The organism is Cytobacillus sp. SAFR-174, assembly GCF_051964675.1.
Classification (GTDB): domain Bacteria; phylum Bacillota; class Bacilli; order Bacillales; family Cytobacillaceae; genus Cytobacillus.
The window spans coordinates 1-101,233 of sequence record NZ_JBQCMZ010000018.1; the positions used below are offsets into that span (position 1 = coordinate 1).

Genomic DNA, 101,233 nt, shown 5'->3' on the forward strand with positions numbered 1-101,233 from the left:
TGAATTGGATTATGTTTGGAAAGCATTTTAATCACCTCAAGCATTGTATTACTTCTATTGTAAAACAAAAAAGACTGCAGACAAGCACGATTTTAATCGAGTTTGTCGACAGTCTGAATTAAGCTGCCTTAGCGGGCAGCTTAATTTTTTATTTTTTCATTAATCGGCAGATCCAATCGTAATAGATCCTCGTATGTTTCCCTTTTAACAACCAGCTTAGCCTCTCCATTTTCAATAAAAACTACAGGCGGCCTTGGGATTCGATTATAATTATTTGCCATGGAATAACCGTATGCGCCTGTACAGAAAACAGCCAGGAGGTCTCGATCCCCTGCTTTTGGAAGAGGCAAATCCCAAATAAGCATATCGCCTGATTCACAGCATTTTCCGGCAATTGATACTGTCTCTTCCGGCTTATCCAACACCCGGTTTGCCAATACCGCTTCATACTTAGCCTGATAAAGGGCCGGCCTGATATTGTCACTCATGCCGCCATCCACAGCGAGATAATTTCTTACATTTGGAACCTCTTTGCGTGACCCAGTCTGGTATAAAGTTGTTCCGGCATCTCCCACTAGGGAACGCCCCGGCTCAATCCAAATTTCCGGCATCTTCATGGAAAAATGCTTAGCCTGTTTTTTAACTTCCCCGATAATTTCTTCAACATATTTAGATGCATGAATCGGATCATCTTCTTCTGTATAGCGGATTCCAAAACCTCCGCCTAAGTTAAGCACTTTAGGTTCATATGCATGTTTTTCTTTCCATTCTGCCATCTTCTCAAAAATTTTCTTGGCAGCCAAAATGAAGCCTGTTGTATCGAAAATCTGAGAGCCGATATGACAGTGCAGTCCAAGCGTTTCAATCCAGCTTGAATTCAGAGCTATTTGCAGAGCCTTTTCAGCCTGGCCATTCTGCAGGTCAAATCCAAACTTTGAATCTTCCTGGCCGGTTAAGATATAGTCATGGGTATGTGCCTCGATTCCTGGCGTGACCCTCAGTAAAATTTTTGTTTTAACTGCAAGAGATTCACAGATTTCCTCTAATAATTCCAGCTCATAAAAATTATCGACAACAATACAGCCGACATGATTCTTTAGAGCCATCTCAAGTTCTTCTCTGCTCTTATTGTTCCCGTGAAAATGGATTCTTTCAGATGGAAAATCTGCAGCAAGAGCAGTGTATAACTCTCCGCCTGATACCACATCCAATGAAAGTCCTTCTTCATCTACAAGCTGAACCATTGCCACTGTTGAGAAAGCTTTGCTCGCATATGCAACTTGTGCTTCTATTCCAAGCTTCTCGAAAGTTTCCTTAAAGCCCCTGGCTCTTTCTCTTATTAGTGCCACATCATATACGTATAAAGGTGTTCCAAATTGACTGGCGAGTTCGACAGTATCCATACCGCCAATTTCAAGATGCCCTTTGTCATTTGCCTTCATGGTGCCGTGAAAAAACATGGTTCCCCCTCTTCCTTTTCCTCAGGTGTCTTGCCCCCGAGACTGAACAATTTATGAAAGAAATAGACAGCACCCCAAGAGACTGTCTATTCTGTTTCCTTTAATCCTTTATTTAATTAAAAAAACTTTACCATATTTCGTGTATCTTAGCAATCGGCATTACGCGTATTTCTTATTTTACAGGCTGCTTGTAACGATTTTTAGTCTGCACAATACTTGGCCTGATCTTTGAACCGGGCATGGAACGGCGAATCAGGATTTGGGTTAAAGCCACCGGGCTGAATGGAATAAACGGCCAAAGATATGGTGTGTTCAATGATTTGATGCTTGCAAGCAGAAGAATCGTCAATGTAAGCCCTACCACCAAGCCTGGTGTATGGAAAATCGCAACAGCTATAAGAAGGCCAAGCCTTACAATTTTATTGGCAATACTCAATTCATAGCTTGGCGTTGCAAATGTTCCAATTGCTGCAAGTGCTACATACAAGATGACCTCCGGGACAAACAAACCGACATCAATGGCAATTTGCCCAATAAGTACTGCTGCTATCAAACCCATTGCGGTTGAAAGCGGAGTTGGCGTATGAATGGCGGCGATCCTTAGAAATTCAATCCCGACATCGGCGAGAAACAGCTGGACAATGACAGGAACATTCGTTTCTTCGTTAGGGCCCACAAACGCAATTCTTTCAGGCAGGAGTGAAGGCTCCAAAACGAACAAAAACCAAAGCGGAAGCAGTACAATCGATGCCAATAAGCCTAAGAAACGAATCCAGCGGACAAATGTGCCGACTGCCGGCGATTGCCTGTATTCTTCTGCATGCTGCAAATGATGAAAATAGGTTGTAGGTGTAATAATGACACTTGGTGAAGTATCAACAAATATAATGACATGCCCTTCAAGCAAATGGGCCGCTGCCACATCTGCTCTTTCCGTATACCGCACCAGCGGGAATGGATTGTATCCCTGCTTTAAAAGAAATTCCTCGACTGTTTTGTCAGCCATTGTAATGCCATCTATTTCAATCGCTTTAATTTCTTTTCTAATTAAATCAACTAAATCCTTATTCGCCACATCTTTTATGAAACCAATTGCGACATCTGTCTTGGATCTTTCACCAACACGCATGATTTCAAAGCGAAGCCGTTCATCTCTAATCCTTCTGCGGGTCAGGGCTGTGTTAATTATTATATTCTCTACATAGCCATCTCTTGAGCCGCGGACAACTTTTTCAGTATCCGGTTCCTGCGGGGTTCTTCCGGGATAGCTTCTGACATCGATGACAAGTCCCTCTCCCTCACCCTCGCCGACAACGACAATCAGGCCTGATAGTACTTGATCAACCAATTCATCCATTGTTTTAATGTGCTCAATGGATTGATGTCTCAGCCTGTTTTCAATGATTTTAAATAGGTTAGAGGAAAGTTTTTCACTGTCATTGATCCCCACCAGACCCTCAATGATGGCAATGATATAACTCGTATCGGTTAGTCCATTAATATAATAGAAATGAACATCCTTCCTTAAGATCGTTAGCTTTCTGACACCCAGATCGAAGCTTTCTCCCAGGCCAACTCTATTTTTCATGTACTTTTCAATTTCATGGACGGACTCATATATAGGTATCTTTTCATCCTTCGTCTTGTTTCGTGTCATAATAGCCGCTCCTTTCCAATATAAGCTCTACTGCCTTTTTAGTAATTGGCGAACCTAATTCATAATGATCTTTTTTAGACATCTTTCCGATATCGCCAATTCCCACGATTATCGGCACATCCAGCTGATCAAGACAATAAACGGTATCACCATTAATTCTGCCAATTTCCATTTCGGGTACTCCGAACTTATCAACTCCATATGGAGTCAATTCCCCGTTGTTATCGATACATACATCTACTTTTGTCCACTCGGCCTGTCTTGTTTTTGAGGCAACTGCTATGACTCCCAGAACATCGATATCTTTATGGCATGCAACATACTTCAGCGCATTCTCTCCGGCTCCCTCCCCGATAAACCCGCTGTCATCAAACATAACCAATACGGGGTCATGGGAGACTTTTTTAATCAGCTTGACGATTTGCTGACCGTTTAAAACAGAAGGGTTTCCATGCGACAAAGATAGGCATCTTCCTCCGATTTCCTTCGCAACATGCTCCACTGTCTTTCTTGCAAAATCGTCGCCATCAGTTATAAGAATGACGTGCCTCCGTTCATCCATAGCAGTTTTTCCTTTCCGAATCCTCATTTTTCTTAAATATGCCCAGCCGGTTTCTTATTTATTTACAAAATAAATCCATTGAAACAGTGATCCGAACACCTTTCCAAATACAAATGCCATCAATAAAATCACAATCTTTCCATCTACTCCGATTCTCTTCGCAAGGATTGGAAAAACATTCAGCACTTCAGTTAAAGCTGCTGCCAGCATGCCAATAAATATGCCCGAAGCAAGCCCAATGGGTATCAGTAACAGGGCTGTCAGGTGAAAAACCGGATTCCATAAAGTTGCCAGTGCACCAGCCAAAGCTCCCATTACAACTGCAGCTTCATAATAATGGATCATCTTCATCGTTTTGCTCAGCTGGGTAAGCCTTGGGATAATGCCCAAAACAGCCAGGAATGCAACAAAACCTGAACCAACAGCGAGCCCGCCGGCAAATCCTATGATCATTACCAGGACAACATTAATGGTCATCAAGATACTTCATACTCTCCTTGTTTTCTTTCAATGCAACATAGTTATCAAGATCAAGCTGATAATTGAACATTTCTACTTCCAGCGGGCTTGGTTCCTCGTTCAGCCGCTTCTTAAAAACATGGTTAAAGAAAATGATCATGCCAAGCCCCAGGCCAATCGAATAGGGAATTTGAAAAATGAGAGGCCTGCTGTCCACTTCCCCGGTTATGAGAGTGTAAATTCTAAGCTGTACAGCCTGCATGCTCACGTCTTCATGAAAATTCATAATAGCGAGGGCAGCACCTATGAACAGAAGCAGCCAAACCAGCAGAAATAGAGGAAAAGATACTTTACGTTTCTTTGTAACAACCTCGACTATCGCTTGAGCCGGCCCGATCGACTGGACTTCAATGTTTGAAAATAACTGGGTTATGGTCCTAATTACCTTCATAACATCAATTACCACAATATTCCGGTCCTGCTCGCTTACTTGATAAAGCGGAAGTGCACAAAGCTTTTCGTAAATGTCATCGTCGGCAATGACCTGTGCAATATCTTTCAGCAGTATTCTCTGATTGGGCCGTATTTGCAGCCGATGCCGCAAGCGGATATAAACTGTTTTTTCCAATATGCTCACTTCCCACACAAGTGATATCCTCTTCGAATTTGGTTCGCCTATTTAGAGCTTTTCGCTTTTGTGTCTATATTTAGTATGAGTTACATATATTAGCTTCATGAACTCCAATAATTGGCTGTTAGATAAAGTGAAACTTCAATCAGTGGGGGTGCTCCTTATCCCCCACTGATTGTTAGTCGCGTTCTAGTGTCGCTAAGGTCTCCGCTAGCGCTTCGATCAATCGACACTACGAACCCGATTGGTTCAACTAAGCCTCTGCCTGCGCGACGGCAAGTTTCACTGTATCTCACCAATCGGGCCTTTACGGGCAGTTTGACCCCCACTTATCCTCCTTTGATTCCTCTGAGTGTTGAAGTGGGGGTCTTACTGCCCGTTAGACTGCGATAAAAAAAATGAAAGACCGGATTGGATTTAAATATCCATCCGGTCTTTCATTTGCTGCAGTATCTTTTTTTCCAGACGCGACACCTGCACCTGGGAAATGCCAAGCCTTGCCGCTACTTCGGATTGAGTCTGATCTTTATAGTAGCGCAAGTAAACAATCAGTCTTTCCCGCTCATCCAATTCACGGATCGCTTCTTTTAATGCTATTTTATCAAACCATTTTCCTTCATTGCCATCATCAATCTGATCGAGCAGTGTAATGGGATCTCCGTCGTTTTCATACACTGTTTCATGTATAGAAGATGGGATCCTGCTTGCTTCCTGGGCAAGGATAATATCTTCAGGAGAAATTTCCAGGAACTCGGAAAGCTCTGTAACGGTTGGGATGCGGCCAAGCGTTTTTGATAACTCGTCTTTGGCTTTCCTGATTTTATTGCCCATTTCTTTTAAAGAACGGCTTACTTTTACCGTTCCATCATCCCGTATGAACCTTTGGATTTCTCCAATAATCATTGGAACCGCGTAGGTCGAAAACTTTACATCATAACTCAGATCAAACTTATCAACCGATTTCAATAAGCCGATACAGCCAATTTGGAAGAGGTCATCAGGTTCATACCCTCTATTCAAGAATCTCTGGACGACAGACCAGACAAGACGCATATTTTTTTGAACAATTCTGTCCCTTGCACCCTGATCTCCGCTTTGGCTTTGCTTTATTAGCTCCTTGACTTCATTGTCCTTTAAATAGGTTTGGCCCTTCTCTGCTTTAACCTCCACATCCATAGCAAGACTCCCTTAATTGCATAGCATTTTACTATTTGATAAATGCTTCCTTAATCGGATCTCTGTGCCTATTCCCGGCTGCGATTTGATTTCGATTTCGTCCATGAAATTTTCCATGATGGTAAAGCCCATACCTGATCTTTCCAATTCAGGTTTTGTTGTAAATAATGGCTGCCTCGCCTCTTCCACATCCATAATCCCAAGGCCCTTATCCTTAATGGTCAGATCAATGAATCCATCTTCAATCAGGACAGAAATATAGACGACCCCATTAGGATCATTTTCATAGCCGTGAATAATGGAGTTGGTTACAGCTTCAGAAACGACCGTTTTAATTTCTGTCAGTTCGTCCATTGTCGGATCAAGCTGGGCAATAAAGGCAGCCACAGTGACACGGGCGAATGATTCATTTTGGCTAAGCGCACTGAATTCGAGGTTCATCACATTTTTCATCGTTCAGGCAACCCCCAATCTTTGCAGTGCGTTTTCTTCTGTCGGTTCTAAACGGATTATCTTAAATAAACCCGACATATCAAATAGTCTCTGCACTGCTGGAGAAATCGCACAAACAACCATTTCACCATGCTTCTGTTTGATTTGTTTATAGCGGCCCAAAATCACTCCCAGCCCTGAACTGTCCATAAAAGAAAGCTGCTCAAGGTTTAATATAATATGATGGATGTCATGATCTTCAATCGCCTTTGTCGCCTGTTCACGCAGTTCATCTGCCGAATGATGGTCCAGTTCCCCGCTTAAACGAATACATAAGACATCATGCTTTACTTCCAAATTAATGTTAAGACTCACTATCTTAGCCTCCTTATCTGGTATCCGCAACTGAAAAAGCCGCTAATGCTCATGCTTTTCCTCCGGATAGGATTATCCGGAATCTTATAAAATTCCGGTATCCGCCCTTATAGTGAGTCAATTTCGATGCCTGGAGCTTCATTTCCTTCCTGGAGACAAAACTAGTGTATTTTCGCTAAAAATAATAATCATAGGGATGTTTTTCGACAAAAATAAAGTGAAACTTCAATCAGTGGGGGTTTCCTTATCCCCCACTGATTGTTAGTCGCGTTCTAGTGTCGCTAAGATCTCCGCTAGCGCTTCGATCAATCGACACTACGAGCCCGATTGGTTCAACTAAGCCTCTGCCTGCGCGTCGGCAAGTTTCACTGTATCTCACCAATCGGGCCTTTACATTATAAAGCGAGGCGACTTGCCTTGGGGTGACAAGCATAAGACGAGCAGATGGCGGGGAGTGCTTTTCTTCCCATCAGCTGATTGGCTTATGACCTCGAGCCCCTAGGAGCCGCAGCTAGATCGGGCAGTTTGACCCCCACTTATCCTCCTTTGATTCCTCTGAGTCTTGAAGTGGGTGTCTTACTGCCCGTTAGACTGCGATAAATTATTCAGTTTTTGAAAATAACCCCATGGATCGTTTAAATAATGTCCACCATGATGCTTCACTGCTGTCTTCTTTAGCAACTAAAGGGCTTTCAACTAAGACTTTTCCATCCTTTTTCAAGGTTAATGTTCCGATCTGATCACCCTTTTGGACAGGAGCTTTAATTTTTTTATTTAAAGTAATCTTCTGTTCAATTTCTTTAATACTTTCACCTTTTTTAGTTAAAAGGGAAATCGGTTCACTGGTCAGGGCTTCAACCATCTTCTTTTCGCCTTTGCTGACTTCTACTTTTCCAAGAACGTGATTTCTTTCGTACATTGGGTGGGTCTTATATTGGCTGAATGCAAAGTCGAGCATTTTAGTCACTTGAGCATTTCGTTCTTTTGAAGTCGGTGCGCCAAAAACCACGGCTATAACCCGCATTCCGTCTTTCTCGGCTGTTGCCGTCAGACAGTATTTTGCTTCAGAGGTAAAACCGGTTTTGAGGCCATCGACACCAGGATAAAAACGCACAAGGCGATTTGTATTGACCAGCCAGAATTTTTTATCTGTGTCTTCACGAAGATAGGCTTCATATGTGCCCGTAAAATCAGTTATTTTCTCATATTTAAGAAGCTCTTTGGCCATTATGGCCATATCATGTGCAGTACTGTAATGTTCCTTAGCTGACAAGCCTGTAGGGTTTTGGAATTGGGTATTTTTCAGCCCTAATTCCTTTGCCTTTTTATTCATCATTTCAACAAAAGCTTCTTCTGAACCGGCAATTCTCTCAGCCATTGCAACGGATGCATCATTGCCGGAACCAATGGCAATCCCCTGCAGCATTTGCTTGGTGGTCATTTCTTCACCCGGCTCCAGGAAGATTTGCGAACCGCCCATTGATGCCGCATATTCGCTTGTCCGGATTTTCTCATCCCATGACAGCTTTCCTTCATCTATCGCTTCCATAATTAAGAGCATGGTCATGACTTTTGTCATGCTGGCAGGCGGAAGCTGCTCACCGCTGTTTTTTTCATACAATACCGAACCGGTATCACGCTCGATAAGAATTGCGGATTTCACATTATCTGCTAAATCCGCGCTGCTTTCTCTTGCAAACCCGGAAGGAGCAAAGATTGTTGCCATTAATAATGCTATTAACATTAATGAGACGAGTCGTTTCATCACACAATACCTCCATTCTTTATAGCCTCCATTTTTTCCAGTTAAAGAAAATTTATACAGTCCAGGAAGACTAAAAAGAAATTAAACAGTCAGCCCCACGCAAAAAAAGCCGCCGGATATAACCCTCCGGCGGCTTCCTGATTCACTATTATTCAGTTATTTCTTCATGAATTAATACTGGTGCCTCCACTTTTTCTGTGGACAGTGTAATGTTTTCATAAAGCATAGTTCTTACTTCTTCTACACTTTCAAAATTGCTGCAGATGGTGACGAGAGATTCGCCCTTCTGTACACGGTCGCCGATTTTCTTTCTTAAAATCAGGCCGACAGCCAGATCAATTTCTGATTCCTTCGTTGCTCTTCCTGCTCCCAATAGCATGGCTGCAGTTCCAATTTCATCCGCAACAATCTCAGAAACATAGCCATCCTGCTTAGCTTCTAATTCAAATGTATATTTTGCCTGAGGCAGTTTCTGCGGATCATCGACAACTGACGCATCTCCGCCTTGTGAGCTTAGGAATACTTTAAATGTTTCTAAAGCTGAACCGTCCTTCATAGCATTCTCTAATTTTTCGCGCGCTTCCTTCAATGAATCCGCTTTTTTCGCAAGGAAAACCATATGGCTTCCAAGGGTCAGGCAAAGCTCAGTCAAATCTTCAGGTCCTTCGCCTCTTAATGTATCGATAGCTTCCTTTACTTCAAGGGCATTGCCGATGGCATAACCAAGCGGCTGGCTCATATCTGAGATGACAGCCATTGTGTTTCTGCCAACATTATTTCCAATGCGGACCATTGCTTTTGCTAATTCACGTGAATCGTCAAGTGTCTTCATAAATGCGCCGGCGCCTGTCTTAACATCAAGGACAATGGCGTCAGCACCTGCAGCGATTTTTTTGCTCATAATCGAGCTTGCAATCAGAGGGATACTGTCCACTGTGGCAGTTACATCGCGCAGTGCATATAACTTTTTGTCTGCAGGCGTTAAGTTCCCGCTCTGGCCAATGACTGCAATTTTATTTTGATTAACAAGCTTAATAAATTCTTCATTCTCTATTTCAACATGGAATCCTTCAACAGCCTCAAGCTTGTCGATTGTTCCGCCTGTATGTCCAAGGCCGCGCCCTGACATCTTCGCAACCGGAACACCTACTGCAGCTACAAGCGGGCCCAGTACGAGTGTTGTTGTGTCACCTACACCGCCAGTTGAATGTTTATCTACTTTAATTCCTTCTATTTTGGATAAGTCGATTTGATCACCGGATTCTACCATTGCCATAGTTAAGTTGGCTCTTTCGTTCTCTGTCATCCCCCGGAAGAAGATTGCCATTGTTAATGCACTTACCTGATAATCCGGGATTGAACCGTTCGTGTATCCTTTAATGACGAATTGAATTTCTTCTGCCGTTAACTCCAGTCCGTCTCTTTTCTTTTCAATAAGATCCACCATTCTCATCAACAAACACCACTTTCATTTATTTATGGCTTTATTCTAATCGATTGTTGTTTTGCTTAAAAAGTCAGCAGCATAACCGCCAAAATTAATAAGCTTAAGCACCAAATTCCTTAACGATTGCTTTCACATAACGAAGGAAGTCAGCTTTGACTTTTTCTGTTGTTTCGATTACTTCTTCATGGTTAAGCGGCTGGTCAAGGATGCCTGCTGCCATGTTTGAGATACAGGAGATTCCAAGGACCTTCATGCCTGAATGCTGTGCCACAATGACTTCCGGAACAGTTGACATGCCGACTGCATCTCCGCCCATTGTTCTCAGCATGCGAACTTCTGCAGGGGTTTCATATGTTGGGCCTGTATTGCCGACATATACTCCTTCCTGAATCTTCAGGTTCAGTTTTTCGGCTAGTCCTCTGGCAAGTTTTCTCAATTCTTTGGAATATGCTTCTGACATATCCGGAAAACGCGGACCCATCCGGGAATCATTAGGACCGATTAAAGGATTGCTGCCCATATTGTTGATATGGTCTGAAATTAGCATTAAATCGCCTGGAGAATAGCTTTCATTCACTCCGCCTGCCGCATTTGTAACAATGAGCTTCTCAACACCCATCTCATTCATAACTCTTACAGGGAAGGTTACCTTATCGAAGGAGTATCCTTCGTAATAATGGAACCGGCCTTGCATAGCAACCACTTCAATGCCGTTCAAGCGTCCAAATACAAGCTGTCCTGCATGACCCTCTACTGTTGATACAGGGAAATCAGGAATTTCATTGTACGGGATTTTAACCGGTTCTTCGATTTCGTCTGCCAATACACCAAGTCCTGAACCTAAAATCAGCCCAATCTTTGGCTGGCCTGTATATTTATTTTTAAGAAATTCAGCTGCATTTTGAATTTTGCTGTAATCCATTTTCAATCTCCTCATCTGCATTTGTAATGTAATTATTTCAGTTGGTTCAAAAAGCTTTTGCCATAGGCCGGCATTTTCACATTAAAGTTATCCGATATAGTCGCCCCAATATCTGCAAAGGTTTCACTGACCGGAAGCTCTTTTCCTTCTTCCATATCTTTTGAATAAACAAGAAGCGGAACGTATTCTCTCGTATGATCTGTGCCATGATGGACAGGGTCATTGCCGTGGTCTGCCGTAATTATTAATAAGTCGCCATCCTGCATTTTCTCAAATACTTCAGGCAGGCGTTCATCAAACTCTTCAAGAGCTTTTCCATACCCTTCCGGATCACGTCTATGGCCAAATAATGCATCAAAGTCCACCAGATTGACAAAGCTCAGTCCCGTAAATTCTTTATCAAACGTTTCGATCAGCTTATCCATTCCATCCATATTTGACGTTGTGCGAATGGCCTCAGTTACTCCCTCTCCATCATAAATGTCGGAGATTTTCCCAATTGCCACTACATCAAGTCCGCCATCTGCCATTTCATTCATTACTGTGCGGTCAAATGGCTTTAACGCATAATCATGTCTGTTTGATGTTCTTTGGAAATTTCCCGGCTCGCCAACGAATGGTCTGGCAATCACACGGCCTACCATATATTTTTCATCAAGTGTCAGCTCGCGTGCAATTTTACAGATTTTATACTGTTCTTCAATTGGAATGATATCTTCATGTGCCGCAATCTGCAGAACTGAATCGGCTGATGTATAAACAATCAGTGCTCCTGTTCTCATATGTTCTTCTCCCAGTTCAACCAGGATTTCTGTTCCGCTTGCAGGCTTATTCCCAATAATCTTCCTGCCGGTGCGTGATTCAAGTTCTGAAATCAATTCCTCCGGAAATCCATCAGGAAAGACTCTAAATGGAGTTTGAATATTCAACCCCATAATTTCCCAGTGACCAGTCATTGTGTCTTTTCCGTTTGATGCTTCCTGCATCTTCGTGTAAAACGCCATAGGGTTATCCGCTTTTTCGATTCCTTTGATTTCGCGGATATTACTAAGGCCAAGTTTGCCCATGTTCGGCATCTTCAGGCCATTCATTTTTTCTGCGATGTGGCCAATTGTATCGGCACCTTTGTCACCGAATTTATCGGCATCAGGCGCTTCTCCGATTCCCACTGAATCCATGACAATTAAAAAAACGCGCTTATATGTATATGCAGACATTTGAAAACCTCCTAATAATTTGAATACGGTTACAAAAATCATATTCGTATAGTACCCTTTTTAGGTTTATTTAACACTGATTCTCTTGCTGGAGCCGGGGTGTATACCGCCATTCCCGCGTTTTAAAACATAATAAGGATAGCCCTTTCATTTGTCAGAAGTCTGACATCTATATTTTACCTAATAAACAGGTAAAATGACAAGAAAAAGCTGCCTATTTTTATGGCAGCTTTATGACATTTGATTTTTTCTATTTTAAGCACGCGGATGGTATTGACTGTACACATCTTTTAGCCGTGTTTTGGTTACATGCGTATAGATTTGCGTAGTGGAAATATCGGCATGTCCAAGCATTTCCTGGACAGCCCGCAAATCTGCCCCATTTTCCAGCAGATGAGTGGCAAATGAATGCCTCAGCGTATGTGGAGTCAGCTCCTTCTCGATCCCTGCCTCCTTGGCCAGCCGCTTCAGTATTTTCCAGAATCCCTGTCTCGAAAGACGTCTGCCGTGATGATTTAAAAATAATGCTTCATCCCTATGCTTTTTAGAAACGAACTTGCCTCTTCCATCAGTTAAATACCTTTCAAGCGCTTCAGAAGCTGTTTTGCCAATAGGCACAATCCGTTCCTTGTTCCCTTTGCCAATACATCTTACAAAGCCCATCGTTAAATGAACATCACCTGAGTTCAGGCCTATCAGTTCACTTACGCGAATGCCTGTAGCATATAAAAGTTCAAGCATGGCTTTATCCCGCAGACCAAAGTGATCCTTAATTTCCGGAAGATCCAATAAAGTTTCCACTTCCTGCATGTTTAATACTTTTGGAAGCGAACGTTCCATTTGCGGTGTTTCTATATGGACAGAAGGATCATGGCCAACTGCTTTTTCGCGGAGCAGAAATTGGTGAAAGGCCCTTATGGAGGCTATATGCCGGGCCAGAGTTTTTGAGGATTTGCCCTGTTTTTTTAAAAAGCCGAGAAATTGGACAATTTGCATGCGCTGCACATTCTCAAGGCTTGCAAGCTTCTCTTCCGAATTGAGATACTTCAGATAACTTTTCAAATCTCTTTCATACGAGATAATTGTATTTTTGGCGAGGCCTTTTTCTACAAGTAAATAATGAATAAAGTCTTTTAACTGATCATCCATATGATAGCATTACTCCCCGTTTAAGTAGAAAAGAATTAACCGGTCCAGCAAGCTCCTATCTTCATCAGTTCCGCTCGCTGACACCTTAACAGCCGCTCCCCTTGGTTCGTCATAGCGGTGATAATCCTGGTATTCTTCATTTAACCACATAATACCATAATAAAAAAGGATTGTGCATCCAGTAAAAATCACAAATACTTTAATGGTCTGAAAAGCCATGCCCAGCCAGGATTTCATGGTTTGGTCCTCCATAACTTTTAATAAAAAGAAAGATATTCAGCTATCTATTATTAAAAGGTATGCCATTTTGGACAAGAATTATACCTGAATTTGAATAAATGATGTTTCTTCAGGGCACTTGCCCTTTTTGAAAACGGCTCAAAATAAAAAGCCTATCCTAATGTAGAATAAGCTTTGTCAAGAAACTATTAATTTTCATCTGCTTCGGTTTCATTTTCTGTTTGTTTATCCTGGCAGCGGTAGCAGATGCCATGGAACGTAAGGCGGTGATCTTTTATTTTAAAGTTCCAGCGGCGTTCAACCACTTCCTCAACGTCTTCAAGCAAATCTTCCTGTATTTCATCAACAGCTCCGCACTCAATACAGACTAAATGGTGGTGAAAATGGGCTGCCCCTTCCTGACGCAGGTCATAACGGGAAACTCCGTCACCGAAGTTGATTTTATCGACAATTTTTAATTCAGTCAGCAATTCAAGTGTTCTATATACAGTTGCCAAGCCTATCTCAGGCGATTTCTCTTTTACTAGGAGGTAGACATCTTCCGCACTTAAATGATCCTCTTCGTGTTCTAACAGGACGCGAACTGTTGCCTCTCGCTGTGGTGTTAGTTTATAGCTGGATGAATGCAACTGTTTTTTGATTCTTTCAATTCTGCTTTCCATACCGAAAGTCCCTCCCTCGCCACTAACATTCTCATTATAACAGAAATAAGTTCACATTCAAAATAAAATAATTATAAATAACAAACGATAATCAATTTAATATAATAATAATTACAATATTCTCTAAAACAGTTTTAAACCTCTTTATATGTACCCTATATTATAATTTTTATCCTTTTCCCGTACAGCAAAAAGGCAGAGTCAGCCGCTCTGCCTTTAGCATGATTTTTATCAGGATTGGATTGAACTTACAACAGACTTCATTAAGACAGGCGAGATAAATGCCTCTACCCCGGCTGCAGCGATTAGAAACAGAATGGCCACAGCAAAAGCAATCATATATCTTCCGAAAAGGGGCATCATGGGCTGTCCGGCTTTCTTCATAAATTGTCTTCTAATCATTTTTAAAGAGAAAGACACAGCCAGTGTTGCGGCGATTATAAAGATAGGTATGATGATCAGGTTCTGGGGAAGGACCGATACGAAGGAAAGCAAAAATCCTTCCCATCCCATTCGGTTAACGAGAAAGCCAACTGTAAAGCCAACCACCATGCCTTTCATAAATAAAAGAATCAGAATGACTGGCAGTCCAATTATGGAGATTCCCAAAATCCACATCAATCCTATAAATTTTGTATTATGGAAAAAGCTTTGTTTGAATAATTCATCCGCTGCTGCAATATGTCCATCTGATACTTGTCCAAAAAACTGAGACAGATAATAAAATAAATCTTCTTTTTGTGTAAAACTCAAGCTATTTACAACTATAGCTCCAAAAATGACACCCATCAGAAATAAAACAATAACAAATAAGTAGATTGAGGAATGTTCGCGAAAGTGGGCTGCTGCGGCGTTCTGGTACATTTTTTTCTTCATTGCTCTTCCTCCTAAGACAAAACAAATTGGATATTAAATTGTATGCCTGTCCCGGAATTGTATGACAAAGAATTGTGCTGCTCACAATTGTGAAAAAAAGGTCTTGAATACTTCATATGTTTTTTGCTATAATTTTCAAAATTATTTAAATTATCATTGGGGGCGCTGGAGAAAATGGATCCGATTTTAATAGAGTTTCCAGAAAGAATTGAAACAGAAAGACTTTATATGAGGCCCGCTTTGCCCGGAGACGGAAAAACTGTTCATGAAGCTGTGTCAGCTTCAGCTGCCGAGCTTAAAAATGGCTTCCTTTTGCACAGAATGAACAATCAGCTGATGAAGTTGAGTCAGGTATCCGCAATTCCTATGCCAAGTTTATTCAAAGGGAAGATTTCCGTATCCATATTTATAGGAAAGAAGATGATGTATTTGTCGGCTCTAGTGGCCTGCATCGCATCAATTGGGATGTCCGCAAATTCGAAATTGGCTATTGGGGAGATGTGAGGTTTCGGAAGAACGGCTATATTTCTGAAGCTGCTGCAGGCTTGACGAAGTTTGCCTTTGAGCATTTTCAAGCAAACAGAGTGGAAATCAGATGTGATCCGAGAAACATCAACAGCCGGAGAATTCCCGAAAAGCTGGGGTACACGCTTGAAGGAACCCTGATTAATGACAGTCTAAGTGCAGATGGAAAAGAGCTTAGAGATACTTGCATTTATGCTAAAGTCAGCAGAAAACAAAAATAGAGCCTCGATGGGCTCTATTTTTTATAAATCCACAATTCTGCCGTACTTGCCTCCGCCTCCTGCCTGGAGGTTCAGCTTTCCTTCACGCGCTTTTCCAATATGCATGGCTGTCTTCTCAGGAATTACTTTGCTGATTTCTGAGAAAGGAACATCATGAAGAATGGCCATTTCAGTTCCGAAATGATCCAGGAGCTTCTCGAGCATTTTCGGACCTAACCCTGGTATGAACTCAAGAGGGACCTGATGAATATAAGGCGGCCGTACAACGGGCAATCCTCCGGAAGATTTCAGTTCAGAGATCCGGTCAGCCACGCCTTTGATAAATTTGTGGTGACTGCAATTCCGGCATTTACCCTTCTCTTCATCAAAGGGGCCAAAACATTCAGAACAAACAGTCTGATGGTATTTTCCGAGCAGAGGATCCAGCCCGTAATTGGCTTTAACCCTGCATTTTTCTTTTCCGGCCAAAGCCTTGTGCAAATCAGCAAATGTAGGTGCTTCCATTTCCAGAACCTGATATTCTCTGGCGATCTTTTTTAGTGAATGGGCATCTGAATTTGTTAAGAATGTATATCTGTGAAGTTCAGCTATTTGATCAGCCATCATCGTATCTGCACTAAGCCCCAGCTCAATTGCATCAATTAAATCAGGATCAAAAACCTCTGACAGCGACCGCTCTACCCCTTTTCCGAATAGGCTTTTAAATGGGGTAAAAACATGGGCAGGAATAAAAAGCCCATCCAGTTCCTTTACTTTTTCCTGCAGCATTCTGCCTGAGGCATAAATTCTTTGAGAGCTTAATGTTATGTTCTTCAAATACCCTGTCAGCCAGGCAGAGAAATCCTTCATTGCGGATAGGGTTGGAAAGTAGCAAAGGACATGGATAGGGCCTTTGCAGGAATCATCATAAATTTCAAGCTCCGACCCGGGAATTATCGTCAAATCTCCGTATTGAAGGCCCCCGTCCTTATGCTCGGTTACAAAGCCTTTTTGGGCCAAGTCCTCGATTTCAAGGATGACTTCAGGAGAATGACAATCAATAATGCCAATGATATCAAGCCCCTTTTCATTGCGGGCATGCCTGATGATATTAGTGAAGGTAAGGGATTTAGCGCCTGTTATTTTAACTGGCTTTCCCGTAAACGTACGTCCAATATGGATATGAAGATCAGCAAAAAAGCGCCTCATGTTATTTTTTCAACGCCTCTTGAAGCTGCAGATATTGGATTGCATAAGCCGTTTTCGCATCATAAACCTTTTGCTCCCCAAGCAGGGATATGGCTTCCTCCAGGGTTACCTCCAAAAGGTTCACAAATTCATCTTCATCAGGGGATGCGGCATTTTCTTTTTTCTTAAGGCCCTTTGCTATATATAAATGTACGAGCTCATCGGCAAATCCGGGCGAAGTGTAGAATGAAATCAGCCATTCCATTTCCGTGCAGCCGTACCCCGTTTCTTCTTCCAGTTCCCTTTCTGCACACACGCTGGGTTCTTCTCCTGCTTCAAGCTTTCCGGCAGGAATTTCAGCAATAACCTTATCCAGCGCTTTTCGATATTGTTCAACCATCACTATTTTATTATCCTCTGTTACTGCCAATACAGCTACTGCTCCGGGATGTTTGATAATCTCCCGCTTCGATGTTTTGCCATTCGGCAGTTCAACATCCTCCACTTGCAGACTGATGACTTTACCAGTGAAGATTTTTTCCGTTTTAATTGTTTTTTCTTCTAGGCGGCTCATTGTTTTCAGTCACTCCTGTTCTATTCCGGTAATGATTGCTCATACATTTTATCATACTTGATGAGGGGGAGTATGGCATGAAGGTGTATGTCCATAATAGGGGGATTATTCTGGCCGGCAAAGCCTGGGAAGTCCGCGAGAAGCTAAAACAATACAGCAGGCAGTATGTCCTTGTAAAAGACTGGGTTGAATCTCAGAACATCAAAAAATGATAAGCCTCTAAATTTGAGTATGCCTCATTTGTTTATGTACAATTATAGAAAACATTCAAATGAGGTGGTTACTTGAAAAAGAGAAGACTTGGAAACTCAGACTTGTACGTAAGCGAACTGGGGCTGGGCTGCATGTCCATAGGCACCAACCCTTATAAGGCCCAGGAAATTATTGAAACGGCCCTTGAAGAAGGAATCAATTATTTTGATACAGCTGATTTATACGACTTTGGCGAAAATGAAAAGCTTGTCGGACAATCCTTAAAGAATGTCCGTGAACAGGTGATCATTGCAACCAAAGCCGGTAACCGCTGGAATAAAAATAAAGACGGCTGGAGCTGGGATCCCTCTAAACGCCATATCAAAGAAGCTGTAAAGGACAGCTTAAAAAGACTCGCTACGGACTATATTGATTTATATCAGCTTCACGGCGGCACGATTGAAGATCCGATTGATGAAACCATTGAAGCATTTGAGGAACTAAAGGAAGAAGGATACATCCGCCAATATGGCATTTCCTCCATTCGCCCCAATGTGATCCGGGAATTTGCATCAAAATCATCCATTGTTTCTGTCATGATGCAATACAGCATTTTAGACCGGCGTCCTGAAGAAGAAGCGCTGATTCTTCTGAATCAAAAAGGCATCAGTGCTGTTACTAGAGGACCGCTGGCCAAAGGGCTGCTCAGCGACAAAATGCTGGATAAAGCATCAGAATCGGTAAAAGAGAAAGGCTATATGGATTACAGCTATGCTGAATTGGAAAAAACGCTCACCAGCATCCGGGGAAAAATTTCAGACCAGCGCACCATGAACGAAATAGCATTTCAGTTCAATCTTGCGAACCCTGCTGTCGCTTCTGTTACAGCCGGGGCCAGCCGGGCTGAGCAAGTAAGAGCAAATGCAGAAGCAGCAAGAGCCATTCCTCTCAACGAAAATGAATTGGCTATCATTAAATCTATTGCAAAGCTAAATAAATATGAGCAGCATAGATGATAGAAAATCCATAATTTAAGACAAGAAAGGGGCTGACGGAAAAGTCGGCCCCTTCTTTTAATGTTATTTGTATTCTTTCCAGTTAAGATCGCTTTCTCCAAGCAGCTCTTCAAAACTTTTATTTTTTTCGCGCAGTCTTCTTTCCTCTCTTTTTCTGCGCTCTTCTTCTTCCTTCTGTTTATCTTCAGCAGCCTTTAATTCCTGCTTTTTCCCTTTCAGCTGCTCCACCAGGTCCTGGTTCAGCATGTCGCCTAACGTGACTGGTTTGTCGTCTTTCTTAGGCTGGGAATGGTGTTTTTTCTTTTTCATTTAATCCCCTCATCAACTGATTTTGCCATTTATTATAGCATATATTATTATTCATGAAGGAGCAGGCTAAATCACTTTTTATGATAAAAACTCCAGAAACTCAATTCTGTTTCCGAATGGATCATCTACAAAGAATCTCTCTCTTCCTTCTATCGGAGGTTCTTCCTTTATTGTTATTTTCTGCTCTTGAAGACTGCTTCTCAAGGCTTCCAGGTTTTCCACAATAAATCCAGGGTGGGCTTTTTTGGCAGGCAGGAAGCCCTCCTGCACCCCAATATGAATTTCCTGATTTCCGCAAATAAACCAGCAGCCTCCGCGCTTTTGAAGATTTTCAGGCTTGGGAATTTCCTTCAGGCCAAGCTGTTCACCGTAAAATTTTCTGGCTTCCTCCTCGCAGCCTTTCGGAGCTGCCAGCTGGATATGGTCAATTCCTTTAAAGGAAAAACTCATTTTTTCTCCCCTTTTCATTAGGATGAAAATAATGAAAAGCACAGCATGCAGCTGTACTTTTCAGATGTATTAGTATGCTTCTGTTACAACGTTTTCATCAACCTGCAATTGGGGTTCTGTCGAATTGATAATATCCTCAATTGTGAAGCCTTTAGCTACTTCAACAAGCTTCAAACCGGACTCGGTGACATCGATGACTGCCCGCTCAGTTATAATGCGGTCAACGACGTTTTTACCTGTTAAAGGCAGGCTGCATTCTTTAAGAATTTTTGAATCGCCATTTTTATTAGTGTGATCCATAATGACAATGATTTTATTGGCGCCATGAACCAGATCCATTGCACCGCCCATTCCCTTGATCATTTTTCCGGGAATCATCCAGTTGGCAAGATCTCCTTTTTCAGAGACTTCCATGCCCCCGAGAATGGCAATATTCACATGGCCGCCCCTGATCATTGCAAAAGATTCGGCACTATCAAAATAAGATGATCCCGCGATAGCTGTAACTGTTTCTTTTCCTGCGTTAATCAGATCCGGATCAACTTCACTTTCTGCAGGATACGGGCCAATTCCCAGTAATCCATTTTCAGATTGCAGGACCACTTCCTTATTATCAGAAATATAATTGGCAACCAATGTTGGCATACCGATTCCCAAATTCACGTAAAAGCCATTTTCAATTTCCTTTTCAGCCCGTCTGGCAATTTTTTCGCGTACTGCCGCTTTATCGTTACTCATGACACCCTCTCCTTCCGTCACTGGTATTTATTTCTTCACCGTCAGTCTTTCAATGCGCTTCTCCTGTTTCCCTTCAATCAGTGATTGAACATATATGCTCGGGGTATGAATATAATTCGGATCCAGTTCACCAATCTCATAAAGCGTCTCCACTTCTGCAATTGTCACTTTGCCGGCTGCCGCAATCATCGGATTGAAGTTTCGGGCCGTTTTATGATAAACAAGATTGCCCATCTTATCGCCCTTCCATGCCCTCACAAGGCTGAAGTCTGCTTTCAGAGCTTCTTCAAGGAGATATTCCTTGCCGTCGAACATCTTCGTCTCTTTCCCCTCTGCAATTGGGGTCCCTACTCCAGCTGGTGTGTAAAAAGCAGGAATGCCTGCTCCGCCTGCACGTATTTTCTCTGCCAATGTTCCTTGAGGAAGCAGCTCTACTTCAATTTCCCCTGAGAGAACCTGTCTTTCAAACTCTTTGTTTTCCCCAACATACGAACCAACCATTTTCTTAATCTGTTTATTTTTTAAAAGCAGTCCAAGTCCCCAATCGTCAACACCGCAGTTATTCGAGATGACTGTCAGATCCTTAACCCCTTTTTCAACTAAAGCCAGAATAAGGTTTTCCGGAATTCCGCACAGACCGAAACCGCCAACCATAAGGACAGCACCATCGTGAATTTCCTGAACCGCTTCACTGAAGGAAGTACAAATTTTCTTCACTTCAATCGCTCCTTTCATTAAAAAGTACTTATTTTTACTAACTTTTATCAAATACGGCTATGCAAGCTCCACTACTGTAGCTACCCCTTGACCTCCGCCAATGCAAAGAGTTGCAAGGCCTTTCTTTGCCTGTCTTTTTTGCATCTCATGTATAAGAGTTACAAGGATTCGTGCTCCGCTTGCGCCGATCGGATGTCCGAGTGCAATGGCCCCGCCATTAACATTCAGGATCTCCTTGTTAAACATAAGCTCCCTGTCAACTGCAAGCGACTGGGCTGCAAATGCCTCGTTTGCTTCAATCAGCTCCAATTCATCCATGGAAACAGATGCCTTTTCAAGCGCTTTTTTCACAGCAGCAACAGGGCCAATGCCCATGATGCTTGGATCCACACCAGCACTTGCATTTCCTTTAATCGTCACTAATGGTTTAAGCCCCAGTTCATCTGCTTTCTTTCTGCTCATAACCAGCAATACAGCCGCCCCGTCATTAATCCCGGACGCATTTCCGGCTGTTACGCTGCCATCTTTCTTAAACGCCGGACGCAGGCCTGCGAGCTTTTCAGCAGTTGTCCCTTTTTTCGGATACTCGTCTGTATCAAAAACGATCGGATCCCCTTTTCGCTGAGGAATTTTAACCGGAACGATCTCATCTTTGAATTTTCCTTCTTCAATTGCCTTGGCCGCCTTTTCCTGGCTGTCTGCGGCAAATTTGTCCTGTTCTTCCCTGCTCAGCTCATATTTCGAGCAAAGATTTTCAGCCGTAACTCCCATATGGTAATCATTAAAAGCACACCAGAGACCGTCTGAAATCATCGAATCTATAAGTTTTTGGTCTCCCATTTTAAAGCCATTTCTTGCATTTTTCAGTATGTAAGGCGCCTGGCTCATATTTTCCATGCCGCCTGCAATCACTGCTTCGGCATCGCCGGCCAAAATGGCCTGTGCTGCTAAATGGACCGCCTTCAGCCCTGAACCGCAAACTTTATTAATCGTCATCGCGGAAACGCTTTCAGGAAGACCCGCTTTAAGAGCTGCCTGCCTTGCTGTGTTTTGTCCCAGGCCTGCCTGCAGGACATTTCCCAGGATTACTTCATCTATTTGATCCGGTGTTACACCTGCTTTTTCAAGAGCGCCTTTAATCGCAATCGCCCCAAGCTCTGGTGCTGATACATCTTTAAGACTTCCATTGAAACTGCCGATTGCTGTCCGGACAGCGCTGACTATTACGACTTCTGTTTGTGCCATCTCTCTCATCCTTTCAAAACATCTCTTTGCTTATATTCGTTGAGGGATATCAAAATTCCTTTTATTTTGTCAAAATTTCTATTATTCTTGCAATCGAAAATACTTTCCTAATACAATAAATTTAAGGACGTCGAGAAAACGCTTACTAAAAATTAAATTATGAAACGGGAGAGGAAAACATGACGCTTGCATTTCCAGATAAAGTAACAATTATTGAAGTGGGCCCGCGGGATGGACTGCAAAATGAAAAGTCGTTTGTACCGACTGAGGTTAAGAAAGACTTTATTAGAAGTTTAAAAAATGCAGGATTAACAGAATTGGAGCTTACTTCTTTTGTGTCTCCTAAATGGGTTCCGCAAATGGGGGATGCAGCTGAAATTACGGCAGATTGCCTTGGTGCGGATACAAGGGATATCGTGCTTGCCCCGAACCGCAAAGGCATTGACAGAGTATATATGACTGATTGCCGGGCTGTAGCCGTTTTCGTCGGTGTCAGCAATACATTCAATAAAAAGAACATCAATAAAACCACTCAGGAAAGCATGGATGAACTAAAACCGATTATCGGAGAACTGAAGGAGAAAGGCTACTTTGTCCGCGCATGCATCTCTACAGCATTTTATTGTCCGTACGAAGGAGCCATCAATCCTGAAGATACAGTTGGGCTATGCCGTCAATTTACAGAGGCAGGAGCTGATGAATTAAGCGTGGCAGATACGATCGGCATGGCTGCTCCCCATGAATCATATGGGCTATTTTCCCGTTTGAAAGCAGAGTTTCCAAATACCCTTATCACTGCACACTTCCACGACACAAGAAAAATGGCCCTCACAAATATTTTTGCAGCTCTAAAGGCAGGTGTCGACCGGTTTGACACATCCGCCGGCGGACTTGGCGGATGCCCATTTGCCCCTGGCGCTGCAGGCAATGCTGCAACAGAAGATGTTGTTTATATGCTAGAGCGCATGGGAATTGAAACCAATGTTAACCTGGATCAATTAATGGAAGCTGTAAAAATTGTTCAGCCACATCTTTCCAGGCCGATTGAAAGCACCTATTTCAGACTGAATGCTCAAACAGTTCAATAGTACTATGAATAAGCCCCCTTTTTTATCGCATCTTATGAGATGAAAGCAGCTGGCGAATTCAGGTTCAGCTGCAGCCATTAAAAGGGGGATTATCCGATGAGCCAAAAACGTGATAAAGGATATAGCCAGAAGGGAAAGCCGAATTCCGATACAGTCAGCCAGACGATTGCTGCCGAGGAATTAGAAAAGGCGGTTCATCCCACTAAAAGACAAAATGCACAGCAATAAGCCGCCGGAAAGCGGCTTTTTGTTTGTGCCGGGAGTCCTTCATGAAATTCAAACATGTCCCGGCTAACATCTCTGTTTTAATTTTAGCCATAATGGTAAAATAAAGTAAAACTTCAATCAGTGGGGTTTTTCTTTTATCCCCCACTGATTGTTAGTTGAGGCCCACAGGACAAGGAAGGCTTAGTCAGCATGAGCATCGCACAACCAAATGCGACAGCTTTTGGGAGGAAGTGGGTCACAAAGACGTTGCCACAGGACAAGGAAAGCTACGGCAGCGATACATCGCACGACCGAAAGCAGCAGCTTTTGGAGGACGTGGCGTTCTTAGTCTTTGTCCTTATTTCGGGCCTTTACATTATAAAGCGAGGCGACTTGCCCTAGGAGCCGCAGCTGGATTGGGCAGTAAGACTGCGATAAAGAAAAAAGATGGAGGGATGGGTTTGAGAAGGTTTTTGCGTTATTTATTTTCCATCGTTCTCTTTCTTTCATCACTCGGCGTCTATTTTACAAATAGGCTTATGTTTATGAAAAAGAAGGAAGATGACTTTATTTTAGAAAGGGAGAAGGAGTCCGGCAGACTTGATCTTATCAAGTATGAAAGCCTCCCGAAAAGAGAAGTTCTTATTCCCTCCCCATTCGGCTATAACTTAAAAGCCGTGGCTGCTGAACCCCATAAAAACAGCCGCTATATCATTATTTCTCACGGGGTTACGGAAAATAAAATGAACTCGATTAAATATATGAACCTCTTTCTGGAACGGGGGTTTAACGCTGTAATCTATGATCATCGCCGCCACGGAGAATCCGGGGGAAAGACGACAAGTTACGGGCATTATGAAAAGTTTGACTTAAAAGCAATTGTTGATTGGCTTAAAGCTGAAAAAGGGCCTGGTATCCAGATCGGCATTCATGGTGAAAGCATGGGAGCTGCAACCATGCTCCTTTATGCGGGGATGCTTGAAGACGGTGCCGACTTTTACATTGCTGATTGTCCTTTTTCTGATTTTAAGGAGCAGCTGGCTTACCGTTTAAAAACCGAGATGAAGCTGCCCGCGAAAGTCTTTTTGCCTGTTGCTGATCTATTCCTGCGGATGCGGGAGAAATACTCCATTGCGGACGTTTCGCCTATTTCCGTTATAGAAAATATAAAGAAGCCCATCCTGTTTATCCACAGCGAAAAAGATGATTTTATTTTGCCGACCATGTCCGAAGCTTTGTATGAAAAGAAAAAAGGTCCTAAAAAACTTTACCTTGCTGCCAATGGGATCCATGCCCAATCCTTCAACGAAAACAGAGAGGATTATGAAAAAGTCATTGACGAGTTTTTGGAGCAGTATGTCAGCAGCAAAGATACTTTTTCGCAATAATAGAAGCAGCTGGCTCAATGCAAGCCAGCTGCTTTATATAGCTCTAATTTTTCTTTTTCTTTATGATTTCCTTGCCGTCTGCCGACAGCCCTCTGGCAGTATGATAGTCTCCCATTTTAAAATAATAGCGTTTGTTTTCTTTTTTTATTATAGCCGCTTCTTCAAATTTTTCTTCCTTGCCGGCCACTTCTACTTTTTTAATATCTCCGCTTTGAATTTCACCAAAAATTATTGGTAATCTGTTTTCCAGATTACCTTCCTTATCGTAATCATAGAAAGTATCTGAATAAACGGTCATATGTTCATTCTCATAATGCTCCCAATGGTTATGGCCCTCATTTTTCCAGCCCTTTTTGTCACTGCCTTTCAAATAGGCAGCTGCCATGGCCTCGATCTCATTTTGTCCATCATTCTGCTGCGTTAAATACAGCAGTATGACTCCATCTTTTACTTTTTCTTTATGTAAGATTTCTTTTACATTAAATGGAATTCCATCATCAATCGCCTGGCCCATTGTTGCTGTGCTGCACCCCGACAAAATCAGGAAAGCTGCCGCCAGAAAAAATAACTTCCACTTCATTCGAATCTCCCCCAATCAGCACTCTCTTCACCCATAATGACAAACATCTTGTTATCTAACCTTTTACTAATATATTAAAACCTTATTTTCCAGAATTTTGGAAGGGTATTTTTACCTATGCAGCCTATTAAAAAGACCGCCTTCCCACAGCGGCCGTCAGCTAATTCATTATTATTTTGTTTTATCAATAAAGCTCATTCTCGGGTTTAAATACTGATTCGGGCTTTTTAACTGATAGCAGTTTGCCTTCTCTGAAAAGTCTATCGTTAAATTTTCATCCAAAAATACTTCCTTGGATTTTTCCACATATATGCTGCCGGTGTTTGTTTTGATTTCTCTGTCATCTTCATCAAGCTCATCAACAAGCCAGAGTGCAGCCACTCCGCTTACAACACAGCCGCAGCCATCTATATCATACTTTAGTTTTATGAATCCATCTTTGCCGGCAATCCGTCCCGATAATTTTTCTGCCGCTAATTCAGTTAGTGTAATTTCCATGTTGTAAAACTACCTCCCCTTTGCATATGCTGATTTTAACACAGATAGGGATAACATGCTTCTGAAAGAGACATCTGCTATTCAGCCACCAAAATAATGTTTTTTAGAAAGGATGATTGGATATGTCCAAGGTGCAGATTAAAGTAATGGATAATGGATCGCTGCGTGTAACAGGTGATGTAGAGTTAATTGATATGGATGGCAATAAATTCGAAACAAAAAAAACCTTCTCCCTTTGCCGTTGCGGAAGATCCTTGAATATCCCATTTTGTGATGGCACTCATAAAGGAACTTTCCAGTCCTGTGTCCGTGCAGAGAAAGCTCCTGATGAAAAGCAATAATGGTGGAAACGGGGATAGCCATCCCCGTTTTTTTCATTTTTCATTTTTTGTTTTTGCGGGTGTCGCTCTTTCATCCTGTACTATCCCTTGAAGCCGTTCCCGGTCCCTGTCCGTACTGTCTTCCCCGGCCCCTGGTGCGGCGTTGGCCATTGGCAGCTGTTCAAGTTCTTTTCCGCTGGGCATCTTCATACACCTCCCTGCTGTTAAGGTGCTTCACCCGCCTTAAAACTACCCCGCTTAAATTCATCCAGTACAGTCCAGCCAGCCCTACTCTTCCGTGAACCGCGCATCCGCTATATCGTTAATGGAAATACGGTGAATTTCCCCAAACCGGTCAACAACATGAAGCTTTTGGCCAAGGTCATCCCAATAATGAATGCTCCCGATAACCAGTTCATAATTTCTGCCCCTGTAATGTGTAAGTGTAACGTTTTTTTGAAATTCCATTGCTTCCGAAAGAATTTCATTCATATATTCCATCTTCTGCTCATCCAATTCCCGCTTTTGCTCGTATGTGTCTTCCTTTGCCCAGTCTCTTAAGAGCTTTACATGTTCCGGCAGCATCATGGAAGTCCATTTAATTCTGCCCCGATCGCGAATCATAAGCTGACCCTCCTTTTACATTTTATGGCCGCCAACCAATGTCGCACGGTGTTTGGCGGTTCCTGCGCCTGTATAAGAGACGGCTCTCAGCAGAGCTCCTCTTCCAAACTTGGAGCGGATCCGGTCGACAGTATAGCCGAGCTCCCTTTTTTTCCAGCCATCCAAGTCGAACAGACTCAGCTGCATTTCGCAGTCATCCATAATATTGCCGAGGGAAATGGAAATCTGCCGTACTGTTTTCCCCTCATAATTCTCGTCAAAAAGCTCGAGGCAGACCCGATAAAGATCCATCGTAATATTGGTTGGCTGATCGACTGTCCTGGAGCGATAAAACCCCCCTCCGAATTCATCCTGGCTGTAGCCAAGGCCAAAGCTGATGGTTCTGCCGGCTTTGCGATGGCTGCGGGCCCTTCTTGCCACTTCTTCACACATCTCAAGGACCACATGCTTAATTTCCTTTTCCTCTTTGTAATCCCTCAGTAAAATCTGGCTTTTGCCGAAGCTGATCTGCCCTGCCATAATCGGCGCGCCTATTTCCGACAAATCAATCCCCCATGCATGGTGATAGAGCTGGTTGCCCATAATCCCAAACTTCTTCTCGAGTTTAGCCAGATCATAGCGGGCAAGCTGGCCGACTGTAAAAATCCCCATTCCATTCAATGTCTTTTCAACACGGCGGCCGATGCCCCACATTTCCCGTAACGGGGATATATTCCACAGCTTTGTTTTTACATCTCCATACGTCCATTGTGCAACTCCCTTTTTTTTCGCCTCAAGGTCCAGGCAGAGCTTTGACATTAGCAAATTAGGCCCTATTCCTATGGCACAGGGAAGCTGAAATTCCCGTTCAATATCATCTTTTATTTTCCAGGCAATCGTCTGGGCATCACCCCAGAGATGCACTGCGCCGTCTACTTTTATAAAGCTTTCATCGACACTGTACGTATGGATGGCTTCCTTGGGGACATATCGGTTAAACACTCTGGTGATTTCAGTGGAGATTCTTAAATAAGTCGCCATTTTCGGCTCCTCAACTCGAATGCGCGGATCTTGGGGGACCTCAAAAAGACGGGACCCTGTCTTTATTCCAAACTCTTTTTTCATTCGCGGAGAGGCCGCCAGAACAACGCTCCCCTTCCGTTCCACATTCCCGGCAATTACAAGATAGCAGTCAAGAGGATCCAGACCAAGCATGACAGCAGAACAGCTTGCATAAAAGCTCTTCATATCAACACACAAAATTTGATTGTTCGGCATTGAGCTGTAATCAACCATGACTTCGACATCCTCCTTCAAAAAAAAGCGTAAGGCGCTGCTTATCAGCTTCTATGCTGCATAGCCCCTCTAAACTCCCAAAAATATATATTACAAGAACATTCGTTCTGTATATGTATACCCATTATATTAAGCGAATATGCGTTCGGTTTCAATGGAAATTTTACGCGGTTTTTCTTAAAAGCGGTTCTTTCTCCCCGGGATAGACGCCTCATCAGCCAAAAACAAAAGAAGCTGCAGGCACTTGGCTGCAGCTTCTGAGCTTCTTATTTTTGATTGAATGCGCGTTTTCCAATTTTTTCGAACAGTCCTGGAAAAAGGGCATAGATAATGCTCCCTGCATTCATCCACCGCGGAAGGTTGATTTCCCTGACAGGCCGCAGCATGGCATTGACTACCTTGCGGGCCACGTATTCAGGCTTAAGCATAAATTTGCTGACATTTTTCACGTATGTGCCCTTTTCATCTGCAATCGTAAAGAAATTGGTTTCAATCGGTCCAGGGTTAACTGCAGTCACAAATACACTGCTGTCAGCAAGCTCCATCCGAAGGCTGTTTGTATAGCCAAGAACCGCATGCTTGGTTGCGGAATAGACACTCGATTTCGGTGTGGCCATTTTGCCGGCCTGTGAAGCGATATTAATAATATGGCCGCTCCTCTGTTTCCTCATCACTGGGAGCACCATGCTCGTGCAGGCCATTAAGCCAACAACGTTTACATCAAACATTCCCTTTATTTCTTCAACTTTTGCTTCATGCGCCTCGCGGAAAACACCGAAGCCGGCGTTATTCACAAGCACATCTATGTGACCAAACCGGGCAATGATCTCTGAAAAAACAGCCGAAACTTCGTCAGTGTCTGAAACATCAAGCTTATACACATATACATCGACTGAAAAGCGCTTCCGCAAGTCTGCCTGCAGCTCCTGCAATTTGTCAAGGCTGCGGGCAAGAAGGACAAGATTTGCTCCCCTTTCGGCACAAAGGACGGCCATTTGCGCCCCGATTCCGCCTGATGCACCGGTGATAATCACATTTTTATTTTTTAATCTGTCTGACAATCAAACCACCTCTTTTGATGCGGAATACAAGAATGCTTCATCCTCTTTATTTATATAAATCTCTCCTATTGAATGCAAATAGTCAAGCTGTGCGATTGTTTCAGAAATGGTCAGGGAAAGCTCCTTCTCATAAACCTTCGGAAAAAGGCGGCGGCACACCTCAAAAACAGTGAGCGATTCGGACTCAAGCCATGCCTTTACTTTCATTGCCCGCTCATGCTGGCGGCCAAGCCTTTCGCTTATTAACCCATTCACATTTGTAATATCCTCCCCATGTCCGGAATAAAAAAGGGATATCGGCAGCTGCCGCAGTTTTTTCAGAGACTCGTTATACTGAAGCTGCGGCTTCGGCCTTTCCGCATTGCCGGGAAGCGGCGGCTCCAGGATAGGGTTAGGTGAAATGTGTGCAAGCAAATGGTCTCCTCCAAGGAATACACCATCTTTCTCCCTGAACAAACCTATATGGCTCTGTGCATGCCCGGGGGTCTCCGTTACCGTCCAACCGTTAAGCCCTTCAGGCTGGCTGCCTTCCTTCAGTTCTCCTGTCAGGGTACGATTGCAGGAATAGCGCAAAGTCTTTTTCATTTTGTTAATAAAGGAAGCATACCTTTCAGGAATTCCAAATTCGTTAAACAGTTTTATGTAAAACTCATCATGAAATTTTAGAAATTCGTCAGTACGGGACAGCCACCTTTGGTTAAACGGGTGCCCGAACACATCAAGATTGTCCGGGAAAAAGTCAAGCAGTCCGGCATGATCGGGATGATGATGTGTGAGAACAACCTGTTCAAAATCACCGGGAGTTAAATTCAGCTCTTTAAGCTGGGATTTTAAAGCTTCCCATGCTTCATCCGTTTTAGGCCCTGCATCGACAAGAGTCAGCTTTTCCCCTTTTACTGCATATACATTAACGTCGCCGACAGGAAAAGGTGTCGGGATAACAAGCTTTGCAATACCATCCTTCCATTTTGCCATTTTACAATCCCCCTAAAATCACTATATTTAAATAAAATAAAGCTGTTTTTCTATATACTTCCTCAGGCATGCTTCCTTTAAGTAAACTGTTCAGTTATCCCCTTAAAAAATCAGCATTTGCCATACGCATATATTAACGGAATTCAATAACATAATTTAGAAATTTACATATATAAAAATAAGTGTACCGTTCTTTTTAGTAATTGTCATTATTTTCACATAATTTTTATGTAATATTGATAATTTTTCAAAAAATACTTCTTGACAACTAAGTGTGTCTTCTTGCATAATCACAATTAAAATTTGATTTTCATAAATCAAAGCTGTACTCTACAGCAGAAACATGGCGATGAATAAGATTAGTAAATGGAAAACGGCGAAAGAGAGTGAAGCTCGAGCGGCTGAAAGGCTTCACCGTCCACTTGACCATTGAACCTGCCTTATGAGCTGTTAGGAAAACCTAAACGCACCCCCGGCGTTATCGGGATCGAGATGCCTTTTCAAAAACACAGCGGCTGCGGCAGGCATGCTGCACGAAGAAAGAAAAGGCAATGAAGGTGGTACCGCGGAAGCAAAGTCTTTTCGTCCTTTACTGGATGGAAAGGCTTTTTTATTTTTAACAGCCGGTAAATAGAGCAACAATAAGGAGGAATAACAGCAAATGAAAAAATTAGCTATTGTAGGAGCAGGATCAATGGCAGAAGCGTTAATATCAGGAATCGTCGAAAGCCGGCTCATTACCGGCAGCAATATTTGGGTGACAAACAGATGCAGCAGGGAAAAGCTGCAATCCCTGCAAAAAGCCTATGGCGTTCAGGCCACTTATAATCTTAGTGAACTGTTAAGCGGGGCTGACGCTGTTATTTTAGCGATGAAGCCAAAAGATGCTCAGGAAGCCATCAATCTCATAAAGCCTTATTTACAGGAAGACATGCTGATCATTTCCGTACTCGCCGGAGTTTCGATCGAAAGCATTGAACTTTTGGCAGAAAAAAAGCTGCCAGTCGTAAGAGCAATGCCAAATACATCAGCAGCAGTCGGAAAATCAGCAAGCGCCTTATCGGCTAATGAAAGAGTGACCAAAGAACAGATGAAAGCAGTAAGAGGCATTTTTGATACAGTGGGAAAATCAGCATTTGTTGAGGAAAAACAGCTGGATGCTGTAACAGGCCTGTCAGGCAGCGGACCGGCATATATTTACTATCTTGCGGAAGCTATGGAAAAAAGCGCGGAAGAAATCGGGCTCGAAAAGGGTATGGCGAAAGAATTCATCATCCAGACACTCATCGGGGCAGCCGAAATGCTGGCCCGATCAGCCAAGGACCCCGAGCAGCTTAGGAAGGAAGTAACAAGCCCTGGCGGCACCACTGAAGCAGGTGTAAAAGTGCTTGAAGCGAACGGAGTGCAGGAAGCTTTCATTGAATGCATCAAGGAAGCGACAGCCCAATCGAGGCGGCTTGGCCAAAGCTTCAGCAGCACCGTCAAAATTTAGCTGGCAGCATCCCCTATAAAACGCCGTCTTATTGCAAACTATGAGAAAAGGATGAGAAACCTGCAAATGCTCATTATTCTATTAAGCGCAAGCCTCCTGGTATGGATTGCAGTACTAATTGATTCACTTCTGGGACTAAAAAGCCTGGATCGCCTTGAAGATACCGATACGATGACTGAAGGCCCCCTTCTTTCTGTTATTACCGCTGCAAGGAATGAGGAAGCCAAGCTTGCGGAGAGCTTAGAAACCCAGCTGCGGCAAAGCTATAAACGCATTGAATGGATATTGGTCAATGACCGTTCAGCCGACAGCACAGGAAGCATCATGGATCATATTCAGAAAAAGGATTCAAGGGTTAAGTGTATTCATATTGATTCCCTCCCAAGCAGATGGCTGGGAAAAAACCACGCTCTTTATAAAGGATATAGGGAATCATCAGGGGAATTAATTCTGTTTACAGATGCCGATGTGTTATTTAAAAAGGATGCCTTCAGCAAGGCGGTTCATTATTTCAGCAAGAATGAACTTGATCATTTAACGGCGGCACCAAGTTTGACAGGCAGGAGTTTCTGGCTCAACACGTTCATTGCTTTTTTTCTTTTTGGCTTCTCCTATTATAAACGCCCCTGGCTGGCAAACAATCCGCGTTCTAAGAGCGGGGTTGGCATTGGGGCATTTAACATGGTGTCCAGGCATTCCTATGAAGCAATCGGAACACACAAGGCAATAAAAATGCGGCCTGATGATGATTTAATGCTTGGAATGAAAATCAAACAAAACGGTCTCAGACAGAAATTTGCAACGGCGATGGACCTGATTGAAGTTGAATGGTATGAAAGTTTAATAGAAGCCTTCAAAGGATTGGAAAAGAATACTTTTGCTGGCCTTCATTACCGTATTAGCATGGTGCTATTTGCAATTGCCGGCACATTCCTTTCTCAGGTGCTTCCCTTTTTCTCCGTTTTTTCAACAGACAAAATGATTTTCAGTCTGAGCCTTGCAAACATTCTTTTTTTAGCAGCTGTTTATACAATCATTACAAAAAGAATGTCCAAATTTTCTCCGCTCCTGTTTACTGTATTTCCAATTACAGCTCTCCTGTTTATTTATTCCATAATCCGCGCCAGCATCCTAACCTTTGTACGGGGTGGCATAGTCTGGAGAGGTACATTATATAAGTTAAGCGAACTGAGGAATAAACGCTGAAAGCACACACCTTCCTGAATGCATGTTCTTTTTCATTTATGGAACTGCCTGATATACTTAATATTTAGGATAGCGAAATAAGGAGGCAAAAACTATGGAAACAAAGCTTTTTTCACCTTTTACAATTAAAGGAGTCACCTTTAAAAACAGAATTGTTATGGCACCGATGTGCATGTACTCAAGCCATAATGAAGACGGAATGGTTGAAAACTGGCACCGGACTCATTATACGAGCCGGGCTGTCGGGCAGGTGGGATTAATTATCCTGGAGGCAACCGCTGTGACTCCACAGGGCCGGATTTCTCCTCAGGATCTGGGAATATGGAATGATGATCACATCGCAGGCCTGAAGGAATTAACCGGGCTAATGAAAGAACACGGTGCTTCACCCGGGATACAGCTGGCGCATGCCGGCAGAAAAGCAACTGTTGAAGGAGAAATTCTCGCTCCATCAGCTATTGCTTTTAATGAAAAAATGAAAACACCAAAAGAAATGACAAAAGAAGAAGTATCAGAAACTGTCCAGGCATTCAAAAAAGGCGCTGAAAGAGCGAAAAAAGCCGGCTTTGAAGTAATTGAAATCCATGCGGCACACGGATATCTGATAAATGAGTTTCTCTCACCCCTAAGCAATAAACGGAATGATGAGTATGGGGGATCGGCTGAAAACCGGTATCGCTTCCTCGGTGAAGTCATTGAAGCTGTTAAAGCCGTTTGGGATGGACCTTTATTTGTCAGAGTATCAGCCCATGATTATCATGATGAAGGGTTGACCGCAAGGGATTATGCAGAAATGGGAAAATGGATGAAGGAGCAGGGAGTGGATCTAATTGACGTAAGCTCCGGAGCAGTAGTGCCGGCCAGAATACATACTTACCCGGGCTACCAGGTCAAATTCTCTGAGACCATTAAAGAAGGTGCGAATATCCAGACTGGCGCAGTCGGGCTTATTACATCCGCCCTGCAGGCTGAAGAAATCCTCCAAAACGAGCGGGCTGATTTAATCTTTATTGCCAGAGAATTGCTGAGAGACCCTTATTGGCCGCGGACAGCAGCAAAAGAACTTGGCGCAGCAATCGAACCTCCTGAGCAATATGAACGGGGATGGCTGTAACATAAAACGAGGGATGGCATCTAACAGATGCCATCCCTCGTTTTTATTATATAATCTGCAGTGAATCAAGGAATACAATGATAATAACCAGAGGAACCACATAGCGCAGAAGGAAATACCACGCAGAAAAGATTCCATTCAGCGATTTTGAACCTTGAATCAATTCACTTCTCAGCAGGTCTTTCTTCATTTTGTATGACACAAATATGGAGATCAGCAAAGCTCCAACCGGCATCAAGATGTTGCTGACAAGGAAATCAGCAGCATCAAAGATGATTTTGCCGTAAATTGAAATATCGGATAAGATGCTGAAAGATAATGCAGACGGGACCCCGACGATAAAGATTGCCAGCCCTGTCAGCCAGGCTGCACGGGTTCTGCCACTTCCATTCTTATTCGTCAGGGCAGCCACCACAATTTCAAGCATTGAAAAAGCGGAAGTTAAGGTTGCAAATAGAAACAGTGCAAGGAATAGGAGCAGGAACACCCTCCCAAACATAATCTGATCGAAAACAGATGGCAGGACAATGAACAATAAGCCAGGACCTGCAGCAGGCTCAAAGCCCAATGAGAACACAGCAGGGAAAATAGCCAGTCCAGCCAGAACTGATATAAATAAGTTCATTCCGACAACAGAAAATGCAGGCTGCATCAGATTTTCTTTTTTAGATAGATAAGAGCTGTACGTTACCATAACCGATACCCCGACACTTAGAGAGAAAAACGATTGGCCCATCGCATATAGTACGGTTTCAGAGGTTAGGTTTGAAAAATCAGGCTTTAAAAAGAACGAAACGCCTTCCATCGCATTATCCAATGTCAGGGATCGTGCAATCAAAATAATAAATAAAAGAAACAAAGCCGGCATCATAATTTTGCTGACCTGCTCGATCCCCTTCTGGATGCCTTTTGCAACCACTAAAACAGTTATGAATAAAAAGATCCCCTGTGCCGCTACAACAGATACAGAGTCTGAAACGGCTGCGCCAAATAGCTCCTCATAATTGCCTGCACCATTCATAGACCCGGTAACCCCGTATACAATGTACTTCAGAATCCACCCGCCTATTACACTATAAAAGGATAAAAGCAGAAAACACGTGAATACGCCAAGGTAGCCTATCCAGTGCCATTTAGTTCCCGGAGCAATATCCTTGTATGCCGAGATTGCCTCCTTCCCTGTACTGCGGCCAATCACAAACTCGGCCAGTAATAGCGGAAAACCAATTAAAAGGGAAAATAACAGAAATAATAAAATAAATGCCCCGCCTCCGCTTGTTCCTGTCACATACGGAAGCTTCCAGATAGCTCCAAGTCCGATTGCCGAACCGGCCGATGCTAAAATAAATCCTATCTTCGATGACCATTGCTCATTTTGCTGCATGCCTGTACCTCCAAATTTTTTTAAAAACAAAAAAGCCACATTCTTCAAAAGGGACGTGAATTCAGGTTCACGCGGTACCACCCTTTTTGAAAGCATGTGACTTTCCACTCAAAAATATAACGGATTTTACCGTCTTTTCTGCTATATGCAGGAAAGATAAGCTCCAAGATGAAATTCATTTTATCTTTGTGCCAGTTTCCACCATCCACCGGCTCTCTATAAACAGGGAGATAAAACTTACTAGAGTCTCTTCATAGCTTTTTACTATAATGTTTTAAAGTATAAGTGTGATTATAGTATGCATGCAGAAAACCGTCAATGCCAAATTTGAAAAATTCAATTTTCCCAGGCATTACTTTTCATTCCAAATCCGCTTCCATACGGTATCTTCACCATTTACTTTAATTTCGAAAACATCCGGGTTGCTCATCTTCATCAGATGCTCAAAGCCTGCATTTTCATCGAAATAACGAAGCAGCAGCGTCGATAAATTGCCATGGCTGACCAGAACGATGTGATTCTCATTAGACGCGATTAATTCATCCAGCAGGGAAGATGCCCGTTTCATTCCTGATGAATGAGATTCTCCCCCTTCAAAAATGAGTTCAAAATCGGAAAAGCTTTGCTTAAGTTTGTCCTGCCAATCATCAAAAAGAATAGAGCTCAGCACCCTTTCACCCAAACGGCTTTCCTCAATGATATCCAGATTTCTGGATTGTGCAAGAGGCCGGATTGTTTCCAGCGCCCGCACAAAAGGGCTGGAGTATATGCGATTAATTTCTTTGCCTTTAAAGAAATCAACTAATTTTAACGCCTGCCCCCTTCCATTTTCTGTCAATTCAGCAGAGAAAGGCTGGCCCTCCGCCTTTGCATGACGTACGATATAGAAAGTCTTCAATTAATTCGCCTCTCCTTTATCAAGCGGGATATGAATTTCTTTAAAGTCCTCAGCAATGACCGTATTGGGAAATATGGTCTGTGATTCTTTCACAAGCTGCTCCCAATCCTGGCGTTCATATCGTGAACTGATATGATTCAGGCAAAGTTTCCTTGCATTCGCCTCGAGCGCAACTTGAGCAGCCTGCAGGGTTGTCGAATGAAAATAATCGTATGCAAGCTTCTCTTCTCCCCCGGAGAAGGTTGCCTCATGTATTAAAAGGTCAGCACCGGCTGCTAAATCTATTGCCGCATCGCAGAATCTGGTATCACCCAGCACCGTGACGATTCTTCCCTTTTGAGCCGGCCCCAGGAAATTTTCTGCTTCGATCATACTTCCATCCTCAAGCTCAATGTTTTCACCATTCTTTATTTTCTTATATATCGGACCCGGTTTGATTCCCGCTTCAGCAAGTTTGTCCGCAAGCAATGTTCCCGGACGGTCCTTTTCTGTAATCCGGTAGCCGTATGAGGATATTCCGTGCTCGAGCATGCGGGTTTCCACCTTAAAATCTTCTTCATCAAGCACAATACCCTCAGTGATTTCAGCTACCTTTAAAGGATACTTAAGGTATGTGCCGCTGACAGATAGCGAGACTTCAATGAATTTTTTCAAACCTTTTGGCCCATATAAGGTTACCTCTGTATCACCGCCCTGAAAAGAGCGGCTTGAAAGCAGGCCGGGCAGACCATAAATATGGTCACCATGAAGATGTGTGATAAAGATTTTCTCAATTCTTCTCGGTTTAATGCTTGTATGTAAAATTTGATGCTGGGTCGCTTCGCCGCAGTCAAAAAGCCATATGCTCCCTCTTTCATCCAGGAGCTTTAAAGCCATCGAGGATACATTCCTCAGCTTAGCGGGAATTCCTGCTCCCGTTCCCAGAAAAAATATGTCCATATGTAAAATACCTCCTTCCAGCAATTTAGGGATTAAGCCTGTTTTGTCTTGCCAGTATGAATATAAACAATATACCATAGCAGCCTCTGAATTCATTCATTTAACAATTGTTTTTTGTGTTATTTGAAAGGATAGATCCTGACCGTTAGATAGAAACTATGGTATAAAGGACAAACTTAATATTTGCGAAAATAGCTGTAAACAGATACAATTTTATACTTGTACAGACGTTTTTTTGCAATGCAATATAACAGCTTCTTCTCAAGCTGAGGACGGACAAAAGTCAGTCCCGCCTTACATACAGAAATTTTGTCGAAAAGAGGTTCTAGAATCGTGAAAACAAACGAAAAACCGGCCGGATTAATAATGATATTTGGAGCAACAGGGGATTTGGCAAAAAGAAAATTGTTTCCCTCACTTTACCGCTTATACAAAAAGGGCAGGCTGTCTGATCGCTTTGCCGTAGTAGGAGTTGCCAGAAGACCGCTATCAAATGATGAGTTTCAGGCAAGTGTTAAAGCTTCTGTTGAGTCCGCTATAAAAGATAACGGAGAACTTGAAGATTTTATTTCTCACTTTTACTATCATTCGCATGACGTGACGGATTCCAGTTCCTATTTGGCATTAAAGAGCATGGCCGAAGAATTGGATACTCACTATTCCCTTGAAGGCAACCGCATTTTTTACCTTGCCATGGCACCTGAGTTTTTCGGAACCATTGCAGAGCATTTAAAAGCAGATGGCCTGACAGATGTAGATGGGTTTAAGCGTCTTGTCATTGAAAAACCATTTGGGCATGATCTTGAATCAGCGAAGCAGCTTAATAAGCAAATCCGGAAAGCCTTTTCAGAAAATGAAATTTACCGGATTGACCACTACCTGGGGAAAGAGATGGTGCAAAACATTGAAGTGATTCGTTTTGCCAACGCGATTTTCGAACCTTTATGGAACAATCGCTACATTTCAAATATCCAGGTTACATCAAGCGAAGTACTGGGGGTAGAAGAACGCGGCCGCTACTATGAAAAAAGCGGCGCTCTTCGCGACATGGTTCAAAACCATATGCTGCAAATGGTTGCCTTATTGGCAATGGAACCGCCAATCCGCTTGACAACAGATGAAATCAGATCTGAAAAAGTAAAAGTTTTAAGAGCCATGCGTCCAATTGAAGGCGATCAGGTAAGAGATTACTTTGTCCGCGGCCAGTACGGAAAAGGCCATTTAAATGGACAGGAAGTACCAGCTTACAATCAAGAGCCGATGGTGGATGAACAATCAAACACCGAAACGTATGTAGCAGGCAAGCTGATGATTGATAATTTCCGCTGGGCAGGTGTGCCTATCTATATCCGCACAGGAAAAAGGATGGCTGCTAAATCAACGAAAATTGTTATCCAGTTCAAGGATATTCCGATGAACTTGTATTATCAGACTGAGCAAACGCTAAATCCGAACCTGCTGGTGATCCATATTCAGCCTGAAGAAGGCATTACCCTTTATTTGAATGCCCAAAAATCAGGCCAAAACATTGAAGCCACACCGGTAAAATTAAACTTTGCCAACAAAGGCATCGATGACATGAATACACCTGAAGCTTATGAAAGGCTTTTATATGATTGCATGCGCGGTGATGCAACAAACTTTACACACTGGGATGAAGTGGCCCTTTCCTGGAGCTTTGTCGACAAAATTTCCGACGTTTGGGAAAACACGAGGGCAGAAGGCTTCCCTAATTACGAATCCGGTTCCATGGGTCCAAAAGAAGCAGACCGGCTGCTTGAAAAAGACGGCTTCTTCTGGTGGCCTGTAACCGACCTTGATGTTGAACAGTGTTAATAAATTTGAAAACCTCTGCTGATGCAGGGGTTTTCATTTTTTGAAAGAAAAAACAGCGCCGCTCGGACGCTGTTCTTTTTTTATTCCATCCAGTTTGTATGAAAAATGCCTTCTTTGTCTGTACGCTGATAGGTGTGTGCACCAAAGTAGTCACGCTGTGCCTGAAGAAGGTTTGCAGGCAATGTTTCTGTTCGGTAGCTGTCATAATAGGACAAAGCAGCAGCAAAGCATGGTACAGGAATGCCGTTCTTTACAGCGACGCTGATAATTTCACGGGCAGCATCCTGGTAGCTTTCCACGATTTCCTTAAAATACGGATCAAGAAGCAGGTTCTTTAAACCAGGCTCACGGTCATATGCTTCCTTAATTTTTTGAAGGAATTGGGCACGGATGATGCATCCTCCGCGGAAAATCATTGCAATATCACCGTATTTCAAATCCCATCCATATTCTTCGGATGCTGCTCTCATTTGAGCAAAGCCTTGTGCGTATGAGCAGATTTTACTCATGTAAAGGGCTTTACGGACACTCTCGATAAAGGCTTTCTTATCGCCGGTGAATTCCGATGCAACTGGCCCGCGAAGAACTTTGCTTGCGTTGACACGCTCTTCTTTCATAGCAGAAATGAATCGGGCAAAAACAGATTCAGTAATGATCGGAAGCGGTACACCGAGGTCAAGCGCACTTTGGCTTGTCCATTTGCCGGTTCCCTTTTGGCCTGCTGTATCAAGGATAACATCTACCAGCGGCTTTCCGGTTTCCTTATCTTTTTTTGTGAAAATATCAGCCGTAATTTCAATCAGATAGCTGTCAAGTTCGCCTTTATTCCAATCTGCGAATACTTCATGGAGCTCTTCAGCAGTCAAACCAAGCACGTTTTTCAAAAGAAAATAAGATTCGGAAATCAGCTGCATATCGCCGTATTCAATACCGTTATGCACCATTTTCACATAATGTCCTGCCCCATCCGGACCAATGTATGTGGTGCATGCTTCGCCATTAACCTTTGCAGCAATATCTTGAAAAATCGGGGCAACCAGCTCGTAGGCTTCTTTTTGGCCGCCAGGCATAATGGAAGGACCCTTTAGAGCGCCCTCTTCACCGCCGGAAACACCCGTACCGATGAAATGGATGCCCAGCTCGCTTAATTCCTTATTGCGGCGCTGCGTATCCACAAAGAAGGTATTCCCTCCATCAATCAGAATATCATCTTTATCCAGCAGAGGCTTTAACTGCTCAATTGTCGCATCTGTCGGACCCCCTGCTTTCACCATAAGCATGATTTTGCGGGGTTTTTCCAGAGAATCAACAAACTCTTCAATTGTATATGTACCTTTAAAGTTTCTTCCTTCCACTTCCTTAAGCATCTCATCCGTTTTTTCACGTGACCGGTTAAAAACAGATACTGAGTACCCTCTGCTTTCAATATTCATGGCAAGATTTTTGCCCATGACAGCTAAGCCGATAACACCAAACTGTGATTTCGTCATCATTTATTACCTTCCCTTCCAGGCTTAATGCGTTACATACAAAATCCAATAAAATAATCCACTATACTTTAGCAAGATTCCTATTCTGATTCAACTTTCCTGTCTTAGTTTTGCTTATAGCTGTCTGAAAAACTCATGAATGATCATCTTTTTCTTTTTTATCTATTCTTCCTGGCCTGCCATGCAAAAAGTCTTTATTAAAACTGGTGTCAGTGCCGATTTTGGGGCTGGTCAATTTCATGTCCGAAAGTGCACCCGCATTGTCGATTATTTTAGTGCCGTATTTCTTGCGCAAAAGATCCATTGTCTGAAATAACGGCTCCTTTTTGGCATCTTTTTCAAAACTGAACAGATCCAGCTGTTTAACCGCCTGTTCGGGTTCGACAAGGTCTGTTCCTGTAATGCCCAGAAGCCGTACTGCATTTCCATTCCAATGTTTTATAAAAAGCTCTTTTGCTATTTGGTAAATTTCATCATTATGCTGAATCGGATTTTTCAGTTTTCGGCTTCTTGTAATGGTTTTTCGGTCCTTATACCGGATAGTAATCCCGAGAGACACCGCCATAACTTTTTTCCTTTTCAATCTGGAAGAAACCTGTGCAGCCAGCTTTTCAAATACCTGGAGCAGTTCTCTTTGATTTGAGACATCCCTTGGCAGTGTGGTCGAATTCCCTACACTTTTAAATTCAGATGCCGAGTCGGGATCGACTTTTCTAAAATCCTGGCCATTGGCCTTTTGTTTCAGCCTGGGTCCATTAATGCCCAATGCTGCTTTTAAAATAATTTCATCGGCTTTTGCCAATTCGCCAATTGTGGTGATATTGAGGTTTCTCAGTTTTTCTCCGGTTTTTCTGCCGACTCCGTGCATTTCTTCCACTTCCATCGGCCATAGGATATGCGGTACATCTCTTTTTCTGAGTATTGTAATCCCCATTGGTTTTTTCATGTCGGAAGCCATCTTGGCTAAAAATTTATTAGGGGCAACACCTATGCTGCAGGGCAAATCGAGCTGCTGAAAAACCTGCTTTTGTATTGTCCCGGCAATTTCTATCGGGCTCCCAAACTCATAGCTGTCTGTTATGTCCACATATCCTTCATCAATGGATACGGGTTCAACAAGGGAGGAATATTCGCGCAATATATCAAACATCCCCATGGAAGCTGCACGATATCTCTCAAAATTGGGCTTCATGATAATCAGCTGGGGACAGAGCTTTTTAGCCTCCCATAGAGGCATGGTGGTTTTCACCCCGAATTCCCTTGCCTCATAGCTGCAAGTTACAATAATACCGCGTCTCTCCTCCGGATTTCCTGCGATTGCTAAAGGCTTACCCTTTAGTGAGGGATCATAAGCCATCTCAACAGAAGCATAAAAACTATTCATATCAACATGAAGGATAACTCTCCCGTTTTTCGGATACATTTGTTTCATGCCGGCACTTCCCTGTAAATATAATTCAGTTCTATTTTAGCAAATATTTTTCTTTTCTATTAATCAGGGGCTTTTTGAAAAAGCGAAAACAGGGAATCTCTCTCTGATCCCCTGTTCCAGAATTCGTCCGCTATGCAGTTGTATGCTGTGTTTTCATATACTCTTTTATTTCTCTTATTCCCTCCAGTGATTCCACCAGCTTTAAAGGATCGATTATAGTAATCAGCCTATTATCGATATTAGCCACACCTGTGAAATAATTGGTTTTTTGATAGGCAATCAGACCTGGCTGTTTCAGACAGTCTTCTGGAATATCAAGAATTTCCTTGGCTTCATTTACAAGAACGGCGAATGATAGCTCGTCTGTCTGCAGCACGATCATTCTTGCGGACTCACTATCAACCAGTGTCCGGCTGTATAGAATTTCTTCGAAATCAACAACCGGAATAAGCTCTCCCCTGACTTTAACGATTCCTCTTACATAGCTGGGCAAATGAGGTATCGGTGTAATGCCCTCCATTTTCTCAATGGATATAACAAAAGGAACCGGTGTAGCATATTCCTCATTTCCTGCCCTGAAAACGACAGCTTTATTATTTTCAATCATCCTATTTCCTCCCCGGAAACTCTTATGTATAGAACTAATATACCATAGCCATTATTTTCTAACTAGTGAGGAAATAATAGATTGCTGCAGTAAAAAAAGAGAACCGCATTGGTTCTCTCTCTCTTGCTGTTTAAGCTGATACTTCTTCAATAATGGCAATGACCATCTCAGCCAATTTATTTAATTCTTCAATAGGCATGCGCTCATTGGTTGTATGAATTTCTTCATAGCCGACAGCAAGGTTAACTGTAGGAATGCCAAAGCCGGCGATCACGTTTGCATCGCTTCCTCCGCCGCTGTGAAGAAGCTCAGAGCTGCGGCCGATCTTTGCAGCCGCTCTGCGTGCTACTTCAACGACATGATCACCTTCGCCAAATTTAAAGCCAGGGTACATAACCTGAACATCCACTTCAGCTTTGCCGCCCATTTCTTCGGCAGCACTTTCAAATGCTTCCTTCATTTTTGCTACCTGCTGTTCCATTTTTTCAGGAATTAATGAACGTGCTTCTGCTAATACATCAACATGGTCACATACGATATTCGTCTGCTGACCGCCTTCAAAACGCCCGATATTAGCCGTTGTCTCTTCATCAATGCGGCCCAGCGGCATTCTTGAAATCGCTTTTGATGCCATCGTGATGGCAGAAATGCCCTTCTCAGGAGCAACACCTGCATGAGCTGTTTTCCCCAGAATAGCAGCTTTCACTTTAGCCTGGGTTGGAGCGGCAACGATTATATTTCCGACTTTGCCGTCACTGTCCAATGCATAGCCGAACTTTGCTTTAACAAGTGAAGGATCAAGAACCTTAGCTCCAACCAGTCCGGATTCTTCACCAACTGTGATAATGAACTGAATAGTTCCATGAGCAATATTCTGCTCTTTCAGGACTTTAACAATTTCGAGCATAACGGCAAGTCCTGCCTTGTCGTCTGCACCCAGGATCGTTGTTCCATCTGTTACAACATAGCCGTCCTTGATGGAAGGTTTAATTCCTTTTCCAGGAACAACCGTATCCATATGGGAAGTGAAATAAATTGTGTCTGTTTCTTCTTTAGTACCCTGAAGAGTGCAGATGAGGTTGCCTGCACCGTGTCCGGTCTGTGCAGTTGTATCGTCTTCGTACACCTCAACCCCAAGATCCCTGAATTTTTTCTTCAAAACTTTGGCAATTTGAGCTTCATACTTTGTTTCAGAATCAATTTGCACCAGTTCCAGAAATTCGTTTAATAAGCGTTCCTCATTAATCATTTATGTACAAACCTCCAAATTTAAGCTTACTAAGCAAGTATAACTCCAAAATTTTGGCACAGCAAATCAGGAATCCATTATAGCGGGATATTTCCATGCTTTTTATGAGGCCTGCTTTCTTTTTTATTGCGCAGCATTTCAAGCGCCTGAATGAGCTTGATTCTGGTTTCACGCGGATCGATGACATCATCCACCATACCCCGGCTTGCCGCTACATATGGATTGGCGAACTTTTCTCTGTACTCTTCGATTTTTTGTGCCCTGGTGGCCTCGGGATCATCACTGTTCTGGATTTCCCTTGCAAAAATAATGTTGGCTGCACCTTGAGGACCCATTACGGCTACTTCCGCATTCGGCCATGCAAAAACAAGATCTGCGCCAATAGATTTACTGTTAAGCGCAACATAAGCTCCTCCGAATGCTTTTCTTAGAATAACAGTAAGCTTAGGCACCGTTGCTTCTGAGTAAGCATAGAGAATCTTTGCTCCGTGCCGTATAATTCCGCCATGCTCCTGTTTAACCCCCGGGAAAAATCCTGTAACGTCCTCAAATGTTATAAGTGGAATATTAAAGGAATCACAGAACCGGATAAATCTTGAAGCCTTATCGGAAGAATCTATATCAAGGCCACCTGCCATCACCTTCGGCTGATTGCAGACGAGACCCACCGTTTCTCCCTTGATCCGGGCAAGGCCGACTACAATATTTTTAGCGAAGTCGCGCTGCACCTCCATAAAAGTATCTTTATCCACTACCTGTTCAATGACTTTTCGGACGTCATATGGACGAAGGGCATCAAAGGGAATAACGTCTGTCAAATCCGGACGGTAATCATCATCTTCTTCCCATTCGGACATAGGCGGTTTTTCTTCGTTATTCTGTGGAAGGTAGCTTAACAGACTTCGCACCTGCCCAATCACTTCTTCTTCGGACTCCCCTCTAAAGTGTGCGTTTCCGCTGATCGTATTGTGCACACGCGCACCGCCCAGATCCTCAGGTGAAATCTTTTCCCCAGTCACCGTTTCGATTACTTTTGGTCCGGTTATGAACATCTGGCTCGTCTTTTCCACCATAAAGACAAAATCCGTAATCGCCGGAGAATATACTGCACCACCGGCACAAGGCCCCATGATGACTGATATCTGCGGAATCACTCCTGAATAAATGGAATTCCGGTAGAAAATATGGCCGTACCCATCAAGGGAAACAACACCTTCCTGAATTCTGGCGCCGCCGGAATCATTCAAGCCTACAAATGGAGCTCCATTTTCAGCTGCTAAATCCATTACATTGGCAATTTTTTTTGCATGCATTTCCCCGAGGGCGCCCCCAAAAACGGTAAAGTCCTGTGAAAATAAGAAGATAGGACGTCCGTTGACCTTTCCATATCCAGTTACAACACCATCTCCAGGCCCTTTTTGGTTTTCCAGTCCAAAATCCGTGCTGCGGTGCTCAATAAATGGATTAAGCTCAACGAAAGTTCCCGGATCTACTAATAAATCGATTCGTTCCCGGGCAGTCAGTTTTCCTTTTTCATGCTGTTTTTGTATACGCTCATCCCCTCCGCCCAGTTCTACTTCCCTGCGCCTGTCGTATAACTCATTTATTTTCTCATAGATGTCTGCCATGCCTTATTTCAATCCTTTCTTTTCACAGAATTCATATAAAATACCGCCTGTTGACTTCGGATGCATAAAGGCTACATGGGCACCGCCCGCACCAATCTTCGGTTCATCCTGCAGCATCCTGATACCCTGTTCCTTCATTTCGTTTATGCGTTCTTGTATGCTGTCAACTCCCAGTGCTACATGATGCAGCCCTTCTCCCCGCTTTTCTATAAACTTGGCAATTGGGCTATCTTCACTTGTCGGCTCGAGCAGCTCTAGTTTCGTTTCCCCTGCTTTAATAAATGCAACCTTTACTCCCTGGCTGTCTACTTCCTCTATTCCGAGTAATTTAAGCTGGAGCGTTTCAGTATAGAATGGAAGCGCTTTATCGATAGACCTGACAGCAATTCCAATATGGTCCACCTTCTTAATCATCTGTTTTCCTCCTCATGGATGTCGAAATATATCATTTCCCCGCAGAATGTGGGCATATTTTTAAATCTATTATTTAAATATTCGTTATAAATGTCGAAAATCCTTTTAAAAAATTGAGCGGTTGTTCAATTTGATAATTCTTAGTAAAATAAGAGTAAGAATTGGGACGAGGAGGCATAGAATGTCAAATAAGAAACTGGCGAAAGTAATTGTCTATTTAATGATATTTGCAATGCTCGCATCTACTCTCATTATGGGTATGGCGATGTTTTTATAACAAGGGAACTCTATTCATTTTTCAGCTGCTCCGGATGGCAATTCCGGGCAGCTTTTTTTGCGGAAAATAACCTTTGAACTGTTAGTGACTTTTACTGAAACCTAACGAGCTGTAGGGACTTGGGACACAAAAAGCAATAATCCGAGGGTTAGAGTCCGAATACAGTCAAACTTCGGACAGCATAGGAGGAAATATGGAACTGCAGAGTCCGAAGCTGGCGTTCACTAAGCTCATAAAAAAACTGCATCTATTCAGATGCAGCTGTACATTCTTTCAATTATCTTTTTTTATGGCACCGTAATCTCTTCCAAGTTCGTCAAAGCTCTTAGCTGAGGTGACTACTAAGATTTTTGTTCCAAGCGGCACGGATTCATATAACGACTCGACTGCCTCATTCTGCAATCGGATACATCCATTAGAGACATATCTGCCGATGGACGAAGGATCGTTCGTCCCGTGAATGCCGTAGATTCTGCCATCAGTATTTTCTGCGTCAAACCCAATCCACCTTGTGCCGAGCGGATTCCGGGGGTCACCGCCTTTTATGTCCTTTTTTCTGTAGTAAGGATCAGCTGCCTTTACAATCACAGTGAACAGCCCTTCCGGTGTAAGGTCATCCGTTTTCCCGGTTGCAGCTGTGATGATATTCTGCACTTTATGATTCTGTATAAACGCAACTTCATTTGTGCGTTTATTGACAATCAGAAATGGATCTCCAGGCAGCGGATTCAGTCCCAATGGCCAGATTGGGGAAAGTGAAAAAAACAGAATGGCCGCTGCTGCAAACTTCAGCATGACAATTCACGCTCCAATTCCTTTTCCTTAGTTTGCTTCTGCAGTCCCGCTTTGATTCATTTCCTTATCCTTTAATCCTTTAAAAGAGCTCTTAATAATTAAATACTGTTCCATTTCTTTTACAAAGTGAAGCAGGGCAGCACGTGCTTCAAATTCCTCCCTCGTTTTGGGGAGCTCCATATTTTCAAAAGAAACCTTCATACGGTACAATTTCTCCAGGAATAGCAGGGCCGTATTGCCCGGGTGGATATGTTCCGATAATTCTTCAATAAAATCAGCGATCATCTCTCCCTGTTCAACAGGGAGTGCTATGGAAGTAACACTTGGAAGAACCCTCTCAATAATTTCAAATTGTTTTTCTCTCATTTTGAAATAATGATAATATAAATTTTCATCTCTTCGAAAGTGATTTTCAACATCCCTGAAGGCCAGCGCTTTTGCCTCATCGATCATTTCCATTGTTTCAGTAATTTCTCTGCCGTCCCAGCTGCTTTCATGGGTACGCAAATACCTCACGATTTCGTCAAAGATAACCTTAAAGTTTTCTTCTATTTCAAGTCTATATTCCTTAAGCTTCGATTCCAGGCTCGGCATGTAAAGGTTTGCGATTAGTGCTACACCGATTCCGACAATAATTATGCCCAATTCATTTAGCAAGAGGTCCTTTGAGACCTCTCCTGCAGAATAAATATGCAAAATAATAACTGAACTTGTTACAATTCCATCGCTGGCCTTTGCCATAACAGCTGCCGGAATAAAAAACAGCAGCAGCAGTCCGATTACAAGCGGATGGTAAGCAATGCCCTCAAAAAACAAAGAAGAAAATGCCATTGCCAGCAGACAGGCAAAAAATCGGTCCCATGAAGCCCGAAGTGATTTTTTCTTTGTGACTTTTATGCATAATATAGTCAGGATGCCAGCAGAAACAAAATTATCAAGCTGCAGCATCTGTGCAATCATGATGCTGATGGAAGTCCCCACTGCAGTCTTGATTGTCCGGTAGCCAATTCTGTACTTCATTTATTCAAACTCCTATATTCAATTGCCCCATCTAATTTTAAGAAGGCTGTCTGGTATTTAAATGCGAAAGAGAAGATGATCATGTTGATCATCTTCTCCCATAGCATATATCGATTATAGCATTTTTTGCAAGAAATCCCTTGCACGATCACTCTTAGGATTAGAAAAAAATTCTTCAGGAGAAGAATCCTCTACAAGCACACCGCCATCCAGGAACAGCACCCTGTCTGCCACTTCACGGGCAAAGCCCATTTCATGGGTAACAATCGCCATTGTCATGCCAGTATGTGCTAAATTCTTCATAACGTCCAGCACTTCTTTCACCATTTCCGGGTCCAGCGCAGATGTTGGCTCATCAAAAAGCATAACTTCAGGCTGCATGGCAAGAGCTCTTGCAATCGCAACCCTTTGTTTCTGCCCCCCTGATAAACGATTGGGGTATTCGTGTGCTTTAGCAGATAATCCGACCTTCTCCAAAAGCTCGAGCGCTGTTTTCTCAGCTTCTGATTTTGATAATCCCTTAACCTTCATCGGTGCATATGTCAGGTTTTGCAGGGCAGTTTTATGGGGGAATAAATGAAAATGCTGAAATACCATCCCCACATTTTGGCGCACTTTCATTATGTTTGTGCTTTTATCCGTAATGTCCTGCCCATTAATCATGATCCTGCCGTCTGTTGGCAATTCCAGAAGATTGATGCAGCGGAGGAACGTAGACTTCCCGGAACCGGACGGACCTATTACAGCCACTACTTCGCCATCTTGAATATTGGTTGAAATTCCTTTAAGAACTTCAAGTTTACCGAAATGCTTATGCAAATTTTCCACTTTAATCACTGCGTCTCATTCTCCTTTCAATTCCTTTTCCAAGCACAGTCAGGACCATTACCATAATGTAATAAATCAGCCCGGCAATCAGTATCGGTTCGAAGTAGGAAAACTTTTCGCCTCCCACGATGTAAGCCCGGCGCATCACGTCTGTTACTCCAATGACTGTTACGATCGCAGACTCTTTTGTAAGAGTAATAAACTCGTTCATTAAGGCAGGCAAAATGTTTTTCATTGCCTGCGGAAGTATGATATCCATCATGGCCGGCCTGTATGGAACGCCCAGTGCCATTGCCGCTTCACTTTGACCTTTATCCACCGCCAGGATTCCCGCCCTGATGATCTCCGAGATATAGGCCGCTGAATTAAGCCCAAAAGACAGGACGGCAGCTGTGGAAGGATCAATTTTATACCCGATCAGCTGAGGTGACCCATAATAGATAAGCATCAGCTGAAGAACAAGAGGTGTTCCTCTAAAAACGGATGTGTAGGCATCCGCAATCCAGCCAAGAAATTTAAATTTGCTAATTTTAAAGAATGATAGAATAATACCTAATACAAAACCCAGTATGCCTGCCATAGACACAATTTGAAGCGTGACGCCAATGCCTTTAAGTATATATGGAAGGGAGGGAATGAACTGCTGAAAATCCAGATTCACTATCTTTCCATCCTTTCTGTAAGTAATTTATTTTCTAAAGAAGAATAAAGCGTCCAAAGGAAGATATGCCTTGGACGCCAATTCCCAGCGAATTATTTGTTATCAAACCATTTTACGATCAATTCTTCCAATTCCCCGTTTTCTTTCATCTTCAAAAGTTCTGCATTGAATTCTTCAGTTAATTCACTGCCTTTAGGAAAAGCAATGGCCGAACCTGCCTCTGTTTCATCTTCTTCAATTGTGAAACCGGCCAGGTCTTTATTTTTTTCAAAATACCCTTTTGCAACCGTGTCTTCAATCATGGCTGCATCAAATCGGCCTGCCATGATTTCCTGAATTAATTCAGGGATGCGGTTGCGGTTTTCCACAGTCATATCAACTGTTTCAGCAATTTCTTCTGCCTTATCTGCCTGAATGGAAGCAAGCTGCACACCTATTGTTTTTCCATCTAAATCTTCCAATGATTCAATTCCGCTGCCTTTTTTAGAAACAATCATGTGGCTCGCTGTATAATATACATCGCTGAAATCAACGTTTTCTTTACGCTCTTCAGTAGGAGTCATACCCGCTAAAACAAAATCAACCTGGCTTGTTTCCAGTGCAGGGATCAGTCCGTTAAAGTCCATATCCTTCACTTGGATTTCATAGCCCAATTTTTCAGCAATCGCTTTGGCCAAATCCACATCAAAGCCGATGATTTCTTCCCCTTTTGCTGAATCTACATATTCAAATGGCGGATAATCCGCTGACGTACCCATTGTTAAAACCTTTTTATCCGAGCTTTCCCCAGAGCCGCTTTTACCATCTTCACTAGTCCCGCATGCAGCTAGTAAACCAACTAAGAGCATGCTTAATGCAAACATGATCACTTTTTTCATTTTTGTTTCCCCCTATAAAAATATGAATAATCTCTGCATAACTATTAATAAATATTCACTAAAATGAATTTTAACAGATTTTTATATTTATGCAATAAGGTTTTTAATTATTTATTAGAAGTTTAATTATTCAGATAAATTTATATAAAAAAAAAGCCCCGTTATTCGGGACCTTTTCGCTATTTAAACTTCTTCGCAATATTTCTCAAAGGCATCCTGCAGTTTCTGGACTACTGCCATAGGCTCATGGCCTTCGATTTCGTGGCGCTCGATCATCGTGCATAGCTCCCCATCTTTGAGAAGTGCAAAAGATGGTGATGATGGCGGATAACCTGTGAAGTAGGATCTTGCTTTTTCGGTTGCTTCTTTATCCTGTCCGGCAAATACCGTAACCAAATGGTCAGGGCGCTTATCATAATGCAGGGAATGCATGGCTGCAGGACGGGCAATTCCGCCTGCACATCCGCAGACAGAGTTCACCATTACAAGTGTGGTTCCCTTCTTATTAAGGGACTCATCCACTTCTTGAGGTGTTGTTAATTCCGTAAAGCCGGCATGTGTTATTTCCTGACGCGCCTGCCTGACAACATCATTCATAAATAAATTAAAATCCATATTCAAAGTCATCGCTCCTCAATAAAAAATTCTCCTGACTATATACATAATACCAATACATCAGTGAATTTTACAATCAAGTCAATTTTTTGAATAAAAAAGTTTAGCTTTTGGATTATCGGGGAAAGATAAAACTACAGCTAGATCCATACCCCTAAACTCCCTAGATTCGCCAGTGCCCGCAAGGCACTGGCCATTTTTTTGCCTTCAGGAAAAGCCTGCCCGAAACAGAAAGCTCTATCTTTTTGTATAAACATTAAACAATTCTTCAACTGCAGATGTAACCGTCCTGTTCCCTGCTATGACCTCGTTTTCGATTTTTGGAAGAAGCGGTTTTATGTCGGGATGATAAAAAAAGCTGAACTGAAGCTGATCCAGAATCATGGAGTGTATCCATTGTTTTGTCTGGAGCCTTCTTCTTTCTTCAAAAACTCCTGATGTCTTTGCCGTATTTTCAAACGTTTTGATCACATTCCAGATCTCAGAAATGCCTTCATTAAAGACAGAAGAGCAGGTATAAGCTTTCGTTTGCCATCCTTTAGTAGCTGGCTGAAGAAAGTGAAGGATACGGTTATACTCTGCTTTTGTTTTTTCAGCCAATTTCTTATTGCTTCCATCGGCTTTATTGACAATTACCGCATCAGCCAGTTCCATAATGCCCTTTTTCATTCCCTGCAATTCATCCCCTGCCCCTGTCAAGGTTAAGAGCATAAAAAAGTCCACCATTTCCCTGACAATGACCTCACTTTGTCCCACACCGACTGTTTCAACGAGAATAACATCAAAGCCTGCTGCTTCACACAGAAGCATGGTCTCTCTTGTTTTTCTGTGGACACCTCCCAGTTTCCCTGCTGAAGGAGAAGGTCTTATGAAAGCACGCGGGTTTCTTGATAACTGCTCCATTCTTGTTTTATCGCCAAGGATGCTGCCGCCGCTCAAGCTTGAGCTTGGATCAACGGCTAGCACAGCTGTTTTTAAACCCGCATTACATAGGTATGTCCCAAAAGATTCAATGAACGTGCTCTTTCCTGCCCCCGGCACTCCGGTTATCCCAATCCTGAGCGATTGCCCTGAATGAGGCAGAAGCCTGTGCAGGAGTTCCTGTGCATGGTGAAAATGATGCTCTGCGTTACTTTCAATCAGAGTGATCGCTCTTGCAAGAACAGGTCTGCTGCCACTCATGATTCCTTCTTCAAGAACGTCAAGATCAGGCAGAGAGGCAGATTTTTTTTGAAACCTGCCTATTTTCTCGAATTTCTGCTTCTGCTCACCTGAATCCACACCACTGCTTACTGTGCTTGTAAAATTTTCTGCCTTTTCTTCATCAAACCATTCCGGTTTTTTATCCTCTGCCATTTACTGGGTCACTTCCTCGTACCCGAGACGGCTGTATATCTCTCTGATGACCTTTTGGGCAGCCACTGGAATGACGGTGCCCGGGCCAAAAATGGCAGAAGCACCATGCTCATATAAATATTGATAATCCTGTGCCGGAATAACCCCTCCAATGACTACAATAATATCTTCCCTATCCAGTTTCTTCAGTTCAGTAGCAAGCTGCGGCAGAAGGGTTTTATGCCCTGCAGCAAGTGAACTGATGCCAATGACATGAACGTCATTTTCGACCGCCTGAAGAGCTGTTTCCTCCGGAGTCTGGAACAGAGGGCCGATATCAACATCAAAACCAAGATCGGCAAAGGCTGTTGAAATGACTTTTGCTCCCCTGTCATGGCCATCCTGCCCCATCTTGGCAATCAGAATCCGCGGTCTCCTTCCTTCATTTTCAAGGAATCCATCTGTCATCTGCTTTACTTCTGTAATTTCTTCTTCATTGGAAAAAGCAGAACTGTAAACCCCGCTGATTGAACGAATAATCGCTTTATGGCGGCTGGCCACTTTTTCAATTGCTTCGGAAATTTCGCCAAGAGTGGCTCTAACCCGTGCTGCATTTACTGCAAGCTCAAGAAGGTTGCCTTCCCTTGATTCAGCAGCTTTTGTAATAGCCTCCAGGGCCTCAGCAACTTTCTCATTATCGCGGGAGGCCTTTAGCCGCTCCAGCTTTTCGATTTGCTTTAATCGTACAGCTGTGTTGTCGATGTCCAGAATGTCAATCGGCTCTTCTTTTTCCAGCCTGTATTTATTCACACCAATAATGGTTTCTTTTCCGGAATCGATTTGTGCCTGCCTTCTGGCAGCAGCTTCTTCGATTCTCATTTTTGGCAATCCTGTCTCAATTGCCCTGGCCATTCCGCCAAGACTCTCGATTTCCTCAATATGCTCCCAGGCTCGCTTGATTAATTGATCTGTTAGTGCTTCTACATAATAAGAACCGCCCCATGGATCAATTACATTCGTGATACCTGTTTCCTCCTGAAGGTACAGCTGTGTATTTCTCGCTATACGGGCTGAAAAATCCGTCGGCAATGCGATGGCTTCGTCCAATGCATTCGTATGAAGGGATTGAGTATGCCCCATCGCTGCTGCATGCGCTTCAATAAGAGTTCTTGTTACATTATTGAATGGGTCCTGCTCGGTCAAGCTCCAGCCTGAGGTTTGAGAATGCGTTCTAAGCGCCATTGATTTTGGATTAACGGGTTCGAAGGTCTTCATCATTTTTGCCCAAATGTAGCGGGCTGCCCTCATTTTTGCCACTTCCATAAAGTAGTTCATGCCGATAGCCCAGAAAAACGAGAGTCTCGGTGCAAAGGAATCAATATCGATTCCGGCTTTAAGTCCGGTTCTTACGTATTCAAGTCCATCTGCGAGCGTATAGGCAAGCTCAATATCAGCTGGTGCACCCGCTTCCTGCATATGATAGCCTGAGATGCTGATGCTATTGAACTTCGGCATGTATTTTGATGTATATTCAAATATATCTGCAATGATCTTCATAGACATTTCCGGCGGATAGATATAGGTGTTGCGCACCATATATTCTTTTAAAATATCATTTTGGATCGTTCCCGAAAGCTTCTCCTGGCTTACTCCCTGCTCTTCCGCTGTGACGATATAAAAAGCCATAACAGGTAAAACTGCACCATTCATCGTCATGGATACAGACATTTGATCTAAAGGGATCCCATCAAACAGTGTCTTCATGTCCAGGATGGAATCAATGGCCACGCCAGCTTTCCCTACATCCCCTTCGACTCTTGGATGATCAGAATCATAGCCTCTATGGGTGGCAAGGTCAAAAGCGACTGATAAACCCTTTTGCCCCATGGCGAGATTGCGGCGGTAGAAAGCATTGCTTTCCTCTGCAGTAGAAAATCCGGCATATTGGCGGACAGTCCAGGGCCTGTTCACATACATGGTTGAATAAGGTCCCCTTGTATATGGAGGAAGCCCCGGCTTATCGTTTAAGTGCTCCATATCTTTTAGGTCTTCATTTGTGTATAGCGGCTTTATTTTTATCCTCTCATTTGTTTCAAAGAGAAGATGATCGATGGATGAATTGATTTCTTCCTCCGCTTTTCTTTTCCAGTCATCCTTTGCTGATTGTTTTAATTTATGAATATCCAGGCTTTTAAAATCTGGTTTATTGGCCATTGTTTGCCACCTCCATCTCGTTCAGCATAGTCAAGAGAGTTTCATAGCAATCGCTTTTCACGTGAATGTATCCGCTGATTCCAGCACCATCAAATTCAGCCCTTTTTCTCTCTTCTGGAAGGCCGGCTAAATAGATTGCAGCTGACGGGAAAGCTTCTTTCAGTTGTTTAATTAAAGGAACAGCCATGCTGTCATATTGGCCGTTTGATCCGCAAATAAAATAATGCCTGCAATTTGTTTCTTGGATAAATGCTTCAGCATCTTCCGGGTTCTCTACAGAGCCGCTTCTGACTGCCTCAAACCCTCCGGGCGCCAGGAAGCCTCCAATAAAATCAGCCCGTTCCTTATGATTCTTCAATTCTCCCAGACAGATTAGCCCTGCTTGAGGATGTATTCCCTTTTCCTTTAATCTTTCAGATAAACTCCGCAAACCTTCGAAGGACTCTGAAAGACGAACCTGCGGGATTGGCTTGATAACATTCTTGCTGTTTTCTATGGTTTCGGCCACTAATTGAAGCGGCTTTTCATCAGGGTTAGCATAGATATTTGTTCCAATGATACTTTGTTTTCTTGTATGAACATCTTTCTGCTTCTTCTCATGAACTTGAGAAATTTGACTTTGAACCCACCCTGTCTGGAGGGCTTCAGCCATTCCTCCCAGCTCTTCTATCTCAAGGAAAAGCTCCCAGGCTTTATCAATCAGTTCATTCGTCAGATGTTCCACATACCAGGAGCCGCCCGCCGGGTCAGAGACCTTCAGCAGATGCGCCTCTTCCATTAGAATGAGCTGGGTGTTTCGGGCAATTCGGTCCGAAAAAGGAGAGTGTGCTCCTTCCGGTTCATTATACGGACTGACATGAAGGTATTGGACTCCTCCCAATACTGCTGCAAATGCTTCATTCCCTGCTCTCAGCACATTAACATAAGAATCATAAGCTGACTTAGTAAATGAGGACGTTTCTGCTGAAATGACCATTTTTTTACTGTTTCTCTCAGCTCCATAAACTTCTGCAACCTTGCCCCATAAAACCTTTGCCGCACGAAGCTTGGCAATCTCCATAAAGAAGTTTGAACCAACAGAAAACTTAAATAGCATTTTGGATAGAATTTCTTCAATCTTTTTGCCTTTTCCAAGAAAATACTGCAGGTGATTTATTCCTGCTGCCAGTGCAAAAGCAAGTTCCTGGACAGCATTCGCGCCGCCATTGTGATAAACAGCAGTATTCACCATGATGGTTTTCAGGCTTGGCATATGTTCAGTTGCCGAATTGGCCGTTTCATTCAAATTTTCGTATAGCTCATTGATTGAGCGATCGTTCATTTTGTCTGCAGCAGCAATGGCAAGCGGGTCTGCTGCAATATATCCTGTGATTTTTTCGCTTTCATTTAATCTCGAAAGTTCTTCTATTAATTGACGGTGCCTTTGGCCGGCATCCACACTGAAAGGATATTTTTTATAAAGTTCTCCTACAGCGATGCTGATCTTCTCTGGGTTTGTTAACTGTTCTGGCTGGAAAGCCAGCGCTGTCTGCCCCTTCGCAACAGCAGCAAGGAGTTTTTCTGCCAGCTCTTCAGAAGCTGAAGCACTAACTTTCTGTGCAACCTTCCATTCCTCTCCCAGGTAGCCGGCAGCATATGAACCCCTTCTGAAGTCTTCTGCTCCCGGATACTGGGATAACGGTATTTCGGTCAGGTCCTCTCTGGAATAAAGCGGTTTCAATTTTATGTTTTCATATGTATTTCGTGATAATGTTTCTAAGGATTTCCCTTTAAGAGCTTTTTCTGCACTCTGTTCCCAATCTTCATTAGTCTGCTGCGGGAATTTTTCTTCAATCATTTTCTTTAATGACATAATCAGGCTGTCCTTGTAGCTGACAGCGTTCCCTCCCCTCATGCGGCAGCGGACCCGTTTCTCTTATGAAACATTGCCGCAAGAAAATTATAATAAAATTCTAAATTATCCATACACCTATTTTAGTATACAAAGAAGAAACAAGCAATGAACAATAAGAAACCGCCGCCCCAAAGCAGGGCAGCGGTCATTTTACTTATTAATAAATAGATGTATTTTCTTTTGATGTGTTCTCCAGGATTTCCTTTACGCGCTGCAGGAAGCGTCCGCATACCAGGCCGTCAAGTACACGGTGATCAAGTGACATGCAAAGGTTAACCATATCACGGACAGCGATCATGCCATTGTTCATGACAACAGGACGTTTCACAATGGATTCAACCTGAAGAATTGCCGCCTGCGGATAATTGATAATGCCCATGGACTGTACGGAACCGAATGATCCGGTATTATTTACAGTGAAAGTTCCACCCTGCATTTCAGCAGAAGTCAGTTTTCCTGTACGCACTTTTAAGGCAAGATCATTAATTTCACGGCCAATACCTTTAATCGTCTTTTCATCCGCCGCTTTGATGACCGGAACGAATAACGCGTCATCTGTTGCTACTGCAATGGAAATATTGATATCCTTCTTCTGGATGATCTTATCTCCTGCCCACATGGAATTAATCTGCGGGAATTCCTTAAGGGCCTGTGCAACTGCTTTTACGAAGAAAGCAAAGAATGTAAGGTTAAAGCCCTCTTTTTGCTTGAACTCCCCTTTAATGCTGTTGCGGTACTCAACAAGATTTGTAACATCCACTTCCATCATTGTCCAGGCATGAGGTGCTTCATGTTTGCTGCGGAGCATATTGGCAGCAATCGCCTTACGCACTCCGGTAACAGGGATTTCAACATCACCTGGCATTACCGGTACATTAGGTGCTGGCGCCGCCTGTTTGGATGCTGCAGGCTGGGAAGGTGCAGATGCAGCTTCCTGTGCTGGCGCTTTTGTCTTTTCCGGTGCAGCCGCAGCTGCTGCAGCTGTCGGAATATCTCCGGACTCAATGATTTTCATAAGATCTTTACGGGTGATGCGTCCGCCGCCGCCAGTACCTGTCACCTGGTTCAAATCGATTCCATGCTCTTGAGAAAGCCTTAAGACTGCAGGTGAATAACGGACTCCTTTTGGAGCATCCGCTGGTGCAGAAGGCGCTGAGGCTGAAGGTGCAGCCGGAGTCTTATCCTCTCCTTTTGTCTCTGCTGGCGCAGCTTGAGCAGCTTCCCCGCCGCCTTCGGTTTCGATTGTCAAAATCACCTGGCCCACTTCATACGTTTCGCCTTCTTCTGCAATCAATTCTTTGATTACACCAGTGAAAGAGGACGGTACTTCCGCGTTTACTTTGTCAGTCATTACTTCAGCAAGCGGATCATATTTATTTACTTTATCACCAACGGAAACCAGCCATTTGCTGATTGTCCCTTCAGTAACACTTTCCCCAAGCTGGGGCATTTTAATTTGTTCAATAGCCACCTGAGTAACCTCCTTCTAGCTGCCCGCAATTTGCGGGTCATGCAGCAGGTGCAGCTGATCCGGAATGGAGTCCAGCCTGAGAGCCGCACCCTCTGCGAGCTTTCCATTTTTATTAACTAAGATGTTGTTATTAAAATTCAGCCAATTCACGCATTGCTTTTTCTACTTTATCAGGGTTAACCATAAAGTATTTCTCCATAGTTGGAGCGTAAGGCATTGCTGGCACATCAGGACCGGCAAGGCGTTTGATCGGTGCATCCAGCTCAAACAGGCAGTTCTCTGCAATAATCGCAGCAACTTCGCCCATGATACTGCCTTCTTTATTATCCTCAGTAAGAAGAAGCACTTTTCCTGTTTTAGAAGCAGCTTCAATAATTGCTTCTTTATCTAACGGATAAACCGTTCTTAAATCCAGAATGTGCGCTGAAATGCCATCTTTAGCAAGTCTTTCTGCAGCCTGAAGAGCAAAATGGACGCATAGGCCATAAGTGATGACCGTGATATCTTCACCTTCGCGTTTTACATCTGCTTTTCCGATTGGCAGCACATAATCATCATCAGGAACCTCACCTTTAATCAGGCGATATGCGCGCTTATGTTCAAAAAACAGCACCGGATCCTCATCACGGATTGCTGCTTTCAATAAACCCTTAACATCATAAGGGGTAGAAGGCATAACAATCTTAAGTCCCGGCTGATTAGCAAATACAGCTTCGACAGACTGGGAATGATAAAGTGCTCCATGAACACCGCCGCCATATGGTGCACGTACTACAATCGGACAGCTCCAGTCATTATTTGAACGATAGCGGATGCGTGCCGCTTCTGAAATAATCTGGTTAACAGCCGGCATAATGAAGTCGGCAAATTGCATTTCTGCAATTGGACGCATTCCATACATTGCTGCACCGATTCCAACCCCTGCAATCGCTGATTCAGCAAGAGGAGTATCAATTACGCGGTCTTCGCCAAATTTGTCATATAGTCCTTGTGTCGCTTTAAATACGCCACCTTTTTTACCTACGTCTTCACCTAAAACAAATACCTTTGGATCTCTTTCCATTTCCTCGCGGATTGCCATAGTCACCGCATCGATATAAGAAATTACAGCCATATTCTCTCCCCCTTACTGTTCAGCATATACATGCTTTAAAGCAGATTCCGCTTCTGCATATGGAGCGTTTTCAGCATAATCAGTTGCTTCGTTTACCAGTTTCATAACCCGGTCATTGATTTCCTTTTCAATCGCATCGTCCATAACGCCATTTTCTTTCAGATAGGCGCCAAAAGTAATAATCGGATCTTTTGTTTTTGCTTCAGCCACTTCATCAGGAGCACGGTAGCTTCGGTCATCATCATCAGATGAGTGTGGTGTTAAACGGTATGAAACGGTTTCGACTAATGTCGGACCTTCTCCGCGGCGGCCTCTGTCTGCTGCTTCTTTCACAGCTTTATAAACTTCAAGCGGATCGTTTCCGTCAACTGTTATACCTGGCATACCATAGCCAATAGCTCTGTCAGACACATTTTCGCAAGCAAGCTGCTTTTCAATCGGAACAGAGATTGCATATTTATTATTTTCACACATAAAGATAACAGGAAGTTTATGAACACCTGCAAAGTTCGCACCTTCATGGAAATCACCCTGGTTAGAAGAGCCTTCACCGAATGTTACAAAAGTAACCAGGTCCTTCCCTTCAAGCTTTCCGCCGAGGGCGACACCAACAGCATGAGGCACCTGTGTAGTAACAGGAGAAGACCCTGTCACGATTCGGTTTTTCTTTTGGCCGAAGTGTCCAGGCATTTGGCGTCCGCCTGAGTTTGGATCTTCCGCTTTAGCAAACCCTGACAGCATTAATTCCCTTGCGGTCATGCCAAATGTTAAAACAACACCCATGTCACGATAATATGGAAGAACATAATCTTTCTCGCGATCAAGAGCAAACGCGGCACCTACCTGCGCAGCTTCCTGCCCCTGGCATGAAATAACAAATGGGATTTTTCCAGCACGGTTCAAAAGCCACATGCGCTCATCAAGACGGCGGGCTAACAGCATCGTCTCATACATTTCAAGAACTTTCTCATCACTTAAACCTAAATCTTTATGACGGTTTTCAGCCATTTATACAACCTCCTAAGCTAATATGTATCAGCCCCGTCTCCAATTGGAGACTTGGACTTATTTTATTTAATCGAATCTTTATCCGTGGATTGCTTTCCCATCTACAGCAAGGGCAGCTTCACCTATTGCTTCAGATAGCGTCGGATGCGGGTGGATAGTATGTGCTACTTCCCATGGAGTTGCATCAAGAACGCGTGCAAGGCCTGCTTCTGAAATCATATCTGTTACGTGAGGGCCGATCATATGGACACCAAGAATATCATCGGAATCTTGATCTGCCACAATTTTTACAAACCCGTCGGATTCACCAAATACAAGCGCCTTTCCGATTGCACGGAATGAGAATTTGCCAGTTTTCACATTATGGCCTTTTTCCTTTGCTTCATCCTCTGTTAATCCTACACTTGCTGCTTCCGGTGAACTGTAAATGCATTTAGAAACCAGGCTGTAGTCAATTGGAGAAGGATTCTGGCCTGCAATATGCTCCACTGCAACAATTCCCTCATGAGAAGCAACATGTGCCAGCTGAAGTCCGCCAATGACATCGCCAATCGCATAGATATGAGATTCCTTTGTCTGGAAGTATTCATTTGCGGCAATAAATCCTTTTTCAATTTGAATATCCGTATTTTCAATGCCAATGCCTTCTGTATTTGCCTGACGGCCCACTGAAACAAGCAATTTCTCAGCGGTAAATTCCTTTTGGGAACCTTTTACTTCAGCTGAAATCGTTACTCCTTCACCTTTCTGAAGGGTTTCAGGAAGAACCTTTGCTCCAGTAACAATTTTGACTCCTTTTTTCTTCATAAGGCGCTGCATTTCTTTTGAAATTTCTTTGTCTTCTGTAGGAATAATGCGGTCAGCATATTCAATTACTGTTACATCAGCACCAAAGTCTGATAACATGGATGCCCATTCGATGCCGATGACTCCGCCGCCAACAATGATAATGGAGCTTGGCACTTCTTCCAAAGCTAAAGCTTCATCCGAAGTCATGACCAGTTTTCCATCAATGTCCAATCCTGGAAGGGTGCGGGGGCGAGATCCAGTTGCTACAATAACATTTTTAGGGATCAGCATTTCATTTTCGTCCCCATTGTTCATTTCAACAGAAATTGTCCCTGGCATTGGAGAGAAAATAGAAGGTCCAAGAATTCGGCCTGTGCCTTCAAAAACATCAATCTTGCCTTGCTTCATCAAATGCTGAACACCTTTATGAAGCTGATCAACGATTTTGTTTTTTCGTTCCTGTACCTTACCAAAATTGATTGATACATCACTTGTGATTACGCCAAAATCTTCACTGTGCTTTGCAGTTGCAAACACTTCAGCACTTCTTAATAACGCCTTGCTTGGTATGCAGCCTTTATGAAGGCAAGTCCCTCCAAGTTTTCCTTTTTCAACGATTGCCGTTTTTAAACCAAGCTGTGAAGCACGGATGGCTGCTACATAACCGCCTGTGCCTCCGCCTAAAATCACCAAATCATATTCCTGTGCCAAGTTGCTTCCCCCTTCTATTTCAATGCTGCTTTCCCAGCTGTTTTTCCGGGATATTCTTTTTCAGTCTCTTCACCGCGCAGGACGCGAAGTGCACCTTCCGCCAGTGCCTGAAGCTCATTTTCACCAGGCTGGACGATGACATCTGCTATCCAATTAATCCGCTCACTGATTTCTTTTACAAAGCCCTTGCCATAGGCAAGACCGCCCGTAAGGATTATGGCATCAACCTTTCCGCCAAGCACTGCACTGGCAGAACCAATCTCCTTAGCCACCTGATAAGCCATTGCGGAGTAGACAAGCTTTGCTTTCTCATCTCCGTTTTCAATCATCTTTTCAACCTTTACGGCATCATTTGTTCCCAGGTAACCAACGAGACCGCCTTGTCCAACAAGTTTCTTCATCACTTCTTCACGATAAAAGCTGCCTGAGTAGCAAAGTCCCACCAGATCACCGGCAGGTACTGTACCTGCCCGTTCCGGACTGAACGGCCCGTCTCCATGAAGTCCGTTATTGACATCCACTACTCTGCCTTTTTTATGAGCGCCAACAGTAATACCTCCGCCCATATGTGTGACGATCAGGTTAAGCTCCTCATACTTTTTGCCGAGCTCTTTGGCCACTCTCCTGGCAACAGCTTTCTGATTCAAAGCATGGAAAATACTTTTTCTTTCTATCATTGAAAAGCCTGAAATACGGGCAATTGGGTCCAGTTCATCAACCACAACCGGATCAACAATGAACGATGGAATATTTAAACCCGAAGCAATCTCATATGCCAGGATTCCGCCAAGGTTAGAAGCATGCTGACCAGCAAAACCGGCACGAAGATCACCAAGCATTGCATCATTAACAGAATATGTGCCTCCTTCAATTGGACGAAGCAGCCCGCCCCGGCCGCACACTGCACTTAATTTGGAAATATTGATTCCTTCATGATCCAGCGTCTCTAAAATGGTCTGCTTGCGGAATTCATACTGATCGATAATACTTTCATAAGAGTTAATGACATCTGCATCATGGCGTAATGTCTTCTCCAGGACAGAGATCTCATTATCGAAAACTCCAATCTTAGTTGAAGTGGATCCCGGATTGATGACGAGAATTCGATGTTCTTGTTCTAGCACGTTTAAACCTCCATAAAGAGCGGAAATCTCCCTTGTAAAAGCATACTCTTACTCAGGGTACTTTATCTGCCGCTGCATTTTTTTCTACTCTGCTTTTAAAGGCAAAGACGCTGAATTCATAATTCAGCGCTCTGCATTTCAGGAAAGACAGACTAAATTCCTCTTTCTCCTAAAACCTATCTGCGGCTCAGGATATGATGGCCGTTTTGGAGGAATTGTCCGCGTGAATTACGCATTCTTTCAATTCTTTCCTCAACCATGCGGTCAGCCGCTTTATATGTCGGAATTCCATCCCTTTTAGCAATATCAATAACTTTTTCAATATTGTTGTATACAGTTTCAACTTTTTTCATTGCACGTTCACGGTTGTAACCGTACAGCTCATCTGCAACATTGATAACTCCGCCTGCATTAATTACATAATCAGGTGCATAAACAATGCCCATCTCATGGATTAAATCACCATGGCGGGTTTCTTTAAGCTGATTGTTGGCGGCTCCAGCAATTACTTTTGCTTTCAGCTGCGGAATTGTATCATCATTAACTGTTGCACCTAAAGCACATGGTGCATAAATATCACATTCAACACCATAAATTTCATTTGGTTCAACCGCTTTGGCACCGAACTCTTCAACCGCACGCTGAACTGCTTCTTTATTAATATCTGTTACAATTAGCTGTGCACCTTCTTCATGCAGATGACGGCAAAGATTGAACGCTACGTTTCCAACACCCTGAACGGCAATTGTTTTGCCTTCTAGAGAGTCAGTTCCGAATGCAGCCTTTGCTGCTGCCTTCATTCCTCTGTATACGCCATAAGCTGTAACTGGTGAAGGGTTGCCTGAAGAACCGAAGGCAGGTGAAATACCTGTTACATAATCTGTTTCCTCATGGATCAGATCCATATCAGCTACAGTAGTGCCTACGTCCTCTGCAGTAATATAGCGTCCATTTAATCCTTGGATGTAACGTCCGAAAGCACGGAACATCTCTTCGTTTTTGTCTTTGCGCGGATCGCCGATAATAACTGTTTTGCCGCCCCCAAGGTTTAAGCCTGCTGCAGCATTCTTATAAGTCATGCCGCGTGCAAGGCGCAAAGCATCCTCAATAGCTGCCTCTTCAGATTCATAAGTCCACATGCGTGTACCGCCAAGCGCAGGACCTAAAGTAGTGTCATGAATAGCAATAATGGCTTTTAAGCCTGATTGTTTGTCCTGGCAAAACACCACTTGTTCGTAATCGTAAGTTTCTAAGTATTTGAAGATTTCCATGTTCTATTTCCTCCCCGGATTATGAAAAAATTTATGTTCGTTTGATTAAACTTTTTTATTTAAATGCTGAATATCAGCGAATTACTTTGCTGAGCATATCGCTAATGCCAATGAATAAACCTTGCTTTCAGCCGAATCAGCCCTTGAAGTAAGAACGATTGGCGCTTTCGCCCCTGCGATAACGGCTCCTACTTTTGCTTTTGCAAAATAGACAAGTGATTTATATAAAGCATTCCCAACTTCTATAGTCGGCACCAATAAAATATCTGCCTGTCCGGCAACTTTGCTTTTGATTCCCTTATGTTCAGCTGCTTCAAAAGAAATAGCATTGTCCAGAGCCAGAGGACCATCGACTATACAATCTTTTATCTGCCCCCTTTGGTTCATAAGAGTTAATGCTGCAGCATCCAAAGTAGCCTGCATAGCAGGATTAACCGCCTCTACTGCAGCAATCGGAGCTGCAAGAGGATTTTCAATCCCTATGCTTCTTGCAATATGGACTGCATTTTTCAATATTTGTGCTTTTTGATTAAGATCAGGTGCAATATTCATAGCTGCATCCGTTACGATTGTAAACCGTTCAAAACCTGGGACCTCAAAAACAGCCACATGTGATAACACATTTCCTGTTCTTAAGCCAAATTCTTTATTTAAGACAGCTTTTAAAATGCCTGCCGTCGGGATATTCCCCTTCATCAGCACATTGGCCTTCTGTTCCTTCACAGCCCTTACAGACAATTCCGCTGCATGCGCAGCCGATTCTGTATGAACGATTTCAACTTTAGGGCTTTCTGCTGCTTCGCTATGCTTCTCGTTCAGAATTTTGCGGATTTTCCCTTCGTCCCCGAACAATAAAAAGCTTGCTAAGTTCAGCTTAATTGCTTCAGCAACTGCTTCGAGAACTTCTTCGTCTTCCGCTGCAGCTACAGCAACGGTTTTCTCACCATATTGGGTTGCTTTCGTTAGAAGCGAATCCAATGTCATCTGTTCAACCCCCTTACATGAAAAGCGCAGGCGTCTTAGGTTCAGGAAACTTAAAATGATCGACGCCATTTTCCTGATGTTCTTCCGTTTATTATACTTGCAAGAAGTGTGCCAACTTTAAAAACCGTGAAAACGCTTTATTCATCAAACTAAAGCGTGCAATTTATTGCACAATGTGAAATTTATTGCATGCCAGGTTTTGCAATTTCGTATTTCTCCAATTTATAGTATAGATTCCTGACTGAGAGTCCAAGCATTTTAGCTGTCTTAGTTTTATTTCCATCCAGCTTTTGAAGAGTTTGCCTGATCACCCTTGCCTCATACTGCTCAACCATTTGAGTTAATGATTTATTCTGAACTTCTTCACTTACTTCAATATTGGGTGACGGATTATTGGCACCCAGGTCGGGAATATGCCGTTCTTCTATTTGCGTTTCGTTGTAGTTCATAAAAATGATGGCTCTGCCCAGGATATTATCAAGTTCCCTCACATTCCCCGGCCAATTATAGGCCATCAGCTTATCAACAGCTTGTTCTGTCACACCTTCTACATTCCGCCCATATTCCTGGTTAATCTTTTGAATAAGTCTGCTGCACAGCAAAGGAATATCCTCCTTCCTGCGCCTTAAGGAAGGAATATGTATGGGCATTCTATTCAGCCTGTAGTATAAGTCTTCCCTAAAGGTCCCTTCTGCAATTCCTTTTTCTAAATTGACATTGGTCGCGGCTATAATCCGGACATCAATTGAAATAGGCTTGGTCCCTCCCACTCTTGTAATTTCATGTTCTTGAAGAACCCTGAGCAGCTTCGCCTGAGTGTTAGCTGTCAGCTCGCCAATTTCATCCAGAAAAATACTGCCTTTATCAGCTTCTTCAAATAAACCTCTTTTGCCGCCTCTTTTTGCACCCGAGAATGCCCCCTCTTCATAACCGAATAATTCACTTTCCAAAAGAGATTCTGATAAAGCGGCACAATTCACCCTGATAAACTTGTTATATTTTCGGTCGCTTGCATTGTGTATAGCGTGAGCGAAAAGCTCTTTACCTGTCCCGGACTCTCCTCTCAGCAATACTGTGGCAGGAGTTTTAGCTCCAAGTCTTGCCTGTTCAATTGCAATGGTCATCTCTTCAGATGTTCCAATGATATCCTCGAATGAATATTTCGCTTCCAGTGTGCGAATAATCTGTCTGGCCCGGTTTAATTCACGGTTCAGATTTTGAATTTCCGAAACGTCGTGAATAACACCAACACTCCCTTTTAATTTCCCATCAACAATAACAGGGGCAACGTTTACAATTACATCCTTTCTCTTTGGTCCGACCCTCATGGCCACACCTCTCATCGCTCTTCGCGTTTGAAGGACCTTCATATGAACGCTTTCACCTTCTGATATATCTGCTGTAGCAGGCTTTCCGATTACTTTTTCCTCCTCCAGACCTGTAAGCCTGGAGTAAGCCGGATTGATCAAAATCCCTTTCCCATTTTCATCAACAACGGAGATGGCTTCCTCACTTGATTGAATAATTGCCTGAAGCATCGTCTGTATGTCTTTCAAATTCGTTATTTCTTCCGCAAGTGAAACCACTTCTGTAATATCCTTAAAAACGGCAAAAGCACCCATTAATTCGTTATTTTCACCGAGCATAGGTATTCTTGTCGTAATAATTTTGAGACCATTAGCCAAAGTCATTTCCTGATTCGCTTCAATTCTCCTTGTTGACATAACTCTGGGAAGCATGCTGTCGGTAATGATTTCATTAATTTTCTTCCCTAGAGCATCTTTCCTATTTATTCCTGTCATTCTCTCCGCACTGCGATTAAAGACTATAATTTCAGTTTGGTTATTTATTACAATCATTCCGTCATCGGTCGAATTAAAAATCAAGTCATGCTTATATGTTTCATTTCTGAATTTCGAAATCAGCTCTTCCTTTTCCTCAAGTAATTTCGCGATTAAAAAAGCTACACTTCCAGGTATTAGAACTGTATTTTTGCTTCTGGCTTCCCTAATGTCAATGAACACTTGCTCCTGCCCGGTAACTTCAATAATGATGTCAATATCTTGTTCCATGAACTGTCGCCAATCAGCGCCGGTTGGGATGCCGCTTTCTTTGGCAAGCAGAAGTCCTTCGGCATCAGGGTCGATATCCACCATGGCTTTTACATCCAAAACTGCCGTTTCTTTTATTATTTTTAGGATGGCGGTACCGCCTTTTCCTGCACCGACAATCATCACTGTTTGCATAGTCATACCTGCTTTCATTGAAAATTCTTGCATATTTAATAAAAATTTCTGCAATATTCTTCATGTTTTATTTTAGCATAGCAGAAGCACTTGACAAATTTCTTTAATGATTTATGATTTCGGTAGGCAACTTGATTTGAAGGGAATTTTTTTATGATAAGACTAATTGCTTTATTAATTTTACTCCTGCCGGGCATATTGGCTGTGTATGGGATAAAATTAATGAGAGATATGGTCTTTGGCATCCTGCAAAGCCCATTTCCATATTTATGGCTTCAATTTGTGTCAGGTTTCCTTTTCTTGATTATAGGACTTGGCTTCATCGCAGGGTTTATTCTTTATCGTGACCGAAAAAGAAACAAAGTCCAGGATCGTTTTAAATCTAAATAAGTTAGTGGGGGATAATAGTGAAGCCGCTGCAGATATCACCGGAAACAGCACTAAAGCTCGCTGAAAAACTTAATCTTCCTCTTGAGCAACTCATGCACATGCCTCAGCATATCTTGATCCAAAAAATGATGGAGCTTGAGAAAGAAGAAAACAAATAAAGTAAAGGTTCAGTTTGAAATATTCAAACTGAACCTTTTTTTATCTCAGCTTTATTTCATGAGGAAAAATAAAAAACGCCCCAATAGGAGCGCAGCAAATTAAATAAAATTTTTTATAAGTCCTTACCCTTTCAAGAAGCCTTATGCTCGAGACGAAGTTTATCCGCAACCATGGCAATAAACTCGGAGTTAGTCGGCTTTGCTTTAGTCATGCTGACTGTATATCCGAAAAGAGAGGAAATCGAATCTATATTACCGCGGCTCCAGGCAACTTCAATCGCATGGCGGATCGCACGTTCAACCCGGCTTGCAGTCGTATTGAATTTTTTAGCAATATCAGGGTACAGCACTTTTGTAATGGAACCGAGAAGTTCGATATCATTATACACCATTGAAATCGCTTCACGAAGATATAAGTATCCTTTAATATGGGCAGGCACGCCAATTTCATGAATGATGCTGGTAATGCTGGCATCCAGGTTCTTTGGCTTCGCTTCTGCCTGGGGACGGTAAGATGGAACGGGTTTGCGGAGAAATGAGCTGGATTTTCCGCTGACCTGACGGATATGGCTTGCCAAATTGTCCATATCAAATGGTTTAAGAATAAAGTAAGATGCTCCCAAATCCACTGCCTTTTTGGTGACATCCTCCTGGCCGAATGCAGTAAGCATAATTACATTAGGCAGTGCATTCAAATTTAATTCTCTCATTTTCTCGAGTACAGCAAGTCCATCCAAGTGAGGCATGATGATATCCAGCACTAGAACATCAGGCTGTGTCTGCTCTAAAATGTCGAGGCAATCCTGTCCATTATGTGCAACACCCGAAACTTCCATATCCTCCTGGGAAGATATATATTCCTCTAAAAGCCCGACCAGTTCCCTATTATCATCCACAACACAAACTTTTATTTTCTTCACTTACTTTCCTCCTCGGCCCATTATGGTCTCTTTAATGAATGTTCATTTTGAACACGCTCTTTTTATGATATCTATGTTCTATTCTAAATGAGAAATTCGACAATGCAACAAAAATTCCTCTACTTTTTTGAAATTTTCTTAAAAAACCAGCGAAATCTCATTTTTTCTTTTGTTTTCTTCTGTTTTCGACCAGTTTCGCCATACTCTTTGCAATTCGTGTAAACTTGTCGAAAAATCTTTAATTATCGTCATTTTAACATAAAAAATCAAAAAGACGGGATTTCCCCGCCTTTTTTTTGATCCATTCCCCGTATTAGGATGCTTTTTCTTCTGCTTTTTCATATATATTGATGCCTGCTTCATTTAGCATCCATTCGATATGAACACCATATCCTGAAGTAGGGTCATTTACAAATACGTGTGTTACCGCTCCAATAATCCTTCCATCCTGAATGATCGGGCTTCCGCTCATCCCCTGGACAATGCCGCCTGTTTTATCGAGAAGCTTCTGATCCGTCACTTTTATGACCATTCCTTTTGTTGCCGGAAACTTTTGCGGAATCGTGCTGACAATTTCAATATCAAACAATTGTACTTCATCATTGTCCACTACAGTCAGTATTTGAGCAGCCCCCTCTTTTACCTGGTGGGATAGTGCTATTGGCATCGGTTTGTCAAAGATCCCATTTTTCATGTCCCGGTTTAATTCCCCAAAAATCCCGAAAGGACTGTTCCTGACAATATTCCCGATTATTTCTTTGTCTGAGGAAAATCGTGCAAGTTTTTCGCCTGGATTGCCATTGCTTCCTTTTTCAATGGAAGTAACAGTCGATCTTACAATTTGGCCGTCTTCAACAACAATGGGTTTTTTCGTATCCATATCGGAAATAACATGTCCGAGGGCTCCATACTTTTTCGATTCCGGGTGATAGAAAGTCATCGTCCCAATGCCTGCTGCTGAGTCACGTATATATAAACCAAGCTTATAGGTTTCTTCTCCGTTTTCTTTAAGAGGAGTCAGCTCCGTTTTCACCTTCCCGCTTTCACGGCTGACAATGATTTGGAGCGGGTTGCCGCTTTTGCCTGCTTCTTGAACAAAAGGAGCAACATCTGACATCTTTTCAATTTTCTTGCCATTGATTTCTGTAATGATATCTCCGATTTTAATCCCGGCCGTTTCGCCTGGCGAAGCTTTTCCTTCAGCCGTATTAACCTGATGGTGCCCCACTACTAACACACCTACTGTATTTAGTTTAACCCCGATTGATTGGCCTCCTGGAATTACTTTAAAATCTTTTAAGACATGAACATCAACCTTCTTTATCGGAAAACCTGCCAGTTCGAGAAGCATTTCATTTTTTCCATTCTCTTTTGCTGAAAGCGAAATCGAATGGTTATCTTCTTTAAGTGCAATACTTGTATTATCTATGGACAGCCCGGCTGACACTGCTTCTGCCTTTGCAAGATCAAGCTGCTGCCCTTCAAAAAGGGTAATATTTGCAGGTATTTGCAAATATTCCTGAACAGGCTTGGAAAAACCTAAAGCAATTAATGAAACAAGGAGAATTCCACCAATTATTTTGCGCAAAACATCATATGTCAAATTTTTCACTCTCCTCGCTTCTAGTCCATCCACGTCAAATGGCTACATCTTTAATTTTGCCTGCATCGATGGCATTTATAACTGCCAGTAACATAAAAAAAGCTATCCTGCTTTGGATAGCTTTTCAAGGTATTAGATATCGCTGCGCAGCTTAAGGGCACACACCGGATATTGGATCATAATTATTTCAGCTGTTTAGCCATATGCAGCAGCTCTTTTGCATGCTCTTTTGTCAAATCGGTAATTTCCACTCCAGAAATCATACGGCTGATTTCTTTTATCTTCTCTTCTTCATTCAGAGGCTTCACTGTAGTTTTGGTCCGCCCTTCATTCGTGTTTTTAGCAATAAATAAATGAGTATCTGCAATCGCTGCAACCTGTGGCAGGTGAGAGATGCAAAGCACCTGGGAATCCACGGAAACATGATGAATCTTTTCCGCTATGGCTTGAGCCACTCTTCCGCTCACGCCTGTGTCCACTTCATCGAAGATAATACTTGTAACACCCTGATGTTTTGAGAAGATACTCTTTAAGGCAAGCATGATTCGGGATAATTCCCCTCCCGATGCAATCTTGGACAGAGGCTTGAGCGGTTCTCCCGGATTGGTGGAAATATAGAATTCCGCTCTGTCAATGCCATTTTTCAGAAGAACTTCGGGATCAGAAAAGAACCTTACCTCAAAAACTGTTTTTTCCATGTATAATTCCTTAAGCTCTTTATGAATTAACTTTGTAAGCTTTAGGGCAGATTTTCTCCGCAGCTTGCTCAGCTCTTCCCCTTCAACCATAAGGTCTTTTTTCAGGGCAGCAACTTCTTTTTGCAGCTTATCAATATGGGTTTCTTTATTTTGCAGGGTTTCAATTTCTTCTTCTATTTTTGCTGCGTATTCCAGCACTTCATCTACCGTTTTTCCATATTTTCTTTTTAGCCCATTTATTTCATTCAGTCTGTTTTCGATTTCATTCAGCCTCTGCGGATCATATTCCATAAAGTCCATTTCATTGCGCAGGGAACTGGCCGCATCTTCAAGCAAATAGAAGCTGTTTGCCACATTTTCTGCTATTTCTTTATACGATGGGTCCAATTCCGCGGCATCATTCATATACCCCATAACCATCCCAATCCAATCGAGCCCTTTTTGCTCTCCTTGAAGAGCATTATAGCCAGACTGAACTGAATCAAAAATACGTTCAAAGTTGGATAGCTTTCTCTTTTCTTCAATCAGATCCTCATCTTCATTCAATTTCAGCTGTGCCGACTGGATTTCATCAAGCTGAAATTGGATTAAATCAAGCCGGTGTGCCATTTGCTGTTCATTCTCACTTAAATTCTTAAGCTTTTTCAAAGTGCTTTCATATAATCTGTAGATATCCTGATATTCAGAAAGGGAAGCAGAAATCTTCGTTCCTCCAAACTGATCGAGAAGAGGAAGATGCAAGGTTTCATTCATTAATTCCTGATGTTCGTGCTGACCGTGTATATCAATAAGTGAACTTCCAATTTCCCTCAAAGCAGAAATAGTGACCAGCTTTCCGTTCACTCTGCAAATGCTTTTTCCTGTCTTTGATATATCTCTGCGTAGAACAATCATCCCATCTTCAATCTCTATCCCAAATTCTGCAGCTCGTTTATAGCAAGGGTGCTTATGATCATCCAGGATAAAAAGCCCCTCTAACTCAGCCTTATCTTCACCATGCCGGACAAACTCTGCAGATCCCCTGCCTCCAGCCAGTAAGTGAATGGCATCAATAATAATGGATTTTCCTGCCCCTGTTTCACCAGTTAAAACAGTTAAGCCCTTTTCAAATGAGACAGAAAGGGCTTCGATTATAGCAAAATTTCGTATCGTTATTTCATTTAACAAGCTTATCACCTCATTAGAAAAAAGCAGAAGCGCTTTGCCACCACGGCACCTCGAGGAGGACAGACGCTCTGAAATTGAAAATTATCTACAGCATTTCAAGAAAACGGTTTGAAATGGCTTCTGTGTCTTCAGGGGTTTTACATATGATCAGGCATGTGTCATCCCCGCAGATTGTCCCCAAAATCTCTTCCCAGTCAAGGTTATCTATAAGTGCGCCTATAGCCATGGCATTGCCTGGAAGAGTCTTCATTACAAGGAGATGTCCTGCAGTATCCACTCTGACAAAGGCATCCATTAAATTTCTTTTAAGCTTTTGCAGCGGATTGAAACGCTGATCCGCTGGAAGACTGTATTTATATCTTCCGTCCATTAAAGGAACTTTTACCAGGTGAAGCTCTTTAATATCTCTTGAAACTGTCGCCTGGGTAACATTAAATCCTGCGTTTTTCAATTCATCCACCAGGTCATCCTGTGTTTCGATATCGTTATTGGTAATTATTTCGCGTATCTTAATATGTCTTTGCCCTTTATTCATTTTTTCACCTCTATAATCAGCCGCTTGACAGCAGGCAGAAAAAATTAATTTATAGTGTTTTGTACTATAATGTTAGCTGATTTTCTCAATAAAGTACAATTTTCCCGTATATATTTATTATAATTCGTCCTTACTCGACAAAGTCCTTTAAAAAAAGGAACAGGCATCAGCCTATTCCTCTTCTTTAACCTGCTTCGTTTTCAATTCGGCGTGGGCTTCTTTTACAATCTTATCAGTCTGAGCTTTAAGGAGATTTTCTCCTTCTTCTTTGCTGCCTGACCAATACAGATGGAGAAGAAACTCTATGTTGCCATCTCCGCCGGTAATCGGTGAATAAGAAACGTCTTTGACATCATAGCCAAGACCCAAAGCAAATTCAATAATTTTATCAAGGACGGCTTCGTGTATTTTAGGATCTCTGACAATTCCTTTTTTTCCAACCTGCTCCCGTCCGGCTTCAAATTGCGGTTTCACTAAAGCCACTGTGTCACTGCCAGGAACCAGCAGCGTTTTTAATACAGGCAATATAAGCTTTAGAGAGATGAACGAAACATCAATGGAAGCAAAATCAGGCATACCGGCCGAAAGGTCTGCTGGAGTTACATACCGGAAATTCGTCCTTTCCATGACAACAACCCGTTCATCCTGCCTTAATTTCCAGGCAAGCTGATTATATCCGACATCCAAAGCATAGGACATTTTGGCGCCATTCTGCAGAGCACAATCAGTGAAGCCGCCAGTTGAGGATCCAATGTCAAGGAGGATCTTGCCTTGGATTTCTAATTCAAAAACCTTCAGAGCTTTCTCAAGCTTTAAGCCTCCGCGGCTGACATAGGGCATAACCTTTCCCTTGATTGTCAGCGGAATATCTGCACTAACCTTCTCACCCGGCTTATCCAGCCTGCTTTCATTGCTGAACACCAAACCGGCCATAACGGCCCTTTTCGCTTTTTCTCTCGTTTCAGCAAGACCTCTTTCAACTAATAAAACGTCTAATCGTTCTTTCTTTGTTTTCATTTTTTAAGCCCTTTTTTGTTTTTTTCTAGCCATTTTTCCCATTCTTTGCACAACATCTTCTACAGTCATCCCGATTTCTTCCAATAGTTCATTTACACTGCCATGCTCAATAAATGTATCAGGTATTCCCATTCGGTCTATTTCGGAATGATGGAAGCCATGCTCATGTGCATATTCAAGTACTGCACTTCCAAAGCCCCCCTGCAGGACAGCTTCTTCTATAGTAAGAATAGGCATATTCGCTGCGAACAATTCATGCAGCATCTTTTCATCAAATGGCTTAATAAACCTTGCATTAATGACTTTAATGGAATGCCCTTGTTTTTCCAGGAGCTGAGCTGCCTTCAATGCCATTGGAATGGTTGTCCCAAAGGTTAAAATTGCTCCGTCGCTGCCATCGCGCAGAACTTCCCATGTTCCAATTGGAATAGCTTTAAGTTCTGTGTCCATCGGCACCCCGATGCCATTTCCGCGCGGGAACCGCATGGCGATTGGGCCATCGTTATATTCAATGGCTGTTTTCACCATATGCTGGCCTTCATTTTCATCCTTTGGCATCATCAAAACCATATTCGGCAAATGCCTTAAAAATGCGATATCGAATACACCCTGATGCGTTTCTCCATCTGCACCAACAAGTCCTGCCCGGTCGATTCCAATAAATACATTCAAGTTCTGGCGTGCAATATCGTGTACGACCTGATCATAAGCACGCTGCAGGAAAGTAGAATAAATCGCAAGGAACGGCTTCATGTTTTGCGTTGCCAGGCCAGCAGCTACTGTTGCTGCATGCTGTTCAGCAATACCCACATCATACATCCGATCCGGAAATTCACTTGCAAAACCTTCAAGCTTGGAACCAACAGGCATTGCTGGAGTGATTGCAACAATTCTTTCATCTTCTCTCGCAAGTTCCCTGACGGTTTCTGACACAAGCTTGCTCCATGCAGGAGGCGGCGCAGCTGCAGGTTTCACAAAGTCCCCTGTTTCCATTTTATAAGGGCCTGTACCGTGCCAAGTGCCGATCCTGTCGTTTTCTGCAGGGTGATAGCCTTTCCCTTTTTTCGTTATAACATGGAGAAGCACCGGACCTTCTGTTTTCTTGGCATACGCAAGGTTCTCAAATAAAGCTTCATAATTATGCCCATCGACAGGCCCCAAATAGGTAAAGCCTAATTCCTCGAAGAACATGCCTGAAACAAACAAATACTTTAGGCTGTCTTTCAGTCTTTCGGCAGTTGAGGCCAATTTGCCGCCGACTGCCGGAACCTTTTTTAATAAATATTCAAGTTCATCTTTAACCCAATTATATTTGCCTGCAGTCCTTAACCTTCCAAGAACATTGTGCAGGGCACCTACATTAGGAGCAATCGACATTTCATTATCATTTAATATGACAATCATATCTTTTTTTTCATGGCCGATATGATTTAAGGCTTCTAAAGCCATTCCGCCTGTTAAGGCACCATCCCCAATAACGGGAATGACATAATTGCTCTCTTTTTTCAAGTCTCTTGCAATGGCCATTCCCATCGCGGCAGATAAAGAAGTAGAGCTATGCCCTGTTTCCCATACATCATGCTCACTTTCAATCATTTTGGGAAAGCCGCAAAGACCTTTATATTGTCTAAGAGTATCGAATTGGCACGCACGGCCTGTAAGGATTTTGTGGACGTATGACTGATGTCCGACATCCCAGATAATTTTATCCTTCGGACTGTCAAAACATTTATGCAATGCAACAGTCAGCTCAACAACACCAAGATTAGGGCCAATATGTCCCCCTGTGCCTGATAGCTTTTCAATCAGGAAAGTACGGATATCCTGACTGAGACTTTCCAATTCTTTATTCGAGAGCCCTTTTAAAAAGGAAGGGTCTTTAATTGATAACAGATCCATACAGCGGACCACTCACTTTCGTTTCTTATTCGTCCGTTTTTTTACGTATATTTTGGCAATCATGTTTATAACAAATCCAAGCCTGTTTATTACGGCGTCCAGCCTGTCTAAAAGATAATATCTTAAGATTACCTTATTACAGGAGATTTTCCAAATGCTTTTCATTTTAAACAGTCTATCACTCCGGCCAGTCTTTCTTGAGAGAGACTCCAGGCAGCAATTCCTATCATACCAAAATATATACAATAAAGACCATCATTTTATTAAACAGCAAATGCCGCTGGTACAAATAGTACAGCGGCAAGACCAACGTTTCTTCATTCATTTTTGTACCCTGAACTTTGCGATTATGAGTATGTAATCAAGAAATTAGTGATCCCTGTTTGCAATTAGATCTGTTATTTCTTCGAGCAGCTCTGTTTGAAGGCCTGTTTCCTTCAGTTTCTCTTTTGCAGATCTGATATGGTATTCGAGCGCCTCTTTCGCGCCATTCATAGTAAGAAGAGCTGGATAGGTGCTTTTATTTTTTGATTCATCACTGCCAACAGGCTTCCCGATTATCTCTTCTGTCCCTTCAAGGTCGAGAATATCATCCCTGATTTGAAAAGCCAGTCCCAGATGATAGGCAAAATGGGATAGTGCCTGAATCGTCTCTTCATTGGCATTTGCCAAAATAGCACCTGAAACCACACTGCATTCCAGCAATTTGCCGGTCTTATGAACATGGATATACTCTAGGTCCTCTAAGTCCAGCTGTTTGCCCTCTCCTTTAATGTCTGCTGCCTGGCCTCCAACCATCCCTTCAGCACCTGCAGCTTTTGAAAGCACTTTAATTAAAGACAGCCTGGTTTCGGCGGAAGCAAATTCGGCCGGGGTTTCCGCAATGGTTTGGAAGCTGTATGTGAGCAAGGCATCGCCTGCCAGGATGGCAAAAGCTTCTCCATATACTTTATGGTTAGTCGGTTTACCTCTTCTTAAATCGTCATTATCCATACTTGGCAGGTCATCGTGAATGAGCGAATAGGTATGGATCATTTCGATTGCCGCCGCAGTCCATAATCCTTTTGCCGTATCTTCGCCAAAAGCAGCTAATGTGGCAAATAACAGCATCGGCCTGATCCGCTTTCCTCCCGCTTCAAGTGAATAATTCATCGCTTCCTTGATTTCAGGTGGAGCATTCAATTTATGTACATATTCCTTTAAATGAATTTCCAGTTTTCGCTTATGCAATTCAGAGAAAGAACTTAAGGATTGCTGCTGCAAGACTATTCCTCCTCCGGAATGGCGAAGTTCGTTTTTCGGCCATCTTCCGTCAGTATTTCCGTAAGCTGTGATTCCACATTTTTAAGCTTGTCATGGCATAATTTTGAAAGCTCCATGCCCTTTTTATAAATATTGATAGCCTCCTCAAGAGGAACATCGCCCTCTTCAAGCTTTTCCACAATCACTTCAAGTTCTTCCATCGCTTGCTCAAATGAAAGTTGCTTTTCATCCGCCATGCCATTCACTCCTCAATATCCGTTACCCGGCATTCAATAGTTCCATCAGATACCTTCAATTTTAACATATCATCCACTTTAACCTGAGACACAGTCTTTACCAGGGATTCCTTTTCTGTATAAGCAAGGCTATAGCCTCTATCCATGATTTTGAGAGGACTGAGCGCCTCAAGGGTTGAAATAACCCTCGCAAAATCCTTTTCCTTTGCAGCCAGGGTATTTGCCATTGTTTTGTTTAAAAGCTTATGCAGCCGATCATGTTTTTCTTTTGCCTGATCCTTCAGCTGACCGGGATGACTCCGAACCAGCCTTTTTTGCAGGATATCAGCCTGTTCCTGCTTTAAATCATGCAGCCTCTTTGATCCCCGCAGCAGCTGTTCGGTGACTTTGTCGAGCTGTTCCAGTTTTTGTTCATACAATTTTTGGGGGTATCTGAAAGCATAGGATTTCTGTACCCTTAGAAGCCGTTCATTTTGCAGTGCAATTTGTTCCTTCATCGCTCTTATCAGCCTTGATTGCCTGTTAAAAAGCCTTTCTGACAAATCATCAATATGCGGGACTGCCAATTCAGCAGCTCCCGTTGGGGTAGGAGCCCTTAAATCTGCAACAAAATCCGCTATTGTAAAATCTGTTTCATGGCCGACAGCTGAAATTACAGGTATTTCCGACTTAAATATGGCCCTTGCCACAGCTTCTTCATTAAAGGCCCAAAGCTCTTCAATGGAGCCTCCGCCCCTGCCGATAATTAAGACATCCGCTTCCCTGGAGGCATTTGCTTCCTTTATCGCTTTCACAATGGATGGAGCTGCCTGGTTACCCTGGACAAGCGCAGGGTATATAAGTATGTTCGCGATAGGATAGCGCCTTTTGAGCGTTGTCAAAATATCTCTGATTGCAGCACCTGTAGGGGATGTGATAACAGCAACTGTACGTGGATAACGAGGGATATTTTTTTTATGTGCAGACGAAAAGTATCCTTCTTTCTCCAGTTTCTCTTTAAGCTGCTCGTATGCCAGATAGAGCTCACCAACCCCGTCAGGCTGCATTTCCTGTACATACATTTGATATTGCCCGCTGGATTCATAAATGGAAATCGCTCCGCGAACTAATACTTTCATGCCGTTCTCCGGCCTGAATTTCATGGATCTCGCATTTCCTGCAAACATTACGGCTAAAATTCTGGCTTTCTCATCCTTCAAAGTGAAATACATGTGGCCGCTTGAGTGCTGTTTAAAGTTTGAGATTTCTCCCTTAACCAAAATATTTTGCAAATGAGGGTCGGCGTCAAATTTTCTTTTTATGTATTTGGTCAGTGCGTAAACTGTCAGATACTGCTGTTCCTTCATAACAATCTCCTTTATGCAGAAGTCAATTTGACACCTTCTGCAAAGCAATAACGCAAAAAAACTGCCCTTCCATTCAGCCTGCATGACAGGATTCCTAAGTACAGGATAATGGAAATGGACAGATTTTGCATCTATGGCGGTCATGAATTTTAGATTTTGCTTATAGAATACTTTGCTGCCTTTAATGTGTTATGCATTAACATGGTTATGGTCATCGGCCCCACTCCGCCCGGAACAGGAGTAATGTACCCTGCTATGTGCTTAACTGTCTCGAAATCAACATCACCGCAAAGCTTTCCTTCCGCATTTCGATTCATGCCCACATCAATCACGATTGCACCATGTTTAACATGGTCCTCCGTAATTAAATTGGCTTTACCTGCTGCTGCCACCAGAATGTCTGCCCGCTTTGTATATTCCTTTAGATTAGCTGTTTTCGAGTGACAGTAAGTAACAGTTGCATCTTTATTAAGAAACAGCTGTCCTGCAGGCTTACCTACGATGTTGCTTCTGCCAATAACCACTACATGCTTTCCGGCAATGTCTGCCCCGATGCTTTCGAGCATTTCAATGATCCCTGCAGGAGTACATGGGATATAGGCATCCTGAGCTGTCATCATTCTGCCGATATTTATGGGATGAAATCCATCCACATCTTTCTCAGGAGATATGGTCTCAATGATGGCTTTTTCATTAATATGGCTTGGGAGCGGCAGCTGAACGAGGATTCCATGAATTTCATCACTTTTGTTTAACTCAGTGATTCTTCTGATAAGCTCTTGTTCACTGACGCTTTCAGGAAGTTCAATAAGCATAGAATACATGCCCAGCTTATTGCAGGTTTTCTGCTTGTTGTTCACATAGGTTCTGGATGCCTGATTATCCCCCGTTAAAATAACAGCCAATCCCGGCGTGACTCCTTCCGCCTTCAGCTTTTGCACTTCAGCATCGATACGATCCTGTTTCTTTCTTGCAATTTCTTTTCCATCTATTAATTCTGCAGCCATTTGTATCCCCCTATCAGAAACTCGAAAGCGCCTTTGATAAGGACTGCCGGCTTGCTTGCATCTAGAAAGTGCCAGCATATCCAGTGTAAGTTTTTTAAAGTTTTTCTTTTACCTTTGATAAAACACCATTAATAAACTTGCTTGACTGATCATCGCCGTATAGTTTGGCAATCTCAATTGCTTCATCGAGCACCACATTGGCTGGCACTTCCTCTGTTAAATACAGCAGCTCAAAAACAGATAAGCGCAGAAGATTGCGGTCTACTGTGGCAAGCCTCTCCAGCGTCCATTTTTCAAGAAACCCTTTGATTTCATTATCAATTATTTCTTTATGCTCCAGCACACCTGATACAAGGTTGCTTAGATATTCATCGTTCTTTTCGCCCTCTAAAACATGTTCGATGGCGGTCTCTGGTTCTGTTCCGCTTACATCAATTTGAAATAAAGCCTGCAATGCTTTTTCTCTGGCTGTTCTTCTCTTCATCTTTATAAAACTCCTTTATGGCTAGCATAGTAATTTTCATTTTTGAGCATTTGCACGTCCAAAAATTGCATAAGAAGATAATAGCATAAGTAAGGAATCTTCGCACTACAACAAGAGCATTATGTTTGGTCAGAAACAAATGCAAGAAAACTTATAATATTAATTTCCCCTTTACAAACGCCTTTATAACGTTTTAGGGAGTGAATGATGAAGAGAATGAACCATAAGAAAAGCCAAAGACGGGTCTGATGTCTTTGGCTTGATGTGTAATGTTACATTTCCTGTTCGTATTCAACTTCATGCTTTTGGTTTTCAAACATAATTCCTACCACGTGAATGTTTACTTCCTGGGCGTCCAGGGCTGTCATATTCAACAGGGCCTGACGAATGTTGTCCTGGATTTTTTGGGCAACGCTTGGGATGGATACGCCGAATCTCATCAGACAATAAACATCGACTTTAATGCCTTCTTCTGTTAATTCAACTTTAACACCTTTGCCGTGGTTCTTTTTACCAAGCCGTTCCACCACTCCTGTAGCGAAGTTCCCGCGCATTTGCGCAACACCTTCTACTTCTGAAGCAGCAATGCCGGCAATAACCTCAATAACTTCCGGTGCAATTTCCACCTTGCCCAGGCCTGAATTTTCAGGGCTCATTTCGAGAATGTTATTTTCGTTCATTTTAGCACCTCCACAAGTTTTTAAGAATTCATTACATCATGCAATTCAAGAAATTTCGTATTAAACTGCCCTTCCACAAAATTTTCATGGCTTAAGAGTTTGAGATGGAACGGGATTGTTGTATGAACCCCTTCCACTACAAATTCACTTAATGCCCTTTTCATTCTGGAAATAGCTTCTTCTCTAGTATTGCCATAAGTGATCACTTTTGCAATCATTGAATCGTAATATGGAGGAATCATATAGCCCGGGTAGGCAGCAGAGTCGACTCGGACACCAAGCCCGCCAGGAGGCAGATACATATTAATCCTTCCTGCTGATGGCATAAAATTCTTCTCCGGGTTTTCCGCATTAATTCTGCATTCGATTGACCAGCCGTTAAATGTCACATCACTTTGTGTGAAGTTAAGCTTTTCTCCTGAAGCAACCTTAATTTGCTCCTTGATTAAATCGACCCCCGTTACCATCTCTGTAACAGGATGCTCCACCTGAATACGCGTGTTCATTTCCATGAAATAAAACTTGCGATTTTTATAATCGTATATAAATTCTATCGTGCCAGCGCCTGTATAATCAACCGCTTTTGCAGCTTTTACAGCAGCATTTCCCATCTCTTCGCGTGTTTCACCGTCAAGTGCAGGTGAAGGCGTTTCCTCAAGCAGCTTTTGCAGACGCCTTTGGATGGAACAATCCCTTTCCCCGAGATGGACGGTGTTCCCGTAATTGTCTGCAAGAACCTGGATCTCCACATGACGGAAGTCCTCGATATATTTTTCGATGTAAACGCCAGGATTCCCGAATGCTGTAAGTGCTTCCTGCTGTGTTATTGTAATTCCTTTAATAAGTTCCTGCTCATTGCGCGCTACGCGGATTCCTTTACCGCCTCCGCCCGCAGTCGCTTTAATAATGACCGGATATTCAATCTTTTCTGCCAGCTGGATAGCGTCTTCAGCATCCTTAATGATTCCATTAGAGCCCGGAACAATCGGAACTCCTGCTTCCTTCATCGTTTCCCTTGCAATATCCTTTGTGCCCATTTTGCTGATGGCTTCAGGTGTAGGTCCTACAAAAATAATATTGCATTCTCTGCACAGTTCGGCAAAGTCCGCATTCTCTGCAAGGAATCCATAACCTGGATGAATCGCATCACAGCCAGTAAGCTTGGCGACACTTATTATATTTGTAAAATTCAAATAGCTGTCCTTAGATGCTGTAGGACCAATGCAGTATGCCTCATCCGCAAGCTGAACATGGAGCGCTTCCCTGTCAGCTTCTGAAAAGACAGCAACAGATTCAATCCCCATTTCGCGGGCTGCCCTGATAATGCGGACAGCTATTTCTCCTCTGTTGGCAATCAAGAGTTTTTTTATCATTCTGTAACCGCTCCTTATTCAGGCTTTACTAAAAATAGTGGCTGGCCATATTCTACTAATTGGCCGTCCTTTACAAGCACTTCTACAATTTCACCATTAACTTCTGCTTCAATTTCATTAAATAATTTCATTGCTTCTACAATGCAGACAATGGAATCCTTCGTAACTTTTGAACCGGCTTTTACATATGCATCAGCATCAGGTGAGGATGACTGATAAAATGTCCCTACCATTGGTGAGACAATTTTATGTAAATCTTCCGCAGCTTCCGCCTTTGGTTCAGGAGCAGCTGCTGGCGCTTCTGCTTTTGGCTCTTCCACTTTCACAGCAGCTGGCTGGACCGGCTGTGGAGCAGGCGCTGACACTTGGGCAGCTGCAGGCTGAACTTGCTGTACAACAGCGGCTTCATTGCCTTTTTTCTTCATTTCAATTTTAGAACCTTCATGCTCATATACAAATTCATCAATATTTGACTGATCTACCAATTTAATCAGTTCACGGATTTCTTGTACTTTTAACATTTTTGCACCCCTTGTTTTCTCATTGCATGTTAATTCCCTTAATCCGTATGCTGATTTTGCTGAAAGATTTAGAAACATACGGCTGGAATGTCCTGCATGGTTTGAATTATGACTAGATACTAATATCATACGATAAGACCTTATAAAACTTCAACATTCTATTATGTACTGGATAATAATTTCTCTATCCGTTCTATGTTCCATTTTAATATTTTTCTAAATGTTTGTGAAATGTTTCATTGGATTTAACCGAATTTCATTCAAAATCACTTCACATTCAGGGCTTTTATACCATTTCTTTATACAATAGTTACCAAACTGTCAATAAATAGAATAGGGAAGCCCGCAAAATTTTGCAGGCTCCCGCTACAATTTTATTTTTCAACCTGAAATTCAACAGCCACTGCCTCAAGTTTTCCAATTTCGTTTCTTACTTCCTGGATGATATTGTTTGCAGCTGAAGCTGAGTGATCTTTTGCTTTAACAGTAATTTGAACCTTCTTGCCATCCGCACGGACAAGCACATCTTCATAATCCATCGCTCTGATTAATGTTTCAAGCATCGCTTCCTTTTGCGCAATTTCATTTAATTCATCAATTTGATCTTTTGCCTTCATTCTTTCTTCGGCAGGAAGGTCAGTTTGACCAAGGACCTCCTGCAGGTCTTCCTTCATGCGGCTGCGCTCGTCATCAAGCTGAAGACGGAGATTTTCAAACATTTCATCACTGGCAGTGTTTGTAATGATCGCTTTGCCGTCTTCACTCTCAACTGAGTCCATTTCACCCTGAGCCTTTTCTTCCATTCCAGCAAGGTCACTGCCTTTTTGTTCCGGTGATGTTACATAATAAACCGATAATACAACCACCAAACTCAGCATTGTTAATAGCCAGACCGTTTGTTTCTTTAAAAGCATCTATTATTCCCCCTTAGTTTTTTTAGGCATTACGGATACTCTATGACTTGGAACATCCAGAGCTCTGGTTACTGCCTCAATAATCCACTTTTTCACTTGTATATTTTCAGCCCCTTTTGCCACAACCAGCACTCCCCTTATTTCAGGTTTCTTGGTTTCTATGACAATGGGAACCTCTTTTTCTCCATTTCGGACAATCACAAGCTGTTCCTCCTGTGACTGATCCTCAACCTTCCTTTTGCCGCCTTCCCGATCTGTTTCATCAGTTTTCTGAGTTTGCGTTGTTTTGTTTTTTTCAAGGACTTTCTTCTCTGTGGCATCGACATTCACCACAACAGTGGCATCTTCCACCCCTACGATTGCATCAAGCGCCTCTTTAATTTGGGCTTCATATGCCTTTTCATAATTGGCGATGGTGTCATTTCCCCCGGATTTCTGCTGGCCGAAGACTGGCACTTCTTCCTCCTGCTTCACTTCTTCCCCATTTTTAAAAACGGGCAAATCACCGGTAGAACCATCTTCTTGAAACAGCGTATTGCTGATCAGCATGATCGCTGCTCCAAATAGGAGAACAAGCAGCAAATAGTGGAATTTTCCGGGCTTCTTATCAGACTGTCCATCCTTGGAAATTATCTTCTTTAACCATGTGAAAGGACCTTTTTCATTATCCATCCCTATCCATATTCCCCCCTTCTACCAGAACTTCGATTGAGTTTGCGTCTACATTCCATTTTTGTGCGAGAAGAGAAGCAATTCTTTCTGCATCTTCATGTTCGGGCCCGCTGGATGGAAGAGGTTTCCCGGCATTGATTTCCACTGTTTTAACCACTTCTACAGCTTCAGCTTCTGCATCTTCTGCTTTGAGTTGGATCATGACCTTTTGCAGGTTATCCGGGAAGGCTTGATCACTGCTTTCATCTACTAAAATATCAATGTTAGCAATTTCCAGACCGTACTGTTCCATCAACTCCTCTTCTGCGTCCTGTTTCATGTGGACAGCCATTTGTTCTAAAATATATGCATCACTTGAGGCTTGTATTTCTTTTTTCTTCATTTCTATTAAATTTTCCATATTTTTTTCTCCGGATGCCTCAAAAACCGGCACGGAAACAAGAGCTTCTTCAAAATCACTTGATATAATTCTCAAAATCGGAGTAAGAATAATCGCTATTAATAGCAGCCCTGTCACCATTTTTGTATATTTCTGAAGCTTGGAGCTGGGGAGGAGCATATCTATGACAGTGGCAAGCAGAACAAATAATATGATGTTGGTTACCCACTCTTTTATGAAATCCACTTCATTCCCTCCCTACCTGACCATCATGGTCAAATTGCCGGCCGCTATAATAACCGTAATGCTAAGGAAAAACATCAGGGAAACAATGGCCAGAGCTGCAAAAACATAGATGATGCTCTTGCTGATTATATCCAGGCAGGATATGATCGGCCCTCCTCCCAACGGCTGCAAAATCGCTGCCGCAAATTTATATATAAACGCAATCATTAAAATTTTGATTGCAGGAAAAGCTGCAATAATAAGGAGAATGGCTACTCCTGCTATCCCGACAGTATTTTTCAAAAGCACCGATGCGCTGATTACGGTATCTGTTGCATCTGTAAACATCCTTCCAATGACCGGAATAAAATTCCCCGTAATAAATTTTGCTGTACGGATGGTAATTCCATCGGTAACCGCTGCAGATGCTCCCTGAACTGATATAACTCCGAGAAAGACCGTCAGGAACATCCCAAGAAGTCCAATGCTCCAATTCCGGAGCAGATTGGCAAGCTGAGTTACCTTATAGTGTTCTGACAATGTGCTGACAATGCTTAACAGGGCTGATAAAAATAGAAGCGGAAGAATGACATACTGGATAAATAACCCGCTGACATTCATCAAGAACAGTATCACCGGGTGGAAAAATGCTGCAGATACCAACCCCCCCGAAGAAGCAATCAGCGCAAGCAGCAGAGGTATGAGAGCCATTATGAATGACACCATGGTTGAAATGGTTTCTTCCGTGTAAGTGATCGCTACATGGAAGCTATTCAGCGCGATAATAATCAACACCATGAAGACGATTGAATAGGCGGCTTTACTGACAGTGCTTTTTTCAAATGAATTCTGCAGCGACTGCAGGAACATGCTGAATACCGTCAGCAATATCAGAGTTCCAAGCAGTTTCCCGTTGACTATAAACTCATGGAATACAAACTTCATCGCGCCGCCAGCCCACTCTTTTAGTGAAAATTCCTTTTCTCCCTTTATGAATTCATAGAGACTCCCCTTTTGGCTCTCGGGCAAAAAACCTCCATACTCTGTTGTGATATCTTCCCAAAATCCCTTTAATTCATTAAGATCTAACTTATCCACCTGGGATTCAATTAAATCCTGCGGGGATATCGTTTCTTCTGCTTCGCCGGTCTTAGGTGAGGCTTGTACAATTGGTGCCAGGAAAAAGAATAGAAATAAACTGAACCCTAAAATTTTCTGCATCCTCTGCTTCATTTTTTCACCTCTTTTAAAGGACCCTCTCTAATTCCAGCAATATGTGCTTGTCCAGTCCGGCTGCTGTAATTTTCAGGAGACAGACGGCTAGCTCGGAATCATGCGAATAATGGTTTCGATTAATACAGTAAGGATTGGAATGGCCATGGCAAGGATAAGAATTTTCCCGCCCATTTCGATTTTTGCTGCAATGGCTCCCTGTCCTGCATCTTTGGTAATTTGTGCAGCAAATTCAGCTATATAAGCTATTCCGATTATCTTTAAAATGGTTTCTACATAGACGATATTCACCTTTGCATTGACGGCAATCTTTTCAATCATATGGATAATGGCATATATTTGGTCGACCAGAAAGAGAAAGATGGCACAGCCGACAAAAACAATCAGCAAAAAGGCAAAATTAGGCTTTTGCTCCTTAACAATCAGCGCAAGGAACGTGGCAACAAGCGAAAATCCGACTATCTGGAGAATTTCAATGGCTGAGCCCCCCTTTTATCCCTGAAACAAGAAGACTGATTTAATTTTTTGGAAAAGGTTATCTACAATGGAAGCAACCATAAATAAGATATAAATAAATCCGAAAAGTGTTACCCATTGGGCGTATTCTTTTTTGCCCACCTGATCCAGAATAGTATGCAAAAAGGCTACAACAATTCCCACACCCGCAATCTTGAATATGATATCTACCTCTAAGCCCATCTTTTCTCCCCCTAAGCTCTGATCAGCGTCCGGCAAATCAAGCCGGCATTTCCTACATTAGTAAAATGATTAAGAGCAATCCGGATAAAAACCCCAGACTTTTGACCATTCTCTCGTATTTCACTTGTCTGTCATGTGCATCAGCTTCTTCACGTTCCAGGTGGGTGAGGGTCAGCATGATCTGCTTTTGCTGAGAAAGACGGTCATGTCTTCCAAGTGTTTCGCCAAATTGCTTCATGATCTCGAATTCCCCTTGTTTAAAGGCGGTCATTTTCCATATTTCCGTCAAGCTTTCTTCCCAGGCGTCCTTTACTGTCGTCTCGGAATCAGTCAGTTTTTTTGCAAAGGATTCAAAGAACCAGGATAAAGGCTTGGAAAGCTGGGCAGAAAGCCGTCTGGCTGCTTCATGAAGAGGTGTATGGCCATACATAATTTCAGCCTCCAAGGACTGCAGTGCCGATTTAAGCTGACGAAGCTGGCGCGGCCGTTCGGTCAGGTGCCTTGAAGCTTCAAACCCTGTCCATGTTGTTGCAATGATGATCAAAACAGCTCCAATAAGCTTCATCATTTACATCACGCCCGCTTGTTGCTGATATCCTGCACCGTCTGTGTTTCGTATGCAGTCAATGCTGCCAGGCCCATCTTTTCTGCTCAATTCAATAAATCGCTGAAAAACGCCCATTTCAAGTACGGCCTGTAAAGTCGGGCGCCTCTTAATTTCCTCCAGGGAATTTCCATGTGTAGTCATAATCAGCTTTATTCCGGCATTTACTGCCTCCATTATGGCGTCTGCATCTTCATGCCTGCCAATTTCATCGACAACGAGAACCTCGGGGCTCATGGAACGAATCATCATCATCATGCCCTCAGCTTTGGGACAGGCATCCAGGACATCAATTCTGTTTCCAAAAGTCATCTGCGGGATCCCATTCACACATCCTGCGATTTCGGAGCGTTCATCCACAATCCCAACCTTACTCGCAGGAAGGCCACTGCCTGGATCACCAGATGAAATGATTCTTGCAATATCGCGGAGCAATGTGGTTTTACCAGTCTGCGGCGGTCCAATAATCATCGTATGCAGCCAGCCATCCCTGTAAATCCTCGGAATCAGCGTTTGGGCAATCCCAACTTTCTCTCTGGCAATTCTAATGTTAAAAGAGGAAATATCCCTGATCGCCTTAACCTTGCCTTGCTCAAGAATGACCTTTCCGGCAAGTCCAACCCGATGGCCGCCCTCAATCGTGATATAACCTCTTTTTAGCTCTTCCTCGAGTGTGTAAATCGAGAAATGACTAATTTTATTCAATAAATGCACGGCATCCTCTGAATCAACTATATAAGGGAGAAAATGCGGTACTCCCCTTGCTGTCAGCTCAATAGGCCTCGAAATGCGTACCCTGATTTCCTCCAGATCCTTTAAGATTTTCGGAGGGATTCTCTGTAATTGTTCGGCAATTTTTTTCGGCAAAAAGGCTATAATCGTTTCCAAGTCTGCTCCTCCATTTCCCAATCTGATTTCGGACTAGCTTCTCATTATTTAAAATGTATGCCTGCGGCAAAACAATATGACATAGATTTGAAAGCTTCACATTTAATTAGTACAAGCTTTTGCCTGAGTAAAAAAATATCTTTCTTCAAAAAATAATTCAAAAAGAACATAGAGAAAGGCCGGTGCCATTTATGAAAGCAAAATGCATTTACATTATTGTTATTTTTCACCTGATCGTTCTTGGTTTCTTACCTGCAGAAGGAATAGCTCATCAGAGAAATACAAACGGACCGCAAAATGTCATTCTGATGATTGGCGATGGAATGGGAATTGGCCAGATTGAGATTGCAAGAAAACTGCAATATGGAAAGGACGGGCGGCTGTTCCTGGAATCTCTGCCTCACACCGCATTGGTGCATACCGAATCTGCCAATAATTTTGTGACAGATTCAGCTGCCGGCGGTACGGCACTTGCAATTGGAAAAAAAACAAATAATGAGATGATCGGAGTTACGCCGGATGGGAAGGAAGCAGATAGTATCCTTGATTTATTCAAGAAAAACGATAAAAAAGCAGGGGTGATATCCACCAATACAGTTACAGATGCAACACCCGCTGCCTTTACAGCAAGTGTTGCCAACAGATGGTCCGGACAGGAGGAAATTGCACGCCAGCAGCTAAAATCCGGAGTGGATGTGCTGATGGGAGGCGGCAGATCATACTTCAAACCGGAAAAGCAAAGCGGGAGAGATTTAATAAAAGAGGCTAAGCAATATGGATATACTTATGCCCGGAATCGGGATGAATTGCTGAATGCCAAAGCCTCAAAGCTGCTCGGCTTGTTTAATGACGGATATATGAGCTTTAAACTGGACCGGCCTTTACTGAACAGCAAAGAACCCAGCTTAAAAGAAATGACTGAAAAAGCGATCGATGTACTCGCAAAAGGAGAACAGGGATTTTTCCTCATGGCGGAAGGGGCAAGAATTGATCATGCTTCGCACGCAGGTGATATTACAAGCATCTGGAAAGAAACCATTGAATTTGATGAAGCTGTCAAATATGCAGTTGAATGGGCAAAAAAGGACAAAGAAACACTTGTTTTGGTGGTAGCAGATCATGAGACTATGGGAATATCAGCATCAGAGCCGCTGGAGATACAGCATTTAAAGGAAATCAAGGCGACACCGCAGTATATGGTCAGCCAATTGGCAAGAGATGAAGATAGGGGCATTTATCGATCTGAAAGTGTGAAGGGTGTTTTAAAAAAGTATGCGAATATTGATTTAACTCAGCAGGAGATTGAAGCGTTTAATGGAAAGCTAATGAACACAGACAGCAAGGTTTATCCTCAATATTTAGCAGCATGGGAAATAGGAAGCCTGATTGCTGAGAAATATCATGGGGGAATTTTAACGGATACAGTAAGATCTCTAAGCTCAACCGGCGGTCATACAGGCAATATGATTCCTTTATTTGCTTATGGCAATGGGAGTGAAACTTTTACAGGAGTGCTGGAGAATACGGATATACCGAAAAAAATTGCCGGACTGATGAATTATAGCTGGCATTAATATTATGAGCATTTTCTCTCTTTCTCCCGCGTAATTCTAGAAAGATACATTCATAAAAGCGGGGTGAGAAAGTTATGTATTATTATCAGCCATTCGTCCGCAATACTGTGCAGGCTGGAAGCCATGAAAGATCCAAGCCAAATACTTTAAGGGTTTCAGGTGAAGGAAAGATAGCTGTACAGCCAGATGAGGCTAATATAAAGCTGGGTGTTTTAACAGAAGACCAGGAGCTTCAGAAGGCACAGGAGCAGAATGCTGCTGCCATTTCAAATGTCAAAAAGGCTCTTAATGCAATTGGAATAACAGATAAACAAATTCAAACGGCAGATTTCTCCATTTTTCCGCAGTATGATTTTGTGGATGGCAAGCAAATTTTCCGCGGGTACAAGGTTGAGCATATACTGAACATTACGGCCGATGAGATTGAAAATACAGGACTTGTAGTGGATACAGCAGTAGACAGCGGCGCAAATACGGTAAGAGGAATTACGTTTGAAACAGAAAACCAGCAGGAATTGTATCAGCAGGCACTAAGCATGGCCATAATGGATGCTTATAGAAAGGCAGAAACAATCGCTTCTTCACTAAGAGTCCAATTAATCAGTACTCCAGTATCCGTTTCAGAAGGTAATTCAGGCATGGTGCAGCCTGTCTCTTTTCAATCCTCCGCTTTTGTTAAAAGTGCCGCCAGCACACCTATCCAGCCGGGAACAATAGAAATCAAAAGCTACATCACGGCAGATTTCATTTTCTACAGCTAGGAAATCTTCGGCTTATAATCGCAGTGAAGAAGCAAATACTAATAAGGCGGCACTGAGCAATTTTATAGAAAAGAGGTTATTGGATGAATGAAAATTTAGATGAATTTTTAAAAAACCAGAAAAAAGGCGACAGGGCTTATCTGGGCGGAACCCGCGATAACAGAACTGCTCCCACATCTGATACTGATTATAATAATCGCAATGACACTGACATATCCCCCGGCGCAGAAGGCAGGAAATATAAAGGATAAAAAAAAATCCCGATTTCTCGGGATTTTTTTTAAAACTAAGCACGCGATACGTATGAACCATCAGTTGTATTGATGATTAGTTTATCCCCTTCGTTAACAAAGAAAGGAACTTGCACAATCAGGCCGGTTTCAACTGTTGCAGGCTTTGTTCCGCCGGATGCAGTATCCCCTTTAATGCCTGGTTCTGTTTCTGTTACTGTAAGCTCAACAGAGTTAGGAAGCTCGATTCCAAGAGACTCTCCATGATAAAGCATAATAGCAACTTCCATGTTTTCTTTTAAAAACTTTAATTCATACTCAATTGCTGATGCAGGCAGCTCGATTTGCTCATAAGACTCATTGTCCATGAAAACATGCTGATCTCCATTTGCATAAAGGTACTGCATTTTACGGTTATCGATCTGAGCTTTCCCTACTTTTTCACCTGCACGGAAGGTTTTTTCCTGAATCGCGCCTGTGCGAAGGTTGCGTAATTTGGAACGTACAAAAGCCGCTCCTTTTCCTGGTTTTACGTGCTGGAAATCCATTACACGCCAAATTCCGTTATCAACTTCAATCGTCAATCCCGTACGAAAATCATTTACTGAAATCATAAGTTTGTCCTCCTAATGTGTACAATTAAAGAATAATCAATTCTTTAGTAGAATGAGTAAGCGTTTCATTATGATCATTCGTTATGACTGTATCATCCTCAATGCGGACACCGCCAAGTCCCGGTATGTAAATGCCAGGCTCCACCGTTACAATCATTCCGGGTTCAAGGATAACATCAGACTTAAATGATAATGCAGGACCTTCATGCACTTCAAGGCCGATCCCGTGTCCGGTAGAATGGCCAAAATATTCGCCATAGCCTTTACCAGCAATATAATCACGAGTTAAGGCATCTGCTTCTTTGCCGCTCATTCCAGGTTTGATACCTTCCATTCCCCGCTCCTGGGCTTCCTGCACAATGGTATAGATTTCTTTCAGTTTATCTTCCGGTTCTCCAACAGCAACTGTACGGGTAATATCTGAAACATACCCCTTATAATAAGCGCCGAAGTCCAAAGTGACAAAATCGCCTTTTGCAATAACTTTATCACTGGCAACTCCATGCGGAAGAGCAGAACGGTACCCGGATGCTACGATAATGTCAAACGATGATGAATCTGCACCCGCTTTTCTCATAAAGAATTCTAATTCATTCGAAACTTCCAGTTCCGTAATACCTGGCCGAATGACATCAAGAATATGTTTAAACGCAGCATCTGCAATGTCTGCCGCCACCTTTATTATCTTAATCTCTGAATCGGTCTTTATCAAGCGTAACTTTTCAATAGTGTCAGAAACAGGGACAAGCTCGGCATTAACAGCTTTTTCATAGGCTTTATAGGATGAAAAGGTTACATGATTCTCTTCAAAACCAAGCTTTTTAATCCCAAGCTGTTCTGCCTGTTTGGCGATTTCTTCCGGAATGGCACCAGTATGCTTTACAATTTCATACCCTTCACATTGTTTAGCAGCCTGTTCCGTGTAGCGGAAATCGGTTATAAAGAGCGCGTTATCCGCACTGATTAGAACCACGCCCGATGAACCGGTAAAACCAGTCATATAACGGCGATTGTAATTGCTGGTAATCAGCATCCCATCTATACCTGACTCTGTAAAGCGTGCACGTAATTTTTGTATTTTCTCCATTTTATCCTCTCCCCTTGACAAAATCCATTAATGCATAAAATGCCAGATCATACCCTTTAAATCCAAGGCCGACTATCTGGCCCATTGCAGCGGGTGCAATGACAGAAATATGCCTGAATTCTTCCCTGGCATGAACATTTGAAATATGTACTTCGATCACAGGAACCTGGATTCCTGCAACAGCATCCCTTATTGCGTAACTATAATGAGTAAATGCCCCGGGATTGAAAATTATACCCTGTGTGCCATCTTCATTGGCAAGGTGAAGCCTGTCAATGAGTTCACCTTCGTGATTTGACTGAAAACAGATTACTTCTGTCTCATATGAAGCACCCAATGCTTTCATATTTTGCTCCAGCTGACCCAGTGTTTCTTTTCCATAAACACCTGGTTCCCTTTTGCCGAGCAGGTTTAAATTCGGCCCATTTAACAGGAGTATTTTCCCCATATTCAACCCCCTTTTTTAACAATTGCTTACAGGCTTCTCCTTCAATTTAACATCCAGATGAAAGCACTGAAAAAGAATGTCCACTTAAGAACATTCTATCATAAAGCAAAATTTCATACAGTTCTGATGTATAGCGCTATTCGTATTATTTTTCATTATTCCCGTGCTATAACCGTTCTTCATTTTGCTTTAATCTGCAAATACAAAGTCTGACTCTTAGCCATTAGATTAAATCCGGATCTGTGCGGGCCTTTTTTTCATCTTCGGTTTTGCCTCTGAGTTCTTGAGCTTCATATGAAATGGAATATCCTACGAATACGCCAAATAAAATATAGAAACAAAGTGATGTAATAATTGTATTTCTCTCAAGATCCCAAAACGGGCTGATTCCAGGGAAGATTGGATTGAGAACAAAAAACACCAGTAAAAAAAGGGCAACTCCATAGCCAGCCCCCACGAAAATACTTTGGAATTTCCGCAGCGCCGCATAATAGATAAGGGCAGCAATAATAGATACTCCCCCGATCAGGAAAATTGAAATCAGTGTTCCAAGCCATCCCTCTTTCCAGGCTCCAATCGTCCAGGGCTCGAGAATGACATTAGGGCGAATTTCCGTGAAATTAAACACATAAGCAAGATAGGCCAGACCGCTCCAAAGAATGCCTCCAACCAGTCCGGTAATGACCACCATTGTCATAAAAGACATCGGTTTTTCCCTTTGATCCTGTTCCAAGCGCTCTTTTTCTTCTGCCACTTTGCGCCACCTCCTTTTTCTATTATGTCCACACACAATTATTCCATTGCATCCAATTTTAAATAAAAGCGGCCGGGATAATTTCTGCTGCAAAAACTGTTCATAATTTTAATATATTTTCCTGTTATATAGAGGTTTTATGAGATTTTAAGTCGAATAAAATAATTAAGGATGAAGCTCTTTAATTTTGTGCTTTTCCGGCTATGCGAGTTCCGGAACTGGGGTGCACAGCATAAATTTAAGTATAAGCATTTTTCTCGATACTATGGAAAACCTTACTAAAGACTTATCAAAAGTTAATGTTCTTCTGTTTAAATTGTAAAGAAATAGGAAAATAAAAAAATGAAGACAGCTTTCATAATTATTTCGATAAACTTTAGCTTATAGAGTTTAAAAGCTTATAAAATTGCTCATCATGCTTTTAGGGAGGTGGCTTTCTTGAAAAAACCATTTGCATTTTATATTGTCTCCGGTCTTATAATTCTAGCTGTTATCGGAGTTGCCGTCAGCCTGATCTCAAATCCTGCCGGTTTTTTGCAGAGAATAGCTGTCATTGTCATCATTGGAGCTGTTGTATACTTTCTTTTTCAGCGCTTTAACAGGTCTAATCCCTCAAAGCGAGAGCAGCGAGCTTTTATAAAAGCAGCCAAAAAATCAAAAAGACGCTTTAATAATAAAGAATCTGGCACTGCTAATGGAAGAAAAGGATCTGTCGGTTCCATAACTTCTATAAAAAAGTCCAAAAAAAAGTCTTCTCCACATTTGACAGTCATAGAAGGCAAAAAAGGCAAAAAGAAAAATCGAGCCTCCCTTTAATCCAGGCTCGATTTTTTAGTTGAGATTTCTAATTAATAGCTCCATGAGGTAAAAAACTGCTCCGCACATTGCCTGCCATGCTCCAGAAGATCTTTTTTCTTCTGCTCGGTTATATTGAATTCCGCAGTCAGTACACCGTCGGTCGGAATGAAAATAATATTTTGTGCATGTTTTCTCGAGATGTATCTTGCATCATGCGCGTCCTTCATCGTTTCAAAAAGCGCCGCATACATTTGTATGGCGTTATCGATTTTTTTCGGGGGCCGTTCGCTTAAGTTATGACTTAACTTTATCCCGAGCACCGGCCTGGTCTTTTTCACATTTTCCTTATCAAAAAGCCACATCGGGAAATTGCTTAAAACCCCGCCATCCACGATGACACTTGTGCTGCTAAAGCCATTTAGCTTGACCGGCTCAAAAAAATACGGGAGGCTGCAGCTCATCCTGATCGCTTTTGCTACCGGAAATGAAACTGGATCAATACCATAATGCACAAGATCATCCGGAAGTACCATCAATCTTCCATTTGTCAGGTCTGACGCAATGACTCTCAGCGATTGCGGCGGCAGATCTGAAAATGTCCTGATTCCCCTATCGCCAAGTTTCTGAGCCATCCAGCTTTCAAGCTCAGATCCTTTATATAATCCCAGATGCCAATATAGATTAAGCCATTTTCCGACTGCAAAGGGGATAAATGTTTTTCTTTCATCAAGAAGCTTTTTGACTTCAAATTCATCGACGAGCCGATATATTTCCTCACTTGTATAATTAGCAGCTATTAATGCAGCCACAATGGATCCTGCACTAGTACCAGCAACCCGCTTGAAGCGAAATCCCCTTTTATGAACTGCTTCATATGCGCCGATTAAGGCAAATCCTTTGATGCCTCCTCCTGAAAAAACACCATCTATATACATGTAAGCCACTCCTGTCGATGTACTTGCTCATAGAGGAACCTTTACTTATACATCTTTAATCAGGAGCTTTTTAAAATAGTACGGCTGACAAGCAAAATTTCATAATTAAGTAAAATATTGCACTTCTGCCTCTGGAAAATAAGAATGGATATACTCCCTGATTGTATGTTCCAGATCCTTTGCTTCATCTGTCGGATAAACATACTTGCCTATACCATATCTTCCCCACTTATATTTTCGCTTTTCTTCATCCATTTCAAGCTTTGTTTTTGGGTAGCGTTTTTCAATTACTTTTTTTGCCGGTTTCGTAAATCTATGCTGGATTAATTCAAAAGTTAAGCCATTCAGATTGATGCCATCGAGTGAACTGCTTAACCTTTGAAACAGTTCATGGTAGCCTTCACGCCAATCATCGTGCATATAAATGGGTGCTACGATAAAGCCAAGCGGATAGCCTGCATTGGCTACTTTTCGGGCAGCTTCAAGCCGGTCATCAAATGAGGAAGTACCCGGCTCAAAGTTTTTTATTACATAGCGGGAATTGACACTAAATCGGAACCGGGTTTTCCCATTATGTTTCGCATCCAGCAAATGATCGACATGATGGTACTTGGTGACAAACCGAAGCTGGCCGTATTCAGTCTGACCGATAAATTCAATCGTTTTCTTCAGTGAATGTGTCAGGTGGTCAATCCCTACTATATCGGAAGTACACGCAGCTTCAAAGCGTGTCAGCTCCGGCTTGCGCTCTTCCATATATTTAGTGGCCTGATCAAAAATTTCTTCAAGGTTTACATACGTCCGGATATACGGCTTGCTGCCAAGGGTGGTTTGCAAATAGCAATAATGACAGTGACCCATGCAGCCAGTAGCAAGGGGGATGGCGTATTCTGCAGAAGGCTTGGATGTATCAAATTTCAGAGTCCGTCTGATCCCTACTACTAAAGTGGATTTAGAATTGCGGTATTTCTGCAATTCATTATCGCCAGGAATATTCCTCACCTGATTATGTGAAGTTGTTTCCCTGATTTCTATATTCATTTTCTCAAATTTTTCCTTTAGCTCTCTTCCTAATGGATACTCAAGTGCTTGAGGCTCTATATAAACGAGCTGTGGGATAAATGGCTTCATTGGAATAACCTCTCTTTGTCAATTTGTCCTGCCGTTTTATAATTTCGGATGAACTCTATGACTGTAGTATGAGCCAAATAATCCAACAGCAAAAAAAGAAGATGGAACAATTATTTCCATCTTCTCTCATTCGTTTTATTTATTTTTATGGCTTTTTTCGTATAAATTTTTGTTTTTCGCCTACCAATGCTGCCCGTTGATTTCCGCTACAGGATGCTCAGCGAACCGCGGGGCAGGCGGTGAGCCTCCTCGACACTGCGCGTCTGCGGGGTCTCACCTGTCCAGCTACTCCCGCAGGACGTTGAATAAGCTTCCCGGAAAAAACACCGCACGAAGAAAATGCGGTTGCATTTTCGAGGATCTCGCACCTTCCGCTCCAATCAACTCAGTAAATAATTTAAAAATAGCAACAACCCTTGCAAAAACAGCCATTTTTATAAACCGCATTTCAGCTGGGCATTACAGTTTGTGCAAGTATTGCAGCCGCCGATTTCTTTGACTTTTCCTTTGCGGCATACCGGACATGTATTGCCTACTTCAGAACCGATTGTTACATCGGTTGAACGCAGGTCGCTGATTGTATCAACCAGCACTACATGCTGCTTTGATTTTTCTTTCTTGACTGTATCAGTACCATCAAAGCTGTTCTCTTCAGCTTTTAGCGTCAATACTTGAGAATCACGTGATCCGTCCACATATACTGTACCGCCCTTTGCACCGCCGCGGTATAAACGTTCATACACCTTCTCAACCTGTTCCACACTATAGCCTTTTGGTGCGTTGACAGTTTTACTGATCGAGCTGTCGATCCAGCGCTGAATCACACATTGGACATCTGCGTGCGCTTCTGGAGCCAGATCCATCGCTGCTATAAACCATTCAGGCAGATTTTCAGGATCTGCATCCGGATTGCGGTCTAAATATTCCTGAACAATATCTGCCTTCACTTCAATGAACTTGCCTAAGCGGCCGCTTCTGAAGTATGAGAAGGAGAAATATGGTTCAAGGCCAGTAGAAACTCCAACCATTGTTCCTGTGGATCCCGTAGGAGCAACGGTTAGAAGATGTGAATTGCGGATTCCGCTTTCTAAAATAGAAGCACGGATATCCTCAGGCATTTTCTGCATGAAGCCTGTTTCGGTAAAAGCTTTGCGCAGGCGATTTGTTTCTTCAGGAGTGCCGCCTGTTAAGAACGGGAAGCTTCCTTTTTCCTCCGCAAGCTTTACAGAAGCTTTGTATGCTGATGTAGCAATGGTTTCAAAGACTTTATCAATCAGCACGTTGCCTTCTTCAGAGCCATATTCTGTTTCACAATAGATGAGCAGATCATGAAGCCCCATAACGCCAAGACCAACTCGTCGCTCGCCTAATGCCTGCTTTTTGTTCTCTTCAAGGAAGTATGGTGTAGCATCTATTACGTTGTCCTGCATCCGTACACCCACTTCAACAGTACGCTTCAGCTTTTCAAAATTAACAGTTTTATTTTCTTTATCTGCCATTTCTGCAAGATTTACTGCTGCAAGGTTGCATACAGAATTTGGCGCCAGAGGCTGCTCGCCACAAGGGTTTGTAGCTACAACCCTTTGTCCGTATGCCTGTGCATTTGTCATGTCGTTTGCGTTATCGATAAAGAAAATGCCTGGTTCAGCTGAGTATGTTGCACAAATGTTAATCAGGTTCCAAAGCTCTTTCGCTTTAATTTTACGGTGAACACGGACTTTATAGCCTAGTTTTTCCCACTCTCTGACATCACCGACTTTATGCCATTCTTCGTTGTATGTTTTCATCGTTTCAGCATCATAGGATTCAACATCCGGGAAACGAAGCTCATATTCTGCATCATTTTCAACCGCATTCATAAATTCTTTCGTGAGGCAGACTGAAATGTTTGCTCCTGTAAGGAACTCAGAGTTATGAACACTATAAGTACCGCCAGCCGCCAGCTTCTCCTCAGCATCTTTTATGATGTTTTCACTGAAGCCGCCATAGCCTGGAATACTTTTATAATTAATAATGCCCTGGTACATGGCAATTTCCTGTTCATTAAATGGAGTAAATTTTAATTTTTCTTTAGCATATTTTCTTATTGTTTCATCATTTGTATTTTCAAGCAGGAAGCGTAAAATTCTCGGGTTTTGCATTTTCGAGATGATGAATTCGATAATATCCGGATGCCAATCGGATAGCATAATCATCTGCGCACCTCTGCGGGATCCCCCCTGCTCCACCAGGTGTGTAAGCTTCGCAATATCATCCAGCCATGAAACCGAACCGGAGGATTTGCCGTTTACACCTTTGGCCAGTGTATTACGAGGTCTCAGAGTTGAACCGTTTGTCCCTACTCCGCCGCCGCGGCTCATGATCTCCATTACCTGCTTGCGGTGCTCGGAGATTCCTTCACGGGAATCCTGCACGAATGGCATTACGTAGCAGTTGAAGTACGTAACATCTGTGTCAGCACCAGCTCCATACAGCACGCGGCCAGCCGGAATGAAATTAAGATTTTTCAATTCCTGATAGAACTTCTCAAACCACTCTTTTCTCTTTTCTTCGGTCTTCTCCACCGATGCAAGGCCTGTTGCGTTACGCTTGGCGATTTGCTCATAGAAGATTTCCAAAGGCTTCTCGATTACATCAAGAGGCTTTGTAATAATGCCTGTTCTCGTTTCTTCCGGATCATCCAGCACCCCTCTGTAATCTTCCTCTACTAAAACCTTGGCTGTCTTGTTTTCCCAGTCAATATCGAGGATATAGCCTAAGCCGCGTGCAGGAAATTTGGGATCTTCCTTAATGGTGAGGACAACGAAGTCACCGTTTGTGAGTGTCACTTTCTCGGTGTCTTTGAAGGTATAGCGATCTAGCATAACCAAGCGGGAAACACCTTTGTGGGTCATTTTCATATCTGAGGTTACTGGGTGAACCTGAGGAAAGAGACGGATGTCCTTGTTTAAACGTTCAATGTTCAATTTCATTTTTTGTCCTAGAGCAACAGACATTGTTACAACTCCTTCTAAATTCAATTATCTAATTAATGTGTGTAAGTATTCTGTCAGATAGGGTAAATCTATCTGTTTTAAAAGAGTACCCTAAAGTTACCATAACTCAAACCTCAAAATCAATATATAGTGTCCTAAATATTTTCGACACCACTACATATTGTGTCTGATTCAACTGAATCTGATTTTGTCAAACTTAAAATATACTAAAATTTAAAGAAAAACAGAGTTAACAGCCGATTTCCGACAATTAACGATAAATTTTAACATATTTTGAAGCTTGCACTTTTTCAGAGCAGTAATTGGAAAATTATTCATTAAAAAAAGAGAAAAAGCGACTTATCCGCTTTTATCTCTTATAGTTCCAGTCATCGCTTTCATATCGTTCTTTTGCGATTTTTTGTACATATGCCATCTCTTCATCTGAAAGCTCGTAAGGTTCCAGTACAATGTCAAGGCCTTCCTCAAACCCTTTCTTGAAAGCTGCCTTAGCCTGTTCAAGAGTAATATTTTCTGCTGTCAGCTCATTTATGGCAACAGCTTTATTTTTAAAAGCCTTTTGCATTCTCTCTTTTACCCGGTCATTAGGATATTTGAACAAGCTGAACAGCTTGTCTTCATCCAAATCAAGCAAAATAGAGCCATGCTGAAGGATTACACCTTTCTGTCTTGTTTGTGCACTCCCTGCAACTTTACGGCCTTCTACAACAAGTTCATACCAGCTTGGGGCATCAAAACAAACAGCAGATCTTGGATTTTTTAGAGAGTCTCTTTCTTCAGCCGTCTTTGGTACGGCGAAATAAGCTTCCATTCCCAAGGCGTGAAAACCTTTTAGAATTCCTTCAGAAATGACTCTGTATGCTTCAGTTACTGTACTCGGCATTTCCGGGTGGAATTCAGGAACGATAACACTGTATGTGAGTTCATGTTCGTGCAGCACCCCTCTTCCACCTGTTGGTCTGCGGACGAACCCCAGGCCATGCTGCTTCACTGCTTCCATATCTATTTCTTTTTCAGCCTTTTGGAAGTATCCGATTGAAAGAGTTGCGGGATTCCAGCCGTAAAACCGGATTACAGGTGGCATCTTCCCCTCACTGTTCCAATCAAGCAAGGCTTCATCCAAAGCCATATTAAAAGAAGGTGAACCTTCTCCTGAATCGATAAACCGCCAAACTTCTTTAGTCATATGTAACCCTCATTTTCAATTTCTTTAACTTGTCATTTGCGGTTATTAGTCTAACAAAATTCCAATGAAAATTAAAGCAAGTTGAATTTCCATAACAAATTTACCAGATTTCCTTTACTCCAATCAGGAAAGACTTATATAATATTAGTTGGCTTACCTATGTGTGAAAGGAGAAAGACATATTGGAAACACTTTATTTCATTCTTATCATTTTGGGTGCAATCATTACCTATTCTGTCATAACATGGTTTTATCAGCGCCGAATTGTTAAAACGCTTACTGAAGACCAGTTTAGAGAAGGCTATAGAAAAGCCCAATTAATCGATGTTCGCGAACCAAATGAATTTGAAAACGGCCATATTTTAGGCGCACGCAATATACCGCTTTCACAAATGAAAATGCGCATGAAAGAATTGCGTCCGGACAAGCCAGTCTACTTATATTGCCAAAGCGGCATGAGAAGTGCGCGAGCTGCCCAGTTTCTGCACCGCAAAGGCTACAAAGACCTTTCACACCTGCAGGGCGGGTTTAAAAAATGGTCCGGAAAAGTGAAGGCGAAAAAATAATAATGTTATTTGAAAAGGCCTCGTCAGTTTGACGGGGCCTCCAGTTTGTAGACAAAAGGGGTTCGGAATAGTCTCATTCCGAACCCCTTTTTTGATTTTTTACTGGATTTGAATCATT

Annotated in this window: 104 protein-coding genes, 1 pseudogene and 1 other annotated feature; of the genes and pseudogenes, 19 read left to right on the top strand and 86 right to left on the bottom strand. The window is 42.6% G+C overall.

What is annotated here, in order from left to right; all coding sequences use genetic code 11:
* Positions 1-140: 140 nt before the first annotated feature.
* The 16 genes from lysA to spoIIM all read right to left on the bottom strand — a co-directional run bounded on the left by lysA (position 141) and on the right by spoIIM (position 15,030).
* A complete protein-coding gene (gene lysA, locus ACTHRG_RS17190; RefSeq protein WP_440231671.1) occupies positions 141-1,460 on the bottom strand; it encodes a diaminopimelate decarboxylase in 1,320 nt (439 codons plus the stop codon).
* A 172-nt stretch (positions 1,461-1,632) separates the two neighbouring features.
* Positions 1,633-3,117, bottom strand: a complete 1,485-nt coding sequence (locus ACTHRG_RS17195) for a spore germination protein (protein WP_076258144.1) — start codon at positions 3,115-3,117, stop codon at positions 1,633-1,635.
* Positions 3,092-3,679 carry a stage V sporulation protein AE gene (locus ACTHRG_RS17200; protein ID WP_048008111.1) on the bottom strand — a complete coding sequence of 196 codons (588 nt, stop codon included), beginning with the start codon at positions 3,677-3,679 and terminating at the stop codon, positions 3,092-3,094. The genes ACTHRG_RS17195 and ACTHRG_RS17200 overlap by 26 nt, the downstream gene beginning before the upstream one ends.
* 54 nt (positions 3,680-3,733) lie before the next feature.
* Positions 3,734-4,156 (bottom strand): stage V sporulation protein AB, encoded by a 423-nt coding sequence (locus ACTHRG_RS17205; RefSeq protein ID WP_076258143.1) that lies wholly within the window; start codon positions 4,154-4,156, stop codon positions 3,734-3,736.
* Positions 4,146-4,766, bottom strand: coding sequence for a stage V sporulation protein AA (locus ACTHRG_RS17210; protein ID WP_076258163.1), 621 nt, complete (start codon positions 4,764-4,766; stop codon positions 4,146-4,148). Before ACTHRG_RS17210 ends, ACTHRG_RS17205 begins: the two co-directional genes overlap by 11 nt.
* A gap of 420 nt (positions 4,767-5,186) precedes the next feature.
* Positions 5,187-5,945 (bottom strand): RNA polymerase sporulation sigma factor SigF, encoded by a 759-nt coding sequence (sigF, locus tag ACTHRG_RS17215; RefSeq protein WP_076258142.1) that lies wholly within the window; start codon positions 5,943-5,945, stop codon positions 5,187-5,189.
* 12 nt (positions 5,946-5,957) lie between these two features.
* Positions 5,958-6,398 carry an anti-sigma F factor gene (gene spoIIAB, locus ACTHRG_RS17220; protein WP_035330074.1) on the bottom strand — a complete coding sequence of 147 codons (441 nt, stop codon included), beginning with the start codon at positions 6,396-6,398 and terminating at the stop codon, positions 5,958-5,960.
* Positions 6,399-6,401: 3 nt separating this feature from the next.
* Positions 6,402-6,752, bottom strand: a complete 351-nt coding sequence (gene spoIIAA / locus ACTHRG_RS17225) for an anti-sigma F factor antagonist (protein WP_076258140.1) — start codon at positions 6,750-6,752, stop codon at positions 6,402-6,404.
* A 601-nt stretch (positions 6,753-7,353) separates the two neighbouring features.
* Complete coding sequence (locus tag ACTHRG_RS17230; RefSeq protein WP_048008108.1) at positions 7,354-8,517, bottom strand: D-alanyl-D-alanine carboxypeptidase family protein; 1,164 nt, start codon at positions 8,515-8,517, stop codon at positions 7,354-7,356.
* Between the two features lie 148 nt (positions 8,518-8,665).
* Positions 8,666-9,970 carry a pyrimidine-nucleoside phosphorylase gene (locus tag ACTHRG_RS17235; protein ID WP_440231673.1) on the bottom strand — a complete coding sequence of 435 codons (1,305 nt, stop codon included), beginning with the start codon at positions 9,968-9,970 and terminating at the stop codon, positions 8,666-8,668.
* A gap of 94 nt (positions 9,971-10,064) precedes the next feature.
* Positions 10,065-10,886, bottom strand: coding sequence for a purine-nucleoside phosphorylase (locus ACTHRG_RS17240; protein WP_035330071.1), 822 nt, complete (start codon positions 10,884-10,886; stop codon positions 10,065-10,067).
* A gap of 32 nt (positions 10,887-10,918) precedes the next feature.
* On the bottom strand, positions 10,919-12,103 hold the full coding sequence (gene deoB / locus ACTHRG_RS17245) for a phosphopentomutase (RefSeq protein ID WP_076258138.1): 1,185 nt from the start codon (positions 12,101-12,103) through the stop codon (positions 10,919-10,921).
* Between the two features lie 255 nt (positions 12,104-12,358).
* On the bottom strand, positions 12,359-13,252 hold the full coding sequence (xerD, locus tag ACTHRG_RS17250) for a site-specific tyrosine recombinase XerD (RefSeq protein ID WP_076258137.1): 894 nt from the start codon (positions 13,250-13,252) through the stop codon (positions 12,359-12,361).
* A 9-nt stretch (positions 13,253-13,261) separates the two neighbouring features.
* Positions 13,262-13,489, bottom strand: coding sequence for a YqzK family protein (locus ACTHRG_RS17255; protein ID WP_035330067.1), 228 nt, complete (start codon positions 13,487-13,489; stop codon positions 13,262-13,264).
* 191 nt (positions 13,490-13,680) lie between these two features.
* Entirely contained in the window at positions 13,681-14,154 is a 474-nt protein-coding gene (gene fur / locus ACTHRG_RS17260; protein ID WP_076258136.1) for a ferric iron uptake transcriptional regulator, read from the bottom strand.
* 231 nt (positions 14,155-14,385) lie between these two features.
* Positions 14,386-15,030, bottom strand: coding sequence for a stage II sporulation protein M (gene spoIIM / locus ACTHRG_RS17265; protein ID WP_095244751.1), 645 nt, complete (start codon positions 15,028-15,030; stop codon positions 14,386-14,388).
* 174 nt (positions 15,031-15,204) lie between these two features.
* On the opposite strand from spoIIM, the pseudogene ACTHRG_RS17270 reads away from it, so the two are divergent.
* A pseudogene (locus tag ACTHRG_RS17270) lies at positions 15,205-15,776 on the top strand (GNAT family N-acetyltransferase).
* Positions 15,777-15,797: 21 nt separating this feature from the next.
* Here the strand turns inward: ACTHRG_RS17270 and ACTHRG_RS17275 are convergent.
* Both ACTHRG_RS17275 and ACTHRG_RS17280 read right to left on the bottom strand, forming a co-directional pair.
* Entirely contained in the window at positions 15,798-16,964 is a 1,167-nt protein-coding gene (locus tag ACTHRG_RS17275; RefSeq protein WP_076258133.1) for an endonuclease Q family protein, read from the bottom strand.
* Position 16,965: 1 nt separating this feature from the next.
* The gene (locus tag ACTHRG_RS17280) at positions 16,966-17,517 is read right to left on the bottom strand and encodes an NUDIX hydrolase (protein ID WP_076258132.1); all 552 of its coding nucleotides are present in this window, start codon (positions 17,515-17,517) and stop codon (positions 16,966-16,968) included.
* 77 nt (positions 17,518-17,594) lie between these two features.
* On the opposite strand from ACTHRG_RS17280, the gene mciZ reads away from it, so the two are divergent.
* Both mciZ and ACTHRG_RS17290 read left to right on the top strand, forming a co-directional pair.
* Positions 17,595-17,729, top strand: coding sequence for a Z-ring formation inhibitor MciZ (mciZ, locus tag ACTHRG_RS17285; RefSeq protein WP_076258131.1), 135 nt, complete (start codon positions 17,595-17,597; stop codon positions 17,727-17,729).
* A gap of 72 nt (positions 17,730-17,801) precedes the next feature.
* On the top strand, positions 17,802-18,725 hold the full coding sequence (locus tag ACTHRG_RS17290; RefSeq protein WP_076258130.1) for an aldo/keto reductase: 924 nt from the start codon (positions 17,802-17,804) through the stop codon (positions 18,723-18,725).
* A 63-nt stretch (positions 18,726-18,788) separates the two neighbouring features.
* On the opposite strand, the gene ACTHRG_RS17295 is transcribed toward ACTHRG_RS17290, so the two are convergent.
* From ACTHRG_RS17295 to ACTHRG_RS17315, 5 genes are all read right to left on the bottom strand, one after another.
* Positions 18,789-19,034, bottom strand: a complete 246-nt coding sequence (locus ACTHRG_RS17295) for a YqkE family protein (protein WP_048008097.1) — start codon at positions 19,032-19,034, stop codon at positions 18,789-18,791.
* Between the two features lie 78 nt (positions 19,035-19,112).
* The gene (locus tag ACTHRG_RS17300) at positions 19,113-19,484 is read right to left on the bottom strand and encodes a VOC family protein (protein WP_076258129.1); all 372 of its coding nucleotides are present in this window, start codon (positions 19,482-19,484) and stop codon (positions 19,113-19,115) included.
* A 69-nt stretch (positions 19,485-19,553) separates the two neighbouring features.
* Entirely contained in the window at positions 19,554-20,222 is a 669-nt protein-coding gene (locus ACTHRG_RS17305) for a 3-oxoacid CoA-transferase subunit B (RefSeq protein ID WP_076258128.1), read from the bottom strand.
* A 27-nt stretch (positions 20,223-20,249) separates the two neighbouring features.
* A complete protein-coding gene (locus ACTHRG_RS17310) occupies positions 20,250-20,939 on the bottom strand; it encodes a CoA transferase subunit A (protein WP_076258127.1) in 690 nt (229 codons plus the stop codon).
* Between the two features lie 57 nt (positions 20,940-20,996).
* Positions 20,997-22,184 carry an acetyl-CoA C-acetyltransferase gene (locus ACTHRG_RS17315; RefSeq protein WP_076258126.1) on the bottom strand — a complete coding sequence of 396 codons (1,188 nt, stop codon included), beginning with the start codon at positions 22,182-22,184 and terminating at the stop codon, positions 20,997-20,999.
* A gap of 179 nt (positions 22,185-22,363) precedes the next feature.
* Here ACTHRG_RS17315 and ACTHRG_RS17320 point away from each other — a divergent pair, with 179 nt between their 5' ends.
* The 3 genes from ACTHRG_RS17320 to ACTHRG_RS17330 all read left to right on the top strand — a co-directional run bounded on the left by ACTHRG_RS17320 (position 22,364) and on the right by ACTHRG_RS17330 (position 24,867).
* Entirely contained in the window at positions 22,364-23,272 is a 909-nt protein-coding gene (locus tag ACTHRG_RS17320) for a hydroxymethylglutaryl-CoA lyase (protein ID WP_076258125.1), read from the top strand.
* A 96-nt stretch (positions 23,273-23,368) separates the two neighbouring features.
* Positions 23,369-23,500, top strand: coding sequence for a hypothetical protein (locus tag ACTHRG_RS17325; RefSeq protein ID WP_261391196.1), 132 nt, complete (start codon positions 23,369-23,371; stop codon positions 23,498-23,500).
* Between the two features lie 440 nt (positions 23,501-23,940).
* The gene (locus tag ACTHRG_RS17330; RefSeq protein ID WP_076258124.1) at positions 23,941-24,867 is read left to right on the top strand and encodes an alpha/beta hydrolase; all 927 of its coding nucleotides are present in this window, start codon (positions 23,941-23,943) and stop codon (positions 24,865-24,867) included.
* Between the two features lie 43 nt (positions 24,868-24,910).
* On the opposite strand, the gene ACTHRG_RS17335 is transcribed toward ACTHRG_RS17330, so the two are convergent.
* Together ACTHRG_RS17335 and ACTHRG_RS17340 are read right to left on the bottom strand one after the other, a co-directional pair.
* Positions 24,911-25,447, bottom strand: coding sequence for a hypothetical protein (locus ACTHRG_RS17335; protein ID WP_222497818.1), 537 nt, complete (start codon positions 25,445-25,447; stop codon positions 24,911-24,913).
* A gap of 171 nt (positions 25,448-25,618) precedes the next feature.
* On the bottom strand, positions 25,619-25,945 hold the full coding sequence (locus ACTHRG_RS17340) for an iron-sulfur cluster biosynthesis family protein (protein WP_076258122.1): 327 nt from the start codon (positions 25,943-25,945) through the stop codon (positions 25,619-25,621).
* A 122-nt stretch (positions 25,946-26,067) separates the two neighbouring features.
* On the opposite strand from ACTHRG_RS17340, the gene ACTHRG_RS17345 reads away from it, so the two are divergent.
* The gene (locus ACTHRG_RS17345) at positions 26,068-26,286 is read left to right on the top strand and encodes a CDGSH iron-sulfur domain-containing protein (protein ID WP_076258121.1); all 219 of its coding nucleotides are present in this window, start codon (positions 26,068-26,070) and stop codon (positions 26,284-26,286) included.
* Positions 26,287-26,319: 33 nt separating this feature from the next.
* Here ACTHRG_RS17345 and ACTHRG_RS17350 read toward each other — a convergent pair whose 3' ends face one another.
* From ACTHRG_RS17350 to ACTHRG_RS17370, 5 genes are all read right to left on the bottom strand, one after another.
* On the bottom strand, positions 26,320-26,469 hold the full coding sequence (locus ACTHRG_RS17350) for a hypothetical protein (protein ID WP_440231676.1): 150 nt from the start codon (positions 26,467-26,469) through the stop codon (positions 26,320-26,322).
* A gap of 84 nt (positions 26,470-26,553) precedes the next feature.
* Positions 26,554-26,889 carry a YolD-like family protein gene (locus ACTHRG_RS17355; RefSeq protein ID WP_076258120.1) on the bottom strand — a complete coding sequence of 112 codons (336 nt, stop codon included), beginning with the start codon at positions 26,887-26,889 and terminating at the stop codon, positions 26,554-26,556.
* A gap of 15 nt (positions 26,890-26,904) precedes the next feature.
* Entirely contained in the window at positions 26,905-28,164 is a 1,260-nt protein-coding gene (locus ACTHRG_RS17360) for a Y-family DNA polymerase (protein WP_076258119.1), read from the bottom strand.
* A 266-nt stretch (positions 28,165-28,430) separates the two neighbouring features.
* Positions 28,431-29,225 (bottom strand): SDR family NAD(P)-dependent oxidoreductase, encoded by a 795-nt coding sequence (locus ACTHRG_RS17365; RefSeq protein ID WP_076258118.1) that lies wholly within the window; start codon positions 29,223-29,225, stop codon positions 28,431-28,433.
* Entirely contained in the window at positions 29,226-30,200 is a 975-nt protein-coding gene (locus ACTHRG_RS17370; protein ID WP_076258117.1) for an MBL fold metallo-hydrolase, read from the bottom strand.
* Between the two features lie 661 nt (positions 30,201-30,861).
* Here ACTHRG_RS17370 and proC point away from each other — a divergent pair.
* The 3 genes from proC to namA all read left to right on the top strand — a co-directional run bounded on the left by proC (position 30,862) and on the right by namA (position 34,012).
* Complete coding sequence (gene proC / locus ACTHRG_RS17375) at positions 30,862-31,692, top strand: pyrroline-5-carboxylate reductase (RefSeq protein ID WP_076258116.1); 831 nt, start codon at positions 30,862-30,864, stop codon at positions 31,690-31,692.
* A gap of 51 nt (positions 31,693-31,743) precedes the next feature.
* Entirely contained in the window at positions 31,744-32,898 is a 1,155-nt protein-coding gene (locus ACTHRG_RS17380; protein ID WP_286148403.1) for a glycosyltransferase, read from the top strand.
* Positions 32,899-32,992: 94 nt separating this feature from the next.
* Positions 32,993-34,012, top strand: a complete 1,020-nt coding sequence (gene namA, locus ACTHRG_RS17385; RefSeq protein WP_076258115.1) for an NADPH dehydrogenase NamA — start codon at positions 32,993-32,995, stop codon at positions 34,010-34,012.
* A 46-nt stretch (positions 34,013-34,058) separates the two neighbouring features.
* On the opposite strand, the gene ACTHRG_RS17390 is transcribed toward namA, so the two are convergent.
* From ACTHRG_RS17390 to rnz, 3 genes are all read right to left on the bottom strand, one after another.
* Positions 34,059-35,396 carry a sodium-dependent transporter gene (locus ACTHRG_RS17390; protein WP_076258161.1) on the bottom strand — a complete coding sequence of 446 codons (1,338 nt, stop codon included), beginning with the start codon at positions 35,394-35,396 and terminating at the stop codon, positions 34,059-34,061.
* A 46-nt stretch (positions 35,397-35,442) separates the two neighbouring features.
* Positions 35,443-35,660, bottom strand: a binding site (T-box leader).
* An 88-nt stretch (positions 35,661-35,748) separates the two neighbouring features.
* A complete protein-coding gene (locus ACTHRG_RS17395; protein ID WP_076258114.1) occupies positions 35,749-36,294 on the bottom strand; it encodes a histidine phosphatase family protein in 546 nt (181 codons plus the stop codon).
* Entirely contained in the window at positions 36,295-37,233 is a 939-nt protein-coding gene (rnz, locus tag ACTHRG_RS17400) for a ribonuclease Z (RefSeq protein ID WP_440231678.1), read from the bottom strand.
* Between the two features lie 333 nt (positions 37,234-37,566).
* On the opposite strand from rnz, the gene zwf reads away from it, so the two are divergent.
* The gene (zwf, locus tag ACTHRG_RS17405; protein WP_440231679.1) at positions 37,567-39,069 is read left to right on the top strand and encodes a glucose-6-phosphate dehydrogenase; all 1,503 of its coding nucleotides are present in this window, start codon (positions 37,567-37,569) and stop codon (positions 39,067-39,069) included.
* 80 nt (positions 39,070-39,149) lie between these two features.
* Here the strand turns inward: zwf and gndA are convergent, their stop codons facing one another.
* The 6 genes from gndA to mce form a co-directional block, all read right to left on the bottom strand.
* The gene (gene gndA, locus ACTHRG_RS17410; protein WP_076258160.1) at positions 39,150-40,559 is read right to left on the bottom strand and encodes an NADP-dependent phosphogluconate dehydrogenase; all 1,410 of its coding nucleotides are present in this window, start codon (positions 40,557-40,559) and stop codon (positions 39,150-39,152) included.
* Positions 40,560-40,692: 133 nt separating this feature from the next.
* Complete coding sequence (locus ACTHRG_RS17415; protein WP_076258111.1) at positions 40,693-41,991, bottom strand: DNA polymerase IV; 1,299 nt, start codon at positions 41,989-41,991, stop codon at positions 40,693-40,695.
* Positions 41,992-42,121: 130 nt separating this feature from the next.
* On the bottom strand, positions 42,122-42,598 hold the full coding sequence (locus ACTHRG_RS17420; protein WP_440231680.1) for a chemotaxis protein CheW: 477 nt from the start codon (positions 42,596-42,598) through the stop codon (positions 42,122-42,124).
* Between the two features lie 130 nt (positions 42,599-42,728).
* Entirely contained in the window at positions 42,729-43,847 is a 1,119-nt protein-coding gene (locus ACTHRG_RS17425; protein WP_076258109.1) for a tripeptidase T, read from the bottom strand.
* A 77-nt stretch (positions 43,848-43,924) separates the two neighbouring features.
* Positions 43,925-45,475: an acyl-CoA carboxylase subunit beta gene (locus ACTHRG_RS17430; protein ID WP_222497797.1), complete on the bottom strand. Its 1,551-nt coding sequence runs from the start codon at positions 45,473-45,475 to the stop codon at positions 43,925-43,927.
* Between the two features lie 3 nt (positions 45,476-45,478).
* Positions 45,479-45,889, bottom strand: coding sequence for a methylmalonyl-CoA epimerase (gene mce, locus ACTHRG_RS17435; protein ID WP_076258107.1), 411 nt, complete (start codon positions 45,887-45,889; stop codon positions 45,479-45,481).
* A 181-nt stretch (positions 45,890-46,070) separates the two neighbouring features.
* Here mce and prli42 point away from each other — a divergent pair, with 181 nt between their 5' ends.
* Positions 46,071-46,166 carry a stressosome-associated protein Prli42 gene (gene prli42 / locus ACTHRG_RS17440; RefSeq protein WP_175609094.1) on the top strand — a complete coding sequence of 32 codons (96 nt, stop codon included), beginning with the start codon at positions 46,071-46,073 and terminating at the stop codon, positions 46,164-46,166.
* A 273-nt stretch (positions 46,167-46,439) separates the two neighbouring features.
* Here the strand turns inward: prli42 and ACTHRG_RS17445 are convergent, their stop codons facing one another.
* The 17 genes from ACTHRG_RS17445 to ACTHRG_RS17525 form a co-directional block, all read right to left on the bottom strand.
* Positions 46,440-46,961 carry a L,D-transpeptidase gene (locus ACTHRG_RS17445; RefSeq protein ID WP_440231681.1) on the bottom strand — a complete coding sequence of 174 codons (522 nt, stop codon included), beginning with the start codon at positions 46,959-46,961 and terminating at the stop codon, positions 46,440-46,442.
* 27 nt (positions 46,962-46,988) lie between these two features.
* Positions 46,989-47,981, bottom strand: a complete 993-nt coding sequence (locus tag ACTHRG_RS17450) for an aromatic acid exporter family protein (RefSeq protein ID WP_076258105.1) — start codon at positions 47,979-47,981, stop codon at positions 46,989-46,991.
* A gap of 114 nt (positions 47,982-48,095) precedes the next feature.
* Complete coding sequence (locus ACTHRG_RS17455) at positions 48,096-48,818, bottom strand: amino acid ABC transporter ATP-binding protein (RefSeq protein WP_076258104.1); 723 nt, start codon at positions 48,816-48,818, stop codon at positions 48,096-48,098.
* Positions 48,811-49,470 carry an amino acid ABC transporter permease gene (locus ACTHRG_RS17460; RefSeq protein ID WP_035330029.1) on the bottom strand — a complete coding sequence of 220 codons (660 nt, stop codon included), beginning with the start codon at positions 49,468-49,470 and terminating at the stop codon, positions 48,811-48,813. The genes ACTHRG_RS17455 and ACTHRG_RS17460 overlap by 8 nt, the downstream gene beginning before the upstream one ends.
* A gap of 92 nt (positions 49,471-49,562) precedes the next feature.
* Positions 49,563-50,348, bottom strand: coding sequence for a transporter substrate-binding domain-containing protein (locus ACTHRG_RS17465; RefSeq protein ID WP_076258103.1), 786 nt, complete (start codon positions 50,346-50,348; stop codon positions 49,563-49,565).
* 183 nt (positions 50,349-50,531) lie between these two features.
* Positions 50,532-50,969, bottom strand: coding sequence for a BrxA/BrxB family bacilliredoxin (locus ACTHRG_RS17470; RefSeq protein WP_076258102.1), 438 nt, complete (start codon positions 50,967-50,969; stop codon positions 50,532-50,534).
* A gap of 231 nt (positions 50,970-51,200) precedes the next feature.
* On the bottom strand, positions 51,201-52,319 hold the full coding sequence (gene meaB / locus ACTHRG_RS17475; protein ID WP_440231683.1) for a methylmalonyl Co-A mutase-associated GTPase MeaB: 1,119 nt from the start codon (positions 52,317-52,319) through the stop codon (positions 51,201-51,203).
* Positions 52,320-54,512, bottom strand: coding sequence for a methylmalonyl-CoA mutase (gene scpA / locus ACTHRG_RS17480; protein WP_440231684.1), 2,193 nt, complete (start codon positions 54,510-54,512; stop codon positions 52,320-52,322). It lies immediately after the preceding gene.
* Positions 54,502-56,364, bottom strand: coding sequence for a methylmalonyl-CoA mutase family protein (locus tag ACTHRG_RS17485; RefSeq protein WP_440231685.1), 1,863 nt, complete (start codon positions 56,362-56,364; stop codon positions 54,502-54,504). Before ACTHRG_RS17485 ends, scpA begins: the two co-directional genes overlap by 11 nt.
* 199 nt (positions 56,365-56,563) lie before the next feature.
* On the bottom strand, positions 56,564-57,877 hold the full coding sequence (locus ACTHRG_RS17490) for a dihydrolipoamide acetyltransferase family protein (RefSeq protein ID WP_440231686.1): 1,314 nt from the start codon (positions 57,875-57,877) through the stop codon (positions 56,564-56,566).
* A gap of 130 nt (positions 57,878-58,007) precedes the next feature.
* Positions 58,008-58,991, bottom strand: a complete 984-nt coding sequence (locus ACTHRG_RS17495) for an alpha-ketoacid dehydrogenase subunit beta (protein ID WP_035330022.1) — start codon at positions 58,989-58,991, stop codon at positions 58,008-58,010.
* A gap of 12 nt (positions 58,992-59,003) precedes the next feature.
* Positions 59,004-59,999 (bottom strand): thiamine pyrophosphate-dependent dehydrogenase E1 component subunit alpha, encoded by a 996-nt coding sequence (locus ACTHRG_RS17500; protein ID WP_048008216.1) that lies wholly within the window; start codon positions 59,997-59,999, stop codon positions 59,004-59,006.
* Positions 60,000-60,077: 78 nt separating this feature from the next.
* Positions 60,078-61,499 (bottom strand): dihydrolipoyl dehydrogenase, encoded by a 1,422-nt coding sequence (lpdA, locus tag ACTHRG_RS17505; RefSeq protein WP_076258096.1) that lies wholly within the window; start codon positions 61,497-61,499, stop codon positions 60,078-60,080.
* 14 nt (positions 61,500-61,513) lie between these two features.
* A complete protein-coding gene (gene buk / locus ACTHRG_RS17510; RefSeq protein ID WP_048008218.1) occupies positions 61,514-62,623 on the bottom strand; it encodes a butyrate kinase in 1,110 nt (369 codons plus the stop codon).
* A 176-nt stretch (positions 62,624-62,799) separates the two neighbouring features.
* Positions 62,800-63,894 carry a branched-chain amino acid dehydrogenase gene (bcd, locus tag ACTHRG_RS17515; RefSeq protein WP_048008219.1) on the bottom strand — a complete coding sequence of 365 codons (1,095 nt, stop codon included), beginning with the start codon at positions 63,892-63,894 and terminating at the stop codon, positions 62,800-62,802.
* Between the two features lie 81 nt (positions 63,895-63,975).
* Entirely contained in the window at positions 63,976-64,878 is a 903-nt protein-coding gene (gene yqiS, locus ACTHRG_RS17520) for a phosphate butyryltransferase (protein WP_335689474.1), read from the bottom strand.
* A gap of 182 nt (positions 64,879-65,060) precedes the next feature.
* Positions 65,061-67,124, bottom strand: a complete 2,064-nt coding sequence (locus ACTHRG_RS17525; protein ID WP_076258094.1) for a sigma-54 interaction domain-containing protein — start codon at positions 67,122-67,124, stop codon at positions 65,061-65,063.
* Between the two features lie 153 nt (positions 67,125-67,277).
* Between ACTHRG_RS17525 and ACTHRG_RS17530 the strand changes: the two genes are divergently transcribed.
* Both ACTHRG_RS17530 and ACTHRG_RS17535 read left to right on the top strand, forming a co-directional pair.
* The gene (locus ACTHRG_RS17530; protein WP_048008222.1) at positions 67,278-67,514 is read left to right on the top strand and encodes a DUF2627 domain-containing protein; all 237 of its coding nucleotides are present in this window, start codon (positions 67,278-67,280) and stop codon (positions 67,512-67,514) included.
* Positions 67,515-67,531: 17 nt separating this feature from the next.
* Positions 67,532-67,672 carry a YycC family protein gene (locus ACTHRG_RS17535; protein WP_076258093.1) on the top strand — a complete coding sequence of 47 codons (141 nt, stop codon included), beginning with the start codon at positions 67,532-67,534 and terminating at the stop codon, positions 67,670-67,672.
* A gap of 131 nt (positions 67,673-67,803) precedes the next feature.
* On the opposite strand, the gene spo0A is transcribed toward ACTHRG_RS17535, so the two are convergent.
* The 22 genes from spo0A to spoIIIAA all read right to left on the bottom strand — a co-directional run bounded on the left by spo0A (position 67,804) and on the right by spoIIIAA (position 88,035).
* Positions 67,804-68,592, bottom strand: a complete 789-nt coding sequence (gene spo0A / locus ACTHRG_RS17540; protein ID WP_076258092.1) for a sporulation transcription factor Spo0A — start codon at positions 68,590-68,592, stop codon at positions 67,804-67,806.
* A gap of 313 nt (positions 68,593-68,905) precedes the next feature.
* A complete protein-coding gene (gene spoIVB, locus ACTHRG_RS17545; RefSeq protein ID WP_076258091.1) occupies positions 68,906-70,195 on the bottom strand; it encodes a SpoIVB peptidase in 1,290 nt (429 codons plus the stop codon).
* Between the two features lie 182 nt (positions 70,196-70,377).
* Positions 70,378-72,060 carry a DNA repair protein RecN gene (gene recN, locus ACTHRG_RS17550; protein WP_076258090.1) on the bottom strand — a complete coding sequence of 561 codons (1,683 nt, stop codon included), beginning with the start codon at positions 72,058-72,060 and terminating at the stop codon, positions 70,378-70,380.
* An 85-nt stretch (positions 72,061-72,145) separates the two neighbouring features.
* Entirely contained in the window at positions 72,146-72,595 is a 450-nt protein-coding gene (ahrC, locus tag ACTHRG_RS17555) for a transcriptional regulator AhrC/ArgR (protein ID WP_009332889.1), read from the bottom strand.
* A gap of 171 nt (positions 72,596-72,766) precedes the next feature.
* Complete coding sequence (locus ACTHRG_RS17560; RefSeq protein WP_440231687.1) at positions 72,767-73,612, bottom strand: TlyA family RNA methyltransferase; 846 nt, start codon at positions 73,610-73,612, stop codon at positions 72,767-72,769.
* 3 nt (positions 73,613-73,615) lie between these two features.
* The gene (gene dxs, locus ACTHRG_RS17565; protein WP_440231688.1) at positions 73,616-75,511 is read right to left on the bottom strand and encodes a 1-deoxy-D-xylulose-5-phosphate synthase; all 1,896 of its coding nucleotides are present in this window, start codon (positions 75,509-75,511) and stop codon (positions 73,616-73,618) included.
* A 369-nt stretch (positions 75,512-75,880) separates the two neighbouring features.
* A complete protein-coding gene (locus ACTHRG_RS17570; protein WP_076258086.1) occupies positions 75,881-76,774 on the bottom strand; it encodes a polyprenyl synthetase family protein in 894 nt (297 codons plus the stop codon).
* A 2-nt stretch (positions 76,775-76,776) separates the two neighbouring features.
* Entirely contained in the window at positions 76,777-77,010 is a 234-nt protein-coding gene (gene xseB / locus ACTHRG_RS17575; RefSeq protein WP_048008230.1) for an exodeoxyribonuclease VII small subunit, read from the bottom strand.
* A gap of 5 nt (positions 77,011-77,015) precedes the next feature.
* A complete protein-coding gene (xseA, locus tag ACTHRG_RS17580; protein WP_076258085.1) occupies positions 77,016-78,356 on the bottom strand; it encodes an exodeoxyribonuclease VII large subunit in 1,341 nt (446 codons plus the stop codon).
* 149 nt (positions 78,357-78,505) lie between these two features.
* Positions 78,506-79,363, bottom strand: a complete 858-nt coding sequence (folD, locus tag ACTHRG_RS17585; RefSeq protein ID WP_076258084.1) for a bifunctional methylenetetrahydrofolate dehydrogenase/methenyltetrahydrofolate cyclohydrolase FolD — start codon at positions 79,361-79,363, stop codon at positions 78,506-78,508.
* 94 nt (positions 79,364-79,457) lie between these two features.
* The gene (nusB, locus tag ACTHRG_RS17590; protein WP_076258083.1) at positions 79,458-79,847 is read right to left on the bottom strand and encodes a transcription antitermination factor NusB; all 390 of its coding nucleotides are present in this window, start codon (positions 79,845-79,847) and stop codon (positions 79,458-79,460) included.
* Between the two features lie 272 nt (positions 79,848-80,119).
* Positions 80,120-80,527, bottom strand: a complete 408-nt coding sequence (locus tag ACTHRG_RS17595; protein WP_076258082.1) for an Asp23/Gls24 family envelope stress response protein — start codon at positions 80,525-80,527, stop codon at positions 80,120-80,122.
* Between the two features lie 20 nt (positions 80,528-80,547).
* Positions 80,548-81,900: an acetyl-CoA carboxylase biotin carboxylase subunit gene (accC, locus tag ACTHRG_RS17600; protein ID WP_048008234.1), complete on the bottom strand. Its 1,353-nt coding sequence runs from the start codon at positions 81,898-81,900 to the stop codon at positions 80,548-80,550.
* A gap of 14 nt (positions 81,901-81,914) precedes the next feature.
* Positions 81,915-82,421 carry an acetyl-CoA carboxylase biotin carboxyl carrier protein gene (accB, locus tag ACTHRG_RS17605; RefSeq protein ID WP_076258159.1) on the bottom strand — a complete coding sequence of 169 codons (507 nt, stop codon included), beginning with the start codon at positions 82,419-82,421 and terminating at the stop codon, positions 81,915-81,917.
* 374 nt (positions 82,422-82,795) lie between these two features.
* Positions 82,796-83,335 carry a SpoIIIAH-like family protein gene (locus ACTHRG_RS17610; RefSeq protein WP_076258081.1) on the bottom strand — a complete coding sequence of 180 codons (540 nt, stop codon included), beginning with the start codon at positions 83,333-83,335 and terminating at the stop codon, positions 82,796-82,798.
* Positions 83,336-83,338: 3 nt separating this feature from the next.
* On the bottom strand, positions 83,339-84,007 hold the full coding sequence (spoIIIAG, locus tag ACTHRG_RS17615; RefSeq protein ID WP_048008237.1) for a stage III sporulation protein AG: 669 nt from the start codon (positions 84,005-84,007) through the stop codon (positions 83,339-83,341).
* Positions 84,000-84,632, bottom strand: a complete 633-nt coding sequence (gene spoIIIAF / locus ACTHRG_RS17620; protein ID WP_048008238.1) for a stage III sporulation protein AF — start codon at positions 84,630-84,632, stop codon at positions 84,000-84,002. Before spoIIIAF ends, spoIIIAG begins: the two co-directional genes overlap by 8 nt.
* Before the next feature lie 12 nt (positions 84,633-84,644).
* Positions 84,645-85,844, bottom strand: a complete 1,200-nt coding sequence (gene spoIIIAE / locus ACTHRG_RS17625; RefSeq protein ID WP_076258080.1) for a stage III sporulation protein AE — start codon at positions 85,842-85,844, stop codon at positions 84,645-84,647.
* An 87-nt stretch (positions 85,845-85,931) separates the two neighbouring features.
* Entirely contained in the window at positions 85,932-86,321 is a 390-nt protein-coding gene (spoIIIAD, locus tag ACTHRG_RS17630) for a stage III sporulation protein AD (protein ID WP_172581968.1), read from the bottom strand.
* Between the two features lie 15 nt (positions 86,322-86,336).
* Positions 86,337-86,543: a stage III sporulation protein AC gene (gene spoIIIAC, locus ACTHRG_RS17635; RefSeq protein ID WP_009332905.1), complete on the bottom strand. Its 207-nt coding sequence runs from the start codon at positions 86,541-86,543 to the stop codon at positions 86,337-86,339.
* Positions 86,544-86,595: 52 nt separating this feature from the next.
* Entirely contained in the window at positions 86,596-87,111 is a 516-nt protein-coding gene (gene spoIIIAB, locus ACTHRG_RS17640; RefSeq protein ID WP_076258078.1) for a stage III sporulation protein SpoIIIAB, read from the bottom strand.
* Positions 87,112-88,035: a stage III sporulation protein AA gene (gene spoIIIAA / locus ACTHRG_RS17645; RefSeq protein WP_076258077.1), complete on the bottom strand. Its 924-nt coding sequence runs from the start codon at positions 88,033-88,035 to the stop codon at positions 87,112-87,114.
* A 191-nt stretch (positions 88,036-88,226) separates the two neighbouring features.
* Here spoIIIAA and ACTHRG_RS17650 point away from each other — a divergent pair, with 191 nt between their 5' ends.
* From ACTHRG_RS17650 to ACTHRG_RS17660, 3 genes are all read left to right on the top strand, one after another.
* Positions 88,227-89,609: an alkaline phosphatase gene (locus ACTHRG_RS17650; protein WP_440231689.1), complete on the top strand. Its 1,383-nt coding sequence runs from the start codon at positions 88,227-88,229 to the stop codon at positions 89,607-89,609.
* A gap of 74 nt (positions 89,610-89,683) precedes the next feature.
* Positions 89,684-90,370, top strand: coding sequence for an SIMPL domain-containing protein (locus tag ACTHRG_RS17655; protein WP_076258076.1), 687 nt, complete (start codon positions 89,684-89,686; stop codon positions 90,368-90,370).
* 83 nt (positions 90,371-90,453) lie between these two features.
* Entirely contained in the window at positions 90,454-90,621 is a 168-nt protein-coding gene (locus ACTHRG_RS17660) for a hypothetical protein (RefSeq protein ID WP_175609092.1), read from the top strand.
* Positions 90,622-90,656: 35 nt separating this feature from the next.
* Here the strand turns inward: ACTHRG_RS17660 and efp are convergent, their stop codons facing one another.
* From efp to ACTHRG_RS17680, 4 genes are all read right to left on the bottom strand, one after another.
* A complete protein-coding gene (gene efp / locus ACTHRG_RS17665; protein ID WP_076258075.1) occupies positions 90,657-91,214 on the bottom strand; it encodes an elongation factor P in 558 nt (185 codons plus the stop codon).
* 25 nt (positions 91,215-91,239) lie between these two features.
* The gene (locus ACTHRG_RS17670; protein ID WP_076258074.1) at positions 91,240-92,301 is read right to left on the bottom strand and encodes a M24 family metallopeptidase; all 1,062 of its coding nucleotides are present in this window, start codon (positions 92,299-92,301) and stop codon (positions 91,240-91,242) included.
* Between the two features lies 1 nt (position 92,302).
* Positions 92,303-92,749, bottom strand: coding sequence for a type II 3-dehydroquinate dehydratase (gene aroQ, locus ACTHRG_RS17675; RefSeq protein ID WP_076258073.1), 447 nt, complete (start codon positions 92,747-92,749; stop codon positions 92,303-92,305).
* Between the two features lie 223 nt (positions 92,750-92,972).
* Positions 92,973-93,503, bottom strand: coding sequence for a YqhR family membrane protein (locus tag ACTHRG_RS17680; RefSeq protein ID WP_076258072.1), 531 nt, complete (start codon positions 93,501-93,503; stop codon positions 92,973-92,975).
* Between the two features lie 429 nt (positions 93,504-93,932).
* Here ACTHRG_RS17680 and ACTHRG_RS17685 point away from each other — a divergent pair, with 429 nt between their 5' ends.
* The gene (locus ACTHRG_RS17685; protein ID WP_286148378.1) at positions 93,933-94,319 is read left to right on the top strand and encodes an SA1362 family protein; all 387 of its coding nucleotides are present in this window, start codon (positions 93,933-93,935) and stop codon (positions 94,317-94,319) included.
* A gap of 32 nt (positions 94,320-94,351) precedes the next feature.
* Here ACTHRG_RS17685 and ACTHRG_RS17690 read toward each other — a convergent pair whose 3' ends face one another.
* From ACTHRG_RS17690 to ACTHRG_RS17705, 4 genes are all read right to left on the bottom strand, one after another.
* Positions 94,352-95,236 (bottom strand): patatin-like phospholipase family protein, encoded by an 885-nt coding sequence (locus tag ACTHRG_RS17690; RefSeq protein WP_076258070.1) that lies wholly within the window; start codon positions 95,234-95,236, stop codon positions 94,352-94,354.
* Between the two features lie 105 nt (positions 95,237-95,341).
* Entirely contained in the window at positions 95,342-96,367 is a 1,026-nt protein-coding gene (gene splB, locus ACTHRG_RS17695) for a spore photoproduct lyase (RefSeq protein WP_076258069.1), read from the bottom strand.
* 434 nt (positions 96,368-96,801) lie between these two features.
* Positions 96,802-99,363, bottom strand: coding sequence for a vitamin B12-dependent ribonucleotide reductase (locus ACTHRG_RS17700; RefSeq protein WP_076258068.1), 2,562 nt, complete (start codon positions 99,361-99,363; stop codon positions 96,802-96,804).
* A gap of 349 nt (positions 99,364-99,712) precedes the next feature.
* Positions 99,713-100,549 (bottom strand): lipoate--protein ligase family protein, encoded by an 837-nt coding sequence (locus ACTHRG_RS17705; protein ID WP_440231690.1) that lies wholly within the window; start codon positions 100,547-100,549, stop codon positions 99,713-99,715.
* A gap of 182 nt (positions 100,550-100,731) precedes the next feature.
* Between ACTHRG_RS17705 and ACTHRG_RS17710 the strand changes: the two genes are divergently transcribed.
* Entirely contained in the window at positions 100,732-101,115 is a 384-nt protein-coding gene (locus tag ACTHRG_RS17710; RefSeq protein WP_035329981.1) for a rhodanese-like domain-containing protein, read from the top strand.
* Positions 101,116-101,233: the final 118 nt, after the last annotated feature.

What these genes read in the sequence shown, in the direction of transcription:
- ACTHRG_RS17305 (WP_076258128.1), bottom strand. Translation starts at nt 20,222, where the DNA reads ATGAGTAACGATAAAGCGGCAGTACGCGAAAAAATTGCCAGACGGGCT.
- yqiS (WP_335689474.1), bottom strand. Translation starts at nt 64,878, where the DNA reads ATGACATTGGATTCGCTTCTAACGAAAGCAACCCAATATGGTGAGAAA.
- ACTHRG_RS17485 (WP_440231685.1), bottom strand. Translation starts at nt 56,364, where the DNA reads ATGTCATTAAAGAAAATGATTGAAGAAAAATTCCCGCAGCAGACTAAT.
- ACTHRG_RS17500 (WP_048008216.1), bottom strand. Translation starts at nt 59,999, where the DNA reads ATGGCTGAAAACCGTCATAAAGATTTAGGTTTAAGTGATGAGAAAGTT.
- ACTHRG_RS17415 (WP_076258111.1), bottom strand. Translation starts at nt 41,991, where the DNA reads ATGAAACAAATGTATCCGAAAAACGGGAGAGTTATCCTTCATGTTGAT.
- ACTHRG_RS17300 (WP_076258129.1), bottom strand. Translation starts at nt 19,484, where the DNA reads ATGAGTTTTTCCTTTAAAGGAATTGACCATATCCAGCTGGCAGCTCCG.
- ACTHRG_RS17195 (WP_076258144.1), bottom strand. Translation starts at nt 3,117, where the DNA reads ATGACACGAAACAAGACGAAGGATGAAAAGATACCTATATATGAGTCC.
- prli42 (WP_175609094.1), top strand. Translation starts at nt 46,071, where the DNA reads ATGTCAAATAAGAAACTGGCGAAAGTAATTGTCTATTTAATGATATTT.
- accB (WP_076258159.1), bottom strand. Translation starts at nt 82,421, where the DNA reads ATGTTAAAAGTACAAGAAATCCGTGAACTGATTAAATTGGTAGATCAG.
- ACTHRG_RS17345 (WP_076258121.1), top strand. Translation starts at nt 26,068, where the DNA reads ATGTCCAAGGTGCAGATTAAAGTAATGGATAATGGATCGCTGCGTGTA.
- ACTHRG_RS17320 (WP_076258125.1), top strand. Translation starts at nt 22,364, where the DNA reads ATGACGCTTGCATTTCCAGATAAAGTAACAATTATTGAAGTGGGCCCG.
- xerD (WP_076258137.1), bottom strand. Translation starts at nt 13,252, where the DNA reads ATGGATGATCAGTTAAAAGACTTTATTCATTATTTACTTGTAGAAAAA.
- rnz (WP_440231678.1), bottom strand. Translation starts at nt 37,233, where the DNA reads ATGGACATATTTTTTCTGGGAACGGGAGCAGGAATTCCCGCTAAGCTG.
- ACTHRG_RS17670 (WP_076258074.1), bottom strand. Translation starts at nt 92,301, where the DNA reads ATGGAGAAAATACAAAAATTACGTGCACGCTTTACAGAGTCAGGTATA.
- proC (WP_076258116.1), top strand. Translation starts at nt 30,862, where the DNA reads ATGAAAAAATTAGCTATTGTAGGAGCAGGATCAATGGCAGAAGCGTTA.
- ACTHRG_RS17280 (WP_076258132.1), bottom strand. Translation starts at nt 17,517, where the DNA reads ATGAGCCGCCTAGAAGAAAAAACAATTAAAACGGAAAAAATCTTCACT.
- ACTHRG_RS17335 (WP_222497818.1), bottom strand. Translation starts at nt 25,447, where the DNA reads ATGAAGTGGAAGTTATTTTTTCTGGCGGCAGCTTTCCTGATTTTGTCG.
- gndA (WP_076258160.1), bottom strand. Translation starts at nt 40,559, where the DNA reads ATGACGAAATCACAGTTTGGTGTTATCGGCTTAGCTGTCATGGGCAAA.
- ACTHRG_RS17445 (WP_440231681.1), bottom strand. Translation starts at nt 46,961, where the DNA reads ATGCTGAAGTTTGCAGCAGCGGCCATTCTGTTTTTTTCACTTTCCCCA.
- ACTHRG_RS17530 (WP_048008222.1), top strand. Translation starts at nt 67,278, where the DNA reads ATGATAAGACTAATTGCTTTATTAATTTTACTCCTGCCGGGCATATTG.
- ahrC (WP_009332889.1), bottom strand. Translation starts at nt 72,595, where the DNA reads ATGAATAAAGGGCAAAGACATATTAAGATACGCGAAATAATTACCAAT.
- ACTHRG_RS17315 (WP_076258126.1), bottom strand. Translation starts at nt 22,184, where the DNA reads ATGGCACAAACAGAAGTCGTAATAGTCAGCGCTGTCCGGACAGCAATC.
- scpA (WP_440231684.1), bottom strand. Translation starts at nt 54,512, where the DNA reads ATGGCCAATAAACCAGATTTTAAAAGCCTGGATATTCATAAATTAAAA.
- meaB (WP_440231683.1), bottom strand. Translation starts at nt 52,319, where the DNA reads ATGGCAGAGGATAAAAAACCGGAATGGTTTGATGAAGAAAAGGCAGAA.
- spoIIIAC (WP_009332905.1), bottom strand. Translation starts at nt 86,543, where the DNA reads ATGGGCTTAGAGGTAGATATCATATTCAAGATTGCGGGTGTGGGAATT.
- ACTHRG_RS17610 (WP_076258081.1), bottom strand. Translation starts at nt 83,335, where the DNA reads ATGCTTTTAAAGAAACAAACGGTCTGGCTATTAACAATGCTGAGTTTG.
- mciZ (WP_076258131.1), top strand. Translation starts at nt 17,595, where the DNA reads ATGAAGGTGTATGTCCATAATAGGGGGATTATTCTGGCCGGCAAAGCC.
- ACTHRG_RS17650 (WP_440231689.1), top strand. Translation starts at nt 88,227, where the DNA reads ATGAAAGCAAAATGCATTTACATTATTGTTATTTTTCACCTGATCGTT.
- ACTHRG_RS17700 (WP_076258068.1), bottom strand. Translation starts at nt 99,363, where the DNA reads ATGTCTGTTGCTCTAGGACAAAAAATGAAATTGAACATTGAACGTTTA.
- ACTHRG_RS17495 (WP_035330022.1), bottom strand. Translation starts at nt 58,991, where the DNA reads ATGGCTGTAATTTCTTATATCGATGCGGTGACTATGGCAATCCGCGAG.
- folD (WP_076258084.1), bottom strand. Translation starts at nt 79,363, where the DNA reads ATGGCTGCAGAATTAATAGATGGAAAAGAAATTGCAAGAAAGAAACAG.
- spoIIIAE (WP_076258080.1), bottom strand. Translation starts at nt 85,844, where the DNA reads ATGAAGCAGAGGATGCAGAAAATTTTAGGGTTCAGTTTATTTCTATTC.
- spoIIAB (WP_035330074.1), bottom strand. Translation starts at nt 6,398, where the DNA reads ATGAAAAATGTGATGAACCTCGAATTCAGTGCGCTTAGCCAAAATGAA.
- xseA (WP_076258085.1), bottom strand. Translation starts at nt 78,356, where the DNA reads ATGAAGGAACAGCAGTATCTGACAGTTTACGCACTGACCAAATACATA.
- ACTHRG_RS17690 (WP_076258070.1), bottom strand. Translation starts at nt 95,236, where the DNA reads ATGTATATAGATGGTGTTTTTTCAGGAGGAGGCATCAAAGGATTTGCC.
- accC (WP_048008234.1), bottom strand. Translation starts at nt 81,900, where the DNA reads ATGATAAAAAAACTCTTGATTGCCAACAGAGGAGAAATAGCTGTCCGC.
- ACTHRG_RS17660 (WP_175609092.1), top strand. Translation starts at nt 90,454, where the DNA reads ATGAATGAAAATTTAGATGAATTTTTAAAAAACCAGAAAAAAGGCGAC.
- ACTHRG_RS17360 (WP_076258119.1), bottom strand. Translation starts at nt 28,164, where the DNA reads ATGGTTGATTACAGCTCAATGCCGAACAATCAAATTTTGTGTGTTGAT.
- ACTHRG_RS17380 (WP_286148403.1), top strand. Translation starts at nt 31,744, where the DNA reads ATGAGAAACCTGCAAATGCTCATTATTCTATTAAGCGCAAGCCTCCTG.
- ACTHRG_RS17465 (WP_076258103.1), bottom strand. Translation starts at nt 50,348, where the DNA reads ATGAAAAAAGTGATCATGTTTGCATTAAGCATGCTCTTAGTTGGTTTA.
- lysA (WP_440231671.1), bottom strand. Translation starts at nt 1,460, where the DNA reads ATGTTTTTTCACGGCACCATGAAGGCAAATGACAAAGGGCATCTTGAA.
- efp (WP_076258075.1), bottom strand. Translation starts at nt 91,214, where the DNA reads ATGATTTCAGTAAATGATTTTCGTACGGGATTGACGATTGAAGTTGAT.
- ACTHRG_RS17200 (WP_048008111.1), bottom strand. Translation starts at nt 3,679, where the DNA reads ATGGATGAACGGAGGCACGTCATTCTTATAACTGATGGCGACGATTTT.
- ACTHRG_RS17295 (WP_048008097.1), bottom strand. Translation starts at nt 19,034, where the DNA reads ATGAAAAAGAAAAAACACCATTCCCAGCCTAAGAAAGACGACAAACCA.
- ACTHRG_RS17205 (WP_076258143.1), bottom strand. Translation starts at nt 4,156, where the DNA reads ATGACCATTAATGTTGTCCTGGTAATGATCATAGGATTTGCCGGCGGG.
- xseB (WP_048008230.1), bottom strand. Translation starts at nt 77,010, where the DNA reads ATGGCGGATGAAAAGCAACTTTCATTTGAGCAAGCGATGGAAGAACTT.
- nusB (WP_076258083.1), bottom strand. Translation starts at nt 79,847, where the DNA reads ATGAAGAGAAGAACAGCCAGAGAAAAAGCATTGCAGGCTTTATTTCAA.
- sigF (WP_076258142.1), bottom strand. Translation starts at nt 5,945, where the DNA reads ATGGATGTGGAGGTTAAAGCAGAGAAGGGCCAAACCTATTTAAAGGAC.
- ACTHRG_RS17560 (WP_440231687.1), bottom strand. Translation starts at nt 73,612, where the DNA reads ATGAAAACAAAGAAAGAACGATTAGACGTTTTATTAGTTGAAAGAGGT.
- ACTHRG_RS17430 (WP_222497797.1), bottom strand. Translation starts at nt 45,475, where the DNA reads ATGGCAGACATCTATGAGAAAATAAATGAGTTATACGACAGGCGCAGG.
- fur (WP_076258136.1), bottom strand. Translation starts at nt 14,154, where the DNA reads ATGGAAAGCAGAATTGAAAGAATCAAAAAACAGTTGCATTCATCCAGC.
- ACTHRG_RS17255 (WP_035330067.1), bottom strand. Translation starts at nt 13,489, where the DNA reads ATGAAATCCTGGCTGGGCATGGCTTTTCAGACCATTAAAGTATTTGTG.
- ACTHRG_RS17350 (WP_440231676.1), bottom strand. Translation starts at nt 26,469, where the DNA reads ATGCCCAGCGGAAAAGAACTTGAACAGCTGCCAATGGCCAACGCCGCA.
- namA (WP_076258115.1), top strand. Translation starts at nt 32,993, where the DNA reads ATGGAAACAAAGCTTTTTTCACCTTTTACAATTAAAGGAGTCACCTTT.
- ACTHRG_RS17390 (WP_076258161.1), bottom strand. Translation starts at nt 35,396, where the DNA reads ATGCAGCAAAATGAGCAATGGTCATCGAAGATAGGATTTATTTTAGCA.
- aroQ (WP_076258073.1), bottom strand. Translation starts at nt 92,749, where the DNA reads ATGGGGAAAATACTCCTGTTAAATGGGCCGAATTTAAACCTGCTCGGC.
- ACTHRG_RS17420 (WP_440231680.1), bottom strand. Translation starts at nt 42,598, where the DNA reads ATGATTGAAAATAATAAAGCTGTCGTTTTCAGGGCAGGAAATGAGGAA.
- spoIIIAG (WP_048008237.1), bottom strand. Translation starts at nt 84,007, where the DNA reads ATGGATAATGAAAAAGGTCCTTTCACATGGTTAAAGAAGATAATTTCC.
- ACTHRG_RS17525 (WP_076258094.1), bottom strand. Translation starts at nt 67,124, where the DNA reads ATGCAAACAGTGATGATTGTCGGTGCAGGAAAAGGCGGTACCGCCATC.
- dxs (WP_440231688.1), bottom strand. Translation starts at nt 75,511, where the DNA reads ATGGATCTGTTATCAATTAAAGACCCTTCCTTTTTAAAAGGGCTCTCG.
- mce (WP_076258107.1), bottom strand. Translation starts at nt 45,889, where the DNA reads ATGATTAAGAAGGTGGACCATATTGGAATTGCTGTCAGGTCTATCGAT.
- spoIIIAB (WP_076258078.1), bottom strand. Translation starts at nt 87,111, where the DNA reads ATGATGAAGCTTATTGGAGCTGTTTTGATCATCATTGCAACAACATGG.
- ACTHRG_RS17370 (WP_076258117.1), bottom strand. Translation starts at nt 30,200, where the DNA reads ATGGCAAAATGGAAGGATGGTATTGCAAAGCTTGTTATCCCGACACCT.
- ACTHRG_RS17705 (WP_440231690.1), bottom strand. Translation starts at nt 100,549, where the DNA reads ATGACTAAAGAAGTTTGGCGGTTTATCGATTCAGGAGAAGGTTCACCT.
- ACTHRG_RS17450 (WP_076258105.1), bottom strand. Translation starts at nt 47,981, where the DNA reads ATGAAGTACAGAATTGGCTACCGGACAATCAAGACTGCAGTGGGGACT.
- ACTHRG_RS17275 (WP_076258133.1), bottom strand. Translation starts at nt 16,964, where the DNA reads ATGAGGCGCTTTTTTGCTGATCTTCATATCCATATTGGACGTACGTTT.
- ACTHRG_RS17595 (WP_076258082.1), bottom strand. Translation starts at nt 80,527, where the DNA reads ATGAACGAAAATAACATTCTCGAAATGAGCCCTGAAAATTCAGGCCTG.
- ACTHRG_RS17325 (WP_261391196.1), top strand. Translation starts at nt 23,369, where the DNA reads ATGAGCCAAAAACGTGATAAAGGATATAGCCAGAAGGGAAAGCCGAAT.
- ACTHRG_RS17235 (WP_440231673.1), bottom strand. Translation starts at nt 9,970, where the DNA reads ATGAGAATGGTGGATCTTATTGAAAAGAAAAGAGACGGACTGGAGTTA.
- ACTHRG_RS17230 (WP_048008108.1), bottom strand. Translation starts at nt 8,517, where the DNA reads ATGAAACGACTCGTCTCATTAATGTTAATAGCATTATTAATGGCAACA.
- ACTHRG_RS17425 (WP_076258109.1), bottom strand. Translation starts at nt 43,847, where the DNA reads ATGATTAATGAGGAACGCTTATTAAACGAATTTCTGGAACTGGTGCAA.
- deoB (WP_076258138.1), bottom strand. Translation starts at nt 12,103, where the DNA reads ATGTCTGCATATACATATAAGCGCGTTTTTTTAATTGTCATGGATTCA.
- bcd (WP_048008219.1), bottom strand. Translation starts at nt 63,894, where the DNA reads ATGGAAATCTTCAAATACTTAGAAACTTACGATTACGAACAAGTGGTG.
- ACTHRG_RS17340 (WP_076258122.1), bottom strand. Translation starts at nt 25,945, where the DNA reads ATGGAAATTACACTAACTGAATTAGCGGCAGAAAAATTATCGGGACGG.
- splB (WP_076258069.1), bottom strand. Translation starts at nt 96,367, where the DNA reads ATGAAGCCATTTATCCCACAGCTCGTTTATATAGAGCCTCAAGCACTT.
- ACTHRG_RS17355 (WP_076258120.1), bottom strand. Translation starts at nt 26,889, where the DNA reads ATGATTCGCGATCGGGGCAGAATTAAATGGACTTCCATGATGCTGCCG.
- spoIIM (WP_095244751.1), bottom strand. Translation starts at nt 15,030, where the DNA reads ATGAAGAAAAAAATGTACCAGAACGCCGCAGCAGCCCACTTTCGCGAA.
- ACTHRG_RS17240 (WP_035330071.1), bottom strand. Translation starts at nt 10,886, where the DNA reads ATGGATTACAGCAAAATTCAAAATGCAGCTGAATTTCTTAAAAATAAA.
- ACTHRG_RS17655 (WP_076258076.1), top strand. Translation starts at nt 89,684, where the DNA reads ATGTATTATTATCAGCCATTCGTCCGCAATACTGTGCAGGCTGGAAGC.